The 85,873-nt window shown below is 36.2% G+C and carries 80 protein-coding genes and 3 pseudogenes; 28 read left to right on the forward strand and 55 right to left on the reverse strand.

Features of this window, described 5'->3' with window-relative positions:
• The first annotated feature begins 221 nt into the window (after positions 1 to 221).
• Entirely contained in the window at positions 222 to 344 is a 123-nt protein-coding gene (locus tag J7E16_RS07095) for a putative metal homeostasis protein (protein WP_214890330.1), read from the forward strand.
• A 101-nt stretch (positions 345 to 445) separates the two neighbouring features.
• Here the strand turns inward: J7E16_RS07095 and J7E16_RS07100 are convergent, their stop codons facing one another.
• Positions 446 to 2,098 carry a DUF2075 domain-containing protein gene (locus tag J7E16_RS07100; protein ID WP_251006113.1) on the reverse strand — a complete coding sequence of 551 codons (1,653 nt, stop codon included), beginning with the start codon at positions 2,096 to 2,098 and terminating at the stop codon, positions 446 to 448.
• A gap of 117 nt (positions 2,099 to 2,215) precedes the next feature.
• On the opposite strand from J7E16_RS07100, the gene J7E16_RS07105 reads away from it, so the two are divergent.
• On the forward strand, positions 2,216 to 2,548 hold the full coding sequence (locus J7E16_RS07105; protein WP_214890332.1) for a nucleotide pyrophosphohydrolase: 333 nt from the start codon (positions 2,216 to 2,218) through the stop codon (positions 2,546 to 2,548).
• Between the two features lie 412 nt (positions 2,549 to 2,960).
• Here J7E16_RS07105 and J7E16_RS07110 read toward each other — a convergent pair whose 3' ends face one another.
• The gene (locus J7E16_RS07110; RefSeq protein WP_214890333.1) at positions 2,961 to 3,350 is read right to left on the reverse strand and encodes a tautomerase family protein; all 390 of its coding nucleotides are present in this window, start codon (positions 3,348 to 3,350) and stop codon (positions 2,961 to 2,963) included.
• Positions 3,351 to 3,819: 469 nt separating this feature from the next.
• Positions 3,820 to 3,948, reverse strand: coding sequence for a hypothetical protein (locus tag J7E16_RS11630; RefSeq protein ID WP_502756793.1), 129 nt, complete (start codon positions 3,946 to 3,948; stop codon positions 3,820 to 3,822).
• Between the two features lie 461 nt (positions 3,949 to 4,409).
• Here J7E16_RS11630 and J7E16_RS11415 point away from each other — a divergent pair.
• Positions 4,410 to 5,339, forward strand: a pseudogene (locus J7E16_RS11415) (IS30 family transposase).
• A 99-nt stretch (positions 5,340 to 5,438) separates the two neighbouring features.
• On the opposite strand, the gene J7E16_RS07115 reads toward J7E16_RS11415, so the two are convergent.
• A complete protein-coding gene (locus tag J7E16_RS07115) occupies positions 5,439 to 6,854 on the reverse strand; it encodes a glycoside hydrolase family 1 protein (protein ID WP_214890334.1) in 1,416 nt (471 codons plus the stop codon).
• Positions 6,855 to 7,031: 177 nt separating this feature from the next.
• On the opposite strand from J7E16_RS07115, the gene J7E16_RS07120 reads away from it, so the two are divergent.
• Positions 7,032 to 7,745, forward strand: coding sequence for a GntR family transcriptional regulator (locus J7E16_RS07120; RefSeq protein WP_214890335.1), 714 nt, complete (start codon positions 7,032 to 7,034; stop codon positions 7,743 to 7,745).
• 152 nt (positions 7,746 to 7,897) lie between these two features.
• Positions 7,898 to 9,211: a PTS sugar transporter subunit IIC gene (locus J7E16_RS07125; protein WP_214890336.1), complete on the forward strand. Its 1,314-nt coding sequence runs from the start codon at positions 7,898 to 7,900 to the stop codon at positions 9,209 to 9,211.
• A 420-nt stretch (positions 9,212 to 9,631) separates the two neighbouring features.
• Here the strand turns inward: J7E16_RS07125 and J7E16_RS07130 are convergent, their stop codons facing one another.
• From J7E16_RS07130 to J7E16_RS07140, 3 genes are all read right to left on the reverse strand, one after another.
• Positions 9,632 to 10,816 (reverse strand): L-lactate MFS transporter, encoded by a 1,185-nt coding sequence (locus J7E16_RS07130; RefSeq protein WP_214890337.1) that lies wholly within the window; start codon positions 10,814 to 10,816, stop codon positions 9,632 to 9,634.
• Between the two features lie 445 nt (positions 10,817 to 11,261).
• Complete coding sequence (locus J7E16_RS07135; RefSeq protein ID WP_214890339.1) at positions 11,262 to 12,368, reverse strand: putative manganese transporter; 1,107 nt, start codon at positions 12,366 to 12,368, stop codon at positions 11,262 to 11,264.
• Between the two features lie 174 nt (positions 12,369 to 12,542).
• Positions 12,543 to 13,955, reverse strand: a complete 1,413-nt coding sequence (locus J7E16_RS07140) for an aminotransferase-like domain-containing protein (protein ID WP_214890341.1) — start codon at positions 13,953 to 13,955, stop codon at positions 12,543 to 12,545.
• A gap of 146 nt (positions 13,956 to 14,101) precedes the next feature.
• Between J7E16_RS07140 and pdxS the strand changes: the two genes are divergently transcribed.
• A complete protein-coding gene (gene pdxS / locus J7E16_RS07145) occupies positions 14,102 to 14,992 on the forward strand; it encodes a pyridoxal 5'-phosphate synthase lyase subunit PdxS (RefSeq protein ID WP_214890344.1) in 891 nt (296 codons plus the stop codon).
• Positions 14,993 to 14,994: 2 nt separating this feature from the next.
• Complete coding sequence (gene pdxT, locus J7E16_RS07150) at positions 14,995 to 15,567, forward strand: pyridoxal 5'-phosphate synthase glutaminase subunit PdxT (RefSeq protein WP_214890347.1); 573 nt, start codon at positions 14,995 to 14,997, stop codon at positions 15,565 to 15,567.
• Positions 15,568 to 15,905: 338 nt separating this feature from the next.
• Here the strand turns inward: pdxT and J7E16_RS07155 are convergent, their stop codons facing one another.
• The gene (locus J7E16_RS07155) at positions 15,906 to 16,337 is read right to left on the reverse strand and encodes a GNAT family N-acetyltransferase (protein ID WP_214890350.1); all 432 of its coding nucleotides are present in this window, start codon (positions 16,335 to 16,337) and stop codon (positions 15,906 to 15,908) included.
• Between the two features lie 451 nt (positions 16,338 to 16,788).
• A complete protein-coding gene (locus J7E16_RS07160) occupies positions 16,789 to 17,349 on the reverse strand; it encodes a TetR/AcrR family transcriptional regulator (protein WP_214890353.1) in 561 nt (186 codons plus the stop codon).
• Positions 17,350 to 17,536: 187 nt separating this feature from the next.
• On the opposite strand from J7E16_RS07160, the gene J7E16_RS07165 reads away from it, so the two are divergent.
• The 3 genes from J7E16_RS07165 to J7E16_RS07175 are packed head-to-tail and all read left to right on the forward strand — an operon-like array spanning position 17,537 to position 20,808.
• The gene (locus J7E16_RS07165) at positions 17,537 to 18,475 is read left to right on the forward strand and encodes an ABC transporter ATP-binding protein (RefSeq protein ID WP_214890356.1); all 939 of its coding nucleotides are present in this window, start codon (positions 17,537 to 17,539) and stop codon (positions 18,473 to 18,475) included.
• Positions 18,462 to 19,355: an ABC transporter ATP-binding protein gene (locus J7E16_RS07170; protein ID WP_214890359.1), complete on the forward strand. Its 894-nt coding sequence runs from the start codon at positions 18,462 to 18,464 to the stop codon at positions 19,353 to 19,355. Before J7E16_RS07165 ends, J7E16_RS07170 begins: the two co-directional genes overlap by 14 nt.
• Position 19,356: 1 nt before the next feature.
• Positions 19,357 to 20,808, forward strand: a complete 1,452-nt coding sequence (locus tag J7E16_RS07175) for an ABC transporter permease subunit (RefSeq protein ID WP_214890362.1) — start codon at positions 19,357 to 19,359, stop codon at positions 20,806 to 20,808.
• Between the two features lie 509 nt (positions 20,809 to 21,317).
• On the opposite strand, the pseudogene J7E16_RS11420 reads toward J7E16_RS07175, so the two are convergent.
• The 5 genes and pseudogenes from J7E16_RS11420 to J7E16_RS07205 all read right to left on the reverse strand — a co-directional run bounded on the left by J7E16_RS11420 (position 21,318) and on the right by J7E16_RS07205 (position 23,272).
• Positions 21,318 to 21,608 (reverse strand): annotated as a pseudogene (locus J7E16_RS11420) (type II toxin-antitoxin system mRNA interferase toxin, RelE/StbE family).
• A 5-nt stretch (positions 21,609 to 21,613) separates the two neighbouring features.
• Positions 21,614 to 21,901 (reverse strand): type II toxin-antitoxin system RelB/DinJ family antitoxin, encoded by a 288-nt coding sequence (locus J7E16_RS07190; RefSeq protein ID WP_214890367.1) that lies wholly within the window; start codon positions 21,899 to 21,901, stop codon positions 21,614 to 21,616.
• A gap of 393 nt (positions 21,902 to 22,294) precedes the next feature.
• Positions 22,295 to 22,495 carry a hypothetical protein gene (locus J7E16_RS07195; protein ID WP_214890370.1) on the reverse strand — a complete coding sequence of 67 codons (201 nt, stop codon included), beginning with the start codon at positions 22,493 to 22,495 and terminating at the stop codon, positions 22,295 to 22,297.
• Positions 22,496 to 22,883: 388 nt separating this feature from the next.
• A complete protein-coding gene (locus J7E16_RS11580; protein WP_353049873.1) occupies positions 22,884 to 22,988 on the reverse strand; it encodes a DUF1541 domain-containing protein in 105 nt (34 codons plus the stop codon).
• 77 nt (positions 22,989 to 23,065) lie between these two features.
• A complete protein-coding gene (locus J7E16_RS07205; protein WP_214890376.1) occupies positions 23,066 to 23,272 on the reverse strand; it encodes a hypothetical protein in 207 nt (68 codons plus the stop codon).
• A gap of 479 nt (positions 23,273 to 23,751) precedes the next feature.
• Between J7E16_RS07205 and J7E16_RS07210 the strand changes: the two genes are divergently transcribed.
• Positions 23,752 to 23,997, forward strand: a complete 246-nt coding sequence (locus J7E16_RS07210) for a FeoA family protein (protein WP_214890379.1) — start codon at positions 23,752 to 23,754, stop codon at positions 23,995 to 23,997.
• The gene (gene feoB, locus J7E16_RS07215) at positions 23,987 to 25,885 is read left to right on the forward strand and encodes a ferrous iron transporter B (RefSeq protein ID WP_214890381.1); all 1,899 of its coding nucleotides are present in this window, start codon (positions 23,987 to 23,989) and stop codon (positions 25,883 to 25,885) included. Before J7E16_RS07210 ends, feoB begins: the two co-directional genes overlap by 11 nt.
• A 365-nt stretch (positions 25,886 to 26,250) precedes the next feature.
• Here the strand turns inward: feoB and J7E16_RS07220 are convergent, their stop codons facing one another.
• Positions 26,251 to 26,427 (reverse strand): hypothetical protein, encoded by a 177-nt coding sequence (locus J7E16_RS07220; protein WP_214890383.1) that lies wholly within the window; start codon positions 26,425 to 26,427, stop codon positions 26,251 to 26,253.
• A gap of 328 nt (positions 26,428 to 26,755) precedes the next feature.
• Between J7E16_RS07220 and J7E16_RS07225 the strand changes: the two genes are divergently transcribed.
• Positions 26,756 to 27,196 carry an OsmC family protein gene (locus J7E16_RS07225; protein ID WP_214890385.1) on the forward strand — a complete coding sequence of 147 codons (441 nt, stop codon included), beginning with the start codon at positions 26,756 to 26,758 and terminating at the stop codon, positions 27,194 to 27,196.
• A 200-nt stretch (positions 27,197 to 27,396) separates the two neighbouring features.
• Here J7E16_RS07225 and J7E16_RS07230 read toward each other — a convergent pair whose 3' ends face one another.
• Together J7E16_RS07230 and J7E16_RS07235 are read right to left on the reverse strand one after the other, a co-directional pair.
• The gene (locus J7E16_RS07230) at positions 27,397 to 28,245 is read right to left on the reverse strand and encodes an SPFH domain-containing protein (protein ID WP_214890387.1); all 849 of its coding nucleotides are present in this window, start codon (positions 28,243 to 28,245) and stop codon (positions 27,397 to 27,399) included.
• Positions 28,235 to 28,483 carry a hypothetical protein gene (locus J7E16_RS07235; protein ID WP_214890389.1) on the reverse strand — a complete coding sequence of 83 codons (249 nt, stop codon included), beginning with the start codon at positions 28,481 to 28,483 and terminating at the stop codon, positions 28,235 to 28,237. Before J7E16_RS07235 ends, J7E16_RS07230 begins: the two co-directional genes overlap by 11 nt.
• 339 nt (positions 28,484 to 28,822) lie before the next feature.
• Here J7E16_RS07235 and J7E16_RS07240 point away from each other — a divergent pair.
• From J7E16_RS07240 to J7E16_RS07250, 3 genes and pseudogenes are all read left to right on the forward strand, one after another.
• Positions 28,823 to 29,143: pseudogene (locus J7E16_RS07240) on the forward strand (OsmC family protein); the annotation flags it as partial.
• A gap of 394 nt (positions 29,144 to 29,537) precedes the next feature.
• Positions 29,538 to 29,885 (forward strand): DUF1475 family protein, encoded by a 348-nt coding sequence (locus tag J7E16_RS07245; protein WP_214890391.1) that lies wholly within the window; start codon positions 29,538 to 29,540, stop codon positions 29,883 to 29,885.
• On the forward strand, positions 29,872 to 30,540 hold the full coding sequence (locus tag J7E16_RS07250) for a DUF3159 domain-containing protein (protein ID WP_214890394.1): 669 nt from the start codon (positions 29,872 to 29,874) through the stop codon (positions 30,538 to 30,540). The genes J7E16_RS07245 and J7E16_RS07250 overlap by 14 nt, the downstream gene beginning before the upstream one ends.
• Before the next feature lie 605 nt (positions 30,541 to 31,145).
• Here the strand turns inward: J7E16_RS07250 and J7E16_RS07255 are convergent.
• From J7E16_RS07255 to J7E16_RS07305, 11 genes are all read right to left on the reverse strand, one after another.
• Entirely contained in the window at positions 31,146 to 31,544 is a 399-nt protein-coding gene (locus J7E16_RS07255; protein ID WP_214890397.1) for a DUF2177 family protein, read from the reverse strand.
• Positions 31,545 to 31,555: 11 nt separating this feature from the next.
• Complete coding sequence (locus J7E16_RS07260; protein WP_214890400.1) at positions 31,556 to 33,331, reverse strand: DegV family protein; 1,776 nt, start codon at positions 33,329 to 33,331, stop codon at positions 31,556 to 31,558.
• A 446-nt stretch (positions 33,332 to 33,777) separates the two neighbouring features.
• A complete protein-coding gene (locus J7E16_RS07265) occupies positions 33,778 to 34,653 on the reverse strand; it encodes a DUF1295 domain-containing protein (RefSeq protein ID WP_214890403.1) in 876 nt (291 codons plus the stop codon).
• A gap of 158 nt (positions 34,654 to 34,811) precedes the next feature.
• On the reverse strand, positions 34,812 to 35,618 hold the full coding sequence (locus tag J7E16_RS07270) for a hypothetical protein (RefSeq protein ID WP_214890406.1): 807 nt from the start codon (positions 35,616 to 35,618) through the stop codon (positions 34,812 to 34,814).
• 66 nt (positions 35,619 to 35,684) lie between these two features.
• Complete coding sequence (locus tag J7E16_RS07275; protein ID WP_214890408.1) at positions 35,685 to 36,473, reverse strand: GDSL-type esterase/lipase family protein; 789 nt, start codon at positions 36,471 to 36,473, stop codon at positions 35,685 to 35,687.
• 23 nt (positions 36,474 to 36,496) lie between these two features.
• A complete protein-coding gene (locus tag J7E16_RS07280) occupies positions 36,497 to 37,498 on the reverse strand; it encodes an ABC transporter permease (protein ID WP_214890411.1) in 1,002 nt (333 codons plus the stop codon).
• A gap of 12 nt (positions 37,499 to 37,510) precedes the next feature.
• Positions 37,511 to 38,422, reverse strand: a complete 912-nt coding sequence (locus tag J7E16_RS07285; RefSeq protein ID WP_214890414.1) for an ABC transporter ATP-binding protein — start codon at positions 38,420 to 38,422, stop codon at positions 37,511 to 37,513.
• Positions 38,423 to 38,779: 357 nt separating this feature from the next.
• Positions 38,780 to 39,154 (reverse strand): dihydroxyacetone kinase phosphoryl donor subunit DhaM, encoded by a 375-nt coding sequence (gene dhaM / locus J7E16_RS07290; RefSeq protein ID WP_214890417.1) that lies wholly within the window; start codon positions 39,152 to 39,154, stop codon positions 38,780 to 38,782.
• Complete coding sequence (gene dhaL, locus J7E16_RS07295) at positions 39,151 to 39,735, reverse strand: dihydroxyacetone kinase subunit DhaL (protein WP_214890420.1); 585 nt, start codon at positions 39,733 to 39,735, stop codon at positions 39,151 to 39,153. The genes dhaM and dhaL overlap by 4 nt, the downstream gene beginning before the upstream one ends.
• 45 nt (positions 39,736 to 39,780) lie before the next feature.
• Positions 39,781 to 40,770 carry a dihydroxyacetone kinase subunit DhaK gene (dhaK, locus tag J7E16_RS07300; RefSeq protein WP_214890423.1) on the reverse strand — a complete coding sequence of 330 codons (990 nt, stop codon included), beginning with the start codon at positions 40,768 to 40,770 and terminating at the stop codon, positions 39,781 to 39,783.
• Positions 40,771 to 40,795: 25 nt separating this feature from the next.
• Positions 40,796 to 41,935, reverse strand: a complete 1,140-nt coding sequence (locus J7E16_RS07305) for a glycerol dehydrogenase (RefSeq protein WP_214890426.1) — start codon at positions 41,933 to 41,935, stop codon at positions 40,796 to 40,798.
• 229 nt (positions 41,936 to 42,164) lie between these two features.
• Between J7E16_RS07305 and J7E16_RS07310 the strand changes: the two genes are divergently transcribed.
• Positions 42,165 to 42,707, forward strand: a complete 543-nt coding sequence (locus J7E16_RS07310; RefSeq protein WP_214890429.1) for a TetR/AcrR family transcriptional regulator C-terminal domain-containing protein — start codon at positions 42,165 to 42,167, stop codon at positions 42,705 to 42,707.
• A gap of 87 nt (positions 42,708 to 42,794) precedes the next feature.
• Positions 42,795 to 44,300 (forward strand): glycerol kinase GlpK, encoded by a 1,506-nt coding sequence (glpK, locus tag J7E16_RS07315; RefSeq protein WP_214890432.1) that lies wholly within the window; start codon positions 42,795 to 42,797, stop codon positions 44,298 to 44,300.
• 117 nt (positions 44,301 to 44,417) lie between these two features.
• Here glpK and J7E16_RS07320 read toward each other — a convergent pair whose 3' ends face one another.
• Positions 44,418 to 44,984 (reverse strand): CGNR zinc finger domain-containing protein, encoded by a 567-nt coding sequence (locus J7E16_RS07320; protein WP_214890434.1) that lies wholly within the window; start codon positions 44,982 to 44,984, stop codon positions 44,418 to 44,420.
• Positions 44,985 to 45,168: 184 nt separating this feature from the next.
• Here J7E16_RS07320 and J7E16_RS07325 point away from each other — a divergent pair, with 184 nt between their 5' ends.
• Positions 45,169 to 45,606: an OsmC family protein gene (locus tag J7E16_RS07325; protein ID WP_214890436.1), complete on the forward strand. Its 438-nt coding sequence runs from the start codon at positions 45,169 to 45,171 to the stop codon at positions 45,604 to 45,606.
• Between the two features lie 40 nt (positions 45,607 to 45,646).
• On the forward strand, positions 45,647 to 46,315 hold the full coding sequence (locus J7E16_RS07330; protein WP_214890439.1) for a haloacid dehalogenase type II: 669 nt from the start codon (positions 45,647 to 45,649) through the stop codon (positions 46,313 to 46,315).
• A gap of 372 nt (positions 46,316 to 46,687) precedes the next feature.
• On the opposite strand, the gene J7E16_RS07335 is transcribed toward J7E16_RS07330, so the two are convergent.
• Positions 46,688 to 47,950: a YeeE/YedE family protein gene (locus tag J7E16_RS07335; RefSeq protein ID WP_214890442.1), complete on the reverse strand. Its 1,263-nt coding sequence runs from the start codon at positions 47,948 to 47,950 to the stop codon at positions 46,688 to 46,690.
• Positions 47,951 to 48,617: 667 nt separating this feature from the next.
• Here J7E16_RS07335 and J7E16_RS07340 point away from each other — a divergent pair.
• Positions 48,618 to 49,646 (forward strand): NAD(P)H-dependent amine dehydrogenase family protein, encoded by a 1,029-nt coding sequence (locus J7E16_RS07340; protein WP_214890445.1) that lies wholly within the window; start codon positions 48,618 to 48,620, stop codon positions 49,644 to 49,646.
• An 83-nt stretch (positions 49,647 to 49,729) separates the two neighbouring features.
• Positions 49,730 to 49,912: a DUF8460 domain-containing protein gene (locus J7E16_RS07345; RefSeq protein WP_214890448.1), complete on the forward strand. Its 183-nt coding sequence runs from the start codon at positions 49,730 to 49,732 to the stop codon at positions 49,910 to 49,912.
• Positions 49,913 to 50,103: 191 nt separating this feature from the next.
• Here the strand turns inward: J7E16_RS07345 and J7E16_RS07350 are convergent, their stop codons facing one another.
• From J7E16_RS07350 to J7E16_RS07380, 7 genes are all read right to left on the reverse strand, one after another.
• Positions 50,104 to 51,540 (reverse strand): 6-phospho-beta-glucosidase, encoded by a 1,437-nt coding sequence (locus J7E16_RS07350; RefSeq protein WP_214890451.1) that lies wholly within the window; start codon positions 51,538 to 51,540, stop codon positions 50,104 to 50,106.
• Positions 51,541 to 51,629: 89 nt separating this feature from the next.
• Positions 51,630 to 52,592: an ROK family protein gene (locus tag J7E16_RS07355; protein ID WP_214890452.1), complete on the reverse strand. Its 963-nt coding sequence runs from the start codon at positions 52,590 to 52,592 to the stop codon at positions 51,630 to 51,632.
• A 43-nt stretch (positions 52,593 to 52,635) separates the two neighbouring features.
• Positions 52,636 to 55,743 (reverse strand): hypothetical protein, encoded by a 3,108-nt coding sequence (locus tag J7E16_RS07360; protein WP_214890455.1) that lies wholly within the window; start codon positions 55,741 to 55,743, stop codon positions 52,636 to 52,638.
• 19 nt (positions 55,744 to 55,762) lie between these two features.
• Complete coding sequence (locus J7E16_RS07365; RefSeq protein ID WP_081884480.1) at positions 55,763 to 56,659, reverse strand: carbohydrate ABC transporter permease; 897 nt, start codon at positions 56,657 to 56,659, stop codon at positions 55,763 to 55,765.
• 2 nt (positions 56,660 to 56,661) lie between these two features.
• Positions 56,662 to 57,564, reverse strand: coding sequence for a carbohydrate ABC transporter permease (locus J7E16_RS07370; RefSeq protein ID WP_034546780.1), 903 nt, complete (start codon positions 57,562 to 57,564; stop codon positions 56,662 to 56,664).
• Positions 57,565 to 57,629: 65 nt separating this feature from the next.
• The gene (locus tag J7E16_RS07375; RefSeq protein ID WP_214890457.1) at positions 57,630 to 58,967 is read right to left on the reverse strand and encodes an ABC transporter substrate-binding protein; all 1,338 of its coding nucleotides are present in this window, start codon (positions 58,965 to 58,967) and stop codon (positions 57,630 to 57,632) included.
• A gap of 104 nt (positions 58,968 to 59,071) precedes the next feature.
• Positions 59,072 to 60,082: a LacI family DNA-binding transcriptional regulator gene (locus J7E16_RS07380; protein WP_214890460.1), complete on the reverse strand. Its 1,011-nt coding sequence runs from the start codon at positions 60,080 to 60,082 to the stop codon at positions 59,072 to 59,074.
• A 187-nt stretch (positions 60,083 to 60,269) separates the two neighbouring features.
• Between J7E16_RS07380 and J7E16_RS07385 the strand changes: the two genes are divergently transcribed.
• Positions 60,270 to 60,884 carry a DUF624 domain-containing protein gene (locus J7E16_RS07385; protein WP_214890462.1) on the forward strand — a complete coding sequence of 205 codons (615 nt, stop codon included), beginning with the start codon at positions 60,270 to 60,272 and terminating at the stop codon, positions 60,882 to 60,884.
• Between the two features lie 195 nt (positions 60,885 to 61,079).
• Here the strand turns inward: J7E16_RS07385 and J7E16_RS07390 are convergent, their stop codons facing one another.
• The 3 genes from J7E16_RS07390 to J7E16_RS07400 all read right to left on the reverse strand — a co-directional run bounded on the left by J7E16_RS07390 (position 61,080) and on the right by J7E16_RS07400 (position 62,593).
• Positions 61,080 to 61,382 (reverse strand): SHOCT domain-containing protein, encoded by a 303-nt coding sequence (locus tag J7E16_RS07390; protein ID WP_214890464.1) that lies wholly within the window; start codon positions 61,380 to 61,382, stop codon positions 61,080 to 61,082.
• A 41-nt stretch (positions 61,383 to 61,423) separates the two neighbouring features.
• Complete coding sequence (locus tag J7E16_RS07395; RefSeq protein ID WP_034546787.1) at positions 61,424 to 61,612, reverse strand: SHOCT domain-containing protein; 189 nt, start codon at positions 61,610 to 61,612, stop codon at positions 61,424 to 61,426.
• 75 nt (positions 61,613 to 61,687) lie between these two features.
• Positions 61,688 to 62,593 (reverse strand): YdhK family protein, encoded by a 906-nt coding sequence (locus J7E16_RS07400; RefSeq protein ID WP_214890466.1) that lies wholly within the window; start codon positions 62,591 to 62,593, stop codon positions 61,688 to 61,690.
• Positions 62,594 to 63,026: 433 nt separating this feature from the next.
• On the opposite strand from J7E16_RS07400, the gene J7E16_RS07405 reads away from it, so the two are divergent.
• Complete coding sequence (locus J7E16_RS07405; RefSeq protein WP_214890468.1) at positions 63,027 to 63,941, forward strand: AEC family transporter; 915 nt, start codon at positions 63,027 to 63,029, stop codon at positions 63,939 to 63,941.
• A gap of 204 nt (positions 63,942 to 64,145) precedes the next feature.
• Here the strand turns inward: J7E16_RS07405 and J7E16_RS07410 are convergent, their stop codons facing one another.
• Complete coding sequence (locus J7E16_RS07410; protein WP_214890470.1) at positions 64,146 to 64,856, reverse strand: GntR family transcriptional regulator; 711 nt, start codon at positions 64,854 to 64,856, stop codon at positions 64,146 to 64,148.
• Between the two features lie 268 nt (positions 64,857 to 65,124).
• Between J7E16_RS07410 and J7E16_RS07415 the strand changes: the two genes are divergently transcribed.
• The gene (locus J7E16_RS07415; RefSeq protein WP_214890473.1) at positions 65,125 to 66,570 is read left to right on the forward strand and encodes a 6-phospho-beta-glucosidase; all 1,446 of its coding nucleotides are present in this window, start codon (positions 65,125 to 65,127) and stop codon (positions 66,568 to 66,570) included.
• A gap of 269 nt (positions 66,571 to 66,839) precedes the next feature.
• Here J7E16_RS07415 and J7E16_RS07420 read toward each other — a convergent pair whose 3' ends face one another.
• The 3 genes from J7E16_RS07420 to purD form a co-directional block, all read right to left on the reverse strand.
• Entirely contained in the window at positions 66,840 to 67,049 is a 210-nt protein-coding gene (locus tag J7E16_RS07420; RefSeq protein ID WP_034546796.1) for a hypothetical protein, read from the reverse strand.
• Positions 67,050 to 67,196: 147 nt separating this feature from the next.
• Complete coding sequence (locus J7E16_RS07425) at positions 67,197 to 68,729, reverse strand: flavocytochrome c (protein ID WP_251006115.1); 1,533 nt, start codon at positions 68,727 to 68,729, stop codon at positions 67,197 to 67,199.
• A 187-nt stretch (positions 68,730 to 68,916) separates the two neighbouring features.
• A complete protein-coding gene (purD, locus tag J7E16_RS07430) occupies positions 68,917 to 70,188 on the reverse strand; it encodes a phosphoribosylamine--glycine ligase (RefSeq protein ID WP_214890475.1) in 1,272 nt (423 codons plus the stop codon).
• Positions 70,189 to 70,339: 151 nt separating this feature from the next.
• Here purD and J7E16_RS11515 point away from each other — a divergent pair, with 151 nt between their 5' ends.
• On the forward strand, positions 70,340 to 70,468 hold the full coding sequence (locus tag J7E16_RS11515) for a hypothetical protein (RefSeq protein WP_285439384.1): 129 nt from the start codon (positions 70,340 to 70,342) through the stop codon (positions 70,466 to 70,468).
• Between the two features lie 251 nt (positions 70,469 to 70,719).
• On the opposite strand, the gene purH is transcribed toward J7E16_RS11515, so the two are convergent.
• The 11 genes from purH to purE form a co-directional block, all read right to left on the reverse strand.
• Complete coding sequence (gene purH / locus J7E16_RS07435; protein ID WP_214890477.1) at positions 70,720 to 72,261, reverse strand: bifunctional phosphoribosylaminoimidazolecarboxamide formyltransferase/IMP cyclohydrolase; 1,542 nt, start codon at positions 72,259 to 72,261, stop codon at positions 70,720 to 70,722.
• A 20-nt stretch (positions 72,262 to 72,281) separates the two neighbouring features.
• A complete protein-coding gene (gene purN, locus J7E16_RS07440; RefSeq protein WP_214890479.1) occupies positions 72,282 to 72,866 on the reverse strand; it encodes a phosphoribosylglycinamide formyltransferase in 585 nt (194 codons plus the stop codon).
• Entirely contained in the window at positions 72,863 to 73,912 is a 1,050-nt protein-coding gene (purM, locus tag J7E16_RS07445; RefSeq protein WP_214890481.1) for a phosphoribosylformylglycinamidine cyclo-ligase, read from the reverse strand. Before purM ends, purN begins: the two co-directional genes overlap by 4 nt.
• Before the next feature lie 2 nt (positions 73,913 to 73,914).
• On the reverse strand, positions 73,915 to 75,369 hold the full coding sequence (gene purF / locus J7E16_RS07450; protein ID WP_214890483.1) for an amidophosphoribosyltransferase: 1,455 nt from the start codon (positions 75,367 to 75,369) through the stop codon (positions 73,915 to 73,917).
• Positions 75,345 to 77,573 carry a phosphoribosylformylglycinamidine synthase subunit PurL gene (purL, locus tag J7E16_RS07455; protein WP_251006116.1) on the reverse strand — a complete coding sequence of 743 codons (2,229 nt, stop codon included), beginning with the start codon at positions 77,571 to 77,573 and terminating at the stop codon, positions 75,345 to 75,347. The genes purF and purL overlap by 25 nt, the downstream gene beginning before the upstream one ends.
• Positions 77,573 to 78,253, reverse strand: a complete 681-nt coding sequence (gene purQ / locus J7E16_RS07460) for a phosphoribosylformylglycinamidine synthase subunit PurQ (protein WP_214890486.1) — start codon at positions 78,251 to 78,253, stop codon at positions 77,573 to 77,575. The genes purL and purQ overlap by 1 nt, the downstream gene beginning before the upstream one ends.
• Positions 78,253 to 78,504, reverse strand: coding sequence for a phosphoribosylformylglycinamidine synthase subunit PurS (gene purS, locus J7E16_RS07465; protein ID WP_214890489.1), 252 nt, complete (start codon positions 78,502 to 78,504; stop codon positions 78,253 to 78,255). Before purS ends, purQ begins: the two co-directional genes overlap by 1 nt.
• Positions 78,505 to 78,590: 86 nt before the next feature.
• On the reverse strand, positions 78,591 to 79,301 hold the full coding sequence (purC, locus tag J7E16_RS07470; protein WP_214890491.1) for a phosphoribosylaminoimidazolesuccinocarboxamide synthase: 711 nt from the start codon (positions 79,299 to 79,301) through the stop codon (positions 78,591 to 78,593).
• Between the two features lie 176 nt (positions 79,302 to 79,477).
• A complete protein-coding gene (gene purB, locus J7E16_RS07475) occupies positions 79,478 to 80,779 on the reverse strand; it encodes an adenylosuccinate lyase (RefSeq protein WP_214890493.1) in 1,302 nt (433 codons plus the stop codon).
• A gap of 1 nt (position 80,780) precedes the next feature.
• Complete coding sequence (gene purK / locus J7E16_RS07480) at positions 80,781 to 81,914, reverse strand: 5-(carboxyamino)imidazole ribonucleotide synthase (protein WP_214890508.1); 1,134 nt, start codon at positions 81,912 to 81,914, stop codon at positions 80,781 to 80,783.
• The gene (purE, locus tag J7E16_RS07485; protein ID WP_214890495.1) at positions 81,907 to 82,395 is read right to left on the reverse strand and encodes a 5-(carboxyamino)imidazole ribonucleotide mutase; all 489 of its coding nucleotides are present in this window, start codon (positions 82,393 to 82,395) and stop codon (positions 81,907 to 81,909) included. Before purE ends, purK begins: the two co-directional genes overlap by 8 nt.
• A 755-nt stretch (positions 82,396 to 83,150) precedes the next feature.
• On the opposite strand from purE, the gene J7E16_RS07490 reads away from it, so the two are divergent.
• A complete protein-coding gene (locus J7E16_RS07490) occupies positions 83,151 to 83,729 on the forward strand; it encodes a hypothetical protein (protein WP_214890497.1) in 579 nt (192 codons plus the stop codon).
• A 42-nt stretch (positions 83,730 to 83,771) separates the two neighbouring features.
• Positions 83,772 to 85,247 carry a flotillin family protein gene (locus J7E16_RS07495; protein WP_034546823.1) on the forward strand — a complete coding sequence of 492 codons (1,476 nt, stop codon included), beginning with the start codon at positions 83,772 to 83,774 and terminating at the stop codon, positions 85,245 to 85,247.
• The last annotated feature ends 626 nt before the right edge of the window (positions 85,248 to 85,873 follow it).

An 85,873-nucleotide genomic window follows, 5' to 3' on the forward strand; every position in this document is an offset into this window, starting at 1 on the left:
ATGATGATACACCACATGACTGTTTCGTGAAGGCATTCCAACAAGAACGTACGGCTGTTTGATCCTTGAGAATTTAACAATTAGGGCTCAACTCAGTTCAGTTCAATAGCTAGAAAGTAAGGCGTAAAATAGAATAGCTACAAGTGGCTAACTTAAACTTGAAATTTTCGAGCTATTTTATTTACTTACTTAATAAAAAACAAAAATAAGGAGGACAAACGATGTCTGAGAAACAAGATTTAGCAAGTGCTAGACGAAGAATGGGAAGTCCAAATATAAAAACAAAGAAGCGGGCTTTAAAAATTATTTTAGATGATAAACGAAGAAAAAAAGGCATCAGATAAACAAATTGAAATTCAAATTCCAAAAAAGTTGTTTCCCATCAAAATACATTCGATCCAAAAAGGAGGGTTGCATGATGGCACCCCTCCTTTTTTATTGATTGTTATACTATTAACTCATTAAGTCTTTTATTTAACTTGTCATCACTAGCATACATATATAGTCCATGGACACCACGTTTCATCAATACATTGATCGAATTTAAAATAATTTCTTCTTTCACTTTTTCAAATTCATGAAGTTCTAAATCAGCTCTTTTTCTAAAAGCTTCTGTGTCCTTGTATTTTGATGTGTCAATTTTTAATCTGCCTGTTTTTTCATCATAAGAAATTGATGGGCCTAGTATCACTCCTACATAGTTCAAATCAAATCCTTGAATTGTATAAATTGATCCAACTTCATTGATCGTGTCTTTGTGTTCGGCCCACGTATCTTTGTAGCCTGTTCTATTCCAGGGTAACCTAAAAGTACCTTCTTCTATAAAGTAATCTTCCCCATCTTTTTTATGGATATAGTCAAATGTAGAGACTATCCTTGAGAGCCCTACTTCTTTACTTTTTTGCTGAATAGCTTGATACATCTCTTCTGCATCACTAAAGAACTTCAATTCAAAGGAAGAATCATTAGTATTCTTGATTTCAGGGATAGGAAGAATCTTCTTATTAACAAAAGCATCCATCCAATCAATTATTTCATCATCCGCTTGTATCCTAAACTGCGTTGTAAGTTCAAATGTATCACTTTGATAATTATTTTTTATTTGTTTTATTTTTTCTTCATTCCAATAACTTTTTATCTTTAAAACCTGTTTACTATCATAAACGACAACTGTAACTTTGCTTCTTTTAATTATCTCATCTAATTGATTTTCATAACTAAAGTTATTATAATTATCCTCTTTTGATAACAATAGATGTGCTTCATCCACAAAAACAATATCTGCTTCTTCAATACTTCCTTTATCAATTTTATTGATAAAAGAAGTTGGCTTTAAAAAATTTTTCTTTTTTAAATTTGGTAAACTTTCAGATATTTTTTCATATGTTTTTTTCATTTCTGAATGATTGATCAATAAATAATTTTTTGATTTGTAAAATGTTGATCCTTTTTCGGTCGTAAAGTCCTGTAATGTATTAAAGGTTGAACTCAATACAACACTTTTGCCTGTACCAGCATCTCCTTCAACAAAATAAACAAACTTTGTATGGTCATTGATATGTTTTTCGCAAATATTGATGATCCGTTCTTTTAATTCTAATTGCTCTTCTGAAAGTTCTTTATAAGGAGATAGTTTAAATACATCTTTATTTTTCAGTGTTTCGATATCATCATTGACCAACTGTTTTTCTTTTAATACCGACCATAAATCTTGAAAAAGTTCATTATTATAATAGCTTTTTTGGTAGTAGTCATGTACACGATTACTGGCTGTTTGGCTTTTATTCTGTAAACTAAATTTGCCATCCGCAATAAAATAATTAATTAAATTTGTTTCTATATTATATGTAGCCGATTGATTAAACTTTTTATGCCCAACAATTAAGATTTCTTCTAACTGTTTTCTGGATGAATTTTTGTAATGTTCCTGCATTCTTCTTTTTGCATGAACGGTTTGACCAATATAAGCAATCTGTTTATTCGAATTTTTTTTATATAATATGTATACGATAGGAAAATTTTTAAAATCACCTAGCTGGATCTTTTCAATTCCTTCTTCATTAAAAGAAAACATTTCACTTTCAAGTATATCTCCCATTGTCTCACCTATTATTCTTTCTTTTTAAGTACGTTAGTAATAGTATTATATTATCATACAAAATTTAACTGCGTAGTATAAATAAAAAACAATACGTTTTTTAAAAAGGAGTTCATTATGGATAAAGATATTATCGATGGTATAAAGAATTTTAGAGAAGATAGGAATTGGAGTCAATTCCATAACCCCAAGGATCTCGCTATTTCCATTTCTCTTGAAGCATCAGAACTACTTGAAAACTTCCAATGGAGCGGAAAAGACCTTCATGCCGAAAAGAAAAGACAACAAATTAAAGAAGAGTTGGCAGATGTACTTATCTATTCTATTATGATGGCAGATACGATGGATTTTGACTTAGCAGAAATCATTTCAGAGAAATTAAAAATTAATAACCAAAAGTACCCAGTAGAAAAAGCCTACGGAAAAAAAGACAAGTATACTGAATTATAATAAACAAGAGAAGCTTTATGCTTGTATGATTCCAGCTATTATTTGGCTAAAGCCATTGTCCAAATCACTGGTATTTCCCATGGTTCATAATATTAACAGTCAAATAAATTGAGTCAAATAAAAAAAAGGTTATATTTCTCACTAGAATACTGAGTACTTAAATAAAAAGTTGGCTATTATGAGTACGGTTAAATACCATATCCATACTAGCCAATCAGCAGTTTAATATAAGAATCTAATTTCTGAAGGTATCGAAATTTTCAGCTTCAGTCTATCTGTATTTTAATAGCAAATGATTTATTTAGGCATAGCTAGAGAAAAACTCTTCTAGCTAAGAAATTTTTTTCAATCGTAGAGTGCATTTCTACTAATATCTGTCAATCCAACGATTTGATTGCAAAATCAGATATTATTACAGTTCTCCAGTGATAAACTGAGCTTTTCCGTATCCAAATGACCAATCTTCATCATTATTTTCTACCATAGAAATAAGAACATCCTTAGGATCGATTTCATTTCTTTCTTTAAGTTTATCAGTTACAAGTTGATAAAATCTCAACTTGCTTTCTTTTGTTCTCTTACGGCTGACAATAGTAATAGCTATCGCATTTTTTGTTCTTGTAAATCCTAAACCAGTATCCCCTAGGATCATTTCATTTTCTTTATGTTGATTGACAATTTGATATCGATCCCCAGCTGGAACCTCAAAAGCTTCAACAACAGCTTCATGTAAATTGTCTAATAATGATTTTAATTCAGCTGCTTCTTTAAAATCAAATAAATCGATTTTTATTAGTGGCATATTTTTATCTCCTTTATTAATATTTGTTATGTTTATACACTTTAGTGCCACATTACTCTAAAAAACAAACAAGTACAAGTAACATTTGAGGCAGTCTATGACTAAGAAGAGGTAACTGTTGAAATAACGAGCCAAATAACTAATGAGTTAATTACTTGAAGTATAAAACAGTACTTTAAAAAAAGTTGTGTCCAAATAAATCCTCTGAAAATGCTATTAATCTATTTATTTTTTCAATACATAGGGTCCTATCAAAAACGAGCTCAATTGCATATGAGCCTATTTTTTGATTAATGTCTTTTTCAATTCCGATTAAAAGCTGTTCATTTGTCAATGATATATTTTCTGGAACGACAACGTCGAATTGAAGTAAAGGTAAATGATTTTTATTTTCAAGTCTAAAATCATGTAATTGTAAGTTTAATTCATAGGAATTTAATAGTTCTTTAACAAGTTTATATACTTTTTGTTATTCTTCACTACGAACGGCAATTGGATCCAAGTGACAAACTAAATTAATTTTTAACTTGTTTTTAAATTTTTTTTCAATCCTATTGAGTACTTTATGGGATCGATTTAGACTCCACCTATCATCAATTTCGAGTAGTAGTTACACTATAGTTTTAATAACTATCATGAAATTTCATAACAATAGGTGCTTAGAGTCATGATAGATCAAGATCCCGTTTAAGTTATCAAGGAGATGACCGTGAAACTGCAAAGTCTTTTTTTACTACCTTATTAACAAAGTAGGTTTTTATATAATACATGAAATTTTTTAAAGTTGTGTATATAAAACCTTATTAAATAAAAGGTCTATATACACGACTTTTTAATTTAGTAAACTTGAATATCTTAATCGACACCTATAATAGACAGCGAAAAATCAATCAGATTAATACTTTGTAAGTGTTTATTCTGAGTACACTTTAAACGAACACATATATAAATTACTTTTAAAAAACGCTAATTGTAAAATTAAGTTAGACAAATAAAAAAAACAACCGTGGTACACTCAAAATGTAATTCCGACAAAAGAAGACACAGGAGTAATCACGAATGAACCACACTCATTTACCATCGAAGAAATTATAATAATAGAAGCCTATGTACAACAAGCTATTTCTATTTTGAATATTTTCGCTCTCATTAGTCGTCCACGTCAGAAAATTCATAACGTGATTACGTCCTCAAAATAAGAATACACAGCGTTGGATTACTTTAAAGAGTATAAAAAAACAAAAAAGCCTACAGTAGGTGCCAAAGATTTTTACCCAATGACTAATAAAGGGATATTCAGATAAAGGTTATTCAGGATTGGACTTCAGATGTTATTATTGGCCGTATTAAAACTCTATTGATTGCTCAGTACAAATCTTGTGTAGGCATTTCAAGTAAGGACCCTTGATAAACCAACCTTTTAATGAAATGGGAGAGGAAACAAACTTTTAAAAAAGATTTATTCGAAAGAAAACAGTATTATCCTGATTTTAAATAAGGATTTGATTATTTATAAGGATACACGATTGTTAGTGTTCGCCATGAGAGTTCGATTATCACACTAGTTAAATAGGTTTAAGAAGCTATTATTTCCTTAAAGCCTAATGGACGGACGTAAGGAAAGAGATGTTGAAGTGGCTGTAAATAACTGACTCCAGTTTATTCCAAAAAATCTTTTTAAGTCAATTACGTTTGATTGAGGAAAGAATTTCCTAACTGGAAATCAGTATATAACCCCAACATGGTTTTGCCATCTATTTCGAGGATCCCGGAACACCTTCATAACGATTTTTGAACGAAAATTCTAATGGTTTACTTCGAAAAGATGGATTACCAAAATAAATGGTCTTTAATCAAGTCGACCAACTGTTTGTTTCATACATTGCAGACAAGAGAAATAATATTCCAAGAAAATCAGTGAAGTATCAAACACCATTGGAAGTATTTTTGAGTTACATGAGTGGAAATATTCTGTCTAGCTTAATTTGACAAATCAGATATTTAAAAAATCTCAAAAAAAAAAGCAGAACTTTTCAGAGTAAAGAAAAGTCCTGCTTTTTTTAGGCTACTATAGTCTTATAACCAACACTATAATATCTTCTTATCGTATTCAAAACCATTTTCTTCACTTAATTTTTTATAAAATTCCCCACTTTTCTTAATTGTTCTTTTTTGAGTTGGCAAATCTAAAGACACTAATCCGTAGCGATTTTTATAAGAATTAATCCATGACCAACAATCTATGAAGGCCCATAAGTGATACCCTTTGATATTGCATCCATCATTAATAGCTTTCCATAAATATGCTAAGTGATCCTTAATGAATTCAATACGGTATGTATCGATTACTTGACCACTCTCATTCATGAAATTTTCCTCATTTGCAACTCCCATCCCATTTTCAGAAATAAAGGCTTCAATGTTTCCATAATTATTTTTGATGTCCATACATAAATCGTAGATACCTTTTTCATAAATCTCCCAACCTCGGTATTCATTCATACGACGTCCAGGCATAATATAATTTTCAAAGAACCATTCTGGTAAAAATGGACCTTCTTGGTTAATCGCTGTTAACCGAGCTTTTACTCGACGAGGTTCATAGTAATTTAATCCTAATATTTGTGAAGTGTTTTCAGCAATACATGCTAAATCTTCTACAGTATAATCTGTAGGCATTTGGTCATAATCCTTTAATAAGGTTACTAATTTTTCAGGAAAAGTTCCTTTAACCATAGGATCAAGAAAACTTCTTGTATAAAACAAATCGGCTATTTCAGCAGCTTTTAAATCAGCGGGATTTTGACTTCTTGGAAACGTTGGACTTAAATTCAAAATAACGCCAATTTTGCTAGATAAATTATATTTTTTGAAAGCTTCAACAGCTTTAGCATGAGATAATATTGTAAAAAAGCCTGCTTGAGCACCTCTTTTAAAATTAACAATATTAGGATAATGAAAATCTTCTAGATATGACCCTAAAATAGGTCCTAGTGGTTCATTAAAAGTAAACCAGTGATAGACTAAATCGCCAAATTCCTTGAAGCATGTATCAGCAAATTTCACATATGCATCAACAACCTCTCGAGATTCCCAGCCACCTATATCTTGTAATTTAGCAGGCATATCAAAATGATAAAGATTTGCAAAAACCTTGATTCCATTTTCATTCATTTCTTTAAATGAATCTCTATAAAAAGCAATTGCTTTAGGGTTTACTTTGCCCGTACCTCCATCTGGAAACATTCTCGCCCAAGAAATTGAGACACGAAATGAATTGTGTCCAGTTTGTTTCATCAACTGGATATCTTCTTTATAATGATGAATATGATCAGTAGTTATTTCTGAACCTATTCCTTTATAAAAGCGATAAGGCTGTTCTTCATACCATCTCTCCCAAACCGTTTCAGCTTTCCCGGTTTCTCCTCTTCCTTCAGCCTGTTCGGCTGACCATGCAGAACCCCACCAAAAATCTTGTGGGAAAGTTAATTTTTGTTTATTCATTTGTATTCCTCCTCACATAATAGAATCATGATAACATTATTATTAACATAAATAAACATCTTTACTAAAAGTTATATATCTTTATTTTTTTATTATATGTATTATATGGAAATCAACACTACTTCTATGATAAAATATACTAAGTAGTATACTTATTAAAAAGCTAGGAGATATAATATGAAAACAATCCCAAAATATATGAAAGTATATTTAGACATAAAAGAAAAAATTACGAATGGTTACTATGAGGTTGGAATAAAGCTTCCCTCTGGAGGAGAACTTGCAGAAGAATATAAAACAAGCAAACTTACTGTAAAAAAGGGTCTTGACTTGCTCGTTTCTGAAGGAGTTTTAAGAAGCAGAAGTGGTTTTGGAACGGAAGTATTAAGAACACCTATTGACAACTCAAAGGTTTTTGGACCAAACGCAGGACTATTTAGTGTAATAGGAGAAGAACATGTTGAATCTCAGATTCATAATTTTTCAATTGAGTTACCATCTCAAAAAGTATCTGATATGCTGAAAATTGATTCAAAAGATTATGTTTATAACATTATTAGAAGCCGCTTTATAGACCATCAACCGTATTCAATCGAACAGACATTTATGCCTTTGTCGATTATACCTGGACTTGAGCCCAAACATTTAAAGAAATCTGTTTACTCTTATATTAATCAGGAACTTAATTTAGAGATTAAAGACTCTCACATATGGATAAAGGGGGATCTAGCTACAGAGTTTGATGTGCATATACTAGATATCAAAAAAGGAGATTTTATGATTGAAGTAGATAAGGTAGTCTCCCTATCTTCTGGAACTCCCTTTGAATATTCCTTATCTAGACATATATATAAAGACTTTATATTTGAAGCCGTATTTGTTGAAAATTAGTTATTAAAAAACAATCTTATAAGATTGTTTTTTTTAATTGTAAAATAAATATATATCTTTAAACAAAAACGTTTACTTTTTTTACTAGTTATTGTAATATGAAATTATAACGAATAGTTATCGCTTACAAAAAGGAGGAGGATTTTATTAATATGACAAAAAAGGATAAGATACTAGAAAAGTTCGGAATGATTGCAGTAAAAATAGGTAATCAAATTCACCTACGTACTTTACGGGATTCATTTGCGACCTTTATGCCATTTATGATGTTAGCTGGTTTTGTAACATTAATCAATTATGTTATTTTAGAACCTACAGGATTTATGGGAAAGATAATTAACCCAGATACATTGACAACTATTCAGCAAATTGGTATCTCAATTGGAAACGGAACATTGAGTATTACTGCGTTATTAATAGTTGCAGCAGTTTCTTATCATATGAGTGTTAGTAGGGATTACACTAATCCTATTGCAGCTATACTTGTATCACTTTCAACATTTGTTGTATTAACACCAATGAATACAATGTTTACACCTGAAAACGCTAGCAAATCTATTGAAGTTACAGGGATGCTACCAGTTTCTCATATAGGTGCTTCTGGAATGTTTGTTGGAATTTTTGTTGGGTTATTAGCAACTGAATTATTTATTAAATTATCAAATAATGAGAAATTACAAATTAAATTATCAGGTAATATTCCACCGGCAGTTTCGAAATCATTTAATGTTTTAATTCCAATTATTATAACTGTTACCTCATTTGCGATTATTTCTTTTGCCATTAATCAATTATTTAATATGGATGTAAATAGATTAATTACAACCCTTATAACTGGTCCATTAGGTAAAATTACTACAGGATTACCTGGGTTCTTATTAATTACGTCAGTATCCAATTTATTCTTTGGATTTGGTATTCATCAGGCAGTTATCTCAGGCCCTCTTCTTGATCCGTTTTTACTTCAAAATATGCAAGAGAATATGGCTGCATATGCCAATAAAGAAGAAATTCCCCATATTATTAATATGGCATTCAAAGATACTTTTGCTGTAATGGGAGGGTCAGGAAATACTATTGCTTTATTAATTGCTATTTTTTTATTTAGTCGTCGTAACGAATATAAAGATTTTGCTAAACTAACAGTTGCACCTGCAATTTTTAATATTAGTGAGCCTATTATATTTGGTCTTCCAATTGTTTTTAATGTAAGTTTAATTATTCCATTTGTACTAGCTCCTGTATTTTCATTAACAATTGCTTATTTTGCTACAGCAGCTGGATTAATCAATCATGTTGTCGTTCAGATTCCATGGACTACACCACCAATAATATCTGGATTCTTAGCAACTGGCGGTGATTGGCGTGCATCCTTTTTGCAAGTCTTAATTATTGTAGCAAGTGTATTTATATATCTACCATTCCTACGTATTGATGAAAAAGTTATAGCAAGTATGGCTAATTAATTTATTTTACGTATAACCCTAGAGATAAATATATAAAAGCAGTTTGCTACAAAAAATGTACTACACTCCAAAAGTTAGGTTTGTTCTCTAACTTTTGAAGTGTATTTTTTTGGGATAAATATAGTAAAGAATCATCTAACTAACTTGTACCTTTGATAATTATTAATAAGTCTTTCTATATAAAAGTCATATTCATTTGAATCAATTTATACTTCTTACAATTCCAAACAATAATAGCCTTTTTTGTAATGCGGTTATTATTGTTTGGGTAATTGTAAAAATATCTGCATTGTATAATTGATATAAAAAAAGCAGGAACCGATTAGAGGCTCCTACTTTTTGACTTGTGTGCTTAGGTGCTGACCCCTAAAAGTTAGACTTTTTATTATATATACATGATAATTGATGAATAATCGATAACTACCTGATTAATTTTGGTGGTCTTACCAATAAGGTTAATATGAAACCTCCGACAGCGAGCATACTTGCGATAAAGAAAGCATGAGTATCCTGGCTCGTTAACCCCAGAATAAACGGTCCCGCTAAAGAGGCCACACCATAGGCCTGATAAATCAAGCCATAGTTCGATCCGAAATAAAACGAACCGAAATAATCACTTGTGATGGCCGGGAACGTGGCTAGAAATCCGCCGAAACTGCTGACTATCAGTGCAAGGATCAAAAAATACACAATAGCGTTATGTGTCCAGAAGCTGAGCGTCAGCATTGAAAAAGCTGTGATGAGGAACAACAAACTAAACACTTTCAGTCTTCCGAAAATATCGGATACAGCCCCCCATCCGATTCGGCCGGATGCATTGGCTACTGCGGCGACTGCTACAGAGTACCCTGCAATTTGAGGCGTGAGACCAACAACTTCCCGCGCGATATCCTGTGCTAGTCCAATGACGATAAGACCGCTTAAACTGCCTAAAAAATAAATGATACATAAAAGATAAAATGTTCTTGTTTTTAACATCAAAGTCGGTTTAAAGTCGGTTTCGTTTACCAGAATTGTCGTTTTCCCTTCTGACTGTTGAGGAACACTGAGCATTTGGGCACCGATCAAGCCGACGACCCCGTAAACAAATGCCTGTACGAGAAAGGTTTGAGATACACCAATTGTCTGAATCAGATAACTCAAAACAAAGTTGAAAACGAAGCCACCTAATCCGAATGCACCGATAATGATGCCGGTGATCATCCCTTTCTTTTTAGGGTACCATTTAAGCGACGTAGACAACGGGCAGACATATACCATTCCGACACCTATCCCTCCCATCAAGCTATAGCCTAAATACAGCATCGGGAGCGAACGTGCCATCGAGGCGACGATTAAACCCGAACTAAAGAAAAGTATCCCGATCGTTGCGACTTTTCTGGGACCGATTTTATCCTGCAGGCGACCAGAAAAAATTGTAACAAATGCAAAGATAAAGATAATTAATGAGTAGGCCGTGTAAACTTCCGTACGCTCCCAACCGTAAGCATCGATTAAAGGCTGATTAAACAGGCTCCAAGTGTAAACACCTCCGATACAGAGCTGCATTAAAACACCACCCAGCAGCGCCTGCCATCGTTTTGTCTCAATAGATTTTTCTCGCATTCCCATCTCCCCTTTTTTAAAAGTATAAAGAAAGAAGCCCTAAAAATAAAGAGAATTGAAGAAATTTAAATAATAACATTAATTGATGATATTATTTAAATAAATTAAGTGAAATAATTTTTTTACAACCATACTAGGTGTAGGATTTTATTTTGTACCTTTACCAAACAACAGAATTATAAAATCAGAAATAGTTGCAGAAGCTGTTCAAAGTAAATATACTCATAATCATGGAACGTATACTTATTATAAGATAACCAGTTACATACCATACTCGGCTGCAAAAAAAATGATAGCATACGTTAAACAGATTAAAGGTATATCCAATTTATTAGCAATTGCTGGTGGTACCTATAAAAATTGGGCTGGTGGATTGATAAAAGTATAGCTAAAATTGGTATTTTTTGGCTATCCATAGAGATAACATACGACAATAAATATAGCTTTAGATTTCAATACCTAAGACTAAAATGGTATAACCTACAATTAAGGCAATTATAAAACCCAATGCTGTAACGATTAACGCAGCTTTTTTGTTAGCCGCTAGTAATGGAAAAATTCCATCTCCACTGGTTGCAATGCCTGCTGCAATTAAAGCCGCTATTGGAAAATTTTGGATAGTTATAAAGGCAACCGCAACAGAAATCATCCCGCCACACCCTGGTGTAGCTCCTATGATGGCAGCAATGATTACCACAACGAAAGCTGATGAAGTCATCCACGTATCAAAAGTCTCTGGTCCTACTAAAATATCAATGACATAATTAGCAATTAATAGTCCCGCAAATACATAAACAATGACAGTAGAAATATCTAATACGGCATGCAATAAAGTTGTTTTGATATTGTTGTTGCAAGAACACTCACTTCCCTTGTAATTAAACTTATACACAAGATAATAAATAATTGAAAAAATTGTAAATAAAATGGCTACCCACACTGATAAGTCATCATAACCTGTAATACCACCCCCCCATAAAGCCATTATTGATCCAGGTAGCAAAAAAGCACTAAAAGTTAGAATGAAATAAAATCCGACATACTCAACAACTACATATGGTATTGTTGTTGCTTTACTTGCGGGGTAATTTTTTTTGACACTTTTATTTTGGAACTCATACGCGTTGGCATTTATTCCAAGCATATCAACTAGATAACCAAAAATAATAGCGACAATAGCGCCTACTAAAGTGACTATTAGAAATGCTTTTAGATTTGCGGCAACACTCGCTTCGTCAGAAGCCCCAAGTAATACAAATGATCCTTCTCCTAATGTTGCTATAAATGCAGCAAATAATCCACCAAATGATATTTTTTTATTCTTATATAACGATGAAACCACAATTGTTGCGCCGCACCCTGGTATTATCCCTAACACTGCTCCAATTATAGGATGAGCCCAACTCGGTCCTATTTGATTATTTCCTGAAAGTTTCCCTCTTGACGCGTAAGTAATTAAGGAAACACCGATAATTGAGATAGAAATATAACCACCTATAACACCGGTAGCTTCAAGATTTCCCAGTATGAAGCTCCATAAATTAAAATCCATAAAATGTTTCGTCCTTTCATTTTTGTTGGTCACTGATTCAAAAAAATATATATAATAATGATTATTATTGTCAATTAAAACTAAGCTGTAAATTTTTTAAATCAATACATGAAATTAGATAGAATGATGTACCGCAACATAAGATAATCCTTTAATTTATTTCCCATTGACTGCTCACTTCAGATTAAACATTTCCCTGAAGTGAGCAAAACTGAGTCGGAATCCATTCTTTTTGTCACCAAATTTTTGTACTTCCAAAACAATAATATTTTTTTCTAGTAACTCTTGTAAAATATTGTCTACTTCTGCTTTTGTTTTTTTCGGAAAAAGGCAATATAAGTGGAATCCACCTTTAGCCGGTAGAAATTCTATATCTTCTCCAAATTCTATTCTTAACCATTTCTCCATAATGCGGGCTCTTTCTGCTAACTTATTTTTGATCTTTTTCTGGTGCTCGTCCATCTCGATTCGCAAATAATGATCGGCCATAAACTGAGATAGAAAACTGAGCTCTGAATCAATTTGAATTCGAATATCTGCCAGTTCCTTCAATACCGTCTTGGGACCGACCATCCAACCAATTCGCAGATGATTTCCTGCTAATTTGGATAGAGTGCCTAAATAAATAACCTGTTGTTGTTGATCCATCTTTTTCAAGGGACTATTATCGACTGACTGATCAAAAGATAATGCGCCATATGCGTCATCTTCTACAATGGGAATCCGTTTCATCAGGCAATAATCAAGAATGTCTGCTTTCCGTTTAAAACTCATCACAAATCCGGTTGGATTTTGAAAAATGGGATTCAGGAAAATCATTTTTAGAGGATAGTTTATGGACGCTTCCTGCAATCCTTTAATTGTCATACCTTCCGTATCCATAGAAATGGGTATAATACGAAGGCCTGCTGCTTGAAATAAGCGGAGAGAATAAAAATGAGAAGGAGCTTCAATACCAACTGCATCTCCTGGTTTTAATAGCCCTTGTGAAATAAGAAATAATGCGTTTTGCGTCCCAGAAGTAATCATAATTTCTTCTATCGGAACTTCCATTTGATACGTTTTTTTGAGATACAACTGGACACTTTCTCTTAAAGAATGCATTTCACTATTTAAGGGACTCTGTTTTTTTTCTTGCTGGATTAATTCTTTCCAAGATAAACTGGGTGACTGAAGTTCCGGCAATAAATCCGCAGGCAAGTTACCATTTGATAAGTCAATGACTTTGTCCTGTTTCTGCTCCCTAAATCTGGCAACAGCCTGTTGATAGTCACTCTGTTTTTTAAAACTATCAGTAGTGAGTGAAGTACCCCAGTTGATCAAAGGTTTTGTTTGTAATCCCCATTTGTCTGGGTTCACATAGGTACCACTCCCTTTTTTTCTTGTCAGTACTCCCTGGGCTGTCAATTCCTCCATTGCTCGGATAACAGTGGATCGATTCACTTTCAGATATTCAGCTAATTTTCTTTCCGCAGGCAAACGGATTCCAGGCTTTAATTCACCAGACTTAATTTTTTCTTCCGTCAGCAACATGATTTTTTGATATAATGGCATGCTATGATCTCGACTAATACTCCATTTGTTCATGATATTTCCTCTTTCTTAGATATTTATTTTATTGTATCACAAATTGGATGGTAAATTTGTAATCCAATTGGATGTAGTCTACTGGTTTTTTCTTGCGTATACTTTCAATCAGTACTAGCGCAGTAGAAATAAGAGGAGGAATTAATATGAATAAAAACATTATTGGCAGCACAAGAGTCAAACGTGGAATGGCTCAAATGCAAAAAGGCGGTGTCATTATGGACGTGGTAAATGCTGAACAAGCCAAAATTGCAGAAGCAGCAGGAGCCGTCGCGGTCATGGCTTTAGAACGCGTACCTTCTGACATACGAAAAGAAGGTGGAGTTGCCCGTATGGCCGATCCTGCTATTATTGAAGAAGTAATGAATGCCGTTAGTATCCCTGTAATGGCTAAGGCACGTATTGGACATATTTCTGAAGCACGTATTTTGGAAGCTATGGGAGTAGATTACATTGACGAAAGTGAAGTCTTGACTCCAGCAGATGACGCCTTTCACTTACTGAAATCCGAGTATGTAGTGCCATTTGTCTGCGGCTGCCGAGACCTAGGTGAAGCTTTACGGCGCATTGGAGAAGGAGCATCGATGCTTAGAACTAAAGGGGAACCTGGAACTGGAAATATAGTAGAGGCTGTTCGTCACATGCGCAAAGTAAATAGTCAAATACGTGAACTTTCTACTAAGACATATGATGAGTTGATGGCTTTTGCTAAAGAGATAGGAGCTCCTTACGAATTAGTAAAGGAAATAAAACAACTTGGAAAATTGCCAGTTGTAAATTTCGCTGCTGGAGGAGTGGCTACACCAGCTGATGCTGCCTTAATGATGAGTCTTGGAGCAGATGGTGTGTTTGTCGGTTCTGGTATTTTCAAATCCGAATCACCAGAAAAATTCGCTCATGCCATTGTTCAAGCAACTACGAACTACGAAGACTACGAATTGCTAGCTGAGCTTTCTAAAGGTTTGGGTGAACCAATGAAAGGAATAGAAATCAGTCAATTACTTCAATCTGAACGGATGCAAGAAAGAGGTTGGTAAGTATGTCAAAAACCATAGGAGTTCTCGATCTGCAGGGTGCCGTTACGGAACACCTTTTTGCCTTAAAAACTTTAGGAGTAAATGCAGTATCTGTCAAGAATACTAAGGACTTTGATGCTCTAGATGGCCTAATTATACCAGGTGGAGAATCGACAGCAATTGGTCGATTGATTCGAGAAAAAGAGTTGGAGAATCGTCTGCGTTCTTTTCATAAAGAAAAAAAAGCCATTTTTGGAACCTGTGCAGGTCTTATACTCTGCAGCACTGACGAAAGTCATACCACAGACGATTTGCGCCTGGGTTTTATTGATATGGAAGTAGAGCGGAATGGTTTTGGAAGACAAGTAGACAGCTTTGAAACTTCTCTCCGTTTTTCAGGTATCGATCAAGAAGTCGAAGCGGTGTTTATCCGTGCTCCTTACATTCAATCTGTCGGACCAAATGTAAAAGTTCTGGCTTCTGTCAATCAAAAAATCGTAGCTGCAGAGCAAGAAAACGTACTGGTGACTGCTTATCACCCTGAACTAACTGAGGATTATGCTGTCTTGAATTATTTTTTAAATAAGATTCGTTAATCAATCTATTTAATATAGAGACCTAATACATGAATTTAGATTGAATCATGTATTGAAATAAAAAAAGTAACCGTTAAAATGATACGGTTACTTTTTTTATTTTTGGTTATCCACTATTTCTTGTAGCAATCCATTGTCATCGTTACTATCAAGTGAATTAATTTTTTCACTTTCCATTTCAACTCTGCCAATTGTAGTACTAGCATTATTTGCAGCCGTATAGGTTACTATTACTTTAAATCGATAACGTTTGGGTCTGTCTTCATCTTGTACAACACTAATTTCATTAGTAGCTATGCTATAGTTTGCATGATCTGCTTCAACTGGATAATTGAGTCCTACACTAACTCTTTATTCAAAGTTACACACGGTACTCCGTCTTCATAATAGACGTCAGACTCTTTGGTGTAATCTAGTTTTTCGTAAAACCCAACGGCACTTAGTTCACCATGTATGACGGACGTCGTACACCCTAGTTTTTTACCCAAAGCTTCCAATTCTTTAACGACTACTTCTCCCAGTCCTTTTTTACGATATTCCTTGAGAACAGCAATTCTTCCGGGCCGGATAGTATCTGAGTCGATTTGCTTATAGCGTCCGGTTGCCACAGGTTTCTCTCCATCATAAATGACGACATAAATCGTCTCATCATGATCTTCCAAATCGTATTCCTCTTTGAGCGGAATTCCTCGTTCCATGACAAATACCTGCATGCGAACATATAAAGCAGCGGCTCGATTCCATTTTTCTTTCCCAATGTGTGTTTTCATTGTCAGTCCCTCTTTTCTTAAAAATATTTTTTCGGAATTAGGATGTGTTTGAAAACTAATAACTATTCTGATTTTTGGGCTAACTGAGAAAGGTAGGATTGATTAAAATAAATATCGAACAACAAGAGCGACCTAATGAATCATGGAGTAAAATAAAATGATCCTCTATTTTGAAGTTACTCTAATTAAGGCTCATTGTGGCTACTCAAATGAAAAATCGACTTTCAGTTACTCGAACTAACGCTCGTTTCAGCTACTTGCCTCTTAACAAGATAGTTTTAAAACACACCATAATTATAAACATTATAAATTTTTTTCTATATGAAAAAAGCAGTAAACATAAATTAAAATAAACCTTATAGGTAGCGACCCCAAAAAGTTAGAGTGAAATCTAAACTTTCGAGGTCGCTTTTTTTAAATCCTTTACATAGAGTTCATTTCAGTTCTTCCATTAGTTGAATTTTGCTAAAGTCTGTGTATAGAGTTCAACGATTTCTTCACGACTAATTTGTTGTTTTTTCTCTTTATACCAAAAGACGGATTGAATCGTGATACCCATAATGATCTGTCCTTTATAACTAAGCTCCATGGGTAATTCTTGGTCACTAGAACCTTTCTTTATCTGGTTACCTAACATGCTCTTCCCATACTCGCGCACACTTTCAAGTTCAAAAATGATATTGGCATTCATTTGAATACTGAAAATGAGATATAGTAGATTATCAAATTGATCCAATAGCTGTTCAAAAACAATAATAAAAAAGTTATCTTTTTCTTCATTTGAGTTTTTGATAGCAAAATCAAATATTTCATTCATTTTATGTTTAATAAAAAAGGTTATAAAATCATATTTATCCAAGAAATGATTGTAGAAAGTTGGTCGTCGAACCATAGCAGCATCACATATTTCTGTTACTGAAATACTTTCAAATTCTTTTTCATGTAATAAGCTTTCAAATGCTTCTATAAGTGCCTTATGAGTTTTTTGAACCCTTAAATCTAACTTTTGCATATAATGCCTCCTTTTTAGAGAAAAAATTATCAATTATCGTAAAAATGTAAATTATTTATCAGATACTGAAATTATGTATCTTGTTCTCCTTTGTACGACTAGTATAATAAATATTATAACATTTGTAAATAAAGAAACAAATGTAAATTATTTTACAATCGATATTTAAGAGGAAGGTGGAAATACGATGTCAGTTATTGAAGTAAAACATGTAACCAAAGACTATGGGCATGGACGTGGAATATTTGATGTTTCCTTTGAGATAGCAGAAGGAGAAGTCTTCGGATTTCTAGGGCCCAACGGTGCTGGAAAGACCACTACTATTCGTCACTTGATGGGATTTTCCAAAGCTCAAGAAGGTGAATTATATATTAATGGTAAGGATTGTTGGAAATCAGCTGATATCATTAAACGCGATGTTGGTTACTTACCTGGAGAGATGGCTTTTCCCAAAGGAATGACCGGAGATAATTTTATTCAGTTCATGGCTGAAGAAAGACAAATCAACGATATGTCTAGAACAGATTATCTTAAGGAACTTTTTGAATTGGATACATCAATTGAAATTAAAGAAATGAGTCTTGGATCTAGACGAAAGTTGGCATTGGTGACAGCTTTTATGCATGATCCCAAAGTGTTAATTCTAGATGAACCAACCTCAGGCTTAGACCCCATTATGCAAGAGCGTTTCATCCAATTTATCTTAGCTGAGAAAAAAAAAGGTAAGACTATTCTACTCTCTAGCCACATCTTCAGCGAAGTGGATGCAACTTGTGACCGGATCGCCATTATAAAAGAAGGAGTGGTTGTTTCAACCATTGAAGCCGCTAAGTTAAAACACAGTACGAATAAAGCTTTCAAAATTGAATTCACGACGAATAAAGATTATCAACAGTTTCTGTCCCTTACGCAATTTAAAATTCCAGTTGAGCGACCTGATCAGAATCAAGTTAAGTTAAATCTCACAGATGAGACCATGCAGAATTTATTTATTGAACTAAGTAATGTGAACATTAATTTTATTTCAGAAATCAAATTTACACTTGAAGATTATTTTATGGATTTCTATGACCGCAAGAAGTCTGTAGCAGCTGGAGAGGAGAATCTAGAACATGGCATACATTGATATTAAGCACCTGACTAAAGACTACGGAAAGGGACGTGGCATTTTTGATATGTCTTTAGAAATTGAAAAAGGTGAAATATATGGTTTTGTTGGCGTCAATGGTGCAGGAAAAACCACGACTATTCGACATATGATGGGTTTTTTAACTCCAGATGAAGGAACAGTCACCATTAATGGGCTTGATGCTACCAAAAGTAGTGCAGAAGTTAAACGATATGTATCTTATATACCTGGTGAAATTAATTTTCCCGGTAACTCTACAGGTGAAGTCTTTTTAAAAGATCAACTCTATTTATCGGGTCGTGGAGATTGGACACATGCCGTTAAGATTAGTGACCAGTTTCAATTAGATGTGACAGCTAATGTACGTTCTATGAGTAAAGGGATGAAGCAGAAAACAGCAATTGTTTCAGCCTTTGCTTCTGATGCTGATATTTTGATCATGGATGAGCCAACTACGGGCTTAGATCCTTTGATGCGGGATATCTTCATTGAACTACTGAAAGATGAAAAAGCAAAAGGTAAAACCATTTTTATGTCTAGTCATATTTTCCAAGAATTGGAAGAAATCTGTGACCGAGTCGCAATTATTCGTGATGGTACGATTATTGATGTCATTGATATGAGGGATATTCGCTACAACAAGACTAAAACTTATAAAATGGAGTTTAAATCATTTGAAGATTTCGATCATTTTCGCAGCCTAGGTTACGACTTAAATCGAATTAAGTTGGAAGATTTACAATTAAATATTACGATTCATGATAAAGATGTCAACCATTTAATTCAAGATTTAAAACACTTTGATTTAGTCTATTTCAAGGAAATCAAAGCTACATTCGAAGCATATGTTACTCAAATATTTAAGGAGGAAAAATAAAATGTTCTCAAAACCAGTTTTTAAACAAAGTGTTCAAGCTAATTGGAAGTTATGGGCTATTGTCACCGTGGTTGCGTCACTGATTCTATCCACTTTTATGGTTACTTTTGATGCAGAAGGCTTCGCCACAATAGCATCCGCTGCTGAAGGGACAAGATTTTCTAATTTGTTATCGACGATGACTAGTCTGTTGGGAAGTCTAGAAAACTTCTATAAATTGATTGCCGTTATCTTGGGAATTGTCTATGTAGTGTTTACTGCGAATAATCTAGTGGTGAATGAAGTGGATTCTGGCTCAATGGCTTACACCTTGTCCACGCCGATTAAACGGTCTAGTGTTATTTTTACTAAATCAATCTATTTAATCTTTTCCATTGTTCTAATGTATAGTATTGTTGGGACTGCCGGTCTAGGTGCCGCTCAATTTCAATATCAAAATGTGACCGGCTATCCAATTACAGATGATGTACGAGCAGCCGCTGAGGCATTAAATCAAGATGAAGGCTATGTATCAGAGCGCTTATATTTAATTCTAGAAAACGATCATGCCATGAAGGAAGCAGCCACTGCGAGAGATATGGATACCGAATCTTACCCACTTTATTTAGAGGGTCTCATTAATGAACGTTCATATCAAGAAACAGCGGACATTATTACGGATGAACGTTGGGATATCTATAAAGACGACGAGGACATGGAAGATGAGGATATTGAAATCACAGCGAAGGAATTGACTGACGATCCAGCTATGATCCTATCAAGTAATGAGGCCCTTGTCGCAGGAGCCAAAGTAAAAGGAATGTCAGTGAATGTATTCCAACAATTTGTTAATGATGAAATAACTTCGCTTGAAAAGGAAATTGAATTGCCTAATAAAGGCGAAATTATTAATGAAAAGGATACAGAAATCTTATTACAATTAGTGATTGAAGCTTCATCCAAAGCATTGAATATGGAGAGCGATCAAGTTGCTGAAAATATTTCCTTAATTAAAAATCCTGTGGCGATAGAAGCTGCAACAGAAGCAACGGAATTAACGGAGCAACAAATAATAACTATGTCCAATCAGGCCATGATCGCATCTGCAAGATCTGTCGATGAGGCTCTAGATTTCGATACAGAAGCCTACTTCTGGTTAAGTGCAGGACTCTTATTGTTAATATTGGCCTTAAGTTCAATTTCCTTCTTTGCATCAACCTTATTTAACCGCACAGGCTTGGCTTTAGCTATTGGTGGAGGTATTCCATTTGCTTTCTTCCTCATTGCCATGATTCAACAATTGATGGATACTGCAGGAATTCTTGAATATATAACTATAACGAGTTTATTTGATACTGAGGCAATTCTAACAGGTGGAGATTTCGGTTGGGGCTTAGTGGCTTTAGGAGCTATTACCTTCGTCTTGTATGCTGCATCGAATGTTATCTTTACTAAAAAGGATTTACCTCTATAAAAAATTATTTTTGTACAAATCATACTTTATAATCAAGTATTGCAAAATAAGAGCTCTAACACTTTTTATCAAAGTGTTAGAGCTCTTATTTAATTAGTTTATACGATTTTCAGCGATTTTATAGCCGGTTTTGTTATCCCTTTTTTCAGTAACAACTACTTGAATCACTTCAAATTTACCTTGTATTTCTCTAAAAATAACGCGAAGACAAATTTTTTTACAGATAAAATCATTTTTTACTCCTATACCCGACTTAGGAAACTATTGTATCAAAAATTTCAGGGGGTGGTGGAATATTGGAGGGTTTATATTATTTTAAGTAATTAAGTGATTTCAATTTATAATATGTAACTACCTAACAAACACATGAATTTACATAACTTTGTTTATCTAGAACCTTGATCTTACAAGTTTTTTTTCGGTCGTTGGTCCGAAAAAAGATGGGCTTATACAAAAAAACAGCCACTTGCTTTTAGCGGCTGTTCCCCATTTTATCTCTTAGATAAAAGCTAAAAAATATCTGAATGTGTCCCCGTTCGGATAAAAGAGACAAGATTTTGAGTAGAGTAAAATTTATAAATCAATAGCCAATCGCTATTGCGTCCAGAAATATGACACTCCCAACAATCGAGGTAATCTTTTGTCGGTTACAAGATGTGAGCGTGGTATTCTTCTTCGGGTAAAGGGACTTCTTCAATGATCATTTGCATGACCGTTTTGAGTTTTTCAAGATTAGCATTTCGTTTCTTTAGTCGTTTAAGGTCTTTTTTGAATTTGGTTGTCTGCTTCATTTCTAACATACCAACTATTCTCCTAAAGCATCTTCAAAAAGATTGTCTACAGAAGTGTACCGTTTGCCGGTACCATTTTTGACCATTTCGTCCGATTCCTTAATCGCTGCAAGGGTTTCGGTATTGAATTTTGCTTGTTTTGGTTGAAATGGCAGACCGTTTTCTGCAATCACTTGTCTAAAAAAGACGTTAATAGCGGTGCTCGTGTCCATACCTAAGTTATTTAAAACGGCTACGGCCTGACGCTTAACGGTTTCGTCAATACGAACTTGTATAACCGCTTTTTTTGTTTTCGTGATCATTTAAATCGCCTCCTTATTAAGGATAATTATACGCTGATGTAATGCAAATGTAAATACATCAGCATGCGTGAATGTAAATAAGTACAAATGAAAATCATTAATTTAACCTTTAAATTTATATTATTAATTTCCTTCATACGTAAATTGTATTTGTTGAGGCCGATGGTAGATACATTTATAGAGTTACTCTTTGTCCTTATGTGATGAATTTAAATCAATTATTTCATTTGAATATTTTTTTGAATTAAATAATAACGAGTAAGAAGTGGAAAATGTTACTTAGACTTCTCTCAATACATGAAATTGCTTAAAAGTATGTATCGAGAAACTTAATTTACCAACGTTGTAGGTAGGTCATTTCCGGCTATTCTACAAGCAAATATAATTTAGTATTCAAGTCTTTTTGAGTATATATTTTTCAATTACTTTGGAATAAATAGTAATAACAAATAATATATAGATTGTTTTACCAATAATTCCTATAGTTCCTTCGAGATTAAATGCTGCAAAAAACATTGGTAAAGAACCAACAACGTAACCCCATAAAATAGTGGGATCATTTAAAAAATTCCATAGTCGTTTTATCACATTCACTTAACCCCTCCTGAATAAAAAAAAGATATTAATTTGATTATAACAAAAAAAGTAAGCGTTACGATGGTTTTTAAATATTATACTAAGAACACATGAACTTACATAAAAAAATGTATTCAGACACTCTTTTATTTCTTAAACAAGTACTAAAATAGAGCCTTTAATTAACGCATATACGTCTAATAATTTATTAACTTTTACCTTTTCCTATTTATGTATTTCATGATTTTTGATCCATTTTCACTATTTCTATGAGGTAGCATATTTATTTTGTCTCACATATAAAAAGGCTCTACCTAATAGAACTATTAGGCCGAGCCTTTAGTACTAGAATAGTCTTAAATAATTGTACAAATAATCTTTCTCTATCCTCTATTCTTGTGATAATTCATCTTCTGTTTTTGGTCATTTCCCCACCAACTGTTTGTCTATATTCCAGCTTGTAAACTGTTGTCTCTTCAACAGAATATATGGTGGCAGTCACACCTCCCACGTGGCTTTTCTCTAAAGTTACTTCTGTTCATTCACTTACATGTTCTTTTTGATTGCACGCCTCTGGTATTCCTTCTTTTAATACCCATTGTCGTCAATATTATTATCCATATCTCCTGGTTCATTCATCATTTGAGAATCGGAACTATTTTCAGCGGCTGGAATACTGGATTGTCCACTTGTATCAACGGACTCTTGATTTTCATTATCTTGAGGTGAGCAAGCTGCTAGCAGAGTTAAAGAGGATAAGGTTATCATACCAGTAACGATTTTCTTTTTATTCATAATATACCTTCCTTCCTTTGTTTGCTGTTTGCGTTTGTGAAATTATACTTAGAGTTTAACTTTTTTATACCGAAAAATCAAAGAATCAACTTTATAAAAAGAATTCATTCAAACTAATTTTATTTTTGATAAAAACTAAGAAAGCAAATAGCTTAGATTGGAAAACACATTACGAAGCTTTTATGGAAAAGCTGTTGCATCTAATACTGTAATTCATCCTTTAAAAAATAATATACGAAAATGGATACAGATATGCATCCAGGACCTTACTAAAAAAGGTTTTTATTTTTATATTCGCGTAAAAATGAGTAATATAACAATAAAACGAGAACGATCTCATTCAACTTGATACGTAATAGTAGAACAAACAACCAAAAATGAATGTGTTGTATAAAAATTAAAAAATATTGTACCCTCGATGATTAAGGCGTACAATTAAATATAGTTAGGCGCACCTTAATACTAGGAGGAATTTTTTAATGGAGTTGTCAAAGTTAGATAAAGATGATTTGGTAGTAGTGACCGAAATTACTCATCCTGATGCACAAATGCAACAACGATTAATGGATTTAGGTTTTTATCCAGGAGGAACTGTCAAATTAGTGTTGGTTAGTCCCAGGAAAGACCCGAAAGCTTTTGAAGTAAGAGGAACGGTTATCGCAATCCGTAATGAAGATGCCAAGTATATACAAGTAGTACTAAAGGAGAAAAATGATGTCAGATGAATTTGTGTTGCACAATGAAAAAAACGGTCGTGTTATTGCGTTAGCAGGAAATCCTAACGTTGGAAAAAGTACAGTTTTTAACCAATTAACCGGTTTAAAGCAACATACAGGCAATTGGCCTGGTAAAACAGTTGGTATTGCAGAAGGAACGAGTCAACACAAAAACAACTATTATTGTTTAGTGGATCTACCAGGGACCTATTCTCTCTCATCTAATTCTGAAGAAGAAGAAGTTGCACAAGATTTTATCCAATCTGATTTATCCGAAGCAACTATTTGCGTTTGTGATGCTACCTCATTAGAACGTAATCTGAATTTAGTGCTGCAAATCATGCAAATGTCGGATAAAGTAGTGGTCTGTGTTAACTTAATCGATGAAGCACGTAAAAAAGGAATAGAAATTAACATAGAAAAATTGCAGTCATTATTAGGTGTCCCTGTTATTGCTACAGCAGCACGCCAAAATGAGGGATTAGACAGCTTGATGTCTGCTTTAGATAAGGTAGTCTCTGAAGAAATTAAAATGAATCCATATATGAAAAAAGCCTTAATTAGTTTAAAGGGAAATCAAGAAGAGAATACCAAGGCCTTGTTAGATCGAGCTACAGTCATAGCTAATGATGTGATTAGTTTCACAAAAAAAGACCATAATCGCCGTGATCGTAAGTTAGATAAGATTTTAACGCAAAAATTAACTGGTATTCCAATTATGATCTTATTATTAGTGGTTGTTTTTTGGTTAACGATACAAGGAGCTAATGCACCATCAAATGCTTTAGCAAACATGTTCGGCACAATTGGTATTTATTTGAATCAATTTGCTGTTTCTATTAATATGCCTGAGTGGTTAAGAGGAGCATTAATGGATGGAATTTATAATGTTCTCTCAACGGTTATTTCAGTGATGCTGCCTCCAATGGCTATTTTCTTTCCATTATTTACTTTATTAGAAGATTTTGGTTACTTACCGCGTGTCGCTTTTAACTTAGACAAATATTTTGCAAATGCAGGAGCATGTGGCAAGCAAGCACTAACGATGTGTATGGGATTTGGTTGTAATGCAGCCGGTGTGACAGGAACCAGAATCATAAATTCTCCTAGAGAAAAATTGATTGCTATTATAACGAATAATTTTGTTCCATGTAACGGACGATTTCCTATTTTGATTTCAATTATCACCATGTTTTTTGTCGGAAGTTCAATAAGTTTGGGGAGTAGTTTACTTTCGGCTGTTATTCTGGCAGGTACCGTCATATTAGGTGTATTAACAACTTTTTGGACTTCTCAATTACTTTCTAAAACTATTTTAAAAGGTGTTCCTTCTTCATTTACCTTAGAATTACCACCTTATCGTAAACCGCAATTTGGATCAGTTATTGTCCGCTCTATTTTTGACAGAGCCTTATTTGTTTTATCGCGTGCAATTATTGTTGCTGCACCAGCCGGTTTAGTTATTTGGATAATGGCTAATGTGATGATTGGTGATTCTAGTATACTAACTTTGGTAACAACCGCAATTGATCCGTTTGCTCGTTTAATGGGCTTGGATGGAACAATACTGATGGCTTTCATCCTAGGTTTTCCTGCCAATGAAATTGTTATCCCGATCATGGTTATGGGTTATTTAAGTAAATCAACCCTCTTTGAGTTCGACTCACTAGAACAATTTAAAACACTTTTGTTAGATAACGGTTGGACATGGTTAACAGCCGTGAATACTATTTTATTTACAATTTACCACTGGCCTTGTTCTACAGCATTATTAACGATATACAAAGAAACGAAAAGTGCTAAATGGACATGGATATCTTTCTTAGTGCCTACCGTAATGGGGATCGCAACAACTATGATTATTACCTTTTTAGCCCATCTTTTTCATTTAGTTTAAAAATAAAAGAATTAAGCAGGTTAAAAACAAGTGTCAGGAATCCTATTACAATAGGGTTCTTTTTTTATATTGGTCTCTAGTACATAATTGTGTGGCATAACAAACAAAAATGAGACTCATTGTCTTCATTGAGTCTCATTGCTATGACTATTTAGATTTATTTTTATAATTAGTATAAAAAAACCAACAGCCTAATCAAACGAACAAACTAAACTATATATAATCTACACCATTTGAAAATCCTTTAGCACTTCTTAATACATATGTTAGTAGTGCTAATATCAGTATTACTCAAATTTGCTTCTTCGTTCTCATTTTGATGCTGCATGTCCTTATAAATACTCTATTGTACTATTTTTGTTTTTTTATTTTATTTTCCGTTTGATTCTTTTCATAATTTCATATTTCAAGAACCAAGAAACTGCAATTAAAGTTACCAAACCAAGTAGTTGAATTTCCAATGTTGCTTTTAGCCATAGTTTAGCCGTTATTAAAATGATAAATAGTAAAATACCAATTAAAGTTCCTGTTTCTTTTTTCATACATACCCTCCATAGTGACCATTATATTTTTTAAATTTATTGTTTTTATAGCACCTAAATTAATCGATTTTCAATAATATTGATTGATTTAAGTACCCCACCTAGCAAGGGACATATCACAAAAAAATGTACTAAATAGATGGTTTAAGTAGAGAATCTCAAGTCGATTTCATTATATAACAAAATCAGGAATTCAATTGCACAAAGGATTTTTATTTTTTGAAAAAAATAAAAAATACAAATTTTTCTGTTTCTCATGTGACTACACGGGTAAAAATAACGCTTTCATGATACAATAAAATTATCACATTAAGAGGAGGGTTTTTTTATGGCAAACGAAACATTTCTTGCAGTAGCTCAGTCAATGGGTGGGTTGAAAGTTTCATGTACATCCAGGAATTTTGAATTTATTTTAGATGAACCACAAAAATTAGGTGGATCAAATGAGGGGATGAGTCCGGTTGAAGCTTTATTAGCTTCTCTTGGGGCATGTAAAGTTATTGTAGCTCGGTCTTTTGCTGGAATGCATAGTATACATTTAAATGATATCCGTGTAGAAGTAGAAGGAATATTAGATCCTGATGGTTTTATGGGAAAAAATAAAGAAGCTAAAATAGGCTTTTCTACAATCGTATCTAAATTTTATATTGAAGCTGATAATACTGATGAAGAAATCTCAGATTTTATAGCTTTTATCAATCGTACTTGTCCAGTAGCTGATACCATTGAAAATGCACCTACTATTAAATCAGAAATCCATAAATTATAACCTATGAATTTTTTTAAAAAATTCCTCACATCTTGTACTGCATCCTAGAAGTTAGAAAAATTCTAATTTTCGGGGTGTTTTTTATATAGTTGTGTATCTAAAATACTATTTAACAGTAGCGACCCCCAAAAGTTTAGATTTTACTCTAACTTTTTGAGGTCGCTACTGTTAAAATCTCTTCGGAAATTTTTTTTAAAAGGTTATTCTTTTTCCTCTGTCTCTTGTTCTGGAACATTAATTATCGCTGAAGTGCCTTCTCCTTTAACCAACGGTTCTTTGCCATCCCATTTTTCGATGTACTCTTTTTGCAACAATTCCGGAGAAATAGATTGTTGTAACACTTCGTTTGCTTTAGCTTCACCTTCTGCTTGAATAATACCAGCAGCAGCTTCGCCTTCTGCAACGATCCGTTTTTGTTCAGAGTCTAATTTAGCATTCTCGATTTGTGTTTTCTTTAATTCATTTTCTTGAGAAGCCTTAACACGTGCATCAATACTTTTTTGTGTTTCAGCATCTGCTTCTGGAGTACCAAGCGTCACATCTGTGATGATAAATCCCATATCTTTCACTTCTTCAGCAAATTTATCTGTTATCGCTTGAGAAGCCTCACCGGATTTAGAACCATAAATATCAAGAACGGTATAACCACTCACAACATCGCGAGAGGATTTGTAAAGTTTGTTATACAAGTAACCCTCTTGAATATCTTCTACATTTTGAGAGCCTAACTCTTTAAAGATATTCAGAACTTTTTTCTTATCTACCTGCATTTGGTAACGTACAGACATTTTCAATTTCTTTCCGTCTGTTGTACTTACGGATACACTGTTTTTCATTGTTTGAACACGTATTGGGTACTCAGTTGTTTTCTCCATCAAACCAATTAGATGCCAACCGGCGCTAAGGACTTCCTTGCTCCCACCTGAGGGGGAATAAACAACAGCTACTTTACCTTCATCAACTTTTTCTACAAACAACAAAAATCCAAACACTAATATAATTGCTAAAATAAGACTAATAACTAAATTTTTAATTGCTTTATAACTCATCTTTCTCTTCATCCTTTTCTTGTTTCAAATTTTGTTTCTCTGCTACATGTGCTATGTTCTCTATTACTGAAAATAATTTATTCAATAAAGGCAGGATGATTAAAAAAACGATAACCACAGCAATGATTACGAATACCGCCATTCTTAACATAACGACTACCGCGCTCCTTTCATTTCGCACTTCTATCCAACTAAGTATATAAGATTGATAAAAAACACCAATAATAAATATTCTCACAATGGCAACTTTACATGAAAATTGCTTGCATTTCAATTCAAATATTATAGTAACCTACTCTGATGATAATTCATCCTCGGAATCTAAGCTGATATTAGTTAAAAATTTTATTTAACCTGTTATATATTACAAATTTTCTTGTTTTTCCAGTTAACGAACAAGTAAAAATAACGCTTTCATTATACAATGAGGCTATTAAACTAATAGGAAGTTATTTTTATAGCAAACGAAACATTTCGTGCAGTAGCTAAGTCGATTGGTGGAATGAAAGTTTCATGCACATCGAGGAATTTTGAGTTTATTCTAGATTAACTAAAAAATTTAGGTGGATCAAATGAAGGGATGAATCCGGTTGAAGCTTTATTATCCTCTCTTTGTGCATGTAAAGTTATTGCAGCTCAGCCTTTCGCTAAAGCGCATGATATAAAGTTAAAAGATATCCTTGTAGAATTAGAAGGAATATTAGATCCTGATGGTTTTATGGGGGAAAATAAAGCAGCTAAGATAGGATTTTCTACAATTGTATCTAAATTTTGTATTGAAGCTGATAATACTGATGAAGAAATTTCAGATTTTGTAGCTTTTATCGATCGTACTTGTCCAGTAGCTGATACCATTAAAAATGCGCCTACTACTAAAACAGAAATCCATAAGATATAATCTATGAAATGAAAAAATCCCCCTCATCTTACACTACATCCTAGAAGTTAGAAAAAATCTAATTTTCGGGGTATTTTTTATGAAGTTGGTTATTAACTGAAAAAACAGCTATTTTATATAGTTTCTTTAACTACATACAATTAGAGACAAACGTGTATTTAAGAACTTTCTTTGACAGAGTTCTTTTTCACCTAATTTTATCAAAAAGATAAAAATTGATTTTTTAAAAGGACATCCTATATTTAATACTAACAAATTCTATTTCCCGTTTTTACTGCGCTGAGTATGGTAAAATTAAAGCACTATTAGTGGCGAAAAACCAGCCTTTAGCTGGTAAAGAAATGAATGAAATCAGTAGAATCAAAGAATACTTTATTTAAAGGAGGAAGACAAAATGAAAGCTGCAAAGATCGTTGCGTGGATTTGTTTGTTAGCTATGACAGCTGGATTGGTTAATGCATTTATAAATGGGGATTTTTTAGTTGACGGTGGAGCATTACTCGAAAATCCATGGGGAATCATGTCTATGATCGATTTATACGTAGGATTCACCCTATTTTCAATATGGATCGTCTACCGGGAAAAAACTATGTGGAAAACCATCATCTGGGTTGTCACAATGATGATTTTTGGTTTTTTAATAGGCAGTATTTATGTTTTAAAAGCGCTATATGAATCAAAAGGAGACTGGTCCGTCGCTTTGCATGGCGTACAAAGGAGTGTTAGTGATGGAGAAGATTAGAGAATGGGTAGAACAACTTTCACTTGTATTTGAGAAGAAAACAATCGATGCTCTCTTCCCCCCTTTAATATTTTTTCTAGCTAATCAGTTCCTGTCTCTTGAGATTGCTAGTGGGGTAACTCTTCTTTATCTTCTACTCCTTATCCTTTATAGGATTATCAAAGGACATACAAAAAAATACGTTCTAGTTGGCGTAGGAGGTGTCCTGCTTTCTATTGGATTTAGTTTATTATCTGGAGATGCAATCAATTATTATCTTCCTGGCTTAATTACAACAGGCCTGATTGTCATTGCATGTGTTGTGTCTCTTGTCATTCACCGTCCAATGGCCGCTTTGTTGAGTCATTTAACCAGAGGATGGCCAATCGAATGGTACTTACGAGACGATATTCGTCCAGCCTATCGAAACGTCACGATCATGTGGGCCGTTTACTTTATGCTCCGACTGATCATACAAGTTCCACTATTTTTAATGGGCGAATTCTCGCTTTACTTTTATATCAATTCTATTTTGGGTTGGCCGATGAATATAGTTCTCCTTATTTCCACTTATGTATTAGGAATTAAAGGTCTGAGAAAATTATCAGGCCCAAGCGTTGAAGAATTTTTAAACGGAAAAAAGCCTCCTTTTGAAGGTCAGAAAAAAGGGTTTTAACATAAGCTCCATATTAAAAGCACGTATCTCTTAAGAGACACGTGCTTTTTTAGGCTGTATAATTTTTGGTGTTATTAAATCAGTTGATCACTTACTTGGAATTTCTGACGGAATAGGGTTTGCTTGTAGCCGTGTAAAGGATTCAATGTGAATTACACGGCGTTAGCGCTTCAGCGATTACGCCCTGTTTGAAGCTTGAAAACCGGAAGACTTTCTCTTTAGGCTTCAGGTGTTCCCATGGCTCTCCACAAGCAAAACCGTTATTCCAGAAGAAATTTCTTTTTTGAAACATTATAAGTCACTATTTTTAGTATTAATAGATCAGTTGATCATTCACCTGAAATTTTTGGCGAAATAGGGTTTGCTTGTAGCCTAAAATGAAGCACTGTGGGCAAATAACGCCCAAGTGTATCATGTTTGTAAGCTGCTAAAGCAGTAACAACCATGACAACTTTCTTTTAGGCTTCAGGCGTTCCCATGGCCCCACAAGCAAACCCGTCCATTCCAGAAGAAATTTCTTTTGAAACACCAATCCTATTTGACCCAGAACCCATATTAAAAACACGTATCTTAAAAGATACGTGCTTTTTTGATTACTTCTTTTATTAAAGCATAGCAGAAAAATAATAACTAATAATTGATACGAGTCCACCTAAAGTTGTACCCCAAATCAAATCGATAATAGTAATTTTTAATGGCCATTTATCAAGCGTTGCTAAATTGGTTAGATCATAAGTTGCATAAGTAATAAAACCAAAGAACATCCCTCTTAGCAGTGCTTCAAGCATGCTTTCTGACAATAAAGCTGGATCAATAACAAAGAATACCAAACCAAGGACAAAAATCATATAAAATATGATAGCTGCTACCCAATTAGGTTTATCTTTCATAATAAAGCCAATTTGATCTTTGTATAACTTATTGGCAATTAGAGCTAACCAAATTATATCAATCAAGAAAAATACAGCAAGTGTGATCATGTAAATAATAACATATTCCATCATTAGATAACCTCCTATTTAGTAATATAAGCAACTGCAACGGCACCAACACCAGCACCTAATGCGATCACACCGGAACTATTCGTAATGTATTCTGGTTCTTTATTTAATGTATTATTCAGTGCATCAGCAAATTCTTTCCCTAACTGAGGATCATCTACATATGTAACAGCGTAGTGTTCGATCCCTTTTGTTTCGTTGATATGTTTCATGTGTTTCAGGATTTTTTTAAGTGCTCTGTTGGGGTCAAAAGCAATCTTAAAAATCTTACCTTCACCTTTTTCATCCAAGGTGATAATCGGTTTTAACCCTACTTTCTTGGCGATCCCACCTGCGCGCACACTTAATCTCCCTGAAGCAATCATATTATCCAATGTATTGATTTTAACCAATATTTTAGACTGGCTTATCGATTGTGCTGCAGCTGACAAAATCTCATCAACTGATTTATCAGCTCTTAAGTTCTCAATCGCTTGCCAAACGATTAATCCTTCCGCAACGGAATTTTGTTTCGTATCTATGATATGGATCGCTTGCTTGTTCTCATTGAACTTTTCAGCAGCTTTTGAAAAAACATTATAGGTCCCGCTTAATGCTTGTGCAACGGAGAAAACCACAACATTCTCATAATAAGACAATAAATAATGATAAGTATTTTCGATACTCTTGATTGTTGGTTGTGATGAAGTTGGGTGGATATTTTTTGCCTTAGCTATATCAAAAAGTTTTTCATTAGTAACTGTTAACTTATCGATATACGATTCCTCTCCGACCAACAGCGATATATGGACCACATGAACTTGTGCGTCATCAATCAACTCTTTTGGTAAGTCTGCGATCGAATCAGTCATAATAACAGTCTTGTATTTTCGATTGTGGATCCGGTCATACTGTTGAACCATATCATCGACCTTCTGTTCAATGATCTTTCCATGCCCTGAAAGACGTTCAAACAATTCGGCTGGATCATTAGTATGGATGTGTAATCTAGTTTTCTTTTTCCCTTTAACTTGAACGATCGAATCACCAATATCAGATATGAGACCTTTTAAATCAGCAACATCTGACCTCTGCTCAATTAAAGCTTCAGTACAATACCGATAACGATAGTCACCATTATCATAATCATGCTGTTCGATTGCTGGAATAATTTCTTCTATTTCTGTGATTTCCTTTGAAATCAAACGCCCTTGAATGCCATCTAAAAAGCCTTTGATAAAGTACGCAAATCCTTTAGCCCCTGAATCAACGACAAATGATTTCTTTAGAACTTTTAACTGATCAGTTGTGTTTTCAACTGCATCCTCCACCTTTTTTAAAGCTGTTTCAAGTAGTGTATCAAAGGTTTCATGACTGCTTAGTTCTTTGCTTAAAGCATCATAAAAGACGGTCATGGTGGTTAACATTGTCCCTTCAACAGGATTTTCTACTGCTTGATAGGCATATTCCATCCCGTTTTTACTTGCCAAAACAAAAGCTTCTTTTGTAATGACTTTTTCTGCCGTTATCCCTTCGCTAAATCCTTGAAAGTATTGGGCAAAAATCAAACCCGAATTCCCTCTTGCTCCAATAATAGCTGAATCTGCAATAGACTCTAAGGTTGTCTTTGTATTTTCTTTTAATTCTGAATGGTAAACAATGCTGTTCATAGTAGAGAAGAGATTACTTCCTGTATCCCCATCAGCTACTGGAAAGACATTAATGTTATTTAAGAACAAACGGTTGTTCATGACCTCTTTTGCACCATTGATCAAGCTGTTATATAATTCGTCGTGTGTTATTGTATCCATAATTGTCCCCTATCTTTTTGTTACAGTCAGATCAGTCAATTACACTTTGATATACGTTGCGTCCATACAATAATTTAAAATCACTTTTTGCTTACCCTGTTGCTTTAACTAAGAGTTGATTCCCTATACTATAAGCAACTAAATAGCTCTATTAAGAAATTTGTATAGGTCTAACTATCTGACGAACGTAACAAAATGGTTAAATGAGTTTAGTGTACATATCTACATAAATTGTACACTAAAATGTATAAGTCTGTCATTAAAACTGACTGATTTATACATTTAAAAAATCAAATTGGTTTAATTTGATTATGTGGTTCTCTTCTAAATAGATACAAAATTAATTATCATAAAAAACCATGTGCGAGGAGTAACTACCACCTTCCCCACACACAGCCTCATAAACTTCATTTAGTAAACTATTTTTAACGATCAACTATACTATATTATTTTTTAGTGAAAGGAAAAAGCATTGGAACTCTTTTGGTATAGTCTTCCCATCCATCGTATTTCTCCATATTCTTCTCTAGCAATGGAGTTGATACTTTGATTAATACAGTGCTCATTAAAATAGGTGAGATCACTAATAACATATAATAAAACGGGTTGATAGAATTAGTAAAGAACAATGTAATACCACTAGCATATAATCCAATCCAAATTATGATCTCGCCAAAATAGTTTGGATGGCGTGTGATTGACCACAATCCTGATTGTAGAAGGGAATGTGTTTTTTTATTGATGTGTCGTCTTAGTTGTTCATCACCAACTACTTCAAAGAACAATCCTACTAGTGAAATGAACAATGCCGCATAAACGAAATAGCGGTGAGCTGAATCAAAACTAAATTCGTTGTATTTGATTACCACATAGCTTGCAGATCCAACAATAAAGTTAATAATGCCTTGGATCATGAACACTCTGAAAAAGGCGATGATGACTACTTGATCACCCCACTCTTCGCGCCACTGTGCGTATCTGAAATCTTCGGGTTTACCATAATTTCTTTTTAATAAACGGAATGATAACCTAAGACCCCACACACTAATAAATCCAACTATAGCATATGATAAAACTGTGGGCTCCTCAGTGACAAATAATGTGAGCCAACTTCCCACAACGAAACCCATTCCCCAACCGATATCGACGATCGAATTGTTTTTAATCACTGTTGCGATAATAAAGATGATCGTAAAATAAACAAAGGTAAAAATTAATGGAACAAGTAGTCCGTCCAAACCTATATTCGTGAATCCTTGTGTTGCTATTGCTAATGTTGCTAAAAATAATAGCGTATAAATTAAAATTCTTTTCTTATCCATATTCCACCTCTTTCAAATTTTTATCCATCGTGTCATACCAAAAAAAACAAAATAATTTAGCTAGTCCCTTCCATAAGGGATAATAGTTTTATTATACACTAATATATAATAAGTAATCGAGACAAATTTTTAAACTTAGTCCCAAATTTATCATCCTTTTAATTAGAACGATTTCTATTTAGGATTTTAGATCCAATAAAGTAAATAATTACACCTGAGATAGCTGATAAGTAGATAATTAAATTGTTGAGACTTGCGCCCCCAAAGAAAAACAGTAAAAGAACGGTCGCGCTATACAAAATTTGACTTGCTAATTGTTTAGATCTATTTACTTTTTTGCCTCTATCATCTTCGGTTTCATCTTTTGATAAAAACCAAAACGCTATAAGAGAAAGACCTATTAAAACGATTAAAAATAAGGATACAGTATTTGAATAATCTATCCTATTGAATGATAAATAATTTATAAAAAAACGATCTACTGCAATAACTCCTATACTGATTGCACTAGCTACCAATGCTTCTCTCGTTTTTGCTCCAGCTTTTATGCTAAAGGCCATGGCTAAAATAAATACCATTAAGTATATACTGTTTCCGTTATTTAAAGATAGGTAAGTAGTAAGTCCTAGCACTGAAAATATATCAAACGTGGTCAACTCTTTTCCTGTAATTCCATTTACGATCCTCATAAGTACAAGTATCCAAACAACTACTAAAAGCTGAACAGTTTCATAATAAAGTAAATTTAAAAGTGAAAATGCAGCAGCTAGAAATGCTGCATACTCATGTTTTGGATCAAGTTCTCTAACGAGCGCCCACGTTAAAAACACTCCAAAACCGATATAAACACCTGATAAAACATTTCTGGTCAACATCCATCCAATAGCAGCTGTTAATACTGATGATAATGCTATCATCTGATTTGTTTTATAACTAAAATCCATATTCCTTCCCAATGTAAACATACATCCACTCCTTAATGGATACATTATACCCTAATTTTAGATAACTAATAAACCATTGCCTCGGCTCTATTTTAATATTCGATCCAGTTCTTCTGCTATTACTTGATACCCTGAACCATTTGGATGAAATTCATCTGGAGAGAGATAGTCGGTTAAATGGTATTTAAACAATTCGTAAGTCGGTACATAGGCAAATTTAACATCTGAATCGACGATTAAACGCGTTTCATAGTTCCATTCTAAAAGTAATCTAGTTTTTTCTGGTTCCTCTTTGCTGTACGGATCGTATAAACCAATCAACGCTAGCTGTGCATCTGGATTGATGGCTCTGACCTCTTTTATGATAAGCGCTAGATTTTCTTTGTAATTTTTGAGTGCTTCTTCAAACGCAAGTGTTAAAGAGACACTGTCTTCATACTCTAAGCGATTTAAATCGTTTCCTCCAATTGAAATAATGATCAAATTTGCCTTTGAAATACTAGCTTTATTCTCGGCACTTTTAATCAAATTTACGAGTTCATTACTTTCATAGCTTGGTACTGAAATATTCGTGATAGTTCTTTTATTCTCATCTTCCTCATCAATCAAATCGAGGTATCTTTTTCCGATACCTAAATTTTCTTCATCCCCTACCCCAAATCCGATCGAGTCGCCAAGGATGAGTATTTCAGAAGCATCCTCTGAGATACTCTCTTCTTCTTCTGGTTTAATGGTTAAGCTTTCCAACTGTTGTTCTGTAGGAACACTCTTTTCACTCTTACTTACAACTATAGAGGCAATAAAACCTGTTATAAATACAATCGATAAACCTATTGAAATCACTAATAACAGTGGCCATATCACTTTTTTATACATAGTTATGCTCCTTAATAGTCGATTTAAACTAAAACATCTTTGCGATTAAAGACTGTAAAACTTATTACCAATGATAACACCGCCCAAGCACTTAATGTAAGAATCGAAAAGTTTAAACTCATTCCTTCAATCGGCTGATAGGACCCCGTTAAATATCGAGTAAGATCTAAATTTGTCACAAAAAAATACTTGACTAATTTCCATTCAGATAAGAAAAACTGTAAAAATTGTCCACCAATTAAAGCTGCCATCAATATACCTATAGCTGACGAGCTATTATCAACTAACACTGAGATCATCAGCGTTATCGAGGCTATCACGATAGACACAAACCACAACAACGAATATATCAATAAAGTGTATTGAAAGCGGGAGATCAATATCGTTGAATTTGAATTCAATTCACCCTCAACTAAATTAAACCCGGTTACTATAGGTTCACTAAATCCCCATTGTTGAAAAAACAAATAGGATACTAAAGTAGCTAGGACAGCAATAATGAACACTAGAATCGTAGTCATAATTATGAGCGCTATATACTTACTCAATAATATTTTCCATCTGGGTACTGCTCTCGTGAGTAAAATTTTAATGGTTTTTTTAGAGAATTCATTTGAAACTAAATCTGCAGCTAAAATCACAATAAGCAGCGGTATAAATAACGTGATCCCTTGTTCGACAAATTGAACATTAAATTTAGACGCTGTAGGCGTTATAGGGTTGATATCATTCTCAATAAAATAATTCAATTGCTGAATTTCTCGATCGATTGATGCTCTGACTTCTTTTGGTATGAATTCATTATTACTCCGTTCTTCAAGATCATCGAGTCGTTGGGTAGTCAAGGCTTTCCAATCGTATGCTACACCACCAGATTCCGCTTCAAATTTTTTTATATTATTATCATAAGAATATTTTTGTCCATATGAAAGCAAACTCACAAAAATTAGAAGTAACATAACGATTAGGAGCATTTTTTTCTTTAATAAAATTTTTATTATCTCATTTTGTGTTAACGAAATCATGCTATCACACCTTTATCCGATTTTATGTTTATCTGTAAGGGTTAAAAATAAATCTTCTAACGTTCTCTTTTTATTTTCAACATATTTGATTTCTATCCCCGAATTGAATAAAGCTTTATTTATTTCCGAAAGCCTTTCTACGCTAGCTAATGCTGTTACATTTTTCGCATCAATAGCTGAATCGATAGCAAACTTATTTTTAAGGACGGATTGAGTCTTTTTGGGATCATCTACTGTCCAAACAACTTCACCTGTAGTTAAAATTTCATCGATTGCTGCATTTCTAATAATGCTTCCGTCATCTATGATACTGACTCGATCACACATCAATTGAACTTCACTAATGAGATGCGAAGAAATCAACACTGAAATACCTTTTTCTTTAGCCAATTTTTTTACGATTTCTCTAAACTCATGTATGCCTTGAGGATCAAGTCCGTTTGTAGGCTCATCCAAAATCAATAGTTTGGGTTTATGGATCAGTGCTTGAGCTAACCCGATTCTTTGTTTCATCCCCATTGAATAAACCTCAACTTTATCATGGATCCGATTTTCCATACCGACTAATTCTATAGCATCATCGATATCTTTTTTAGTAACTCCTTTTGACATACTACCTAATATTTCAAGATTCCTATACCCGCTCATATAATCATAAAGATCAGGACCTTCAATGATACAACCTACATTAGACATAGCTTTTACAAAGTCTTTTTTGATGGAATACCCACAGACTTTTATATCTCCGGATGTCGGCTTTGATAAGCCTACGATCATCCTTAAAGTTGTTGTTTTTCCAGATCCATTGGGTCCTAAAAAACCTAATATTTCCCCCTGTTTGATATCAAAACTGACATCTTTTATAATTAGCTTTTTCTTGATTCGTTTGGTTATATTTGAAACTTTCAATACCGATGTCTCCATAATAAACCTCTTTTCAAAGATTATTTTATCCCGGTGAGTTTTCGTCAATTTCTTTTTAGATCAGACTACTTCGTCGCTTTTCTTTCACTGTTTGGATGCAATACGATATCCTGAAAACAGTTGGAATTTCTGATCAAACAAGCGACCGCTATTCTTCACCTACGTTAGTTGATTTAAAATCAAATAAAGTAGTAGTATAGATTCCATCCTTATGGTTTCTATACTACTACTCTTACTACAATTTGTATCTTTTTAAGTCTGGTATCTTAAAAAATCGACTTTTATGCTTCGAATATTTGTTGTTGCAATTTAATAATTTTTTTTACTCATTCTAGCATTAGATTTACGTTGATTTTTTTACTTATTGATGTGTAATTCTTTTAATTGCTGTTCAACGGCCTCTTGAGTTACACCGGCTTGTAAGAGCGCTGCTGCAGTATAAGCCCCTTCAACTATCGGCACATCGTAAATAGTGATCGATTTATCACTAAGCTCTTTCACCATATCCAAATTCATCTTGGCACTGCCTAAATCATAAAAGGCAAGTAAATTGTCCGATGGATGTTTGTCGATAACTTCAAGAATACTATCAAAACTTGTCCCGATTTCAGTTTCAGATAGGCCTCCAATCACTTTAATATCAACATCGCTAGCGACTTCTTGAAGTAATCGGTCGATTCCTTTTGCAATCTCATATACGTGGGAGATTATAATAATACCAGTTTTTGTCATTGTTCAGCCTCCGCTTCTAGCATAGCGTGAAATAGTAAAGCAGAGGAATAAGCACCTGGATCAATATGTCCAATGGAGCGTTCACCTACATATGAAGCACGCCCTTTTTTAGCTTTTAATGGTTTCGTTGCTTCAACGGACCCATCAATAACTTCATCGGTTAATTGCTCGTTTTCTGCTGCCTGAACAACTGGTGCCCAAACATCGATCATCGTCTTATCGCCAACTTCGGCTTTTCCACGTTTTTGGATGCTCTCTAATCCACCCTGTAGCACTTTGCTCCATGATGATCTATCTCCTTGATATGTTTTCAGCATACCCATAAAAGCTGAACCATATAGTGGACCTGATGCGCCCCCTACTTTGCTTAATAAAGTAGTCGTAACCAGCTTTAACAGCTCTTCGAGTGAATCAGGAGATTGTGTGTCGATTGCTTCGACAACATGAGCCATGCCTCGTGACATATTATTGCCATGATCGCTATCCCCAATCGGTGTGTCTAGCTGCGTGAGATAATCTTTTTCTTGTTGGATCTTCTCGTTAAATAATTCCATCCAACGAATTCCTATTTGTATATCCATTATGGGTTTGGCCTCTTTCGTATAACCTATAATCTGTCAACGTGCTTACCAGCTTATAGTTGTAACTGGTGCGTTTAATGCTTCAATATAAAAATCATTTTCTAAATAGAGTAAAGTCAATGACAATCCTTGCATTTCAAGTGACGTCATATAGTTACCTATTTTGTAATAGTCCACAGACAATTTACGTTCATCCATAAGCTGCTGTACATCATTTGTAAAAACATATTGTTCCATTAACGGCGTTCCACCTAGTCCGTTAACGATTACCGCAAATCGGTCTGATGGTTTAACCTCAAAATCGTTGACTAATTTCGTCAATAACTCATTTGCAAGGTTGTGAGATGTTTGCAATTTTTCCCTGCGATAGCCAGGTTCACCGTGGATCCCTACTCCGTATTCAATCTCATCTTCAGCTAAAACAAAGCTTGGTTGAGTGCTACCTGGTGTAGTTACGCCAGTCAGTGCGAGCCCGATGGATTTGATATTCGGAATTAAGTTGTCAGCTAATTCTTTGATTTCTGTGATCGACTTTCCTTGTTGTGCTGCGTAGCCTACTATTTTGTGGACGAGAATCGTTCCGGCTACTCCACGTTTTCCTTGAGTGTACAAGCTGTCTTCAACAGCAATATCATCATCTACAACAACACTTGCGACTTCAATTCCTTCCATTTCAGCCAATTCTTGAGCCATTTCAAAATTCATGATATCTCCAGAATAATTCTTGATTATCATGAATACACCGGCACCTTCATTGGCTGCCTTAATGGCTTCTAAAATTTGATCTGGCGTTGGGGAAGTAAACACTGCTCCGCAGACAGCAGCAGATAACATACCTTCACCGACAAACCCAGCATGAGCGGGTTCATGTCCGCTCCCACCTCCAGAAATAATAGCTACTTTTCCTGATTTTTCTGTTTTACGTTGGATGATGCCAGTCTCTGGTATTCTTTGGATCAACTCAGAATGGCCTACGATCATGCCTTGTAACATTTCGTCAACTATATTATTCGGGTCGTTTACAATTTTTTTCATCAGTTCCCATCCTTTAATCTATAGTTTATTTTACTGACTTACGCTTCTTGTAGTCTCGTCCGATCGCATCAGCTGCAATGATAGCTTGAGCTACACTTTCAGGTGTTACTTCAAAAGGCATAGCATGAATAGATTCTTCAGGGATGCACGCTTTTTCAGCTACTTTAAGGATTTCTTCATACTTCACTTCTGCTACATCCAAATCTGCTAATGATACAGGTAGTCCAACAGATAAATTGAAGTCTAATAAAGCTTCAACTTCATCATTTGGTGCATTCTCAAGAATAAGTTGAACAAATGTTGTAAATGCTACTTGCTCTCCATGGAAGTAATTATGAGGACCATCTAGAACTGTTAAGCCGTTATAAATGGCATGTGCTGCAGCTAGTCCGCCTGATTCAAATCCAAGACCAGATAATAATGTATTTGCTTCAATGATATTCTCTAAAGCTGGTGTAACAACATTATTGTCACATGCAATCTTTGCATTATAGCCATTCTCCATCACTGTTTCGTAACAAACTCTAGCTAATGTGATGGATGCAATCGTACCTTTAGCAGGTGCTGTATCTCCTGTGTGGTATCCATTCGGTAAGCCAGCGTTTACATTTGAATTTGAACGACGAGTCGCACGTGCTTCATAATAAGTAGCTAGTGCATCTCCCATGCCGGAAATTAAGAATCGAGCTGGTGCTTGAGCAATTACCGTAGTATCCATTAATACTACGCTAGGGCTTTGGATAAAATAAGCATATTCATCAAAATGATGATCTTTCGTATATAACACTGCTGAGTGGCTAGTTGGTGCATCTGTAGCTGCAATCGTTGGGCAAACAATTAGATTATGACCATTAGCAACTGTTTTAGATGTATCAATTGCTTTTCCGCCACCTAATCCAACAATGATATCTGTTCCTTTTTCTTTCGCTAATTTTTTAAGACGATTTACTTCTTCGCGTGTCGCTTCTCCACCAAAATCTGCAAGATGTAAGGTTATGCCAAAACGTTCAGCTGTTTTGTCCAACTTGTCTTGAACCCGTTCGATATCGCCTGGATTCCCGATAACTAATGCAGATTCACCAAAGGATTTAATATAAAAACCTAAATTTAATAACTCGTTTTCTCCTTGGACATATTTTGTTGGACTAATAAATGCTTTTCTCATTTCTATTCCTCCTATTTTTTAAACTATTTGATTTATAAAATGATCTAACAAACAACTTAATAAACTGATGCATGACTTCCTTTAGGACTGAACAAAGCTTAAAAAGTAAGCGTTACCATTTCAACAGACAAAAGATTCTCTTTGTCCGCTTCAATTACTTTTGAGTATGAAGTATAATGAAAAGTAATTGAATGTGGTAGCTAATAAGTTGTCGAAGGAGTCACAAAAAATGAACCAACAAAACGCAACGAAGGAAATTATTTCTTGTTCTCTCAAACATCTAACCAGTGAAAAAGCTATTGATAAGATATCAATAACAGATATAATGGATCAGACTGATTACCGCCGCCAGACTTTTTATGATCATTTTGATGACAAATACGATTTAATTACTTGGATTTTCTCCCATGAAGTCTCTGAATTGATCCAATCGATCATGAATTGGGAACAATGGGAAGAAGCATTGTTCCTTCTATTAGAGTACCTTGAAGCGAATAAAAAATATTATAAGAAGATATTTTCAAATATAAAGCTAGATTCCTTTAAAGATTATCTTATGTATTATATCAAACGAAGTATCCAAACCATCTCAGATGATTATTTTCAAGCGCACCTTGTTGCTGATAACAACCAACCTTTCATCAAAGCGACAACTGACTTTTACGCATATGGTTTGTCTGAGATGCTCTACTGCTGGGTACTTGAAGACTGCCAACCGGACAGCAAAAGTTATCATGAAGTGCTTGTTCAGGTGATCCACCACAAATGCTAATCGTAAAAGATTTTAGGTTAATTATAATTTCTAACAGTATGAAAATGACTATTTTACTATGCAATCCATTTAAGGAGGTAATTGCTTATGCCAGAATATATTTTAGCAATTGACCAAGGAACAACTACAACGCGTGCAATTATTATTGATCGCCAAGGAAATTACATCAGCACCGCAGCTCAAACTTTTGAACAGCAGATACCACAAACCGGCTGGGTCGAACAAGATCCAAATGCTATTTGGCAATCAGTCTGTGACGTGCTTCTTAAAGTTACGAAACATTCTGGAGTCTCATTCCATCAGATCAAAGCACTCGGCATCACAAATCAACGCGAAACAACCATTGTATGGGATCGTAAAACTGGTCAACCGATCCATAACGCAATTGTCTGGAGTTCCAATCAGTCACTAGCTATTATTAATCAACTTAAACAAAAAAAAGTTGAAGATTCCATCCACGAAAAGACTGGTTTAGTTTTGAGCCCTTATTTTTCTGCTAGTAAAATTCGTTGGATCTTAGATCATCATCCTGGCGCTCAAGAACGAGCAGATCGTGGAGAGTTGGCCTTTGGCACGGTTGATAGTTGGCTCATTTGGAACCTGACCAATGGTAAGTTACACTGTACCGATCACACGAATGCTTCACGGACGATGTTGTTCAATATCCATACACTAGAATGGGATGAACAGCTATTAAGTCTGTTTAATATCCCTAAAAGTATGCTGCCGAAAGTTCATCCAAGCTCTCATATTTATGGAATAACCGATTTAGATCTTTTTGATGGCGCAAAGATCCCAATCGCCGGTGTTGCGGGAAACCAGCAGGCAGCGTTATTTGGTCAATTAGCTTTTCAACCTGGCCAAGTAAAAAGCACTTATGGTCAAGGAACCTTCATCGTTATGAATACCGGCTCTGAACCAAAACTATCCAAACACAAGTTGCTCACTACTATCGGGTATTCGATCGACGAGAAAATAACCTATGCTCTTGAAGGTTCGGCTCTTATTTCAGGTAGTGCCATTGAATGGTTGAAAGACAGCTTAAATTTATTTGAATCAATGGATGATTCAGAATCATTAGCCCTTGCAGCAGCGCCTAATTCAGGCGTTTATGTTGTCCCCGCCTTTCGAGGAATTGGTGCACCCTATTGGGATTCAAACGCACGAGGAGCTATTCTCGGAATTGATGAATCTACCAGCCATCGGGAATTGGTTCGAGCAACTTTAGAATCGCTTGCTTATCAAGTTAGCGATATTATTGATTTAATGGAATTAGATACTGGGATCCTAGTAGATCTTCTTCACGTTGATGGTGGAGCTGCACAAAATAATCTGTTGATTCAATTTCAAGCAGATATTCTCGGAAAAACGGTTAAACGCATCGAACGATTGGAGACGACCGGACTAGGAGCTGCATATCTCGCTGGATTAGCTGTTGATTATTGGCGCGATCAAGATGAGTTAGCAGCTTTAGTTTCTGCGGATGAGCAATTTGAACCTCACATGACCATTGAAGAACGACAAGGTAAACTGCACGCTTGGCATAGCGCTATCAAAGCAATACGTTATTATGCTAAATTACTGCATGAGTAATCATCGTGCGCTGACTAGAAAAAATTAAATAGATCATCTATCTATTTTATATACATGATGTCCCCCTAAAAAACGCAATCTATCAAAGTGAAGAATATACTCGAATACTTAACGTATTCAAGTATGTTCCTCACTTTTTTTAGCATAATATTTGCGTACTTTTGTTCTATTGCCGCAAACTTCCATTGAACACCATTTTCGTCTTCCACTTGTATCAACGAATAATGCATAACAAGTATCAGATTTACATTTTTTAATTTTAGGAAACAGACCATTATGGTGAGCTGTAATCATATCGTAAGCAATAAGTGAAATCAGTCCATCAGTCCCACCTTTACTTGGTGTAGGTCTGAACGCTTTATCAAAAGACAATGGTGCTTTCTCAGTATTTGATGCTAAATTTTCTAAGAATGTTGATTTTGTTTCGGGTTCTAAAAAGAAAGCTCTACACTGCTCACGAAATAATCGAATTTTTTTTATATCAATTGGGGATTCGTTTATTTTCGCCACTTGTTCAGAATTCAATAAGCCTCTTTCTTTCATCAATGACAGCCACTCATCCATTAGGCCTTCTTCTTCAAGAAAATCGGTAAACATATTGTTTCTTCCGTTGATCGTATTAAGTAAATTAATGAATAAATAGTCAGATAAATAAGAATATCTTGTCTCTAGTTTTTTGATCATTTAAAATTCTCCTTTAAATTGATTGGTTGATTGACTTTAATAATACCATACTGTATGGTTAATACATAACCACTTGAATTAGTTTTAATGGTTAAAAAAAACAAAAAGTAGTTTCTCAACCAGAAAACAGACTAACTATTATACCATCAGATAGTGAGAAAAAAATGGAATAGGAGAGATTCAAATGGCTAAAAAAATTGAACAAATTACAGCTACTTCAAAAGGGATGCAAACAATAGCACATTCTAAAGGACATCAGGTGATCATTGATGAGCCTAAACAAATGGGTGGGAAAGATGAAGGCGCCAATCCACTAGGATCCTTTCTAGCTTCACTAGCAGGATGTGAGAACGCGATAGCTAACATGGCAGCTAAAGAAATAGGTTTTGATCTTCAAAGTATAGAATTCGATATCAGAGCAGAAATGAATCCAGAAGGTATGATGGGCAATAAAGATGTTCGTCCCTACTTTCAATCAGTCAGCATAAATGCTCGCGTGAAAACAAGTGAATCTGAAGAACGTCTCACTGAATTACAACAAATCGTTGATTCGAGATGTCCAATATACACAGTATTAGAAGCTGCCAATGTCGAAATGACTCCAAATTGGATAAAAGAATAAAACTAAAGAGTTAGCACATACGCTAAAAGGAGCTGAAGAGATGATAAAAACAGTATTATTTGATATGAACGAAACGTTATTAAACTTAAGTGTCTTAAAAGAAAATTTCGGTAAATATTTTGAAGATAAATATGTTCTTAATTACTGGTTCGCTAAACTTCTTCATTCGTCTACTGTTATAGGCGGTATGGGTGAATATACTGATTTTGGAAAACTTTCAGAAGCCGCGTTAGAAAGTGTCTTTTTAGAGAGTGATAAAGAACTAACTGATGAAATCAAAACAGATATTCTAGGATCGTTCAGTAATCTTCCTGCATACGACGATGTACCTGAAGCGCTAAAATTGTTGAAGGACCACAACATCAAAGTTATTTCAGTAACCAATTCTTCTTATAAGATGGTTGAAGAACAGCTGAATAATTCTGGCCTGATTGATTTATTTGACTCTTATTATTCAGTTGATTCAGTAGAAAAATATAAACCCTTTAATGATATTTATCATTATGTCATCAATGAAGAAAAAATCAATGCCGCTGAAACAGTCATGGTTGCTACTCATGATTGGGATTTATTCGGTGCTAAAAAAGCTGGACTTCATACAGCCTATATTAAACGCAAAGAAGATCAATACAATCCTTATTACTTGAAACCAGATATGACAAACAGAAACTTAGTAGATTTAGCCAAAAAAATTGTGGATTTCAACTAATCGATCGCAGTACTTATCAAAAGAATTATTTACCTAAAAGAAAAGCTATATAATTTTTGGTGTGAATGAAGAAATTCATTCATACCTATTTTTTTACAAAAAATAGAAACAAATGAAAGTTCCAATTAGCATAAAGTCACGACAACTCACTAAAAAGAAAAATTCATCTGTCTCTTACTAGTTGTATCCGAACTGTACTAATTTTGAAAGATAAAAGTATCTTTCTTGCTCAAAGATTCACTAGATGAAAGTAATCAAGATTTTCAGCATCTTAAATACTTCATTTTAATTAGTTTTAACATAAAAAAATTTCTGACTAATTATTTTCTATCAAATAATTAGTCAGAAATAGTCCGTTAATGATCCTACCTCTTAGCTTTTAATTCTCTTTCCAAGAACATTTCCTGTCCATCCACCGATGATCATAACAACGAGGAATATCCATCCAGAAAGTGAGAAGTTTGCGATTGGTGTATACAAGGCTCCAACGTTACAACCGTTAGCTAAGCGAGTCCCAAGACCCATAGCTAATCCTCCCATGGCGAAAAGTGACGCTTCTTTAAAACTGATTTTTAATTCTGAAGTGAACGTCTGGACAAATTTACTAGCTGTTAAAAGATATACGATAGTACCAAGAAGAATCCCAAAATTTTGCACCGAAACACCGTTCTCAAAGAAAGGCTGCAGGAAGCCATCCGGTTTCATCTTAGTGAAAGACGCCAAAGATTCAGCAGAAACTCCAAAAATCATTAGAATCTTCCCGAACCAAAGGCCATAAGGTGTTGATGCTCCCCATCCTGAACGGGTAACCCCCATAAGCAATATAAACAGCAAGGCTATGACTACTGCTCCCTGTATAAGTGTCCAAGGATTTACAAACATTCTCTTATAAGTAGGTTCGCTTAACAGCACGTAGTCTTTAGAATCAAAAGGAATCTTTTCCTCTTGCATTTTTTCAACTGAGACCTCAGTATAAGTATTCCCGTTCTTTCTCTTTCGTTCAAATTCATAAGAAAGACCGATAACGATAAGGGCAAAGATCCCTGTTAGAACGATCGCTCCAAGATAACCACCTAGACCATCCCACTGGAATAGATCCGGAAGGAATACACCGTTACTAAAGCTCTCTCCTGTTGAAGAAGTGAACCAAGATTCAGTGACAATACTTGCCGTATTTTGCAACGGAAATCCTAAAAACACACCCATTCCGAAGAAAATCAGAGTGAAAAAAGCTCTTGGTAGAGCTGTTATAAGGTCCGTGAGCACACCTGATGCACAGCATGATGAGAAACTCATACCAAATCCGAAAAGAAGACCTCCTAGAATCAGACCCAGATTGATAGGGTTGATCCACAGACCGTAGCTAGTAGCATCTCCCTTGAAAAGTAAAGCCGCAGTAGCCACTCCTGAAATAAAAAACATGAACATCAGTGTTCGCATGAGTTTGGTGGAACCAGTCATGTAAGCACGATTCACACTTCCTGCGAAACCTGTGTAGGATCTTGACAGTGTATACCCAAGTCCAAGTCCAATGATCAATCTAAAAAACAATATATCTGATATGAGTTGGCTCTTCCCTAATACTAAAATAAGAATAATGGCAATAAATCCTAAAACTCTTTCTACGTTTTTCATAATTTCCTCCAAATAATTTATTGTTAAAGATAAAATAATAATTTTGAAAATGCTAAAACGCGAAGCTTGTTTCGATTAAGTCAAATCGCTAGTTTGTCATCAAAGTATTGATATATACTAACCCCCAATAATGACCTTATCATGTTGTAAACATTGTTATACCAAATCAAATCCCATGATTCTACCCTATTACAGCTATTTTGAATTGATAAGCAACGAAGCTAAAGACCAGTATTTTTCATCAACTAACCATGCTGTATTTTTTCTGTCGCTTAATACAAACTGTCTACTTGTTTGAATTTTTTTCACATGCGCCACTAAAAAAATAATACAGCGATTTACTTTAAGAACGTGACTATGCTCTCACAAACATTCAGTATAGTATTATATCGTTCTATTTACAAGTACATCGTAGCTTTCATTTTAAAAACCTTTACTTTTTACCGCTTTATTCAAACTGTTCATCTGTTTGAATTTTATTTCACATATATTATAAAAAATACCAGTATGTATTTCTTAGAGCAGATAAAAATCAACATTTCACTGGTACACTATTCTTATAAGTATCCTTTATAATCGATTTCAACCTCTTCCCTTGACTCTTCAAGACTATAAATATTACACTGTAGTTGTGTAAAGAAATACAATTGAAATAGGAGGGAACTTAATGTTTACAGAAAAAGTTCGTGTCGTGCAGTTCGGTTGTGGAAAGATGTCAAAATTAATCATTAAATATTTAACAGATCATGGTGCAGAAATCGTTGGAGCAATTGATACTAATCCAGAGGTTGTCGGCCTAGACGTTGGAGATTTTGCGGAATTAGGTTATCTAACAGGTGTCAAAATTTCTGATGATGCTCAGAAAGTTTTTGAAAATTGTGATGCGGATGTTGCGATTGTGACTGTCTTTAGTTATATGCCTGAAATGGAAAAAATATTCGAAACTTGTCTAGTTAATAACGTAAACGTGATTACTACGTGTGAAGAAGCCATTTATCCATGGAATACTTCTCCAGCAGTAGCAAATCGTTTGGACCGTATAGCGAAAGACCATGGAGTGACTATTACTGGTAGTGGAATGCAAGATATTTACTGGATCAATATGCCTACTTTGATGATGGCTGGAATGAATAAAATCCAAAAAATCAAAGGTGCCGTTAGTTATAATGTGGAAGATTATGGTCTGGCATTAGCTGAGGCACATGGTGTAGGTTATGAATTAGCGAAATTCGAAAAAGAAATCGCTCAAGCTGAAAGTTTACCTTCCTATATGTGGAACGCAGCAGAAGGTATTTGTGCGAAGATGAATTGGACGATCCAATCAATCAGTCAAAAAAGCGTGCCTTTTGTACTAGAAGAAGCCGTATATTCTGAAACATTAGGCCGTAGTATTCCAGCGGGCGATGCCATTGGGATGTCTGCTGTGACACTGGTTCAGACTCATCAAGGGATTGAACTCGAAGTAGAATGTATTGGAAAAGTTTACCGCGAAACAGATGGTGATATGTGTGATTGGGAAATCAGTGGAGAACCTAATATGGTCTTTTCATTAGAAAAACCGGATACTGTTGCACATACTTGTGCCACCATCGTTAATAGAATTCCATCTCTTTTACATGCACCAGCAGGTCTGATAACGGCTGACCAACTAGATGACCCAGGCTATTTGACCTATCCAATCAACCTGTACGTTTAATCAAAAAATAGAATATGATAAAAAGATAAAGACTGAAACTAAATAAATAGTTTCAGTCTTTATTAGTTTGAAGGAGCTGACTTATGATATACATACAAATTGAAGTTATTTTTTTGATTGGAGGAATTATGCTTATAGCTAGTGGGATGAAAATACGAAAGCAAAGTAAAACTTCAGCCTTGATCAGCATAATTATAGGTACTATCATCGCATTAGTTTCACTATTTTTATTATTTTGGACATTTCTACTTGGATATAATTCTTAATTATAAAAAAATAAATATACAAGATAGTACGGTAAAGTGTTAGAGAATAATAGTTTTAATGCACTCATCTGGATAAAGTTATTTAAAGAGAATCTTGCATAGAAAAGACCGCTAACACTTTATTAAAAAGTGTTAGCGGTCTTTTCTCATTAATTCATCTTATTTTCAGCAATCTTATACATTTTTTCTACTTATAATTCTTCGCCATTAGTAGCAATTACATTCTGATACCAATCAAAAGAAGATTTTTTGAGACGTTCAAGTGTTCCGTTTCCTTCATTATCCTTATCCACATAGATAAAGCCGTAACGTTTTTCCATCTCTCCAGTAGAAAAACTCACAATATCGATACATCCCCAAGGAGTGTAACCTATTAGGTCTACCCCATCTTCTTCGACAGCTATTTTCATCTGCTGAATGTGCCTCTTAAGATAATCAATACGGTAATCATCTTGGATAGTACCGTCTGCTTCAATTTTATCGTACGCACCTAAACCATTTTCGACGATAAATAAAGGCAGATGATATCTTTCCGTTAGGATATTTAAAGTATATCTTAAGCCAACCGGATCGACCGGCCAGCCCCATTCACTTTTCTCAAGGTAGGGGTTATCGGTGAATTTCAATTGATCCACTGAGCCATCTTGCCACCCCGGTATAGAATCTAAAGCTGTAACAGTACTTGACATGTAATAACTCAAACCGATGTAGTCGATAGTTCCTTCACGCAATAGTTGGAGTTCTTCTTGGCTATAGTCAATATGGTAGCCTTCAGTTTCCCACAATCTCAGATTAGCCGCCGGAATCTCACCGTGTACATGAATATCATTGTAGAAGAATCGACGATCCATCGCTTTTACAGAAGCAATTAAATCTTCAGGATTAGAAGAATATGGATAAACCGGCACATAGGCCATCATGCAGCCAATTTGGAAGTTGCGATTTATTTCATGACCAATTGCCACTGCCTTTGCGCTGGCAATCAGTTCGTTCAGACTTGCTTGATAGACCACTTCTGCTTTATTGTCGCCTTCATTAAAAACCAAAGCTGAATTATTAAAGACATGTAAGTCTCGGTAGCCATCTGCCTGATTATTAATTTCGTTAAATGTCATCCAGTACGTCACTTTATCTTTGTAACGCTCCATGACCGTTTTCGCGTAATGAGAAAAAAAATCAATCAGCTTCTTATTCCGAAATCCCCCGTATTCTTTACACAAATGGTAAGGAATTTCGAAGTGAGATAAGGTCACGACCGGCTCGATGTTATATTTCAATAATTCATCAAATAAATCATCATAAAATTGCAATCCTGCTTCATTCGGTTCCTTTTCATCACCTAAGGGAAAAATCCGACTCCAGGCAATAGAGGTACGAAAACATTTAAAGCCCATTTCAGCAAACAAAGCGATATCTTCCTTGTACCGGTGATAGAAATCGATTGCCTCATGACTCGGATAATCATAACCCTCTAATATACCTTGGGTTATTTCTCTCGGGACAGAATGCGTACCTTTAGTAATGACATCCGCTGTGGAGATACCTTTTCCGGCTTTGTTCCAACCTCCTTCTATTTGATTAGCCGCCACAGCTCCGCCCCAAAGAAAATCTTTTCTGAATCCTTTCACTTCTCTTGCCCTCCTTTTGTCAAATTGAATCTTCCATTAAGTTTGGACTGACTTGTATAAGTTGACCAACTTTTTATTTTAGCTTCATCTTATCGACTAACTGGATCGCTTTCTTGTTTTTCACTTTCCAGCTTTCTTTCGCGGTCTTCTTTCATGGCTTTATAGCTTGCGCCAACAATACCTGCGTCGTTGAGGAAATGACACGGCACTATTTTTGCCAGCGTCATATTTTTCATATCACGATGTCCCGCTTGTAAACCTTGTACTCTTCGATTCAATTCTTGTATAAAACTTTGATTAGCGCTGATGCCTCCTCCTACCAGAACGACTTCTGGATCCAACGAGACCAAAACGTTATAAATGCCGATTGCAAGATGGTCGTAAAAAGCATCAATCACATTTTTGGCTCGTAGATCTCCCGCCTCTGCAAGTTGGAAGATATCTTCCCCATCAAGATCTTGTTGGGGCATTGTCGCATCAAATCCATCTAGGTATCTTTGGACTAAGCCGGATTGAACTGAACTCGTCAGGCTCACGGATGAAAGTCGGGTGTCACCATTTAAAACGGGCGCATTGATCATAAAACCAAATTCCCCAGCTGTTGCATGTGCCCCGCGGTAGATATCATTATTGATCATAACGGCTCCGCCAATTCCTGTTCCTACTACGGCCGTAAAATAGTTTTTGTAGTTTCGCCCGGCTCCGAGCCATTTTTCGGCTAAAGCTGCACTATTTGCATCATTCTCGACTGCAACGTGCAGCCCTAATTCTTTTTCCAAGATATTTTTTAAATGGACGCCATAGAAATCAAAAATCGCACCTCCTGTCGTCATAAAACCTGATTCTTCTACGATACCTGGTGCACTGATGCCCACAGCTCTTATATCGTGAGCTTCTTTATAATTCTCCACAATTATTTTGATATTTTTGATTATTTCAACACCCTCTGAGCTGGTCTTGATTTTGTCCTTATGCAAGATATTGCCTTTTTCATCTAGGAGGCCGTATTTAATATTTGTTCCTCCTATATCGATACCAACATATTTCCCCATTTTTTCCCTCATTCCTGAATAATAAGTAGATATAGAAATATTTTTACCCTAAGGTCACGTGCATGCTTTTCACGGTCTTATTTCTTATATCTATTGCTTCTTGATTTAGGATGCGATCGCCTTCGATCACCTTAACCTGATCATCCGCGTATCGAATACTGTAACGGATCGGTTTCACACCCTTTTCGCCATACGTATGTTGCATTTTAGCATTACTGTAAGTCACCTTTATTTCACCTAACAAGGTGAATTGAACGGTACCGTCCTCCTTGAATAGCTCTTTATGCAACGCTGGTAAAAGTTGAAAAGATAGCTGTTTTTTATCCTTGTCGTAGGTAAATGGACGTTCACCTATGAACATTTGAACCCACATATTCAAGAATTCAACCGTTGAACCACTGAGACGTGCCACAAAACCTTTACCATGGATGCTCTCATCTGGATTCGCACTACTAGCGATAAAGGAAGAATTTTCTAGGATACTTCTACCGTAAATGTTCGGATCCAAGTTGGGGATCAACATAGTTTCAAGGTCTTCATAAAAAGCGTCATACAAACCACTCTTTAATAATGCCAGTAAGTATTTATAAGTCATATGCAAGAAAACAGATTCATTTTCTAACCATCCCGGTGTGAAGAACTTGGCTCTTCCTAGTTCAATGGGCTCATTCGTCAATGGTCCGCTTGTCTTATACATCTGTAGCTTACGATCATAGATTTCTGATTCCTTGACAGCCTGATATATATTATACGCTTCTTTCGTGCTGTCCGTTACTTTTAGTTTTTTGACCAAACCTTCTAAAAATGGGGTTACTGCATGTGGTTTCAATGTTTCATGATTTTTTTCAAAGTAAAAGTATGTTGGCAACAAGGCTGGTCCATTATACTTTTCTACTGCCTCAATGGCTTGATCTACTCGCTTAGTCAGGGAATGAACCAACCGTTCGACTGCCTCTTGACTGAGAACTTCTATTTCTCCAGAAAGATCCTGGTAGATGTCTGCTCGGTATTTTTCTAGCAGTCTTGTAGTTTGTTCCCAAAATGTTTGATCATCGTCTTGCATCAACGTCAGATGTTCTTGTAGTTTTTCAAGGAATCGGAACGCTTCGATTGGTAAAGCGTAGATGCATCCCTCTAGATCTGCTTGCTCGATTAAAGTCATTAAACGTTTCAGTTCAAATAACTCGGAAGTGCTGGTCCCGAACAAGCTAGGCAATCCATTCAAAGAATCATTCCAACCCGGTTTTCCGGCTTCCATCCCAATACCATAACCAAACGGAGCGATCGTTGCCGTTTTGATGGCGGCTAACAAAAGGAGCTTAGAGTAAAGGTTGGTTGTGATAGGCGTTTTGTTTGGTGCTTCTACCCACTGACTAATGTCGCCTTCCTTATGGTCTAGAGCGTTATATTGTCGGTATTCATTGTCTTTCTGGACATATTTTATTTCCCTAGGTTGGACACAAACTTTATTTTGATAGTACTTGTATGGGCGTTCAAATAATAAGGTCTGTTTCTTATCTGGATAAATAGCCAAATAACTTTCGATAAGATCGATGTTGTAGGTCCAATGATCGATCCAGAATCCTTCTCCATGATCTGCTTCTAGGTTTTCACTGCTGGCGAACAGGACGTAGGCTAACAACTCCTCAAAAGAGCTTGTTAACTCAATAGTGTTTTCTTCAATAAAACGCAATAATTCGCCTGGTTCAAATGGTTTATCAAAGAATGAAAGAAGCATCTTTTTCTGTTCTGTTTCTTTCAAGAACGGGGCGATATCTGTACCAGTACCATTGAAAGTAAAAAGAACCTTTTTTATCACAAGTGGATTGTAACCATCCAATTGGATCAATTCCATGAAATGGCGGATATTAGCATCCTCTACTTCAGTTGTGAAATAAACATCCATCCGTCGATTTTGGTTGATATCGCGGTAGTTCCCATTCCCTTGTGAGTAATAGGTAGGAGACGTTGAGAAGAAATTATAGTCTCTTTCTAAATCGCCATGCTTACGCGAATAAACGTAATAAGCTTGTTGTTTATCCTTATAGGTGTGGATCGTTGGAAAGCCACCCCGCAACCCATTATCTAAGTAAGATTGTCGGGCGTATTGGTCAAATTTCGTACTAGCAGTACTTGTTTGAATGACGTCGGTCAACTCATCCGTTAAACCTTGTGCAGTAATAAAGGCTTGCTTTACCGTATCTTCGTTTAAGTGTTGAGACAGATATTTCGAGACTGTGTCCTCATCTTTTCCATAACCAACCAGCGTCATCAACTCAACACTTTTTCCTGGTAACAACTCCCCTTGCCATAGTGTAAATCCAGCAGAGACTCTATTGGTACTGACTTGATTTTGTTTATTTATTTCAGAAACAGCGTTCTGATTAAAATGGTCAGCTTTGCGTAATGTTTCATCCTTGCCGAAAATAAGCTGGCGGTCATAAATAATTGATGCCGGTGTTACTTTTTCATTTTCCTTTACCAATGACGTATAGAAGTTGCCACTATGCATCTCCTTAACCTCCACAGTATCTTCTGTACTCCCTCGCAAGTGATAAAAGTTAAAGGAATTATCAACCTTTTTGACATCAAACCAACTCTTCAATGTGTTGCTGATTTCTTTGTAGTCTGCATTTGCGATCCCTGCCGGCAGAATTGCCGCCAAACCATCTGCTACTTCGAGACTGACTGCTTCATTACTATTATTCACGATATTAACGGTACGAACCAGTGCTCCAATCGGTGCATGCGGCAAACTGTAATAGCGAACAACAAGACTTAGGTTTTCATCATGATGCTTGTAGTTTAATGTCAGATGATTCATACCGATCGTCATTGTTTCCGTAGAATTTTCGCTCGGGTCAGAGAACGGTTCAAAAACGGTTGTTTCACCCTCTCTTCGAACTTTTAAAAAAGTTCGAAACCCTTGCAAAGGTGTGTGTTGATAGGCTTTATCCGCTGGCAGGAATTCTGAGATTGCTGAATCCTTATTCTCTATTCCAAAACTACTGATCGCTTGGCCCCGATTGATGTAGAACATCCAAAGAGGGATCCCTTTTAAGCCCACGATTCCCGGCAAGAAACTTGAGAAGGCAGAAGTTGTTTGGTAATTTCCAATAATAAATTCATTTTTTTCATTTAGTTTATACAAAGATTTACACCCTCTTTAGTTATTTTACAGCACCAGCCGAGATACTGTTGATGATGTGTTTTGATAAGAAGATAAAAGCTACCATGATCGGTACTACTGAAATAGCAATTCCTAAGTACATCGCTCCTAAGTTCATTGCCACTGGGGAACCGCTTAAAGCACCCATCATGACTGGCAAGGTAAACTTACTTGGTGTTCTTAACATGATCAATGGCGTCATATAGTTGTTCCATGTTCCGATAAAAGTGAAGATTGCCTGGGTCGCAATCGCAGGTTTTAGGATAGGTAAAACAATTCGATGGAACATATAGATTTCTGATGCACCGTCGATCCGGGCTGCTTCTAAAATGGAAATTTGCATTGAAGAAACCAAATATTGGCGAAAGAAGAATACTGTGAAAGGCGCAGCAATCGCTGGAATGATCAAAGGCCAATACGTATCTAGAATTCCTAAAGTACTGTTCAATTCATATTGTCCTAAAAGTCCAAGCTGTCCTGGGACCATCATAACGACTAGAAAAGCACCGAAAATAAAAGTTTTTCCTTTGAACTCGTAGAAAGCCATTGCAAAGGCAGTCAATGCTGAAAAATAGGCATTCAGTACGGTCACGGTTGTCGCAACAAACAAACTGTTTGCGAAGCCACGCCAGACGTTCATGTAGCGGATCAACACATCATAGTTGTCGAAGAATGATGTCCCAGGGACCAATGTGAAGCCTCGAATGATTTCGGTGTTTGAACGAGTCGCATTGACCATCATCATAACGAAGGGGATGATGGAAATGACGGATAATAGTATCAAAAAGATATAGAGGATCACTTTCAAAATTTTGATACGGTTTTTAAATACTTTCCCGATTGGAGCAACGGTTGGATCAACGACCGGCTCAATGCTAACTGCTTTATCATTTTTCATAACTAGACACCTTTCTTAACCGGTTTAGTTTTCATAGTTCGGAATATGATAATGGAGAAAACAACAGTAATCATAAACAAACCATAAGCAATTGCAGATGCATAACCGAAATTATTGTATTTGAAGGCTTGATTGTACAAGTAGAGAACCATCGTGCTCAATGCCCCACGTGGTGCACCCATACCATCAGTCAGCAACAGCGGTAAATCGAACATTTGCAAACCTCCAATAAGAGAAGTGATCATGACGTAGAGCATTATTGGCTTCAGTTGCGGTAAGGTAATATGATAGAATCGTTGCCACCAGTTGGCACCGTCAATCATAGCTGCCTCTAAATAATCTGTCGAAATGCCGCTGATTCCTGCTAACAGAATAATAAAGGTTTGACCAAACCACATCCATGTATTGATTGCTGAAACAGCACCTCTGGAATAGACTGCATCACTGAGCCAATTGATCGGTTGGTTGATAATGCCGGTATCTAGCAGCATTTGGTTCAAAGCACCATAATTCCAGTCCAATACTAAGTTGAATAAGAGGGCTACAGATGCAACGGTTATAATATTAGGTAAGTAAAAGAGGGTCCGGAAGAAGCCCACCCCTTTGATTTTAAGCTGAATATCACTGAAAATGAGGGCTAAACCAAATGCAATTGCTAATTGAATAAAAAAACCACTTCCCCAGATAATCAGCGTGTTGATCAATGATTCAATAAAATACTTGTCTTGTGTTAAACGTAAATAGTTCTCTACCCCGACAAAGGCTGCATTGTCAATGCCCCCAGCTCCACTATAGCTCGTGAGACTGAAGTAAAAGGTCAACAAAATTGGATAAATATTAAATGTTAAAAATACTATAACAAATGGGGCAATGTACAGATAAGCTTTATTTGAATTTTTTCCCATTTCGATCCTCCTCTAAACTAAATAAAAACTGGGATTCTTTGGAAGAACCCCAGATTATCTGTGAATTATTTTTCATCAGGTGTAACAATATCTGGGAAGGCATTGTTAACTTGGTTATAGAATTCTTGAACCCCTTCTTCTTTGCTGATCTCACCTTCAACATAAGCTCCGACTTGTGTCCCAAATAACTCATTCAATTGTTGATCGTAAGGTGTTACGACGTTAGCATCAATTTTTTCTGCTTCTTCTAAGAAGAATTCGTAATGATTTTGACCGCCTAGGAAGTCATCTGACATATCATCTTTGATTGCTTCTGTTACGGGTTTATAACTTAGTACATCCCCCGTTTCTAAAGCACGTTCTGTCAAGAATTCTTCATCATGTACCATCATTTCGACAAATTTGAAGGCTAGATCTTTATTCTCAGATCCTTCATAAACGCCTAACCATGTTCCACCTTCAAAGTAAGATGAAGGGCCATTTGTGACAGCCCAGTCACCCGCATTTGCATTAGATGATTGTTTGAAAACAGCATCCAGTGCCCATGTTGGAAGTGCTACTGAGAATACTTCGATTTGGCTATTTGCTTCTGCCTCTGCTGCAGTCGCTGCTTCTCCTTCTAATTCTTCCCAACCCATATTATAGTTGATTGGGCCGTTGAAAGATTCATACCAAGATGGTGACCATGCTGGTGCAAGAGCAGTATACTGCTCATCTCTTAATGTTTTCGCATAGTCAAAATAAGAAAGACGCTCATCAGTTACAACTAGTTCGTTATCTTCATTTACCCATGGTTGTGGGTCGCTGCCACCTGTTGCAAAACTGGTGAATTTAGATATAGAACCTTCATCAGGGAACAGAGCATAACCTGCTTCTTTCATTTTTGCTCCAACTTCAAATAAATCATCCATGTTTGCCATCATTGCTCCGACTTCTTTTGGATCATCTGTACCTAATACTTCTTTTGCAATGCTTCTGCGGTAGTAAATACCACCTGGTGTCGTTTGCCAAGACATTGCACGGACGTTGCCATCTTCGTCTTTACCTAAGTCATAAACATAATCCACATATTCATCTTCCCACTCATCCACATTGTAGGGCTCTGCCGAAAGATCCGTCCAGTAGTCGGCGTTGAGCCATTGTTGCATGTACGCAATTTCTCCGGTAAAGATATCCGGTGCTCCATCGCCGCTTTCTAACGTTGGTTGCATTGTTTGACGATAATCCGCAGTCGGAATAATTTGGAGTTCAACTGTAACATCATTAATTTCTTCAAACTTATCGATTGGCCCCTGCAACTCATCTGTAAAGGACGTTATCGTTAAATCTGGTTTATCCTCTCCACAACCCGCTAGCGTTAAACCCAAACCTGCTACACTCAAAACACTTACCCATTTTTTCATTTTTGATTGCTCCTCTTTGGTTAGATTAGCGCTTTCATTTACATGTAAAGCGCTTTACACTTTCGGCAAATTTTTTTATTACCGTTCTATAATAAAAAAATTCGTTATTTTTTCACTTGTCTTGTTGTCTCACGCTTGATCAATCGCACGGGAATCGTCTTCTTGACAGGCAAACAATTCGGATTTAGAATACTTTCGATCGCCAATAATCCTGCTTGTTGACCGATTTTTTCTTTATCTTGAGCGATAGTTGTTAAAGCTGGTTCCATATATTTAGCGATCTCGATATCGTCGAATCCCACGACCGATATATCTTCCGGAACACGTAAACCATACTCTTTGATTGCTTGGATCGCCCCGATCGCCATTTGATCTCCAGATACAAACACCGCGGTTGGAGGCTCACTTAGGCGAAGCAATTTCATCATGGCCATTCGACCACCATCCGCTGAGTAATAACCACCATTCATGATGTACTCCTCTGGTGTGTTTAAACCATGTGCACTGATCGCATCGTTGAAGCCTCTCATTCTTTCTACACCAATAAATCCAGTACTTTCTCCGTGTATATGCGCAATTTTTTGATGCCCTAATGCGACTAAATGATCAACTGCCATTAGTGCACCATGATAGTTATCACTATATACAGAATTAAAATCATTTACATCCATATCGATAAAGACGCAAGGGATACCCAACTCACGATAGATTTTCAGATCAGATTGATCTGAATCGGTACTGAAGACAACAATACCATCAACACCCCTGCGAATTAGCTGGTTCGTGTAGCTTTCTTCCCCTTTGATACTTCTGGATACAAATAACAAGTCATAATTATGCATATCAACAAATTTCCGAAAACCTTCAATTACTGGTCCAAAAAACGGATGAGCCATACCAACACCTAAATTTTCTGAGAACACCACTCCAATCATATTTGATTTTTTGGTTGCCAACGTGCGCGCAGACGAGTTCGGAACGTAATCCAAGGTCTCGATAGCTTCCAAAACCTTTTTTCTGGCTCGACTACTCACATTGGTGCTGTTGTTCAGCACTTTCGAAACAGTTGAAATTGAGTAAGCTGCTTCTTTTGCAACATCATAAATCGTAGCCATATGTATTCTTCTCCCTCGCTGCTTTTATTAGTAAAGCGTTTTACTAATTTAAATATACCCATCTTAGGGATAATTGTCAATAACTTTTAAATATAAACATTGATTTGACAACCTTGTTAACGTTTACTATTATAAAGAAGAATCATTAGTCTTAACAAAAAGAATTAAAAGGGGTGTAAAGGGCTTTATGTCAGAATCAGAAAATTCGTTAATTCATACTTTAATGCTTGGAATGCAGTGGTTATCTTCCCTTGTCTATTTAAATTTATTGTGGTTGCTAGGTGTACTAGCTGGAGGCATTATTCTAGGTATCGGCCCTGCAACCCTGAGTCTCTGCGCTGTTCTAAGAGAGCAAATATGGAATCAGCGAGATATTGAAGTAAGTTCGTTCTTCTTCAAGGAATATAAACGCGTTTGGAAAGAAAGCAACCGATTTATCTTTTTATTTTATGGCATTTATCTATTTTTATGGGTCGATTTCTGGGCAATCATACGCTTTGCGCCCTCCATTTTCATTGTATTTGCATTTTTCACGGTTCTTATTTTTCTTGTAACTTGTTATTATTTTTTATTTTACGAAGTACTTAATAGACCATTCTGGACAAAACTTAAGAATAGTCTATTACTCCCATGGCTGTTCCCCGCACAATCGTTGGGCATAATAATTACAGCTGGCGGATTTTTATTGTTGCTTAATCAGTTTCCAGTTGTGTCTGTTCTTTTTTCCGTAAGTGCACCTTTTTCACTTTTTTTCTATATGCTGCGAAAGAAATACTGGCGGAATTTCCGTAGTATAACCTAACAAAAGACAACATGTTAGTTCTATTTATCCCTGTTCACTTCTCAAAAGATTAGCGCATAAAAAATGACTTTCATATTGAACTAATATGAAAGTCATTTTTTTGATCCTTATTAATTTTAATAGGTTGCCGGTTACTACTAGCTGATGCAATATGATCGTGTATCATAGTACATTTATTGCAGCTATTGCACCTTATTACAACTTCAATGTCTTCAATATAGTTTGAAATTCTTCATCAGTTATTTCACCACGAGCGTAACGTAATTTTGCAATTTCTTCAGCTTCAGTAACTGTAGAATTCCCTGTATTCAATGCTGAAACTGTCGTTTGTTGTTTCTTTTTTTTAAAAACGAGGTATAGTGCAACGACAATAAGCGCAACTAGCAGCACTGTCAGTAGAGGAGAACCATTTGCCATCTTATCAAACGAATTAAATCCTCGCTGCATGCCATTGTATCCACCATTTCCAAAGTAACCCATATATCCTCCGTTCATCATCCTAACGTCTCCAGTCTATAACTATTTGATCGAATTCAGTTTTACAATATTGCTTTTAGTTTGTCATATTCTTCAGTAGAAATCTGACCCGATGCATATCTATAATCAATCACTTTTTTTATTTCATCTGTATTATTGTTGCTCTCTTTTTGACTATTGGCAGCTGATTTTTGTGCTTCATCTTTTTTGTATAGATAGAAACCGATAGCCAAAATTAGGAATAAACCCATTTCTAGTTTCCTCCAATCATACTATTTTAAAATTTCTGTACTAGCAGGCCAATTACTCTGACCAACTCAGAATTTTCAATACATGTTGCCCATTCCTCTAAAATTACTACTTTGAGATGAACCACCAGTTCTATGCATTTCCTTGTACCATTCATTTGATTCTTGGTTATTTAGATCAGGATGCGTTTCACTCATATGTGATTTCATTCGTCCAAAATTCACATTGCCTTCTTCCATGAATTTTTCCATATCATCGAAGTTTACATCGCCCTCTTCCATGAATTTTTCCATATCATCGAAGTTTACATTGTCCTCTTCTATGTCAGATTCTACTTCCGCGTCAACAGGTGCTAATTCGCTATCGGTCATCCACTTATGATTTTGAACTCGTTCGCCGCCATCTGTTGGTTGGTAATCTATTACATAAACGGTCGTATCCTCTACCGCTTCAATCGTTGCGGTTGCCCCGTCCATGCCAGGCATATGATTGGCTTTCAAAATGACTTCAGTTCCAACTTCAAATGGTTCTTCTCCTGCGTCTGCAATTTCTTCCTGTACGACCCATTTATGATCATTTACCGGTTCTCCACCATCCGTAGGGGAATAGCTTACGGAATATGCATGAGTAGCAAAAGCACCTACTATTTCTGCTTGGGCTCCCATCATTCCAGGCATATGGTCTTCTGTGATGATGACCTCTTCACCAGGACCGTATGTTGGATCCATTGCTGGTTCTATATTTGTGGGTATGATGTCGGAATTGTATACATTAGTGTAGTTACGGACAGCTGAACCTTTATGGCTAGCAGCGCTTCCTGTATTGTTAGAAGCATATTCACTGATATGCTGACCTTGATGTCTCATTTGTTGTGTGTGGTTAGTTGTATCCGCTCCTGCTTCTCTTTGAACATTAGTATAAGCGGAAAGCGTAGTGAGCGAAACAAAGGAAAGTATTCCGACTCCAATTATTTTTTTATTCATTTTTATTTACACCCTTTCTTGATTCTTCCAGTATGACTAAGGATTAGGCTAAGTAAGTAGAGATTATTCATTTTTTAGTTACTTTTGTCTTATGGCGCTTTTCGAATCGTAGATCTATCCGCTGAAAAAAACAGCATCTACTATTTCCAAAACTGGTCATCCCTCAGCCTCTATCAATCTGTACTATCAAGATAACGTATTATTGTGTAGAGAATATGGAGAAAGCACTTCAAATAGAATTGAAGCTAAAAAACAGCTTTTCTTTTTAAAGTTATTTCAGATTAAAAATAACTCGTTTGTCATTTAATTCACTTTTTACACCCTCAATTCAATTGGTTGTATGCTATAATTTCTACAATCAGACTTCTAAAAAAAGAAAATAAAGGGCTATCCCTATAGGAAATTTAGACTTAAAAAAGGAGTGGAGTTTTTAATGGGTGCCGTATTCACACAAGCCATCAGCTTTTTATTGATTATTCTAGTAGGCTATTTATTTAAATTTTTTGGCCTATTAGAAACAAAGGATGGACATACCGTTTCAAAAATCATTCTCAATTTAACTTTGCCGGCCACTATCATTATTGGATTCAATACAATTGAGATCAACAGTACTTTGATCATCCTGATGTCGTTAGGTTTATTGGCAAATTTTTTACTGATCACTATCGGCGGATTCCTCTGGCGGAAAAAGAGTTCAGCTGATCAAGCTCTGATGATGTTTAGTCAAGCAGGTTACAATATCGGGAATTTCACTATTCCTTTTGTACAAGGCTTCTTCCCTCAAGCTATTCCTTTTATCGGAAGCTTTGATACCGGAAATGCGTTAATGATCTTTGGCGGTACTCCTCTTCTAGCAGATAAAATGACTGGTCAAAAGCGTGGAACACGAGGCGTAAAAGACGTTATTTTCAGTTTATTCCGTTCTCCGTCTTTTTCTACTTACATTGCCATGATTATTTTGGCACTCGTAAATATGACGATTCCAGAAAGTGTTCTTGGTGTAGTTGAGCTTTTTGCTAGCGGAAATGCTTTTCTATCGATGTTCATGATCGGCCTTTACTTAGAACTCACCATTTCTCGAGTAGATTTAGTAAAAGTAGCCAAACTTCTTTTTACCCGTTACGCTTTAGGTATTTCACTTGCCCTGATTTTTTATTTCTTATTGCCTTTACCAAAAATCGTTCGGTTATCTTTGGTTCTAGTGGCCCTTGCACCCGTTGGTACGGTTTCTACTATCAATATGGTCGCTTATGGAAATAAAACCTCCCTTTCAGGCTTTTTATCTTCTATCAGCATCATTATTTCATTGCTTTTAATGACAACGGCTTTAATTTTTATGGGTCTATAATTTGGGGTGTGGATGAAGAAATTCATTCACACCTATTTTTAGACAAAAAAACAGTATGAGACAAATCACTCACACTGCTTCACTATTATTTGATCGTTTTTCTGTTTGATTTAAGGACTGAATCATGAATGAAACAGTTGATTCACAAAAGGCAGCATCATTCTTCATACTTGGATATAATCATTTTATGATATAGTATCTAAATCAATTTTTTGCATTGCTTCCTTGCAGAAAAAATTGTGAATGCTCATAATTATAAATGGTTTTAGAAAAATCAAACGGTTCACCCGTATTCAAATAGAACAGTTCTTCTACAAATAAAGCTGGTGATTTATCAGGGAGTTGCAATTGAGCAGCTAATTCGGTGTTGATTTTCCCAACTTTTAGATATTTATCAGAGAAACCAATATTGATATTTAATGCATTTTGCAAGTATTCAAAAATAGAATCATTTAAGATCTCCTTATTTAGATAAGGGACAATTTCTTTTTTATAATAAGATTCTTCAACACATAGTGTTTGTCCATTAATATAGCGAATTCTTTTGACCCAATACACTTCTTCATTAGCTGAACAGTTTAAATTATTCATAATTTCTTCATTAGGATAAATAATTTCTAAGTTTAGAATAGTAGAAGTCAAATTAAATTCTTCTAAATCATGTGTAAATCCTTGGTTCTCCATAAAATTAATGTAGCCTTTTCTTTTTCTTTTTCTAACAAAAATCCCACTTCCTTGAACTTGAAAAATAATACCTCGATTTTCTAAAATAGCTAAAGACTTTACGATCGTACTCTTACTCACCTGATACTGCGTAATAAGTTCTCCCAAACTAGGCAGTCGGCTTCCTTGTGCTAAATTTTCAAAATGAATCTTCTTTTCGATTTTTAAAGCTATCTCTTGGTATTTAAGCATAGTTATCTCCATATCTTTCTATAGTTTTATTCCTATTATAACTATACTATGCATCCATGTATAGTATTTTTGTTTGTGCATTGACAAATTGTGCATTTACAATTATTATGTAAATGCACAACCTTTAAGTCGGATACCTAAAATAAGAAGTGACCCTATCACGAGCAAAATAAGAATATTAAATCGAGTCATCGTAACTATCTCAGCCTTTTTGCATCAATTTTTATAAAGATGGCTACATAAAATATAACTTTAGGAGGAAATAGATATGAAAAAAGATTTTTTATGGGGCGGCGCTTTAGCAGCCCATCAATTTGAAGGCGGCTGGAATGCTGGTGGAAAAGGACCCAACGTTATTGACGTTATGACAGCAGGAGCTCATGGTGTCGCTAGAGAGATCACAGAGACGATTGATCCTACTAAATATTATCCTAATCATGAAGCAATCGATTTTTACCATCGCTATAAAGAAGATATCGCATTATTTGCAGAGATGGGACTAAAATGTTTGAGAACATCTATCTCATGGACACGTATTTTTCCAAATGGCGATGAAGAAACACCTAATGAGGAAGGTTTAAAATTTTATGATGCGGTATTTGATGAGTTATTAGCTCATGGTATCGAGCCGGTAATCACATTATCTCATTTTGAAATGCCCTTGCATCTAGCAAAAGAGTATGGCGGTTTTAGAAGTAGAAAAGTAGTCGATTATTTTTTTAAATTTTCAGAAGTTTGTTTTAACCGTTATCAAGATAAAGTAAAATATTGGATGACGTTCAATGAAATCAATAATCAAATGGATACAAATAACCCGATTTTTCTTTGGACCAACTCTGGAGTGAACGTAAAGCCCGGTGAGAACCCAACAGAAGTCATGTATCAAGTAGGCCATCATGAATTGCTAGCAAGTGCCAAAGCAGTGATCATTGGGAAGAAAATCAACCCCGATTTTGAGATTGGCTGTATGATCTCACATGTTCCGATTTATCCTTATTCCTGTGATCCTAAAGATGTTATGGCTGCAGAAGAAGCTATGCATCAACGTTTCTTTTTCTCAGACGTTCACGTTAGAGGCTATTACCCAAGTTATGCGCTAAAAGAATTTGAGCGTGAAGGGTATACGATCGGCATCGAAGAAGGCGATTTGGCGATTCTTAAAGAAGGGACTGTTGATTACGTCGGCTTCAGTTATTACATGTCTACCGTTGTTAAAACCGATGTAACGAATGATAATCTAGGCAATGTAGTCAATGGAGGCCTATCTAATGCGGTAACGAACCCCTATATTAAAACCAGTGATTGGGGTTGGGCTATTGATCCAGAAGGCTTACGTTACACAATGAACCGCCTTTATGACCGTTATCAATTGCCTCTATTTATTGTTGAAAATGGCTTTGGAGCTGTTGATACGCTGGATGAAAATGGTCAAATTCACGACCCAGAAAGAATAGACTATCTGACTAAACACATCAAAGCTATGCAAAAAGCAGTAGACTATGACGGTGTCGATCTAATGGGCTACACACCTTGGGGAATTATTGATTTGGTTTCCTTTACCACTGGAGAAATGAAAAAAAGGTACGGTATGATCTATGTCGATCGAGATAACGAAGGAAACGGATCACTGGATCGCTCTAAAAAAGATTCATTTGACTGGTACAAGAAAGTTATAGCATCAAATGGCACCGATTTATCTTGGAAAACAACTTGATCCGTTCGCTAAGGTAAAAAATAACTAATTATCTTTAAAGGCTCGCATACTTGAGTTAAGGAACTGTACAATTTTAGGTGTGGATGAAGAAATTCATTCACACCTATTTTTTTTTGTGAAAACAAAACTGATTTAGATTCTACACAAGCAAACCTGTTCATTCCAGAAGCAATTTCTCTTGAAAAACCAACACCATTTGTTACACACAAAAAAAATAAGTGCCAACTTCTCTTAAAGAGAAGTTGGCACTTATTTTATGCATTTTAGGTTTAGAGTGCTTCTTTTAGAGGTTGGCAAACTTCACACTTACGTTGATTTTTATTTTTAAATTTCGTGAATGATTTTTCAAAATGGTTGCCGCATGCACATTCAAATTGTAGTTTTTGCGAAAAACCATGATATTCTGTCGTTAACAATTTACTGTCTGAATTTTTTTTAACAAATTCTTGAATAGTTTCGATAGTCCAATGTTTATTCATTCTCTTACACCTCCATATTTTATTGCTAAGCGGAGGCTTGCTTGGCATCCGTTATAAGTAAAGATCTTCATTTCCTTAAGCTCTTCATTATAACATGAGTTGATACAATTAAATAGCTGAAGTATGCTTCTACCGAATTTATTTCTCTTAGTATTGGTTCTTCACATATTCAGCAGCTTGCTGACCGGCTTGGCGCCCAAACACAATAATTTCGGCAACTGAGTTCCCTCCAATACGGTTATTCCCATGTAATCCTCCAGCCAACTCACCTGCAACATACAAACCTTCAATCGGTTGATTTTCTTTATTCAAAACTTCGGTTCGCGTATTTACTTTGATACCACCCATTGTGTAGTGGATCCCGGGGGCAATTTTTATGGCAAAATAATCAGGTTTAGTTAAGCCGTCTTCCATTGCAGTGGTACGATTAAATTCTTTGTCTCTCTTGTCAGCAACACTTTGATTCCACGCGACAACTGTTTTAGCTAATTGACTGCCTGGTATATTAAGCTTCTCTGCTAACTCTTTTAGATCCTTACCACTACTAACATACCCTTTTTTATCATAAAATTCGATTGCTTTTGCGCGGTCACGTACCCCTTGATCAAAAATCAAGTAAGCTGATTTTTCCGGTAAACCAGTAATCGCTGCAGAAACTTTATCACGCGTATCTAACTCATTAACAAACCGACTTCCCGCTTGATTTACTAGGATAGCTCCTTCACCACGAACCACTTCGCCTATTAAGATCCCTTCATCTTGCTGAACTGTTGGATGGATTTGAATTTGTTCCATATCGATTGCTTGGCCACCCAGCTTTTCGATCATCTTGATCCCGTCACCAGTACTGCCTTTTTGATTAGTTGATATGTAGCCTTTTAACTCTGGTCTAAATTTTTCAATCATTTCTTTACTTGCCCCAAATCCTCCAGTTGCAACTATAATAGCCTTTGCTGTCAGTATTTTAGGTTCTTCTCCACTTATTCCAACAGTTACTTGATCAACCTTGCCCTCATTTTTATTGATAGCTGTTACAGCTGCATTTACAAGAATGGGAATGTTTCGTTTGTGGACAGCTTTTAATAATCCTTTAATCAAATAACTCCCAATTGCCGAACCATCAGATGGACGATGAGTTCTTTTTTGCTTCATGCCGCCAGTTATCGTTAAATTATTTAATTTGATGCCCTTTTGATCTAGCCAATCAATAGCGGCGGCAGAGTGACCCACAAAATAACGCAGCAACGCTTTATCATTAGTCCCATGACCGCCCGCTAAAATTTCCTCGTAAAAAGCATCATTGCTATCTTCTATTCCTTCAGCCTCTTGGAATTTAGTAGTAGAAGCATTCATACCACTTGATGATTTCACCGTATTTCCTCCAGCGAAAGGCATTTTTTCTAAAATGACCGGATTTAAACCGGCATCTTTTGCTTCAATAGCTGCAGTCATCCCTGCACCACTTGCGCCAACGATGATGATATCATAATCATCGTTCAAATCACTAAAATCAGCATAAGTCTGTTCTGAAGTACCTGTTCCACCTTTAGTTTCCTTGGCAGCGTCTTCCTCAGCTTTCAAATTTTTTGATCGTTTATTTTTTCCAACTACTCTGTAGGATGCCATAAAAATACCAGTACCAAATACGAGTGTAACATACCAAAATGAATTTTTTTTCATAATTTCCTCCTTAAAAATAAACAACACAGCTCATCCTTTGCGACTTTTTTATTTTACCATATCATTTATAAAAAAATTCATGAATTTTCAATTCCAATGTATGTTACTCCTACAACACTTGTAGAGCATTTTTAGAAAAGAGTCATACTAGTAAAATGATTTAGTGCTTGCATCATTTTTAGTACTCTTATTTTGTAAACTGGATGGCTTGCTCGCCAATATCAAAACGATAGAACGTATGCGCGATTGGATTATTAGTTAAATAATGGTAAGCCTTGTCTTGAGCTTCTTTTAGTGTTGAGCCTTGAGCTGCGACAAAAAAAATACGGCCTCCATCAGAAATGAGACAGCTTTTTCCTTGCTTCATACCCGCATGATAAATGGTGCAACCTGAACCTGCTATGTTCATCTGCGGTAACGGGATATCGGTTATGGTTTTTTCAGGATAACCTTCAGCTGCAACAACAACACCCAGAGTGTAGCGGTCCGTATGCAATTTGATAACAGGATCTTTCCCATTCAAGATATCATCGATCACTTGTGCCAAATCAGAATCCAGCTGGTTCAAAATGACTTGGGTTTCAGGATCACCAAAACGGGCATTAAACTCGATGACTCTCAGCCCTTTTTTTGTCATCATTAATCCAGCGTAAATGACTCCTTTGAAAGGACGTGCCTCGGCAACCATTGCGTTAACAGTCGGCTTTATAACTGTTTCCAAAACTTCTTGAATCAAGGCATCAGAAACTTGCGGTACTGGAGAATAAGCACCCATACCACCCGTATTCGGCCCCTTGTCTCCATCATAGGCCCGTTTATGATCTTGGGCAACTCCGGTATAATAGTATTTTGTACCATTTACAAGAGCAAACAAAGAAAATTCTTCACCCTCAAGATATTCTTCAATAACGACTTTCGGTTTGCCCGCTGCGAATTTCCCTTTTAATAGCATCTCGCTTAAAGCATTCGTTGCTTCCATCAGGGTCATCGCAACGACTACCCCTTTTCCAGCAGCTAAACCATCTGCTTTGATGACAATTGGTACGCCTTGTTCTTCAACATAAGCCAACGCTGCATGATAGTCTTCGAATATTTCATACGCTGCAGTAGGAATAGCATATTTCTTCATCAAATCTTTTGCAAATTGTTTTGAGCACTCTAAGTCTGCTGCTTTTTTATTTGGTCCAAAGACTTTTAATCCAACTTTATCAAATGCATCGACCAACCCTTCAAACAGAGCTATTTCCGGTCCAATGAAAGTCCAAGCAATTTTTTCTGATTTTGCAAAATGAATCAACGCTTGATGGTCATTCTCTGCAATGTCAACCAATTGGATGCCATCTTTTTTCATTCCAATGTTCCCTTTAGCACAATAAACAGTCTCCACCAATGAGCTTTCTGTGAATTTTTTTGCGATGGCATGCTCACGGCCACCACTACCAATAACAAGAAGTTTCATCTGCGTAATCCTCCAACTTTTTTTTATTCGATTAGGATGTGTTTGAAAACTAATAACTATTCTGATTTTTGGACTAACTGAGAAAGGTTGAGATGATTAAAATAAATATCGAACAACAAGAGCGACTTAATGAATCATGGAGTAAAATAAAATGATCCTCTATTTGAAGTTACTCGAACTAACGCTTGTTGCAGCTACTCAAATGAAAAACCGACTTTCAGTTGCTCGAACTATTGCTCGTTGCGGCTACTCAAATGAAAATCGACCTTCAGTTACTTGAACTAACGCTCGTTGCAGCTACTCAAATGGAAAAGCGACCTTCAGTTACTCGAACTAGCGCTCGTTGCAGCTACTCAAATGGAAAAGCGACTTTGAGTTACTCGAACTAACGCTCGTTGCGGCTTCTCAAATAAAAATCGACTTTCACTTACTCGAACTAGCGCTCGTTACGGCTACTCAAATGAAAATCGTCCTTGAGTTACTCGAACTATCGCTCGTTGCGGCTCAGCAGCAGTCATTTTAGTCTATTTTTTAATGTCTGAAGTGGCGTACACCTGTTTTCAACATCGTCATGCCGTATTTATTCGCCATTTCGATAGAATCTTTATCCTTGATACTCCCACCCGGTTGAATGATCGCCTTGATGCCATGTTGTGCTGCGAATTCAACACTATCATTCATAGGAAAGAACGCATCACTAGCCAATACTGCACCTTCTATGGCATTACTTGCTTCGGCCTGATCGATCGCAATCTTAACGGATCCGACACGGTTCATTTGGCCGGCCCCGATCCCAACGGTCTGTTTGCTATTTGCCAGCACGATAGCATTACTTTTTACATGCTTAACTATTTTCCAGGCAAAGTCCATAGCGTTCATTTCTTCTTCGGTTGGTTTACGGTCTGTCATGACTTCCCAGTTAGCCGGTATATCTTCGGTACTGATATCTTGTGTTTGTTCTAATAAACCGCCCAATACAGAAACAACTTCTTTGCCGCCTACTTTTGCAGCTGAGAAATCTAAGGTCATGATACGAATATTTTTTTTCTTTGATAAAATAGCTAAGGCTTCCTTTGTATAACTTGGTGCAAGAACGATCTCTAAGAACATCTTATTCAGCTTTTCTGCTGTCACACTATCTAATTGACGGTTGGCAACTACGATCCCGCCGAAGATAGAGATTGGATCAGCTGCATAACAGCGATCAAAAGCTTCTTCAATCGTTTCAGCAATACCCACTCCACATGGATTCATGTGTTTGACTGCGACCACTGCTGGTCCATCAAATTCACGTATGATACGAATGGCTGCATCCGCATCTTTAATGTTATTGTACGATAATTCTTTCCCGTGTAATTGATGAGCGTTTGCAATCGAGAATGGTACAACAAGCGTTTCTTGATAGAAATTAGCGACTTGATGTCCATTTTCACCATAGCGTAGTTTTTGTTTCAAATCATAGGTCAACGTTAATTTTTCAGGTTCTTCTTCACCAACACTATTGGTCAAATATTGCGCGATCAATGCGTCATAGCTGGCGGTGTGACGGAAGACTTTTGCAGCTAAAGCTTGACGTGTTTTTAAAGTTGTTGCTCCTGTTTCTTCCAATTCACTGATGACGCTACTATAATCAGCTGGATCCGTCAGAACCGTCACACTTGCATAATTTTTAGCAGCACTGCGCAGCATACTAGGGCCGCCAATATCAATATTTTCAATGGCCTCCTCTAAGGTGACATCTTTTTTACTGATGGTTTCTTTAAATGGATAAAGATTCACCACTACAAAATCAATCGGTATGATATTATGTTTTTCCATTGCTAATATGTGTTCGGGTAAATCACGTCTCCCCAATAAACCACCATGGATAAGTGGATGCAACGTTTTAACACGACCATCCATCATTTCTGGGAATCCAGTCACCTCTTCAACAGAAATTGTCGGGATACCTGCCTCTTCCAATGCCTTCTTAGTTCCGCCAGTTGAAATAATTTCGATACCCTTTGCCACTAATGCTTGTGCGAATGGTACAATACCTGCTTTGTCTGAAACGCTGATCAATGCTCTTGTCACTATACGCCACTCCTCAATTTTTATTCACTCTTGTTAATGGTTTTATTTTCAATCAATTCTTGAATGACCTGCGGAAAAAGACGGTGCTCTACCTGATGTATTTTTGCCTCCAAAGAGTCTAATGTGTCTTCAGGTGAAATTTCAACCTGCTCTTGTGCGATAATTGGTCCAGTATCTACCCCTTCATCAATAAAGTGCACTGTTACACCAGTTTTCTTTTCATTTGCTTCAAAAGCGTCTCGAATGCTGCTTCTACCAGGAAAGCATGGCAATAATGAAGGATGGATATTCAAGATACGATTTGCATACGCCGTTAGCAATGTCGGTCCAATAATTCTCATGTATCCTGCTAATACAACCAAATCAACTTCATTTATTTCAAGCCGTTTCAATAGTTCAGTCTCATAGGCTACGCGACTATCATAGTTTTTCGGACTGAATACAGTATAAGGGATGCCTATTTTTTTTGCACGGTCTATGACATAGGCTTTCGGATTGTCGCAAAACAGGAAGCAAATGGTCGCATCTACTTGTTTGGAGGCAATTGCCTCTGCTATCGCTTGGAAATTGGAACCATTTCCTGAAGCAAATACAGCTATTCTCATAGTTGCTTCTCTTTCAAAACAACCTTTTCTTCTGATTCTTTTGAAACTACCGAACCGATCACATATCCCTTTTCATTATTCGCTGCAAGGGTAGCTAATACTTCCGGTACTTTTTCAGGAGCAACAGCAAGAACCATGCCGATCCCCATATTGAATATTTCGTACATTTCAAGTTCTGGAATCTTGCCGACTGTTTGCAACGTCTGAAAAATCGGCAATACTGGCCAGCTCCCTAATTGGATCTGAGCTTGTACATTTTCAGGAAGCATCCGCGGGATATTCTCAACGAATCCGCCCCCTGTGATATGTGCAACACTATGAAGCAATTGCTTTTTTATCAATGGCAGCAAAGCATTCACATAAATTTTTGTTGGCGTCAATAAAACATCACCCAACTCTTGATTATCCAATCCAGGTATTTTATCCGTTAATGTATACGCGTTATCTTTAAAGAAGATTTTTCGTACTAAGGAATAACCATTTGAATGGATACCCGTTGAAGGCAGCCCGATCAAACAGTCACCTTCTTTGACTAATGCAGCAGATAATAAGGCCTCTTTTTCTGCAATACCCACTGTAAATCCTGCCAGATCAAAATCTTCAGGATCGTACATATCTGGCATTTCAGCTGTTTCACCACCAATTAAAGCCGCTCCCGATTGGACGCATCCTTCTGCGATACCAGCTACAATTTGCTCGATTTTTTCAGGATGATTTTTCCCGATTGCAATATAATCTAAGAAATAAAGTGGTTCTGCTCCTTGTGCCACAATATCATTGACGCACATCGCAACACAATCGATTCCAATCGTATCCCATTTCTCAGATTCAATGGCTAACATTAATTTTGTACCAACACCGTCTGTCCCAGATATAAGAACGGGCTTTTTATAGTCGAGTTCACTAAGATCAAAATGACCGCCGAATCCACCGATTTCACCAAAGACACCCGGTCGTTTCGTACGTTCGACATGTTTTTTGATGCGTTTGACCGTTTCATAACCAGCAGTGACATCTACACCCGCTTTCGCATAGGTATTCCCCATCGTTATCCTCCCCTAAGATTTTCTTTTTGGATTTCAGTCATATTATTCAGATAATCTTCTTCATAGTCGTATAGCCCTGCTGGATAATCACCGTTGAAACTATCCATACATAGACCTGAGTAGGGCATATCAAATTTCAATCCGATTGACTCAATCAGTCCCTCTTGGCTAAGAAATGACAAACTGTCTGCTCCGATAGACTCACATATTTGGGGAATGGTCATTCTTGCGGCAATCAGTTCAGCTGACTTGCTGATATCGATCCCGTAAAAACTTGGATACATCAAGGGTGGAGAAGCGATGCGAACATGGACTTCTTTCGCTCCGGCTTCTTTCAATAATGTGACAATTCGCTTGCTTGTTGTACCTCGGACAATCGAGTCATCTACCATGACAACAATTTTCCCTTGTACTACTCCTTTAACGGCGGATAATTTCATTTTCGCACCCAATTCGCGTAGTTCTTGTGTCGGTTGGATAAACGTACGTCCTACATACTGATTCTTGATCAGCCCCATCTCATAAGGTATGCCGCTCTCTTCAGCGAAACCGCTAGCTGCCGATAATGACGAGTTAGGAACACCAATAACGATATCGGCATTCACCATAGGGGATTCTACTGCCAATCGTTTCCCCATTGTTTTACGGGCCGTATGCACATTCACACCAGCTATGTTCGAATCTGGTCGAGCAAAATAGATATATTCCATTGCCGCGATGGAAATGGTTGTATCCTCCGTGTATTTTTCAATCGTCAAGCCATCGACATCAATAATTGCCAATTCTCCGGCGTTAATATTACGAACAAACTCTGCACCAATCGTATCGATCGCACACGTTTCACTTGCCATCACATATGCCCCATTTGGTAATTTCCCAATAACAAGTGGGCGCAACGAGTTCGCATCAACAGCACTGAACATTTTTTCCTCCGTCATGAGAACATAAGTGAAGCCACCTTTAACAAGGTTCAGGCTTTCTTTTATTTTATCGATCAACGTGCCTTTCTGGCTGCGTCTAATGAGATGGATCAATACTTCTGTGTCTGAAGTCGAATGAAAGATCGCTCCATCTTCTTCTAAATTACGTCGCAAGCTCTTGGCATTAACCAAGTTTCCATTGTGACAGATAGCAATATCTAAATCATAGAAATGGTACAAGAAAGGCTGTACATTTTCGATACTATTCTGTCCAGATGTAGAATAGCGCACGTGTCCGATTGCACGATCGCCTGACAATCGTTTAAGATCGGCTACATTTTTGAAGACTTCACTGATCAACCCAAGATTGCGATGAACCATTAGCTTTCCTTTATCGCAAGACACGATGCCTGCACCTTCTTGTCCACGGTGCTGTAAACTATGCAATCCAAAATAAGTCAGTTGGCTAGCGCTTGGATCGCCCCAAATGCCAAAAACTCCGCACTCTTCATTTAAGCTTTTTGTTTCAGCAAACATGGGATAGCCTCCTGCCATTTCATTTCTACTTCTTTTACCGCTAAATGAATCGTTTCATTATTCGTGACTATTTTCGCTTGCCCATTATTCTCTACTGTTCCGATATCTGTCGCATTAGATTTGACTAGCGCTTTGAATGCAGAAACATTTTCAGGTTTCACGGTTAATATGAACCGCGATTGCGTTTCACTGAATAACCATTTTTTATCCATCGCAACTGTTACATCAAATCCTAGTGTCGTATCAAAGACACTTTCCATCAGACCAACTGCTAAACCACCTTCTGATAAATCATGGGCACTTTCTATCAGGCCAGCTTGGATGGCTTTCAAAACAGCGTCTTGGTTTTCTTTTTCAATTGTCAAATCGAAGTCCATCAGTTTCCCTTCAATTTTTCCTAATTCTAATTTTTGTAATTCAGACCCATTAAAGTCTGCTTTTGTATCGCCAATCAAGAAAATGCGATCATTGGCATTTTTAAATGCCTGGGTTGTGATATGTTTACTATCTTCGATCAGACCGACCATTCCAATCAACGGTGTCGGATAAATAGCTTCGCCATCCATTTCATTGTAAAGCGATACATTACCCGAGATAACAGGGGTATCCAATAAACGACAAGCTTCTGCTATACCATCTGCCGAAGTGCTCAATTCCCAGAAAATCTCTGGTTTGTCAGGATTCCCGTAATTCAAACAATTGGTGATCGCCAATGGTTTCCCACCACTAGCCACGATATTACGAGCAGCTTCTGATACAGCGATTTTCCCACCAATCTCAGGATTCAAATAGATGTAACGGCTATTACAATCAGTCGTCATGGCAAGTGCTTTTTCCGTTCCACGTATGCGAATAACAGCTGCATCACTTCCTGGTCCAACAACAGTGCTTGTACGAACCATCGAATCATAGGTTTGGTAAATATTTTTCTTTGAAGCAAGCGTTGCTTGTTGCAACAAGCTTACTAACGTTTCCGCAGCAGACATAAAGGTTGGTTGATAGTCTGCCATTGCAGAAAACAAAGCCATACGAGCAGGCTCTTGCATCGGTTTAATGTACTCTGGTGCATCCTCTGCTAAAGCATCAACGGGTAAATTAGCTACTTCTTTTCCATCATGAAACAGACGGTACAACCCATCATTTGTAACTTCACCGATGTTAACAGCTTCTAATTCATATTTTTCAAATAATTCGATAACACGTTGTTCTTCGCCCTTCTTGATACACAACAGCATCCGCTCTTGCGATTCAGAAAGCATAATTTCATAAGGAGTCATATGTGTTTCACGTTGTGGGACTTTATCCAAATTCAAAATCAAACCACTACCCGCTTTTGAAGCCATTTCAGCACTTGATGAAACAAGCCCTGCAGCTCCCATATCTTGGATTCCGATCAATGCGTCAGAATAATCATAAATACATTCTAGACAAGCTTCCATCAATAATTTTTCCATAAACGGATCGCCTACTTGGACAGCTGAACGTTGTGATTCTTCTTCCTCTTTGAATTCAACCGAAGCAAAAGTCGCTCCATGAATACCATCACGTCCCGTTTTTGCACCCACATATATAATGGTATTCCCGGTCCCTTTAGCTTGCCCTTTTTGAATATCTTTTTGGTCGATCAAGCCGACACACATCACATTTACCAAAGGATTTCCTTTGTAACAAGGATCAAAAACCGTTTCTCCACCAACCGTTGGAATTCCGATACAGTTCCCGTAACCACTAACGCCAGCTACCACTTCTTCGAAGATATATTTTGTGCGTTCATTGTCTAACTCACCAAAACGCAAAGAGTCAAGAATTGCTATTGGACGGGCTCCCATACTAAAAATATCGCGAATAATACCTCCGACACCAGTAGCTGCTCCTTCATATGGCTCAACCGCTGAGGGATGATTATGGCTTTCTACCTTAAAAACCACCGCTTGGCCGTCACCGATATCAACAATACCAGCACCTTCACCGGGTCCTTGTAACACTTGTGCCCCTGAAGTAGGAAATTTCCGTAACGTCGATTTTGAGTTTTTATAAGAGCAATGTTCGCTCCACATAACAGAAAACAGGCCTGTTTCAGTATAGTTCGGTAACCGATGCAAAATATCCTCGCTGATAGTTGTGTACTCTTCGTTGGTCAATCCCCATTCACGATATATTTTCAAGTCTTTTACTTGCTCGGGTGTCGGTTCCAAGAAAACCATTATTTGCACAGCTCCTTCTGATAATTTTTGTACATAGACTGAAATAATTTTAACCCATCTTCAGAACCCAGTAATTCTTCAACAGCTCGTTCAGGATGAGGCATCATGCCCAATACATTCCCTTGCTTATTGATAATGCCCGCTATATTTTCGATGCTTCCATTTGGGTTATCGTTCGTATAAGTAAAGACGATTTGATCGTTGTCCCTCAATTGCTGCAACGTTTCTTTATCGCAGTAGTAATTCCCTTCACCATGTGCGATAGGTAAGGAAATGATTTCTCCTTGTTCATACGCTGTTGTAAATAACGTATGCGTATTTGCTACTTTTAGCTTTTGCTGTTTGGAGATGAATTTCAGTGAATCATTGCGCCGTAATGCTCCCGGTAATAACCCAGCTTCTGTCAAAATTTGAAATCCATTACACGTTCCAAAAACAGGCTTTCCCTCTTGAGCGAACCGGATGACTTCATCCATAATATTGGAAAATCGGGCAATAACTCCCGTACGCAGGTAATCGCCGTATGAGAATCCTCCTGGGAGTAACACTGCATCGAACCCTTGCAAACTTTTTTCATAATGCTGAACGTATTCCGCGTCTACCCCTAGAATATCTTTTACAGCTGCATACATGTCTAAGTCGCAATTTGATCCAGGAAAAACAATGACTGCGAATTTCATTAAATTTCAACCTCCTGAATATCATACCGGTATGTTTCCATTACGACATTTGCTAAAAGTTTGTCACAAATTTCTTCAATTACTTGCTCGATATCATCTTCATCCTTAGAAACTTGAATTTCAAAATATTTCCCAATACGAATATTTTCAACCGACTCATATCCCATACGATGAACCGCACCCTTGACTGCTTCCCCTTGTGGATCCAGAACTGAATCTTTATAAGTTACATAAACGGTTACTTTATACACGATGAAACGCCTCACTTTTCTCTTTTGATTTATATTGGTAAATTTTTTCGTTACCCTCTATCTACTTGAAGGATTGATTCGTTTAGTCACATGTTTTTCAGCCTTTGCAATACTTCTACGTAAACAGGAATAACGTCGCCTAAATCACGGCGATAAAGATCTTTGTCCAGATGTTTCTTTGTGTTCATATCCCATAAACGGCAAGTATCCGGGGATATTTCATCGGCGAGGATGATTTTTCCATCAGCTGTTTTCCCAAATTCAATCTTAAAGTCAATTAAGCGAATAGCGATTTTTCTGAACATTTCAACTAAGGCAGCGTTAATCTCCAATGCTTGCTTTTTTATTTCTATGACATCTTCGTCTTTCGCAACGTTCAGCATCTTAACGTGTGAGTCATTGATAAATGGATCATCCAACTTATCATTTTTGTAATAAAACTCAATAATTGGAAAAGGCAAATCGATTCCTTCCTCCATACTAAACCGTTTTGCAAAGCTGCCGGCCGACGTATTACGGACAACGACCTCTAAAGGAATCATTTCAACTTTTTTTATCAATTGTTCGGTTTTAGACACTTCTTGGATATAATGGCTTGCAATTTCTTTTTCAGCTAAGTAGTTGAATATTAGACCCGTGATTTGGTTATTCAGTTCTCCCTTCCCTTCAATTTTTTCTTTTTTAGCGCCATTTAGTGAAGTTACTTGGTTTAAATACTCTGCTAAAAGAACCGTCTCTTGATTTGTCGCATACATCTTTTTAGCTTTCCCGGTATAGAGCAATTCTTTTCTTTCCATTATTCCACCCTCTCAATTAACGAACATTATTTTTTAATAATGTCAAATCATTCGCTTTAATTGTATCATCCAACCTTTGATTGTCAATGAAATATTCCTTATTTTTTTAATGAAGTAAAATAACTAAAATTATTTTACTTCATTAAAAAAGACCGGAGCAATAGCCCCAGTCTTCCCTATTGATTTACTAATCCTACTCTTTCAAAAATACGATCGACCTGATCTAAATGATACTCATAATTGAAAGCATCATTGATATCCTCTATGGTTAATTTAGACATTATGGTCTTATCTTGTTCTAATAATGACCGAAAACTTATTTGATTATCCCAAGAATAAGCCGTTTTAGGTTGTATCAAGTCATATGCTTCTTCACGATTCATTCCATGGTCGATCAATTTCAATAATACGCGTTGGCTATAAATCAAACCATATGTCGCATCCATATTACGGATCATATTTTCAGGGAAAACAGTCAATTTCTCTACAATAGTCGCAAAACGATTTAATTGGTAATCCAATAAAATCGTACTATCCGGTAAGATGATTCTTTCTGCAGAAGAGTGAGAAATATCGCGTTCATGCCATAAAGCTACATTTTCATATGCCGTCACCATGTAACCTCGGATAACGCGTGCTAGGCCAACTACATTCTCGGAACCAATAGGATTACGTTTATGCGGCATAGCTGAAGAACCTTTTTGTCCTTTTTCAAAAAACTCTTCCACTTCGCGTACCTCTGATTTTTGTAAACTTCGAATTTCAGTAGCAAAACGCTCCACGCTCGTTGCGATTAAAGCAATTGCAGCAAGATATTCAGCATGCATATCTCGGGGCAATACTTGCGTTGAAATTTCTTGTTGTCGTATACCCAGCTTTTTACAAACAAATTCTTCCACAAAAGGCGAGATATTCGCAAATGTTCCTACTGCTCCACTTATTTTGCCCGCTTCGACACCCTCAGCTGCGTGCTCAAAACGTTCGATATTGCGTTTGATTTCAGAATACCAATTAGCTAATTTCAAGCCAAATGTTGTTGGCTCAGCGTGGACACCATGTGTACGGCCCATGCATACTGTATTTTTGTGTTCTTTTGCTTTGTTTCCAATAATTTCCAGTACGTTTTGTAAATCTTTACGAATAATATCATTCGCTTGTTTCATTTGGTAACCGTATGCAGTATCGACAACATCGGTACTCGTCAATCCATAGTGGACCCATTTTCTTTCATCACCCAATGATTCAGAAACGGATCGCGTAAAAGCTACGACATCATGTCTAGTTTCTTTTTCAATTTCTTCCATGCGACCAATATTATACGTTGCGTTTGACCTTATCTTTCTAACATCTTCTGTTGGGATCTCACCTAAAATAGCCCAAGCTTCAACTGCTAAAATTTCAACTTCTAACCAACTATTATAGCCATTTTGTTCCGACCAGATCTTGGCCATCTCAGGACGTGTATAACGTGTAATCATCTTAATTGCTTCCTCCATTCCAGATCCCGGTATTATCTATTTCAATCAATGTTGCTTCTACATCGTTCGTCAAAATAGTGATGTGTCCGATTTTTCTATTCGGATACATTTCTTTTTTACCATAGTAATGAAACGACCAGTCCGCTTTTTTATTTCGGAAAGCTAAACTGTCCTCTAAATGTTGTCCCAGTATATTGACCATAACGACATCCGAAAGTAAGCGGGCTGTTGGCATCGCCAACCCAGCTACCGCTCGGATATGTGCATCAAATTGTGAAAAGGACATTGCTTCGATCGTATAGTGCCCTGAATTATGTGGACGTGGTGCCAGTTCATTGATAAAGATGCCACCATCTTTTGTTAAAAATAGTTCAATTCCTAACGTGCCAACTAATTGCAAAGCATCAGCAACTTGTTTAGCCGTATCCACGGCTTTTTTGCTTACTACAGGAGAAATCCGGGCAGGTACAATGCTTTCATGTAAAATATTATTTACGTGAATATTCTCAGAAACAGGAAAAATTGTCGCTTCTCCTGTTTGATTGCGAACAATCATGACCGATAGTTCTTTCAAAAAAGGTACCCAAGCTTCCAGAATACAACTATTATCAGCAATCAATGCTTCTGCCTCTGCTTTATCCGCCTCAGATTTCAAAACAACTTGCCCTTTACCATCATATCCAAAACGCGCTGTTTTCAAGACGCAGGGATAGCCAATTTTTCCAAGTGCACCATTCAGTTGGTCAGTTGTTTTCACAACCTCAAAAGCTGCAATTGAAACCCCAATAGACTCTAAAAACTGTTTTTCTTTGATCCGGTCTTGCGTAATGCTTATTATTTCGCTACCTTGCGGGATAGCTGACAAATCTTCCATCTCTCGCAATGCTTCCGCATCAATATTTTCAAATTCAAATGTTAGAACCGTTACTTTTCTCGCAAATTCACGTAAAGCTTCTTTATCTGCATAATCAGCGCGGATATTCCAATCAGACACTTGAGCTGCTGGACAAATTTGATTAGGATCCAAGATACCAACAATAAATCCCATCTTTTTTGCTGATTGAGCCATCATTTTTCCTAATTGCCCGCCTCCAATAATTCCAATAGTATCTCCTGGTTTGAGCGACTTATACAAGTTCTTCACTACTTTCTATTACGTTTTTCTTAAGCCTATCACGTCTTACTTCCAATTTTTTTGCTAATTTTTTATCTTCAATAGCTAGGATCTGAACAGCAAGAAGTCCTGCATTCGCGGCTCCTGCTTTCCCAATCGCCACAGTAGCAACCGGTATACCCGCTGGCATTTGTACAATGGACAATAATGAATCCATCCCGTTAAGTGCTCGAGATCGTATCGGTACGCCTATGACCGGCAATGTTGTTTTTGCTGCGATCATGCCCGGTAAATGAGCGGCGCCTCCAGCTCCTGCAATGATTATTTTTGTTCCGGACTCCCTTGCTTGTTCAGCAAAGCTGAACATCAAATCTGGTGTCCGATGAGCTGACACCACCTTTTTTTCATAGGGTATTTCAAATTCATCTAAAATCGTACAACAGTCTTTCATCGTTTCCCAATCAGAAGTGCTCCCCATAACTACAGAGATAATGGTATCCATGCATTTTCCTCCGCTCTATTTTCTCACGTTCAATATAGCACAACACAACAAACTTTTACAAACGTTTTATAAAATTAAACGTTATTCGTTCGTTATTAAGCCCGTTTTAATCTGTCTAGGTAACTTATCCGGTTAATTCTGATGGATAATCCAAAAAATAGCATATTTCATCCTCTAATGACGAAAATAATAATTCTACCAGTAGAAAAAATTCATCTGTTTCCGGAATCAACCCAAATTGGCGACGCTCCATTATTAAACTCTGGTTCCACCATCCACCCGTTATGATAAATTTTAAAATAGGTCCAACATAGAACCTCAAAAAAACTGTCCAGAAAAAAACAAGTTTTTCCAAATGCAGCTATATGATTGTTTCTGTTTGTTTACTTATAGCACCAAAGGGATGCCTTTGATTTTTTATATTAGACTCTTCTTTTATTCCTCTAATTAGAGTATCATCTATGTTAGTAGACCGTTAATCTGGTTACGCTAAATATGTATGGAATAATCGGGATTTCAAAAGAGATTGTCATATATAACAAAACAATTATTATAGCCATTGATTAGTACAATAAAATGATTGAGATTGCAAGGTTTCCTTATATAAATCCAATACATACTCTAGATATACATTAAGCTAATAGGTGTTACCGTAATAGGCGTTGAAAGCGACTAATGACCCCTATTTTCAGATTTTTCTTCGATAAACAAATGGGTCATACAGCAACTCATTATTGAAAGGAGGTGAACACAAAGTGCTGACCACTATCTTAGAAGACCCACTGTACTTACAATTTGCTTTTGCAGGCTGTATAGCATTAGCCATTTTGACATTACCGCTAAAAGATATTATCAGTGTCGGCTTTTACGACATCAGTGATTTCTTTGTCACGGGTATGATTGCTTTTTTTATTACATACGGGATCCTCTTGACCAATCGCTCAATCGTATCCATTTGGTTATTTGCGGGTATCTTTTTTGTCAGTATGATTATCATTATGCTCATGAATATTCTCGTTATCCTGCCCTTTAAAAATCGTGCAGAAAATTCAAGCATTACTTCAATCTATGAATTAGAAGGCAAAGAAGCGAAAGTATCCATTCCGATTACACTCAATGGAACAGGCGAAGTCATCGTCTCTACTGGTTTTACAAGGGTTAACAAAATGGCTAAAATCTATGACAATACGGATGGCATAACCGATATTCCAAAAAATGAGAACGTATTGATTATGGATATCAGTGACAACATTCTTTATGTACTTCCCTATACAAACAGCATTAAAACAATCGGCAAACCAATGCCGACATGGAATAAGAAACAAAAAAAATAACTCCACTATCAAAATCAGACACGAGAAAGTAGGAATTTACACATGAATCCAGCATTATTCGGAACCGTTGGCGCAGTCGTCATCGCAATCGTTTTACTAGTAGCATTGGTCAGTCGTTACCGTACAGCTTCTCCAGCAGAAGCCTTAATTATCAGCGGTACAGCATTAGGCGACAAAAATGTTTATATTGATCCCAATACGGGCAATAAAATGAAAATCGTTAGCGGAGGCGGTACATTCGTTTGGCCAATTATTCAATCCGTTCATAAGTTGTCATTATTATCGTCTAAATTAGACGTGCGCACACCTGAAGTGTATACCGAGGAAGGTGTTCCGGTCGCAGTTGATGGGACCGTTATTATTAAAATCGGCTCCACATCAGAAGATATCGCAACAGCCGCTGAACAATATCTTGGTAAGTCAACAGAACAATTAGAAAGCGAAGCGAAAGAAGTCCTAGAAGGACATTTGCGTTCGATTTTAGGTCGCATGACTGTTGAAGATATTTATCAAAACCGTGATAAATTCAACCAAAATGTTCAAGATGAAGCATCTGGCGATCTAGCTAAAATGGGATTGGTTATTTTATCTTTTACAGTAAAAGAAGTAACGGACAAAAATGGTTACCTAGATTCATTAGGTCAAGGACGTATTGCCGAAGTTAAACGAGATGCCGATATCAAAACAGCGAATGCGGATAAAGAAACACGTATTCAACGAGCACTAGCTGAACAACTGTCTCAAGAAGCTGAATTGCAACGACAAACACAGATTGCCGAAGCTGAAAAAGTGAAAAGTCTTCGCATATCTGAATACGGCAGAGAACAAAATATCGCAAAAGCTGAAGCTGAAAGTGCATATGATTTAAAGAAAGCTGAATTAAAGAAAAAAGTTATCATCGAAGAGGGTAACGCTCAAATCATTGAACGCGAAAAACAAATCGAATTGCAAGAAAAAGAAACCATCAAGCAAGAACGCGAATACGACGCAACTGTCCGTAAAAAAGCTGATGCTGAGCGTTACTCTGTTGAGCAACGTGCCGAAGCTGATAAAAACAAAGCTATTGCTGAATCTGAAGCGAGAGCCAAAGAAATCGAATTAAATGGTATGGCTCAAGCCGAAAGTATTCGTTTAATCGGTCAAGCTGAAGCAGACAGCAAGACAGCATGGGCGGAAGCCTTGAAACAATACGGTGATGAAGCCATTGCAACCTTACTGATTGAAGCTTATCCTGCAATCGTTCGTGCTGCTGCTGAACCATTGAGTAACATTGACAAAATCACAGTTGTAGATAGCGGAAACGGAAATGGTGCATCAGCCATCACTAAAACAGCCCTAAATACATTGGCAGCTTCTCAAGAGGCCTTTAAAGATGCCACGGGCTTAGACATCAACAATTTAATCAGCTCATTTGCTGGAACAAAGAATGTAGGTCGTCAAATCAGTAATTTAAACGACACCTTCACTCAAACAACTACCGTGGCTGAAGAACCAAGTACCACAGAAGATTCAGAATAATCATTTAAATACCTATATTAGTGCACGGCTAGGGGCCTTGTGGTGGTTCGATTCCACCTCGTGTCTTTTAATTAGATCAAACAGTTTCCAAAAACAATTCCAATAAAAAAACTTTCGTTAAAAGGTTGATCTGTAATCAAGATAGAATATACATAAACCTATGTACATATAATGTTTGATTATTATACTGGTGCATCTGTACGCAACTAAAGAGTAAGCTATCGTTTCAGGCCCACCAGACATCAGCAAACTAGAACGGTATTTTAATAGACATATAAATCAAAAAAAAGAGGTAAGCTTGATGTAAATCAGCTTACCTCTTAAAAATCTCAAGACCTTTTCGTATATTTTTCAGAAATGTTTTATACCACATCTTTTTTTTGCGTTCTATATGAAGCAATCAATTTAAGCATATTTTTTTGCTTTACTTGAATATTGCGAAAGATTAGAGCCACTTGTGCGGACTTTAGAGCCAGTGATTGCGTTGGATAGATCCGTTCAGTGCGAGAGAGAAAGCCAGTGATGTGAAAATCACTGGCTTTCTCTCATTTTATTTTTAACCATATTCTGTTATATAGAAGTTAGTTACCTATTTTTTAAGCCATGTTTTTTTTGCTTTTAGTTTT

This window comes from Carnobacterium sp. ISL-102, assembly GCF_018612935.1.
In the GTDB taxonomy this organism is placed as follows: domain Bacteria; phylum Bacillota; class Bacilli; order Lactobacillales; family Carnobacteriaceae; genus Carnobacterium_B; species Carnobacterium_B alterfunditum.

What these genes read in the sequence shown, in the direction of transcription:
- J7E16_RS07105 (WP_214890332.1), top strand. Translation starts at nt 2,216, where the DNA reads ATGGATAAAGATATTATCGATGGTATAAAGAATTTTAGAGAAGATAGG.
- purQ (WP_214890486.1), bottom strand. Translation starts at nt 78,253, where the DNA reads ATGAAATTCGCAGTCATTGTTTTTCCTGGATCAAATTGCGACTTAGAC.
- pdxT (WP_214890347.1), top strand. Translation starts at nt 14,995, where the DNA reads ATGTCAAAAACCATAGGAGTTCTCGATCTGCAGGGTGCCGTTACGGAA.
- J7E16_RS07390 (WP_214890464.1), bottom strand. Translation starts at nt 61,382, where the DNA reads ATGATGAACGGAGGATATATGGGTTACTTTGGAAATGGTGGATACAAT.
- dhaL (WP_214890420.1), bottom strand. Translation starts at nt 39,735, where the DNA reads ATGGATATACAAATAGGAATTCGTTGGATGGAATTATTTAACGAGAAG.
- feoB (WP_214890381.1), top strand. Translation starts at nt 23,987, where the DNA reads ATGTCAGATGAATTTGTGTTGCACAATGAAAAAAACGGTCGTGTTATT.
- J7E16_RS07205 (WP_214890376.1), bottom strand. Translation starts at nt 23,272, where the DNA reads ATGAATAAAAAGAAAATCGTTACTGGTATGATAACCTTATCCTCTTTA.
- purL (WP_251006116.1), bottom strand. Translation starts at nt 77,573, where the DNA reads ATGGTTTTCTTGGAACCGACACCCGAGCAAGTAAAAGACTTGAAAATA.
- J7E16_RS07320 (WP_214890434.1), bottom strand. Translation starts at nt 44,984, where the DNA reads ATGATCAAAAAACTAGAGACAAGATATTCTTATTTATCTGACTATTTA.
- dhaM (WP_214890417.1), bottom strand. Translation starts at nt 39,154, where the DNA reads ATGACAAAAACTGGTATTATTATAATCTCCCACGTATATGAGATTGCA.
- J7E16_RS07280 (WP_214890411.1), bottom strand. Translation starts at nt 37,498, where the DNA reads ATGATTTCGTTAACACAAAATGAGATAATAAAAATTTTATTAAAGAAA.
- J7E16_RS07305 (WP_214890426.1), bottom strand. Translation starts at nt 41,935, where the DNA reads ATGAGAAAAGCATTTATTAGTCCAACAAAATATGTCCAAGGAGAAAAC.
- J7E16_RS07245 (WP_214890391.1), top strand. Translation starts at nt 29,538, where the DNA reads ATGAAAGCTGCAAAGATCGTTGCGTGGATTTGTTTGTTAGCTATGACA.
- J7E16_RS07335 (WP_214890442.1), bottom strand. Translation starts at nt 47,950, where the DNA reads ATGAAAAACGTAGAAAGAGTTTTAGGATTTATTGCCATTATTCTTATT.
- J7E16_RS07100 (WP_251006113.1), bottom strand. Translation starts at nt 2,098, where the DNA reads ATGGGAGATATACTTGAAAGTGAAATGTTTTCTTTTAATGAAGAAGGA.
- J7E16_RS07310 (WP_214890429.1), top strand. Translation starts at nt 42,165, where the DNA reads ATGAACCAACAAAACGCAACGAAGGAAATTATTTCTTGTTCTCTCAAA.
- J7E16_RS07325 (WP_214890436.1), top strand. Translation starts at nt 45,169, where the DNA reads ATGGCTAAAAAAATTGAACAAATTACAGCTACTTCAAAAGGGATGCAA.
- J7E16_RS07410 (WP_214890470.1), bottom strand. Translation starts at nt 64,856, where the DNA reads ATGCTTAAATACCAAGAGATAGCTTTAAAAATCGAAAAGAAGATTCAT.
- J7E16_RS07370 (WP_034546780.1), bottom strand. Translation starts at nt 57,564, where the DNA reads ATGGGAAAAAATTCAAATAAAGCTTATCTGTACATTGCCCCATTTGTT.
- J7E16_RS07260 (WP_214890400.1), bottom strand. Translation starts at nt 33,331, where the DNA reads ATGGATACAATAACACACGACGAATTATATAACAGCTTGATCAATGGT.
- J7E16_RS07165 (WP_214890356.1), top strand. Translation starts at nt 17,537, where the DNA reads ATGTCAGTTATTGAAGTAAAACATGTAACCAAAGACTATGGGCATGGA.
- J7E16_RS07375 (WP_214890457.1), bottom strand. Translation starts at nt 58,967, where the DNA reads ATGAAAAAATGGGTAAGTGTTTTGAGTGTAGCAGGTTTGGGTTTAACG.
- J7E16_RS07340 (WP_214890445.1), top strand. Translation starts at nt 48,618, where the DNA reads ATGTTTACAGAAAAAGTTCGTGTCGTGCAGTTCGGTTGTGGAAAGATG.
- J7E16_RS07270 (WP_214890406.1), bottom strand. Translation starts at nt 35,618, where the DNA reads ATGTTTACATTGGGAAGGAATATGGATTTTAGTTATAAAACAAATCAG.
- dhaK (WP_214890423.1), bottom strand. Translation starts at nt 40,770, where the DNA reads ATGAAAAAAATTGTAAACGACCCGAATAATATAGTTGACGAAATGTTA.
- purM (WP_214890481.1), bottom strand. Translation starts at nt 73,912, where the DNA reads ATGGGGAATACCTATGCGAAAGCGGGTGTAGATGTCACTGCTGGTTAT.
- J7E16_RS07225 (WP_214890385.1), top strand. Translation starts at nt 26,756, where the DNA reads ATGGCAAACGAAACATTTCTTGCAGTAGCTCAGTCAATGGGTGGGTTG.
- J7E16_RS07365 (WP_081884480.1), bottom strand. Translation starts at nt 56,659, where the DNA reads ATGAAAAATGATAAAGCAGTTAGCATTGAGCCGGTCGTTGATCCAACC.
- purD (WP_214890475.1), bottom strand. Translation starts at nt 70,188, where the DNA reads ATGAAACTTCTTGTTATTGGTAGTGGTGGCCGTGAGCATGCCATCGCA.
- J7E16_RS07420 (WP_034546796.1), bottom strand. Translation starts at nt 67,049, where the DNA reads ATGAATAAACATTGGACTATCGAAACTATTCAAGAATTTGTTAAAAAA.
- glpK (WP_214890432.1), top strand. Translation starts at nt 42,795, where the DNA reads ATGCCAGAATATATTTTAGCAATTGACCAAGGAACAACTACAACGCGT.
- J7E16_RS07110 (WP_214890333.1), bottom strand. Translation starts at nt 3,350, where the DNA reads ATGCCACTAATAAAAATCGATTTATTTGATTTTAAAGAAGCAGCTGAA.
- J7E16_RS07400 (WP_214890466.1), bottom strand. Translation starts at nt 62,593, where the DNA reads ATGAATAAAAAAATAATTGGAGTCGGAATACTTTCCTTTGTTTCGCTC.
- J7E16_RS07125 (WP_214890336.1), top strand. Translation starts at nt 7,898, where the DNA reads ATGACAAAAAAGGATAAGATACTAGAAAAGTTCGGAATGATTGCAGTA.
- J7E16_RS07160 (WP_214890353.1), bottom strand. Translation starts at nt 17,349, where the DNA reads ATGCAAAAGTTAGATTTAAGGGTTCAAAAAACTCATAAGGCACTTATA.
- J7E16_RS07250 (WP_214890394.1), top strand. Translation starts at nt 29,872, where the DNA reads ATGGAGAAGATTAGAGAATGGGTAGAACAACTTTCACTTGTATTTGAG.
- J7E16_RS07170 (WP_214890359.1), top strand. Translation starts at nt 18,462, where the DNA reads ATGGCATACATTGATATTAAGCACCTGACTAAAGACTACGGAAAGGGA.
- J7E16_RS07385 (WP_214890462.1), top strand. Translation starts at nt 60,270, where the DNA reads ATGTCAGAATCAGAAAATTCGTTAATTCATACTTTAATGCTTGGAATG.
- J7E16_RS07230 (WP_214890387.1), bottom strand. Translation starts at nt 28,245, where the DNA reads ATGAGTTATAAAGCAATTAAAAATTTAGTTATTAGTCTTATTTTAGCA.
- J7E16_RS07265 (WP_214890403.1), bottom strand. Translation starts at nt 34,653, where the DNA reads ATGGATAAGAAAAGAATTTTAATTTATACGCTATTATTTTTAGCAACA.
- J7E16_RS07135 (WP_214890339.1), bottom strand. Translation starts at nt 12,368, where the DNA reads ATGGATTTTAATTTATGGAGCTTCATACTGGGAAATCTTGAAGCTACC.
- J7E16_RS07405 (WP_214890468.1), top strand. Translation starts at nt 63,027, where the DNA reads ATGGGTGCCGTATTCACACAAGCCATCAGCTTTTTATTGATTATTCTA.
- J7E16_RS07175 (WP_214890362.1), top strand. Translation starts at nt 19,357, where the DNA reads ATGTTCTCAAAACCAGTTTTTAAACAAAGTGTTCAAGCTAATTGGAAG.
- J7E16_RS07120 (WP_214890335.1), top strand. Translation starts at nt 7,032, where the DNA reads ATGAAAACAATCCCAAAATATATGAAAGTATATTTAGACATAAAAGAA.
- J7E16_RS07395 (WP_034546787.1), bottom strand. Translation starts at nt 61,612, where the DNA reads ATGGGTTTATTCCTAATTTTGGCTATCGGTTTCTATCTATACAAAAAA.
- J7E16_RS07130 (WP_214890337.1), bottom strand. Translation starts at nt 10,816, where the DNA reads ATGCGAGAAAAATCTATTGAGACAAAACGATGGCAGGCGCTGCTGGGT.
- J7E16_RS07345 (WP_214890448.1), top strand. Translation starts at nt 49,730, where the DNA reads ATGATATACATACAAATTGAAGTTATTTTTTTGATTGGAGGAATTATG.
- J7E16_RS07285 (WP_214890414.1), bottom strand. Translation starts at nt 38,422, where the DNA reads ATGGAGACATCGGTATTGAAAGTTTCAAATATAACCAAACGAATCAAG.
- J7E16_RS07330 (WP_214890439.1), top strand. Translation starts at nt 45,647, where the DNA reads ATGATAAAAACAGTATTATTTGATATGAACGAAACGTTATTAAACTTA.
- J7E16_RS07415 (WP_214890473.1), top strand. Translation starts at nt 65,125, where the DNA reads ATGAAAAAAGATTTTTTATGGGGCGGCGCTTTAGCAGCCCATCAATTT.
- purF (WP_214890483.1), bottom strand. Translation starts at nt 75,369, where the DNA reads ATGTTTGCTGAAACAAAAAGCTTAAATGAAGAGTGCGGAGTTTTTGGC.
- purE (WP_214890495.1), bottom strand. Translation starts at nt 82,395, where the DNA reads ATGGATACCATTATCTCTGTAGTTATGGGGAGCACTTCTGATTGGGAA.
- J7E16_RS07220 (WP_214890383.1), bottom strand. Translation starts at nt 26,427, where the DNA reads ATGAAAAAAGAAACAGGAACTTTAATTGGTATTTTACTATTTATCATT.
- pdxS (WP_214890344.1), top strand. Translation starts at nt 14,102, where the DNA reads ATGAATAAAAACATTATTGGCAGCACAAGAGTCAAACGTGGAATGGCT.
- J7E16_RS07115 (WP_214890334.1), bottom strand. Translation starts at nt 6,854, where the DNA reads ATGAATAAACAAAAATTAACTTTCCCACAAGATTTTTGGTGGGGTTCT.
- J7E16_RS07380 (WP_214890460.1), bottom strand. Translation starts at nt 60,082, where the DNA reads ATGGCTACGATTTATGATGTTGCAAAAGAAGCAGCTTACTCAATTTCA.
- J7E16_RS07190 (WP_214890367.1), bottom strand. Translation starts at nt 21,901, where the DNA reads ATGATCACGAAAACAAAAAAAGCGGTTATACAAGTTCGTATTGACGAA.
- J7E16_RS07355 (WP_214890452.1), bottom strand. Translation starts at nt 52,592, where the DNA reads ATGGGGAAATATGTTGGTATCGATATAGGAGGAACAAATATTAAATAC.
- J7E16_RS07140 (WP_214890341.1), bottom strand. Translation starts at nt 13,955, where the DNA reads ATGAACAAATGGAGTATTAGTCGAGATCATAGCATGCCATTATATCAA.
- J7E16_RS07155 (WP_214890350.1), bottom strand. Translation starts at nt 16,337, where the DNA reads ATGAAAACACACATTGGGAAAGAAAAATGGAATCGAGCCGCTGCTTTA.
- J7E16_RS07275 (WP_214890408.1), bottom strand. Translation starts at nt 36,473, where the DNA reads ATGTATAAAAAAGTGATATGGCCACTGTTATTAGTGATTTCAATAGGT.
- J7E16_RS07210 (WP_214890379.1), top strand. Translation starts at nt 23,752, where the DNA reads ATGGAGTTGTCAAAGTTAGATAAAGATGATTTGGTAGTAGTGACCGAA.
- J7E16_RS11515 (WP_285439384.1), top strand. Translation starts at nt 70,340, where the DNA reads ATGATCCTCTATTTGAAGTTACTCGAACTAACGCTTGTTGCAGCTACT.
- J7E16_RS07255 (WP_214890397.1), bottom strand. Translation starts at nt 31,544, where the DNA reads ATGATGGAATATGTTATTATTTACATGATCACACTTGCTGTATTTTTC.
- purN (WP_214890479.1), bottom strand. Translation starts at nt 72,866, where the DNA reads ATGAGAATAGCTGTATTTGCTTCAGGAAATGGTTCCAATTTCCAAGCG.
- purB (WP_214890493.1), bottom strand. Translation starts at nt 80,779, where the DNA reads ATGATTACACGTTATACACGTCCTGAGATGGCCAAGATCTGGTCGGAA.
- J7E16_RS07095 (WP_214890330.1), top strand. Translation starts at nt 222, where the DNA reads ATGTCTGAGAAACAAGATTTAGCAAGTGCTAGACGAAGAATGGGAAGT.
- J7E16_RS07425 (WP_251006115.1), bottom strand. Translation starts at nt 68,729, where the DNA reads ATGAAAAAAAATTCATTTTGGTATGTTACACTCGTATTTGGTACTGGT.
- J7E16_RS07495 (WP_034546823.1), top strand. Translation starts at nt 83,772, where the DNA reads ATGAATCCAGCATTATTCGGAACCGTTGGCGCAGTCGTCATCGCAATC.
- purC (WP_214890491.1), bottom strand. Translation starts at nt 79,301, where the DNA reads ATGGAAAGAAAAGAATTGCTCTATACCGGGAAAGCTAAAAAGATGTAT.